This window comes from Kitasatospora paranensis, from assembly GCF_039544005.1.
In the GTDB taxonomy this organism is placed as follows: domain Bacteria; phylum Actinomycetota; class Actinomycetes; order Streptomycetales; family Streptomycetaceae; genus Kitasatospora; species Kitasatospora paranensis.
This window is the reverse complement of sequence record NZ_BAABKV010000001.1, coordinates 1,351,749-1,467,091: the sequence shown is the minus strand read 5'-3', so window position 1 is coordinate 1,467,091 and position 115,343 is coordinate 1,351,749. Positions and strand designations below refer to the sequence as shown.

Annotated in this window: 94 protein-coding genes, 12 pseudogenes and 1 riboswitch (2 of these 107 cut by a window edge); of the genes and pseudogenes, 48 read left to right on the top strand and 58 right to left on the bottom strand. The window is 74.1% G+C overall.

Translation table 11 applies throughout. The features are described 5' to 3' along the window. From ABEB13_RS07380 to ABEB13_RS07345, 9 genes and pseudogenes are all read left to right on the top strand, one after another. Positions 1–352, top strand: the 3' portion of a protein-coding gene (locus ABEB13_RS07380) for a class I SAM-dependent methyltransferase (RefSeq protein ID WP_345704798.1). The gene continues 314 nt to the left of window position 1, outside the view; only the last 352 of its 666 coding nucleotides appear in the window; its start codon lies off the left edge, out of view; its stop codon occupies positions 350–352. Then, entirely contained in the window at positions 349–534 is a 186-nt protein-coding gene (locus ABEB13_RS07375; RefSeq protein ID WP_345704797.1) for a hypothetical protein, read from the top strand. Before ABEB13_RS07380 ends, ABEB13_RS07375 begins: the two co-directional genes overlap by 4 nt. Positions 535–1,404: 870 nt before the next feature. Then, entirely contained in the window at positions 1,405–1,989 is a 585-nt protein-coding gene (gene pth / locus ABEB13_RS07370; protein WP_345704796.1) for an aminoacyl-tRNA hydrolase, read from the top strand. 135 nt (positions 1,990–2,124) lie between these two features. Further along, a riboswitch (SAM riboswitch) is annotated at positions 2,125–2,223 on the top strand. 862 nt (positions 2,224–3,085) lie between these two features. Then, positions 3,086–3,532, top strand: a complete 447-nt coding sequence (locus ABEB13_RS07365) for a glutathione S-transferase C-terminal domain-containing protein (protein ID WP_345709580.1) — start codon at positions 3,086–3,088, stop codon at positions 3,530–3,532. Positions 3,533–3,534: 2 nt separating this feature from the next. Continuing rightward, positions 3,535–4,275, top strand: coding sequence for a class I SAM-dependent methyltransferase (locus ABEB13_RS07360; protein WP_345704795.1), 741 nt, complete (start codon positions 3,535–3,537; stop codon positions 4,273–4,275). Between the two features lie 206 nt (positions 4,276–4,481). Then, positions 4,482–4,892 (top strand): annotated as a pseudogene (locus ABEB13_RS40375) (DUF2254 family protein); the annotation flags it as partial. Beyond that, positions 4,808–5,716 carry a DUF2254 family protein gene (locus tag ABEB13_RS07355; protein WP_425559955.1) on the top strand — a complete coding sequence of 303 codons (909 nt, stop codon included), beginning with the start codon at positions 4,808–4,810 and terminating at the stop codon, positions 5,714–5,716. The pseudogene ABEB13_RS40375 and the gene ABEB13_RS07355, both read left to right, overlap by 85 nt. A 237-nt stretch (positions 5,717–5,953) precedes the next feature. Further along, positions 5,954–6,745, top strand: a complete 792-nt coding sequence (locus tag ABEB13_RS07350) for a DUF3050 domain-containing protein (RefSeq protein ID WP_345704793.1) — start codon at positions 5,954–5,956, stop codon at positions 6,743–6,745. A 102-nt stretch (positions 6,746–6,847) separates the two neighbouring features. Then, complete coding sequence (locus ABEB13_RS07345) at positions 6,848–7,507, top strand: HAD family hydrolase (RefSeq protein WP_345709579.1); 660 nt, start codon at positions 6,848–6,850, stop codon at positions 7,505–7,507. Here ABEB13_RS07345 and ABEB13_RS07340 read toward each other — a convergent pair. Together ABEB13_RS07340 and ABEB13_RS07335 are read right to left on the bottom strand one after the other, a co-directional pair. Continuing rightward, a complete protein-coding gene (locus ABEB13_RS07340; protein WP_345704792.1) occupies positions 7,488–7,841 on the bottom strand; it encodes a hypothetical protein in 354 nt (117 codons plus the stop codon). The two genes, ABEB13_RS07345 and ABEB13_RS07340, sit on opposite strands and share 20 nt — an antisense overlap. Then, positions 7,805–8,758 carry an NsdA family TPR-like regulatory protein gene (locus tag ABEB13_RS07335; protein WP_345704791.1) on the bottom strand — a complete coding sequence of 318 codons (954 nt, stop codon included), beginning with the start codon at positions 8,756–8,758 and terminating at the stop codon, positions 7,805–7,807. The genes ABEB13_RS07340 and ABEB13_RS07335 overlap by 37 nt, the downstream gene beginning before the upstream one ends. A gap of 204 nt (positions 8,759–8,962) precedes the next feature. Between ABEB13_RS07335 and ABEB13_RS07330 the strand changes: the two genes are divergently transcribed. Continuing rightward, on the top strand, positions 8,963–9,199 hold the full coding sequence (locus ABEB13_RS07330; RefSeq protein ID WP_100891586.1) for a hypothetical protein: 237 nt from the start codon (positions 8,963–8,965) through the stop codon (positions 9,197–9,199). A gap of 128 nt (positions 9,200–9,327) precedes the next feature. After that, positions 9,328–10,200, top strand: a complete 873-nt coding sequence (locus tag ABEB13_RS07325) for an MBL fold metallo-hydrolase (protein WP_345704790.1) — start codon at positions 9,328–9,330, stop codon at positions 10,198–10,200. Between the two features lie 69 nt (positions 10,201–10,269). On the opposite strand, the gene ABEB13_RS07320 is transcribed toward ABEB13_RS07325, so the two are convergent. The 4 genes from ABEB13_RS07320 to ABEB13_RS07305 form a co-directional block, all read right to left on the bottom strand. After that, complete coding sequence (locus ABEB13_RS07320) at positions 10,270–10,713, bottom strand: SRPBCC family protein (RefSeq protein ID WP_345704789.1); 444 nt, start codon at positions 10,711–10,713, stop codon at positions 10,270–10,272. 63 nt (positions 10,714–10,776) lie between these two features. Further along, entirely contained in the window at positions 10,777–11,112 is a 336-nt protein-coding gene (locus ABEB13_RS07315) for an ArsR/SmtB family transcription factor (protein ID WP_100891590.1), read from the bottom strand. Then, on the bottom strand, positions 11,109–11,573 hold the full coding sequence (locus ABEB13_RS07310) for an SRPBCC family protein (RefSeq protein ID WP_345704788.1): 465 nt from the start codon (positions 11,571–11,573) through the stop codon (positions 11,109–11,111). The genes ABEB13_RS07315 and ABEB13_RS07310 overlap by 4 nt, the downstream gene beginning before the upstream one ends. A 159-nt stretch (positions 11,574–11,732) precedes the next feature. Next, positions 11,733–12,050, bottom strand: coding sequence for a hypothetical protein (locus ABEB13_RS07305; protein ID WP_345704787.1), 318 nt, complete (start codon positions 12,048–12,050; stop codon positions 11,733–11,735). Between the two features lie 548 nt (positions 12,051–12,598). On the opposite strand from ABEB13_RS07305, the gene ABEB13_RS07300 reads away from it, so the two are divergent. Then, positions 12,599–12,775, top strand: a complete 177-nt coding sequence (locus ABEB13_RS07300; RefSeq protein ID WP_345704786.1) for a hypothetical protein — start codon at positions 12,599–12,601, stop codon at positions 12,773–12,775. Positions 12,776–12,973: 198 nt separating this feature from the next. On the opposite strand, the gene ABEB13_RS41100 is transcribed toward ABEB13_RS07300, so the two are convergent. From ABEB13_RS41100 to ABEB13_RS07245, 11 genes and pseudogenes are all read right to left on the bottom strand, one after another. Then, complete coding sequence (locus tag ABEB13_RS41100) at positions 12,974–16,084, bottom strand: nucleotidyl transferase AbiEii/AbiGii toxin family protein (RefSeq protein ID WP_486335362.1); 3,111 nt, start codon at positions 16,082–16,084, stop codon at positions 12,974–12,976. Positions 16,085–18,321: 2,237 nt separating this feature from the next. Then, a pseudogene (locus ABEB13_RS41095) lies at positions 18,322–18,747 on the bottom strand (WXG100-like domain-containing protein); the annotation flags it as partial. Positions 18,748–18,751: 4 nt separating this feature from the next. Then, entirely contained in the window at positions 18,752–19,744 is a 993-nt protein-coding gene (locus tag ABEB13_RS07285) for a hypothetical protein (protein WP_345704784.1), read from the bottom strand. A gap of 176 nt (positions 19,745–19,920) precedes the next feature. Continuing rightward, entirely contained in the window at positions 19,921–22,152 is a 2,232-nt protein-coding gene (locus ABEB13_RS07280; RefSeq protein ID WP_345704783.1) for a WXG100-like domain-containing protein, read from the bottom strand. 124 nt (positions 22,153–22,276) lie between these two features. Then, positions 22,277–22,924, bottom strand: a complete 648-nt coding sequence (locus tag ABEB13_RS07275; protein WP_345704782.1) for a hypothetical protein — start codon at positions 22,922–22,924, stop codon at positions 22,277–22,279. Between the two features lie 130 nt (positions 22,925–23,054). Further along, complete coding sequence (locus ABEB13_RS07270; RefSeq protein ID WP_345709577.1) at positions 23,055–23,777, bottom strand: WD40 repeat domain-containing protein; 723 nt, start codon at positions 23,775–23,777, stop codon at positions 23,055–23,057. Positions 23,778–23,782: 5 nt separating this feature from the next. Beyond that, positions 23,783–25,351: a WD40 repeat domain-containing protein gene (locus tag ABEB13_RS07265; protein WP_345704781.1), complete on the bottom strand. Its 1,569-nt coding sequence runs from the start codon at positions 25,349–25,351 to the stop codon at positions 23,783–23,785. Positions 25,352–25,426: 75 nt separating this feature from the next. Then, positions 25,427–26,026, bottom strand: a complete 600-nt coding sequence (locus tag ABEB13_RS07260) for a GNAT family N-acetyltransferase (RefSeq protein WP_345704780.1) — start codon at positions 26,024–26,026, stop codon at positions 25,427–25,429. A gap of 4 nt (positions 26,027–26,030) precedes the next feature. After that, complete coding sequence (locus ABEB13_RS07255; protein WP_345709576.1) at positions 26,031–27,569, bottom strand: PP2C family protein-serine/threonine phosphatase; 1,539 nt, start codon at positions 27,567–27,569, stop codon at positions 26,031–26,033. A 260-nt stretch (positions 27,570–27,829) separates the two neighbouring features. Continuing rightward, positions 27,830–28,333, bottom strand: coding sequence for a peptide-methionine (S)-S-oxide reductase MsrA (gene msrA / locus ABEB13_RS07250; protein WP_100891599.1), 504 nt, complete (start codon positions 28,331–28,333; stop codon positions 27,830–27,832). Next, entirely contained in the window at positions 28,270–29,175 is a 906-nt protein-coding gene (locus ABEB13_RS07245; RefSeq protein ID WP_345704779.1) for a group II truncated hemoglobin, read from the bottom strand. Before ABEB13_RS07245 ends, msrA begins: the two co-directional genes overlap by 64 nt. A gap of 82 nt (positions 29,176–29,257) precedes the next feature. On the opposite strand from ABEB13_RS07245, the gene ABEB13_RS07240 reads away from it, so the two are divergent. After that, positions 29,258–29,911: a TetR/AcrR family transcriptional regulator gene (locus tag ABEB13_RS07240; RefSeq protein WP_345704778.1), complete on the top strand. Its 654-nt coding sequence runs from the start codon at positions 29,258–29,260 to the stop codon at positions 29,909–29,911. Between the two features lie 254 nt (positions 29,912–30,165). Here the strand turns inward: ABEB13_RS07240 and ABEB13_RS07235 are convergent, their stop codons facing one another. The 16 genes and pseudogenes from ABEB13_RS07235 to ABEB13_RS07160 form a co-directional block, all read right to left on the bottom strand. Then, a complete protein-coding gene (locus ABEB13_RS07235; protein ID WP_345704777.1) occupies positions 30,166–30,564 on the bottom strand; it encodes a hypothetical protein in 399 nt (132 codons plus the stop codon). Continuing rightward, positions 30,561–31,580, bottom strand: a complete 1,020-nt coding sequence (locus tag ABEB13_RS07230) for a hypothetical protein (RefSeq protein WP_345704776.1) — start codon at positions 31,578–31,580, stop codon at positions 30,561–30,563. The genes ABEB13_RS07235 and ABEB13_RS07230 overlap by 4 nt, the downstream gene beginning before the upstream one ends. 153 nt (positions 31,581–31,733) lie before the next feature. Further along, a complete protein-coding gene (locus tag ABEB13_RS07225; RefSeq protein WP_345704775.1) occupies positions 31,734–32,813 on the bottom strand; it encodes a MupA/Atu3671 family FMN-dependent luciferase-like monooxygenase in 1,080 nt (359 codons plus the stop codon). A gap of 197 nt (positions 32,814–33,010) precedes the next feature. After that, a pseudogene (gene acpS, locus ABEB13_RS07220) lies at positions 33,011–33,307 on the bottom strand (holo-ACP synthase); the annotation flags it as partial. Further along, a complete protein-coding gene (locus ABEB13_RS07215) occupies positions 33,304–34,458 on the bottom strand; it encodes an acyl-CoA dehydrogenase family protein (protein WP_345704774.1) in 1,155 nt (384 codons plus the stop codon). The pseudogene acpS and the gene ABEB13_RS07215, both read right to left, overlap by 4 nt. Continuing rightward, complete coding sequence (locus ABEB13_RS07210) at positions 34,455–34,787, bottom strand: acyl-CoA dehydrogenase family protein (protein ID WP_345704773.1); 333 nt, start codon at positions 34,785–34,787, stop codon at positions 34,455–34,457. Before ABEB13_RS07210 ends, ABEB13_RS07215 begins: the two co-directional genes overlap by 4 nt. After that, a complete protein-coding gene (locus tag ABEB13_RS07205; RefSeq protein WP_345704772.1) occupies positions 34,718–35,086 on the bottom strand; it encodes a hypothetical protein in 369 nt (122 codons plus the stop codon). Before ABEB13_RS07205 ends, ABEB13_RS07210 begins: the two co-directional genes overlap by 70 nt. After that, positions 35,083–35,994 carry a hypothetical protein gene (locus tag ABEB13_RS07200; RefSeq protein WP_345704771.1) on the bottom strand — a complete coding sequence of 304 codons (912 nt, stop codon included), beginning with the start codon at positions 35,992–35,994 and terminating at the stop codon, positions 35,083–35,085. Before ABEB13_RS07200 ends, ABEB13_RS07205 begins: the two co-directional genes overlap by 4 nt. Positions 35,995–35,997: 3 nt before the next feature. Next, on the bottom strand, positions 35,998–36,285 hold the full coding sequence (locus tag ABEB13_RS07195; protein ID WP_345704770.1) for an acyl carrier protein: 288 nt from the start codon (positions 36,283–36,285) through the stop codon (positions 35,998–36,000). An 87-nt stretch (positions 36,286–36,372) separates the two neighbouring features. Then, positions 36,373–37,533: a type III PLP-dependent enzyme domain-containing protein gene (locus tag ABEB13_RS07190; RefSeq protein WP_345709575.1), complete on the bottom strand. Its 1,161-nt coding sequence runs from the start codon at positions 37,531–37,533 to the stop codon at positions 36,373–36,375. A 138-nt stretch (positions 37,534–37,671) separates the two neighbouring features. Then, on the bottom strand, positions 37,672–39,036 hold the full coding sequence (locus ABEB13_RS07185; RefSeq protein ID WP_345704769.1) for a preATP grasp domain-containing protein: 1,365 nt from the start codon (positions 39,034–39,036) through the stop codon (positions 37,672–37,674). A 1-nt stretch (position 39,037) separates the two neighbouring features. After that, positions 39,038–39,979, bottom strand: a complete 942-nt coding sequence (locus ABEB13_RS07180; protein ID WP_345704768.1) for a 3-oxoacyl-[acyl-carrier-protein] synthase III C-terminal domain-containing protein — start codon at positions 39,977–39,979, stop codon at positions 39,038–39,040. A gap of 74 nt (positions 39,980–40,053) precedes the next feature. After that, positions 40,054–41,000, bottom strand: a pseudogene (locus ABEB13_RS07175) (ornithine carbamoyltransferase). 37 nt (positions 41,001–41,037) lie between these two features. After that, a complete protein-coding gene (gene sbnB / locus ABEB13_RS07170; protein WP_345704767.1) occupies positions 41,038–42,042 on the bottom strand; it encodes a 2,3-diaminopropionate biosynthesis protein SbnB in 1,005 nt (334 codons plus the stop codon). Between the two features lie 2 nt (positions 42,043–42,044). After that, positions 42,045–42,857: a pyridoxal-phosphate dependent enzyme gene (locus tag ABEB13_RS07165; RefSeq protein ID WP_345704766.1), complete on the bottom strand. Its 813-nt coding sequence runs from the start codon at positions 42,855–42,857 to the stop codon at positions 42,045–42,047. Further along, positions 42,805–43,014 carry a hypothetical protein gene (locus ABEB13_RS07160; protein ID WP_345704765.1) on the bottom strand — a complete coding sequence of 70 codons (210 nt, stop codon included), beginning with the start codon at positions 43,012–43,014 and terminating at the stop codon, positions 42,805–42,807. Before ABEB13_RS07160 ends, ABEB13_RS07165 begins: the two co-directional genes overlap by 53 nt. A 269-nt stretch (positions 43,015–43,283) precedes the next feature. Here ABEB13_RS07160 and ABEB13_RS07155 point away from each other — a divergent pair, with 269 nt between their 5' ends. The 3 genes from ABEB13_RS07155 (at position 43,284) to ABEB13_RS07145 (ending at position 46,017) form a co-directional block, all read left to right on the top strand. Continuing rightward, positions 43,284–45,026: a condensation domain-containing protein gene (locus ABEB13_RS07155; protein WP_345704764.1), complete on the top strand. Its 1,743-nt coding sequence runs from the start codon at positions 43,284–43,286 to the stop codon at positions 45,024–45,026. Positions 45,027–45,109: 83 nt separating this feature from the next. Then, complete coding sequence (locus ABEB13_RS07150; protein WP_345704763.1) at positions 45,110–45,241, top strand: hypothetical protein; 132 nt, start codon at positions 45,110–45,112, stop codon at positions 45,239–45,241. Then, the gene (locus ABEB13_RS07145) at positions 45,238–46,017 is read left to right on the top strand and encodes an aminoacyl--tRNA ligase-related protein (protein ID WP_345704762.1); all 780 of its coding nucleotides are present in this window, start codon (positions 45,238–45,240) and stop codon (positions 46,015–46,017) included. Before ABEB13_RS07150 ends, ABEB13_RS07145 begins: the two co-directional genes overlap by 4 nt. A 107-nt stretch (positions 46,018–46,124) precedes the next feature. Here the strand turns inward: ABEB13_RS07145 and ABEB13_RS07140 are convergent, their stop codons facing one another. From ABEB13_RS07140 to ABEB13_RS07120, 5 genes are all read right to left on the bottom strand, one after another. Further along, positions 46,125–47,447 (bottom strand): helix-turn-helix domain-containing protein, encoded by a 1,323-nt coding sequence (locus ABEB13_RS07140; RefSeq protein WP_345704761.1) that lies wholly within the window; start codon positions 47,445–47,447, stop codon positions 46,125–46,127. After that, positions 47,444–47,731 carry a P-loop NTPase family protein gene (locus tag ABEB13_RS07135; RefSeq protein ID WP_345704760.1) on the bottom strand — a complete coding sequence of 96 codons (288 nt, stop codon included), beginning with the start codon at positions 47,729–47,731 and terminating at the stop codon, positions 47,444–47,446. Before ABEB13_RS07135 ends, ABEB13_RS07140 begins: the two co-directional genes overlap by 4 nt. Next, positions 47,731–49,233: an ATP-binding cassette domain-containing protein gene (locus ABEB13_RS07130; protein WP_345704759.1), complete on the bottom strand. Its 1,503-nt coding sequence runs from the start codon at positions 49,231–49,233 to the stop codon at positions 47,731–47,733. The genes ABEB13_RS07135 and ABEB13_RS07130 overlap by 1 nt, the downstream gene beginning before the upstream one ends. After that, positions 49,226–51,145, bottom strand: a complete 1,920-nt coding sequence (locus ABEB13_RS07125) for an ABC transporter ATP-binding protein (protein ID WP_345704758.1) — start codon at positions 51,143–51,145, stop codon at positions 49,226–49,228. Before ABEB13_RS07125 ends, ABEB13_RS07130 begins: the two co-directional genes overlap by 8 nt. Positions 51,146–51,578: 433 nt before the next feature. Continuing rightward, entirely contained in the window at positions 51,579–52,574 is a 996-nt protein-coding gene (locus ABEB13_RS07120) for a TauD/TfdA family dioxygenase (protein WP_345704757.1), read from the bottom strand. Between the two features lie 244 nt (positions 52,575–52,818). On the opposite strand from ABEB13_RS07120, the gene ABEB13_RS07115 reads away from it, so the two are divergent. The 14 genes and pseudogenes from ABEB13_RS07115 (at position 52,819) to ABEB13_RS07065 (ending at position 65,692) form a co-directional block, all read left to right on the top strand. Next, positions 52,819–53,979: a phosphopantetheine-binding protein gene (locus ABEB13_RS07115; RefSeq protein ID WP_345704756.1), complete on the top strand. Its 1,161-nt coding sequence runs from the start codon at positions 52,819–52,821 to the stop codon at positions 53,977–53,979. Positions 53,980–54,067: 88 nt separating this feature from the next. Continuing rightward, positions 54,068–54,670, top strand: a pseudogene (locus tag ABEB13_RS40370) (thioesterase II family protein); the annotation flags it as partial. Positions 54,671–54,761: 91 nt separating this feature from the next. Beyond that, the gene (locus ABEB13_RS07105) at positions 54,762–55,871 is read left to right on the top strand and encodes an AMP-binding protein (protein WP_345704754.1); all 1,110 of its coding nucleotides are present in this window, start codon (positions 54,762–54,764) and stop codon (positions 55,869–55,871) included. Next, complete coding sequence (locus tag ABEB13_RS40365; protein ID WP_425559872.1) at positions 55,868–56,047, top strand: AMP-binding protein; 180 nt, start codon at positions 55,868–55,870, stop codon at positions 56,045–56,047. The genes ABEB13_RS07105 and ABEB13_RS40365 overlap by 4 nt, the downstream gene beginning before the upstream one ends. After that, positions 56,002–56,484: pseudogene (locus ABEB13_RS40360) on the top strand (AMP-binding protein); the annotation flags it as partial. The gene ABEB13_RS40365 and the pseudogene ABEB13_RS40360, both read left to right, overlap by 46 nt. Positions 56,485–56,762: 278 nt before the next feature. Then, positions 56,763–56,924, top strand: a complete 162-nt coding sequence (locus ABEB13_RS40355) for an AMP-binding enzyme (RefSeq protein WP_425559871.1) — start codon at positions 56,763–56,765, stop codon at positions 56,922–56,924. Positions 56,925–56,997: 73 nt separating this feature from the next. Further along, positions 56,998–57,219, top strand: a complete 222-nt coding sequence (locus ABEB13_RS07095; protein ID WP_198524195.1) for an MbtH family protein — start codon at positions 56,998–57,000, stop codon at positions 57,217–57,219. 3 nt (positions 57,220–57,222) lie between these two features. Next, positions 57,223–59,199 (top strand): annotated as a pseudogene (locus ABEB13_RS07090) (non-ribosomal peptide synthetase); the annotation flags it as partial. Further along, the gene (locus tag ABEB13_RS07085; protein ID WP_345709574.1) at positions 59,094–60,044 is read left to right on the top strand and encodes a condensation domain-containing protein; all 951 of its coding nucleotides are present in this window, start codon (positions 59,094–59,096) and stop codon (positions 60,042–60,044) included. The pseudogene ABEB13_RS07090 and the gene ABEB13_RS07085, both read left to right, overlap by 106 nt. Positions 60,045–60,055: 11 nt before the next feature. Next, on the top strand, positions 60,056–60,625 hold the full coding sequence (locus tag ABEB13_RS07080; protein ID WP_345704752.1) for an acyl carrier protein: 570 nt from the start codon (positions 60,056–60,058) through the stop codon (positions 60,623–60,625). Next, positions 60,600–62,330, top strand: a complete 1,731-nt coding sequence (locus ABEB13_RS07075) for a condensation domain-containing protein (RefSeq protein WP_345704751.1) — start codon at positions 60,600–60,602, stop codon at positions 62,328–62,330. The genes ABEB13_RS07080 and ABEB13_RS07075 overlap by 26 nt, the downstream gene beginning before the upstream one ends. Beyond that, positions 62,312–64,174, top strand: coding sequence for a condensation domain-containing protein (locus ABEB13_RS07070; RefSeq protein ID WP_345704750.1), 1,863 nt, complete (start codon positions 62,312–62,314; stop codon positions 64,172–64,174). The genes ABEB13_RS07075 and ABEB13_RS07070 overlap by 19 nt, the downstream gene beginning before the upstream one ends. Continuing rightward, positions 64,138–64,863 (top strand): annotated as a pseudogene (locus ABEB13_RS40350) (AMP-binding enzyme); the annotation flags it as partial. The gene ABEB13_RS07070 and the pseudogene ABEB13_RS40350, both read left to right, overlap by 37 nt. A gap of 457 nt (positions 64,864–65,320) precedes the next feature. Next, complete coding sequence (locus tag ABEB13_RS07065) at positions 65,321–65,692, top strand: VOC family protein (RefSeq protein WP_345704749.1); 372 nt, start codon at positions 65,321–65,323, stop codon at positions 65,690–65,692. A 167-nt stretch (positions 65,693–65,859) separates the two neighbouring features. Here ABEB13_RS07065 and ABEB13_RS07060 read toward each other — a convergent pair whose 3' ends face one another. The 5 genes from ABEB13_RS07060 to ABEB13_RS07040 all read right to left on the bottom strand — a co-directional run bounded on the left by ABEB13_RS07060 (position 65,860) and on the right by ABEB13_RS07040 (position 72,426). Next, the gene (locus tag ABEB13_RS07060) at positions 65,860–66,846 is read right to left on the bottom strand and encodes a transposase family protein (protein WP_380231783.1); all 987 of its coding nucleotides are present in this window, start codon (positions 66,844–66,846) and stop codon (positions 65,860–65,862) included. Positions 66,847–66,885: 39 nt separating this feature from the next. Then, complete coding sequence (locus ABEB13_RS07055; protein WP_345704747.1) at positions 66,886–67,296, bottom strand: hypothetical protein; 411 nt, start codon at positions 67,294–67,296, stop codon at positions 66,886–66,888. A gap of 246 nt (positions 67,297–67,542) precedes the next feature. Then, entirely contained in the window at positions 67,543–68,793 is a 1,251-nt protein-coding gene (locus ABEB13_RS07050; RefSeq protein ID WP_345704746.1) for an ATP-grasp domain-containing protein, read from the bottom strand. 8 nt (positions 68,794–68,801) lie between these two features. After that, positions 68,802–71,264, bottom strand: coding sequence for an ATP-grasp domain-containing protein (locus ABEB13_RS07045; RefSeq protein ID WP_345704745.1), 2,463 nt, complete (start codon positions 71,262–71,264; stop codon positions 68,802–68,804). Positions 71,265–71,307: 43 nt separating this feature from the next. Further along, a complete protein-coding gene (locus tag ABEB13_RS07040) occupies positions 71,308–72,426 on the bottom strand; it encodes a condensation domain-containing protein (protein WP_345704744.1) in 1,119 nt (372 codons plus the stop codon). 361 nt (positions 72,427–72,787) lie between these two features. Here ABEB13_RS07040 and ABEB13_RS07035 point away from each other — a divergent pair, with 361 nt between their 5' ends. The 4 genes and pseudogenes from ABEB13_RS07035 to ABEB13_RS07015 all read left to right on the top strand — a co-directional run bounded on the left by ABEB13_RS07035 (position 72,788) and on the right by ABEB13_RS07015 (position 76,303). Then, positions 72,788–73,825 (top strand): LLM class flavin-dependent oxidoreductase, encoded by a 1,038-nt coding sequence (locus ABEB13_RS07035; RefSeq protein WP_345704743.1) that lies wholly within the window; start codon positions 72,788–72,790, stop codon positions 73,823–73,825. A 176-nt stretch (positions 73,826–74,001) separates the two neighbouring features. Beyond that, positions 74,002–74,384: pseudogene (locus ABEB13_RS40345) on the top strand (flavin reductase family protein). Between the two features lie 200 nt (positions 74,385–74,584). Continuing rightward, positions 74,585–75,637 carry a beta-ketoacyl-ACP synthase 3 gene (locus tag ABEB13_RS07020; RefSeq protein WP_425559870.1) on the top strand — a complete coding sequence of 351 codons (1,053 nt, stop codon included), beginning with the start codon at positions 74,585–74,587 and terminating at the stop codon, positions 75,635–75,637. Positions 75,638–75,952: 315 nt separating this feature from the next. After that, positions 75,953–76,303: a hypothetical protein gene (locus tag ABEB13_RS07015; RefSeq protein WP_345704741.1), complete on the top strand. Its 351-nt coding sequence runs from the start codon at positions 75,953–75,955 to the stop codon at positions 76,301–76,303. Between the two features lie 104 nt (positions 76,304–76,407). Here ABEB13_RS07015 and ABEB13_RS07010 read toward each other — a convergent pair whose 3' ends face one another. After that, entirely contained in the window at positions 76,408–78,240 is a 1,833-nt protein-coding gene (locus tag ABEB13_RS07010; RefSeq protein WP_345704740.1) for an AfsR/SARP family transcriptional regulator, read from the bottom strand. 576 nt (positions 78,241–78,816) lie between these two features. On the opposite strand from ABEB13_RS07010, the gene ABEB13_RS07005 reads away from it, so the two are divergent. Then, positions 78,817–80,118 (top strand): type III PLP-dependent enzyme domain-containing protein, encoded by a 1,302-nt coding sequence (locus tag ABEB13_RS07005; protein WP_345704739.1) that lies wholly within the window; start codon positions 78,817–78,819, stop codon positions 80,116–80,118. 239 nt (positions 80,119–80,357) lie between these two features. Here ABEB13_RS07005 and ABEB13_RS07000 read toward each other — a convergent pair whose 3' ends face one another. Then, complete coding sequence (locus tag ABEB13_RS07000) at positions 80,358–81,347, bottom strand: ADP-ribosyltransferase domain-containing protein (protein ID WP_345704738.1); 990 nt, start codon at positions 81,345–81,347, stop codon at positions 80,358–80,360. Then, positions 81,323–81,988: a hypothetical protein gene (locus ABEB13_RS06995; protein WP_345704737.1), complete on the bottom strand. Its 666-nt coding sequence runs from the start codon at positions 81,986–81,988 to the stop codon at positions 81,323–81,325. Before ABEB13_RS06995 ends, ABEB13_RS07000 begins: the two co-directional genes overlap by 25 nt. Positions 81,989–82,203: 215 nt before the next feature. On the opposite strand from ABEB13_RS06995, the gene ABEB13_RS06990 reads away from it, so the two are divergent. Then, a complete protein-coding gene (locus ABEB13_RS06990) occupies positions 82,204–82,881 on the top strand; it encodes a macro domain-containing protein (RefSeq protein ID WP_345704736.1) in 678 nt (225 codons plus the stop codon). A gap of 33 nt (positions 82,882–82,914) precedes the next feature. On the opposite strand, the gene modA is transcribed toward ABEB13_RS06990, so the two are convergent. Beyond that, positions 82,915–83,751 carry a molybdate ABC transporter substrate-binding protein gene (gene modA / locus ABEB13_RS06985; protein ID WP_345704735.1) on the bottom strand — a complete coding sequence of 279 codons (837 nt, stop codon included), beginning with the start codon at positions 83,749–83,751 and terminating at the stop codon, positions 82,915–82,917. A 260-nt stretch (positions 83,752–84,011) separates the two neighbouring features. On the opposite strand from modA, the gene ABEB13_RS06980 reads away from it, so the two are divergent. Together ABEB13_RS06980 and ABEB13_RS06975 are read left to right on the top strand one after the other, a co-directional pair. Further along, on the top strand, positions 84,012–84,530 hold the full coding sequence (locus ABEB13_RS06980) for a hypothetical protein (protein ID WP_345704734.1): 519 nt from the start codon (positions 84,012–84,014) through the stop codon (positions 84,528–84,530). Positions 84,531–84,667: 137 nt separating this feature from the next. Further along, positions 84,668–89,508, top strand: a pseudogene (locus tag ABEB13_RS06975) (molybdopterin-dependent oxidoreductase). A gap of 161 nt (positions 89,509–89,669) precedes the next feature. Here ABEB13_RS06975 and ABEB13_RS06970 read toward each other — a convergent pair. The 3 genes and pseudogenes from ABEB13_RS06970 to ABEB13_RS06960 all read right to left on the bottom strand — a co-directional run bounded on the left by ABEB13_RS06970 (position 89,670) and on the right by ABEB13_RS06960 (position 95,442). Next, the gene (locus tag ABEB13_RS06970) at positions 89,670–90,686 is read right to left on the bottom strand and encodes a DUF3048 domain-containing protein (RefSeq protein WP_345709573.1); all 1,017 of its coding nucleotides are present in this window, start codon (positions 90,684–90,686) and stop codon (positions 89,670–89,672) included. Positions 90,687–90,747: 61 nt separating this feature from the next. Continuing rightward, positions 90,748–94,301: pseudogene (gene dnaE, locus ABEB13_RS06965) on the bottom strand (DNA polymerase III subunit alpha). Between the two features lie 100 nt (positions 94,302–94,401). After that, positions 94,402–95,442 carry a magnesium and cobalt transport protein CorA gene (locus ABEB13_RS06960; RefSeq protein ID WP_345704733.1) on the bottom strand — a complete coding sequence of 347 codons (1,041 nt, stop codon included), beginning with the start codon at positions 95,440–95,442 and terminating at the stop codon, positions 94,402–94,404. 278 nt (positions 95,443–95,720) lie between these two features. On the opposite strand from ABEB13_RS06960, the gene ABEB13_RS06955 reads away from it, so the two are divergent. Genes ABEB13_RS06955 through ABEB13_RS06940 form a run of 4 tightly spaced genes read left to right on the top strand, consistent with a single transcriptional unit; the run spans position 95,721 to position 98,489 of the window. Then, positions 95,721–97,589, top strand: coding sequence for a PAS domain S-box protein (locus ABEB13_RS06955; protein WP_345704732.1), 1,869 nt, complete (start codon positions 95,721–95,723; stop codon positions 97,587–97,589). A gap of 56 nt (positions 97,590–97,645) precedes the next feature. Further along, the gene (locus ABEB13_RS06950; RefSeq protein ID WP_345704731.1) at positions 97,646–98,053 is read left to right on the top strand and encodes a hypothetical protein; all 408 of its coding nucleotides are present in this window, start codon (positions 97,646–97,648) and stop codon (positions 98,051–98,053) included. A gap of 50 nt (positions 98,054–98,103) precedes the next feature. Next, on the top strand, positions 98,104–98,322 hold the full coding sequence (locus tag ABEB13_RS06945) for a hypothetical protein (RefSeq protein ID WP_345704730.1): 219 nt from the start codon (positions 98,104–98,106) through the stop codon (positions 98,320–98,322). Continuing rightward, the gene (locus tag ABEB13_RS06940; protein WP_345704729.1) at positions 98,319–98,489 is read left to right on the top strand and encodes a hypothetical protein; all 171 of its coding nucleotides are present in this window, start codon (positions 98,319–98,321) and stop codon (positions 98,487–98,489) included. Before ABEB13_RS06945 ends, ABEB13_RS06940 begins: the two co-directional genes overlap by 4 nt. Before the next feature lie 86 nt (positions 98,490–98,575). Here the strand turns inward: ABEB13_RS06940 and ABEB13_RS06935 are convergent, their stop codons facing one another. From ABEB13_RS06935 to ABEB13_RS06910, 6 genes are all read right to left on the bottom strand, one after another. Continuing rightward, positions 98,576–99,688, bottom strand: coding sequence for a sensor histidine kinase (locus tag ABEB13_RS06935; protein WP_345704728.1), 1,113 nt, complete (start codon positions 99,686–99,688; stop codon positions 98,576–98,578). Positions 99,689–99,929: 241 nt separating this feature from the next. Further along, positions 99,930–100,595, bottom strand: a complete 666-nt coding sequence (locus tag ABEB13_RS06930) for a response regulator transcription factor (RefSeq protein WP_345704727.1) — start codon at positions 100,593–100,595, stop codon at positions 99,930–99,932. 157 nt (positions 100,596–100,752) lie between these two features. Then, a complete protein-coding gene (locus ABEB13_RS06925; protein WP_345704726.1) occupies positions 100,753–102,006 on the bottom strand; it encodes a COG4705 family protein in 1,254 nt (417 codons plus the stop codon). 59 nt (positions 102,007–102,065) lie between these two features. Next, positions 102,066–102,761, bottom strand: a complete 696-nt coding sequence (locus tag ABEB13_RS06920; protein WP_345704725.1) for a response regulator — start codon at positions 102,759–102,761, stop codon at positions 102,066–102,068. Beyond that, complete coding sequence (locus ABEB13_RS06915; protein WP_345709572.1) at positions 102,758–103,753, bottom strand: sensor histidine kinase; 996 nt, start codon at positions 103,751–103,753, stop codon at positions 102,758–102,760. The genes ABEB13_RS06920 and ABEB13_RS06915 overlap by 4 nt, the downstream gene beginning before the upstream one ends. A 62-nt stretch (positions 103,754–103,815) precedes the next feature. Beyond that, entirely contained in the window at positions 103,816–104,403 is a 588-nt protein-coding gene (locus ABEB13_RS06910) for a sensor histidine kinase (protein ID WP_345704724.1), read from the bottom strand. Between the two features lie 244 nt (positions 104,404–104,647). Between ABEB13_RS06910 and ABEB13_RS06905 the strand changes: the two genes are divergently transcribed. The 3 genes from ABEB13_RS06905 to ABEB13_RS06895 are packed head-to-tail and all read left to right on the top strand — an operon-like array spanning position 104,648 to position 107,538. Next, positions 104,648–105,514: an ABC transporter ATP-binding protein gene (locus tag ABEB13_RS06905; RefSeq protein ID WP_345704723.1), complete on the top strand. Its 867-nt coding sequence runs from the start codon at positions 104,648–104,650 to the stop codon at positions 105,512–105,514. A 59-nt stretch (positions 105,515–105,573) separates the two neighbouring features. Next, positions 105,574–106,437 (top strand): ABC transporter permease, encoded by an 864-nt coding sequence (locus tag ABEB13_RS06900; protein ID WP_345704722.1) that lies wholly within the window; start codon positions 105,574–105,576, stop codon positions 106,435–106,437. Between the two features lie 48 nt (positions 106,438–106,485). Continuing rightward, the gene (locus ABEB13_RS06895) at positions 106,486–107,538 is read left to right on the top strand and encodes an ABC transporter substrate-binding protein (protein ID WP_345704721.1); all 1,053 of its coding nucleotides are present in this window, start codon (positions 106,486–106,488) and stop codon (positions 107,536–107,538) included. Positions 107,539–107,667: 129 nt separating this feature from the next. On the opposite strand, the gene ABEB13_RS06890 is transcribed toward ABEB13_RS06895, so the two are convergent. Then, positions 107,668–109,269, bottom strand: a complete 1,602-nt coding sequence (locus ABEB13_RS06890) for a M4 family metallopeptidase (protein WP_345704720.1) — start codon at positions 109,267–109,269, stop codon at positions 107,668–107,670. A gap of 399 nt (positions 109,270–109,668) precedes the next feature. After that, positions 109,669–112,385: pseudogene (locus ABEB13_RS06885) on the bottom strand (SpoIIE family protein phosphatase). Between the two features lie 272 nt (positions 112,386–112,657). Here ABEB13_RS06885 and ABEB13_RS06880 point away from each other — a divergent pair. The 3 genes from ABEB13_RS06880 to gltX form a co-directional block, all read left to right on the top strand. Then, complete coding sequence (locus ABEB13_RS06880; protein WP_345704719.1) at positions 112,658–113,800, top strand: aminotransferase class V-fold PLP-dependent enzyme; 1,143 nt, start codon at positions 112,658–112,660, stop codon at positions 113,798–113,800. Between the two features lie 187 nt (positions 113,801–113,987). Next, a complete protein-coding gene (locus tag ABEB13_RS06875) occupies positions 113,988–114,839 on the top strand; it encodes an aldo/keto reductase (protein WP_345704718.1) in 852 nt (283 codons plus the stop codon). A gap of 252 nt (positions 114,840–115,091) precedes the next feature. Beyond that, a protein-coding gene (gene gltX / locus ABEB13_RS06870; RefSeq protein ID WP_345704717.1) for a glutamate--tRNA ligase crosses the window boundary here: on the top strand, positions 115,092–115,343 show its start. Its footprint extends 1,110 nt past the window's final position; only the first 252 of its 1,362 coding nucleotides appear in the window; it begins with the start codon at positions 115,092–115,094; its stop codon lies beyond the right edge, outside the window.

Here is a 115,343-nt window from a genome sequence, read left to right as displayed (position 1 = left end):
CTACGCGGACGGCGTCGCCGAACGGCTCGACGCCCCGGACGACACCTACGACGTGGTGGTCAGCAGCCTGATGATCCATCACCTCCCGCCGGACGTCCGCGGACGGGCCGTCGCCGAGATGCTGCGGGTGCTGCGCCCCGGCGGGCGCCTGCTGATCGCCGACTTCCGGCCGCCCGCCCATCCGGTGGCCCGCCACCTGGTCGGCGCCCTGACCGGCCCAGCGATGGAGCACAACCCCGTCCGGCTGATCGCGCCGCTCGTCCGGCAGACCGGGTTCGACGAGGTCACCACCGGTGACCTGAGCCCCTGGATCCACCACGTGCGCGGCGTGAAGCCGCAGGGCGCCGCGTGAGCCCCGCACCGCGGGCCGATCGCCCGCTCCGGACGGCGGCCGCCGTCCTGGTCCCGGCGGGCCTGCTGCTCCACCTCTGGCTGGGCACCCGGATCCCGCTCGTCGCCGCGGGCGTCGGCCTCGCCTGCCACGCGGCGGCCGCCGTGACCGCCCGCCGCTGGGCCCGCCAGCGGTCGGCCTGAGCGACGCCCCGCTCCCACCGTGCGCCCCCGGCGACCCGCACCCGCAGGACGGGGCGCAGCGGCCGGGGGCGACGAAGCCCGGCGGCGCCGGTCGACGAAGGGGGAGTCCTACAGGGGGAGGACCAGAGCGGGCACTCGGCGCTGTGGGTGCTGAGCATGATGATCGTCCCGCCATCCATCACCTCGCGGGTGAGGACCACCTCGCAGCAGCCGGCCCGCCGGGACGGCCGGGGGCCGAAGCCCTCCCGGTCCCGGCGGTCGTACCGCCCGCGAACGTCCTCCAAGTGGCCCGGGTGGTCGACATCGCCCGGGTGGCCGAGGTCGTCCCGGAGGTCCGGCAGGTCCCGGTCCGGGGTCTCGGTGTCGCGCCACCGCGGCCCGTCCCAGGAGGGGGCGGAGAGCGATCGGCCGGGCCGCTCGTCCCGGGTGCCCCTGCGGGGGACCTGCTCGACGGGGACCCCGAGGGCACGGGCGCGTGCGTGCAGGCGGCGGCGGTTGCGGCGTTCGGACATGACACCACCCTGCCTGTCCGAGCCCCGTCCGCGCCAGTCGCACCCCGGCCGACCGGCTCCGCCCGCCGGCCGGGCCTGCCCTCCCCGCTGCCCGAGGCTGCCCGCTGCGCCGGATCGTGGCAGGTCGGCGGGGGTGTGCGGGTCGGGTCGGGGCTTTCGGGGCGCGGATCGTGTGCCGCCGCGCACACCGGACCGCCCATCGCGGCGCGGGCGGCGCCTCCCGACCCGGATCGGCCGCGGGCCCGACGCGCCCGTGCGGCGGGGAGCCCGCTGCGCAGGGCCGCTGACCGGGGAGCAGAATGATCTCCGGCCGGCCGCACCGTGAGCCGGCGTCCAGCACGACCCCGGGGGCCGAGGAATGCAGTCCGATGAGCGCTGGCTGGTGGCCGGGCTCGGGAATCCGGGGCCGCGGTTCCGCCGGACGCGGCACAACGCCGGGTTCCTCCTGGTCGACCGCCTCGCCGCGCGGTACGGAGCGACGTTCCGGCGGCGGGGCCTCCGCTACCGGGTCGCGGAGATCGAGCTCGCGGGCCGGCCGGTCGTCCTGGTCAAGCCGCTCTGGTTCATCAACCTGTCGGGCCGGCCCGTCGCCGCCGCGCTGCGCGCGTACGGCATCCCGGTCGAGCGCCTGGTGGTCGCGCAGGACGACCTGGACTTCCCGTTCGGTGTCGTCCGGCTGAAGCGCGGCGGAGGTCCGGCCGGGCACAAGGGCGCGCACTCGGTGAACGCTGCTCTCGGGACGCGTCGCTACCTGCGGCTGCGGCTCGGCATCGGCCGGCCGCCGAAGGGCGGGAGCACCGGCGACTTCGTCCTCGGGGAGTTCACGGCGGCCGAGCAGGAACAGCTCCCGGCACTCCTCGACCGCTGCGCGGACGGCCTCGGCGAGCTGGTCGCCCGCGGCCCGGACCGCGCGCAGCAGCGCCTCCACACCGCGACCTCGTGAGGCACGGCCCCGTACCGGACGGTCACCGGATCTCTCGGGGTACGCGCGGTTCTTGACGGTCCCGCAGGGCTCCAGCACACTGCTCGGGACGGTCACGACAGTCAGCGCCCGCCGCGCAGGGCTCCGGCCCGGGCGGGTCATCGACCCCGGTCCGCTGACAGGCAGCCCCTCCGCCGCGACGGGTGCCCCGGGTGACGACCGGGTCCCGCCGACGCGGCGGGGCAGGCGCGGACTCGCCTCTCGCGAGCCCCGACGACGGGACCGGTGGGAGATGCGCGGGACGGGCAGGGCGGCAGGGTCCGCCTGTCACGGCCCGCGCCGGACGTCCCCGCCCCGGTCCTGCTCCCTGACCAGGCGTCTGCACATCGATCTGCTGCGGGTCTGCAGCGCCTGCGGCCCGGCCGCCTGATCCTGCGCGCCCCCGGCTCCGCCGCCGCACGACCACCGGCGGGTTGGGCCGGGACGCCCCGCCCGCTGCGCGTCCCCGGCACCGCCGCCGACCGGACGGCCGGGCTCCACGCACATGCCATCCCGAGGGAGAGCCATGCCTGAGATCGTCCTGCCCGTAGCCGGCTCGGCGCCGCGTCCCGTCCCCGCGCAGGGTCCGCCGCCGCCCTGCAGCCCGGCCCCCGTCCGTCCCGGCCCCGCGTGGCGGCCGCGGAGCGGGGCCGGGACTTCCGCAGCCGCATCGGCGTCGACCGCGCGGGCGGCTACTACCCCGCACCCCACCGCTACCTGGTGTACCTCTGTCCCGGCTGTCCCGACTCCCTGCGGGTCGCGATCACCCTCGACCTGCTCGCCCCGGCCGCCCCGGGGGAGCCGGCCGCCCCGGGCCTTCCGGCCGCTCCGGACCGTGCGACGACCGGTGCCTGCCTCGTCCTCCCCGCCGACACCCCCGAGGGCCACGGGTCGCTCCGCGCCGCCTACGAGGCGACCCTGCACCACTACGACGGCCCGCTCACCGTGCCCGCGCTCTGCGACCGGTGGAGCGGACGCATCGTCAGCAACCACACCCCGGACATCCTCCGCGACCTCGTGGAGCACCTGAGCACCCCCGCCGCGACCGCGCCGCGGGCCCGGGGGCCACCTCCCCGACCTGCGCCCGCCGCGCCTGGCCGCCGAGATCGACGCCCTCCACGACCTGCTCCGCGCGGACGTCACCGGGGCCGCCCGCCTGGCCGGGACCGACCCGGACGCGCAGCGCCGGGAGGAGGCGCACCGGACGCTCCTGCAGGCACTGGACCGGCTCGACCGCCGGCTGGCCGGGAGCCCGTACGCGCTGGGCGAGGACCTGACCGCCGCCGACGTCGACCTCTGGGTCGCCCTGGTCGAGCTCGACCTCGTGCTCCGGCCCCGGCTGGACGCCGCGACGGCGGACCGCGTCGCCGGCCACGACCGGCTCCGGGCCTACGTCCGAAGGCTGCACGGCCACCCGGCGTTCCACGGGAACCTGCGGGCCGACGACATGGCACGGCCGCACCGCGGCCCCGGGACCCCGTCCGGCGGCGGGACCGGATGGATCGACCACCGCGACGGGGCGTGAGCATGGCAGCGATCCGGTACGACGCCGCGGCCGCCGAGGCGTACCGCCGTGCGCGGGAGATCCCCCGCGACGGCCTGACGGCCTGGCGCGCCGCCATCGGGGCCTCGGCCCGCCTCGCACCCGGAATGACCGTGCTCGACGTCGGCGCCGGCACCGGCGCCTTCGCCACGGCGTTCCGGGACTGGTACGGCGTCAGGGTCCTGGCCGTCGAGCCCGCCGACGCGATGCGGGCACTCGTCCCGGCCGACGACCGCATCGAGGTGGTCGCCGGCCGGGCCGAGTCGCTCCCGCTGCCGGACGGCTGTGCGGACGCGGCCTGGCTCGGTTCCGTCCTGCACCACCTCGCCGACCTTGACGCGGCCGCACACGAACTGCGGCGCGTTCTGCGGCCGGGCGGCAGGGTGCTCGTCCGCAACGCCTTCCCGGGCCGGTGCAGCCGTGATCTGCGGGTGCGCTTCTTCCCCGAGACGGCGGCGGGCATCGACGACTACCCGGGCGTCGAGCGGGTCTGTGCGGCGTTCGCCGCCGCGGGCTTCACCCGGCTGTCGCTGGAGTCCCTGCCGCAGCAGAACGCCCCCACCCTGGCGGAGTTCGCCGACCGGATCCGCCGGGACGCGGACTCCAAGCTCGCGTCGCTCGGCGACGCCCGGTTCGAGGCCGGCATGGCGCGGCTGCGGTCGGCGGCCGCGGCCGACCCCGCCGCACCGGCCACCAGCTGGATGGACCTGCTGGTCCTGGGCTGACGACCGTCACCCGCCCGGGCCTGTCGGGGCCCGTCCGGGCGCCCGCCGGGAGACACGCGGAGCGGGGTGCGTGTGGCGGCGGGCCGGAGCGTGGACGGTAGGGGAGGCGTGACCACGCCGGTGCGGGGCCGCCGCACCCGCCGGGACCGGTGACGGTGGCGGTCGCCGGTCCCGGCCCCGGCGCAGGACGGAGTGAGGGAGCGACGATGACCGTCCCGACCGGCCGTACCCCGCTGCGCCGCAGGAGGCGTCTGCGGGCGGGCAGTGCACAGCTCCTGTGCACCCTCCTCGGGCTGGGGCTCGGTCTCGCCCTGCCGCGGATCGCGGGTGGTCCACGGGTACCGGGCCCGCAGGCGAACGAGATGCTGGTCGGGCTGGGCTTCGGCGTGCTCGGTGTGACGGTGGTGATCCTCTCGCTGCTGGTCGTGGTGGTGCAATGGGCGCACACCACGTTCTCGCCGCGCCTGACCCTGTTCAGCAACGCCCCGCTGGTCTGGCGGACCTTCGCCTTCGCGATCGGCCTGGCGGTCTACTGCCTCACCGCGGTGCTGGCGACCGGTACCGCGGCCACGGTCACCCTCGCGGTGCCCGTCGTGACCGGCGTCCTGGTGCTCGTCCTGCTGGCCCTGCTGCGCACCCTCCAGCTGCGGGCGTTCACCTCCTCCAGCTGGCCCCCGTCCTGCACTCCGTCACCGAGCGCGGCCGCGGCCTCCTCGACTCGCTGCACGCCCGCAGGTCCGCCGGGGCGGACCGCCTCACGGCCCCGCCCGGTCCACCCGGAGCGTCCGGGCCGCCGCCGACGACGGTCAGCTGGCCGCACCCCGTCGCCGTGCTGCAGCAGGTCGACACGGAACGGCTGCTGGCGGCGGCCCGCAGGGCGGACGCGGTCGTGGTGCTGCGGGCCGTCCCGGGCGACACCCTCCCGTACGGCGCCACCGTGGCCCAGGTGCACGGCGCCCGCCTCGACGCCGCGCAGGTGCTGGCGGCCCTGGTCACCGGGACGGACCGGACGTTCGACCAGGACCCTCTCCTCGCCTTTCGGCTGCTCGCCGACATCGTGCTGCGGGCGCTGTCGCCGGCGGTCAACGACCCCGCCACCGCCGTCCAGGGCCTGGACTGCCTGGAGGACCTGCTCCGCGCCCCGGCCGCGCTGTCGGCCGGCCCGCTGGGCATCCCCGACCGGGACGGGACGGTCCGCATCGTCGTGCAGCTGCCCGCCTGGGAGGACTTCCTGCGCACCGGGGTCGACGACGTCATCGCGGCGGCCGGCAATGCGCCGATGGTGCTCATCCGGCTGCGCACGATGCTGCTGGGCCTGCACGGCCAGGGCGAACCCGACCGCCACGGCCTGGTCGGCCGCCGCCTCGCCTGGGTCGAGCGCCGGCTGACGGACCGCTACCCGGTGCTGTGGGACGAACTCGACCGTCCCGCCGCGGACTGACCCGGGTCGACATCGGACCGTGGCGGGGTGCCGCACGTGACATATCGTCATGCCGACTTGTGCGCGGGGAAGTTCGTCGGCTGCCGCCCTGTCGGGGATCCGCGAAGAAAGTCGGTGCCGAGGTCTCGAATCCGACGGGGCGGGCCGCGTAGCCTGTGGCGCGCGGGATCGAACACGTGATCTCCGTACTGCCGTCACCAAACCTGCACGGCTTCGTTCGCACACCATGGAGACCCCATGAGTTCCGACCGTTACCACTGGGACCGTTCGCACCCGGGGCTGACCACCCTGCGGGAGGCCATCGAACCCGTCCGCCGGGAGGTCGTCGGCCACCCGGTCTACCACGAGCTGAATTCCCTGCCGCGCGTCCGGGCGTTTCAGGAGAGACACGTCTTCGCGGTCTGGGACTTCATGTCGCTGCTCAAGTGCCTGCAGCGGCAGCTGACCTGCGTCGAACTGCCGTGGGTGCCGAGCGGCCCCACCGCGAGCCGCCGGCTGATCAACGAGATTGTGCTGGTCGAGGAGAGCGACGAGCTCGGCGACGGCTGGATCAGCCACTTCGAGCTCTACCTCGACGGCATGGCACGGGCCGGCGCCGACACCGCCCCGGTGCAGGACTTCCTGGATCGGCTCCGCGGCGGGGCGCCCGTCGCGGAGGCGGCGAAGGCGGCCGGGATACCCGTGGCCGCGGCCGAGTTCGTGGCGGTCACCTGGGGCATCATCGAGCACGCCCCGGTGCACTGCCAGGCCGCCGCCTTCGCGTTCGGCCGCGAGGACCTGATCCCGGAGATGTTCGAGCAGGTCGTCCGGATCGAGGACGCCGACGGCCGGCTGACGGTCTTCAAGGACTACCTCGCGCGCCACATCGAGGTGGACGGCGAGCAGCACACGCCGATGGCCATGCAGATGCTGATCGACCTCTGCGGCGACGACGCGGAGCGCTGGACGCAGTGCGCCGACACCGTCCGCGCCGCCCTGGCCGCCCGGGTCGCCCTCTGGGACGGCATTCTCGCCGAGCTTCCCGCCTGACGCCGCTCACCGCTGCTGCCGCAGGCCTCCGCAAATGGCCTGCGGCAGAGGCGGTCTGACGAACCGACACATCCGGCCCGGCCTGGTTAGGCTGCCCGAATGATGATCAAGGCTGTGGTGTTCGACGTCGGTGAGTGCCTGGTGGACGAGACCAGGGAGTACGGGACGTGGGCGGACTGGCTCGGCGTCCCGCGGCACACCTTCGTCGCCCAGTTCGGCGCGACGATCGCGCAGGGAAAGGACTACCGGGAGACCTTCCAGGTCTTCCGGCCCGGCTTCGACCTGGACGGGGAGCGGGACAAGCGGGCCGCGGCCGGGCGGCCGGAGACCTTTGGTGAGGAGGATCTCTACCCGGACGTCCGGCCCGCGCTTGCCCGACTCCGTTCCGACGGTGCGTGGCTGGGGATCGCCGGGAATCAGACCCTGCGCGCCGGCGCCGTTCTGCGCGAGCTCTTCGCCGGCGACGTCGACCTGATAGCCACCTCCGACGACTGGTGCGCGGCCAAACCGGACGGGGCCTTCTTCCGGCGCCTCGCGGCGGCCGCCCCGGTGGCGCCGCGGGAGATCCTCTACGTCGGCGACCGCCTCGACAACGACGTCATGCCGGCGCTGGCCGCCGGCATGCGGGCGGCGCTGATCCGCCGCGGCCCGTGGGGCTGGATCCAGCGGCACGACCCGGCGGTCCGGCGGGCCACCTTCCGCATCGACTCGCTGGCCGAACTCGGCGACCTGGTGACGGCGTTCAACGCTGGAGCGTGCTGATCGTCGAGGACCAGCTGTACAGCCGGTCGTCCACGCGGCGCACCTCCGCGCGCTCCTGCCACTCGGCCAGGGCCCGCCGGGCCTCCCGGACGCGCTCCATGCCGGTGGCGTACCAGGTCACGGCCAGCTGGTCGAGGGCCTGCTCCAGCAGGCCGCAGGCCGCCCCGACCCGCCCCGCCCGCGCCTCGACCATGGCGAGGTCGCCGAGGACGACGCTGCGCTGCTTGCGGTCGGAGGCGGGCAGCGCGACCAGGACGCCCTCCAAGGTCGTCCGGGCCTGCGGGAGATGGCCGGCGCTCAGCTCGGTGTGCCCCTTGAAGGCGGCCAGCCGCACGGGGAGAACCAGGTGAACCAGGCCGGGCTCGGCGGCCGGTCCGTGCCGTCCGCCAGCACGTCCTCGGCGCGGCGCAGCACGGACAACGCGGCGCGGTGGTCCCCACAGCGGGTGAGGCACTCGGCCTCGACGGCGTCAAGCCAGGCCAGCAGGTCGGTGGAGGCCGGGCCGCGCCGGGCGTAGGTGCGGGCGGCCTGCATCCGCTCGACGGCGTCCTCGCGGCGCCCGGCCCACCCGGGGACGAACGCCAGGTGGGCGAGGATCGCGGCCCCGAGCAGCGAGTCGTCCGCCTCGCCGGCGGCCTGCAGCGCGCGGAGGTAGGTGGCGTCGGCCTGGTCGGGCCGGCGCAGGTCGAAGAACTGGATGCGGGCCGCGAGCAGCAGCGACTCGGCGAGGGCCGCGGCGAGGATCCGGCGGGCGACCCCGGTGGTCTCGCCGAGCAGCGCGGTGCCGAGTGCGGCGTGTTCGGCGACGGCCTGGTGCAGCGTGGCGGGCGGCACGGACCAGTACATCCGCCGGTGCGCCTCGGTGACGACCGCGTAGTCGGCGCCGATGGTGTCGGGCTGCGAGCCGGCCGACCGCGGGGCGGGCAGGGCGACCCGCACGGGTGCCGTGGCGACCGGGGCGAGCGGCGGCCCGGCGGCGGACGGGCTGCCGTGGCCGTCCCAGGGCGCCCGGAACCCGAGCTGCTCGACCGGCAGCCGCAGGACGTGGACGAGCAGCCGCTGGTAATCGGCGCGCGGCCAGCCCGGGGTGTCGGACTCCCAGCGGGCGACCTGCCGCGGGCTGATCCCCACGGCGCCCATGCCCAGTTCCCGGGCGGCCTGGCGCAGCGCGAGCAGGAGCGCCTTCTGGCTGCTGATGCCGGTGGCCTGCCGGGCGGCCTTCAGGGCGACGTTTCCGATGGAGCGGGTCACGGACACCTCCTGGAGTGACGGTGTCTCAACGGTAGTCCCGGAACTGCCGTTTGGGGAGCGATGGGCCGGTCGGCACCTGGTCGACGGCATGCAAGAGGCAGGCAAGCGGCATCATCGCGGCATTCAGGTGGCGGCCCGCAGGGCCGACGATGTCCTCGTACCGCGCCGGCGAGTGACCACCCACCGCGCAGAGGAGGGGTTGCCATGTCCGAACTCGACCCGCTGCTTCAGCAGACGCACCTCACGGAGGCCCAGGCCGCGGGCCGCGCCTGCGTCAGTTCGACCTGCGAGACCCCGGGAGCGACCCTGACGGTCGACGAACAGCTCACCGTCCGGGTCGACGGTGTCGTCCGGGTGCTGCCGGTGCGGCGCTGCACGCCCTGCAGTCTGAAGCAGCGCGGCTACGTCGTCATCGCCAGCAGCGACCAGGGCGGTACCTGACCGACCCCTCCACGGCCCCGGCGGCAGGAATCAGCGGCGTCGGCTGGACGGCGGCTCCGGCGGCACGGAACAGTGGCGTCGGCGCGTGCCGGCAGCCCGGGGCCGCGCCGGACCCTCGGGAGGACGCCGTGACCATCCACCACCTCGACTGCGCGACCATGGGGCCGCCCGGAGGCCGCGCACTGCTCGGCAGCGGCGGCCCCTTGACCGGCCGCATGGTCGGCCACTGCCTGCTGCTGGAGACCGACGGCGGGCTCGTCCTGGTCGACACCGGCTTCGGCACCGGCGACGTGGCCGACCCGGGTCGGCTGGGCCGGACCTTCCGGACGGTCACCAGGCCCCGGCTCACCCTCCCCGGTACGGCCCTGCACCAGATCCGGGCGCTCGGCCACGACCCGCGGGACGTCCGCCACATCGTCCTCACCCACCTCGACCTGGACCATGCGGGCGGGCTCGGCGACTTCCCGCAGGCCGAGGTCCACGTGTTCGCGGAGGAGCTCGCGGCCGCCCGGGCGCCCGCCACCCGCGCCGAACGGGACCGCTACCGCACGGCGCAGTGGGCGCACGGCCCGCGCTGGGTGGAGCACCGGACGGCGGGGGATCCCTGGTTCGGCTTCGAGGCGGCGCGGTCGGTGGCCGACGCCGTCCCGGACGTCCTGCTGATCCCGCTGCGCGGCCACACCCGGGGCCACGCGGCCGTCGCCGTCCGCCACGGCGGCTCCTGGCTGCTGCACTGCGGCGACGCCTACTTCTCGCACGTCGAGATGGACCCGGCCGCGCCGCACTGCCCGCCCGGCCTGCGGCTGTTCCAGCGGCTGATGGCCACCGACGACCGGGCCCGCACCCACAACCAGGAGCGGCTGCGCGACCTGCTCCGCGAGCGCCCCGCCGAGGTCGTGCCGTTCTGCTCCCACGACCCGTACGAGTTCGACCGGCTGAGCGGCGCGGCGGTGCCGCCCGCAGCGAATGCGGCCGGCGCGCCGCCGCACCCGGCCGGCTGACGGGCCGACCCGCGGACGGCGACGGCGGCCGTGCCCCCGGAGCGGGGCCGGCCGCCGTCGGCGGGTGTGTCAGTGCCAGTTGCTGATCCTGACGTCGCGCGGGGCGGGTTCGCCGGTGCCGGTTTCGAGCATCCGCTTCAGGCTCAGCAGGAACGTCGCCCACTTGGTGCTGCAGTGGTACATGAACTCGACCGGCTCCCGCCAGCCCTCGTGCCGGAACAGCACGATCGTGAAGTCGTCCTCCCGCTTGATGTCGAAGCCGACCCGGGTGCCGATCCACTCCTCCGGGCCGTCGACGACCTCCCAGCGCACCCGCTCGGCGGGCTCGGACTCCATGACCTTCATGTCGAAGCCGCCCGCGTCGAAGCGGAATCGGACGACTCCTCCGACGCCGGGGTCGCCGTCGGTCTCCTCCGTCCACCAGCCCGCCAGTCCGTCGACGGTCGTCAGGGCCGCGTACACCGCCTCGGGGGAGGAGGACGTCACCCCGATCCTGTGCAGGATGTCCACCATCTCGATGCCTCGCTCTCGTGCGGGCGCCCGCGTCGGGGCGCGTTCGTGCCGTCGGTGAGGGGGTCAGCCCTCCTGGCTGCGCTGGATCGCCTCGGCGATCCGCTTGATGCGATGGAGCCGGGCGTCCCAGCTCGTCCCGACCGAGGACAGCTGTGCGACGGCGCGGGCGAGCTGGGCCTCGTCCACCTCGTAGCGGCGCTCGCGGCCGGACGGCGTGCCGTGGACCAGGCCGACCCGGTCGAGGACGCCGAGGTGTTTGGCGACCGCCTGCCGGGTGACGGGCAGTTGCTCGCTCAGCGTGGTCGCCGTCCCGCCGCCGGCCAGCAGCAGGTCGACTATCCGCCGCCGGATGGGGTCGCCCACGGCCGACCAGAGTTCGTCGTCGACGGTGATGCTCACGGCGTCGACTCCAGCCGGGCGACGTACGCGACCAGGCGGGGCAGGTACCAGTCCCAGCCGGTGACGTGCTCGCGGTACTGCTGCTCCAGGACGGCGGCCTCCCAGCCCTTCTCCCGGAACCCGGCCTCGCTGAAGCGCACCAGCGTGCCCGTCCCCGACGGGACCAGCTCGAAAGTGACCAGGAGCGAGTTGGCCGCGGTCGCGGCCTCGCCGTGGTCGTACACCCAGCGGAAGGCGAACCGCCGGGGCGGGTCGGCCTCGACCACGGTGACCGGGACGACGTTCGCCTCGGGCGTGGAGCCGTCGCCGAACGTGATGACCCCGGTGGCGCCGGGCACCGGCTTCAGGTCCGCCTCGTCCGGCCACCACTCCTTGAGGTGTTCGGGCGTGCTGATGACCTCGTAGACCACCTCGGGCGCCGCCTCGATGTGGATCTCCCGCTCGATGCTGCCGTACTCCATCGCACCGCTCCGCCCTCTCGCAACCTTTGGTTGCCTATGACGGTAGACCGCTCCGCGGTGATGTGCAACCTTTGGTTGCTGATCAGGCGGAGCGAGGTGCATACGGCGGCGGCCGTGCCCCCGACCCGGAGACACGGCCGCCGCCGTCCCTGCCCGCCGCTACACGGCCGCCTGGGCCTGGGCCTGGGCCTGGGCCACCGCCGTCCCGGCCTGGACGGCCTGCTGGAGCGCCTGGTTCGGATCCGAGCGGCGGGTCTCGTCGCTGCGCACCTTGTAGAAGCGGGTGAGCGCGGCCAGCGCCGGGGCGGCTTCGAGGGGCGTCCGTGCCGACCGGATCTCGTTGAACCAGGTGTTCAGCGCCTCCTGGTCCTGGGCACTCCGGGCCCCGCCGAACCGGTCCGGCGTGAACATGGCCTGCTGGGCCGCCCACGTCCGCTGGAGCGCCTGCGGTCCGTGGTCGGGGAAGACGGTCGACACCGCCCCTCCCATTGGGCGAGGCCCTGCAGGTACCGGTGCGCCGTGGCGGGCAGCAGCGGATTTCCGCCGGCCGAGGCGGCCAGCTGCTGGAGGTTCTTCGGCGTGAAGGTGCGCCCCGCCAGCTCGGCCACGGTGTTCGGGCCGACCGGGCCGAGCGTCTCGGCCAGGTTCTTCCAGCCCTGGTACGACCGGGCCAGTTCCACCCCTGCATGTTGAACGGCGCCGCCCCGTCGAAGTGGCTCGCGACCGTGGCGTCGTGCCGGTCCGAACCGAGGTACCCGAGGTCGAGCTCGCCGCTGCTGGTCGCCGACCCGAGCTGGAACGTGTCCACGAAGGTGGTGTGCGGCAGCCTCTGGTGCGTGCTCACGAACACCCGGACGAGGTCGCTCGTCCGGGCCGCCCGCTGCTGGTCGGGGTAGTTGTCCAGGTCGCGCAACTGCTGCCGGGCGTGGTTGACCGCCGCACGGGTCGTCGGGTCCAGGTTGTCCCCCAGGGCGTGCATCTCGTTGAACCGGTCGCCCAGCCAGCCCTCCAGCTCCTGGTGGCTCTTGCCCTGGAAGGACAGCAGCGAGGCACGCATCAGCGACCAGGACGCGGCGTGGGAGTTCTGCGCGCTGCCGAACTGGGTGTCCGGCCGGGACTGCTCGCTGAGCATGATCCGGCCGATCGTGGACGACTGCGGGTCGAACGAGAGGTCCGCCACCAGGTCCGACTTGATGTCGTAGCGGCCGAACACCGGAGCCCCGGGCGGCAGCGTGCCCGGGTTGACGACGTGCACCGGCCCGGTGAGCCCGAGCTGCTGCTCGATGTCGGCGCGCCGCTGCTGCGTCATGTAGCCCGGGTAGGCCCGGTGCAGGCTCTTGATCAGGTGTTCCTTGGCCGCGACGGCGTCCCGGTCCGACAGCGAACCGCTCGCCTTGATGTCAAGGAGGGTGCCCACCACCTGCTGGGTCGGTGGGGCCGGCGCCTCGCCGCGCTCGAACCGCCCGAGGTGGTCGAGCAGGTGGGCCTCGCCGTGACCGACCGCCCGGCCGTCCGCGAACGACGCGAACGAGGTCAGCTGGGAGATCTCGATGTAGCCCGAGACCAGGTCGCCGAGATTGCGGTGCCACTCCTCCAGCGGGCGGCCGACCGGCGGCTGGTCCGGCAGGCTGTCGAGGCGGTGCACGATGTCGTTCCACCGCGCCTGCACCATCGGGAAGTCCTTGGCGGCGGCACCCTTCGGCTCGGGCGGGAACGTCTTCATGTGCGCCACGTCGGTCTTGATCTCGGTCCACACCGAGTCCGCCGAGCGCCCCGCGAAGCCGCCCGCGGCCCTGCGGGTGAGGCCCCACGGCACGGTGTGCGACCGCTGCTCGCTGCCGAAGCGGGTCATCGGCCGGTCGTTGGACGGCAGCACCTCGCCGAGGAAGACCTCGTCGCCGTTGAGCGGGCGGTGCGGGTTGCCGACCACGGTGGTCTGCAGCGAGACCGGCAGCGTGTTGCGCTGCTGGCGCACGGGGAGCTCGACCTCCATGTCCTCGTGCTCCGACACCTGCGACCCGCGGTCGGACACCGCCTCCATGTCGACGTCCGTGTCCTGGTGCGCGTGCGAGGAGCCGCCGCCGGTGGTCACCTGCGCGGGCGGCGGCGGTGCCGGGTGGATGCCGCGCGACACGGGGCCGGTACGGAAGGCCGGCGGGGGCGGCGGCGGGGGCGGGGGTGTGCTCGGAGCCCGGGCCGCGGGTGGCCCCGGCGGCGGAGGACTCGTCCTGGTGGGGCACCGGCGGAGGCGCCGGCGCGGCCTGGGCCGCGGCGGCCGCCGCGGCCTTGAGCCGCTTGTTCTCCTCCTTCTGTGCCTTGAGGGCCGCCAGCTCCTCCGGGGTCGGCTTCGACTTCGGGGCCTTGGCCGGCCTGGCGGTCGGCGCACTGCCGAGACCCCGGGAGATCTCGTCCAGGGTCTGCCTCTGCTCCGGGGTGAGCCGGTCACCGGAGTGCTTCGAGACCTCGGCGACCACGTCGGCGAGCTTGCCGATCGCGGGCCGCAGCGACTCACGGTCGTTGCGGAGCCGGTCGAGCGCGCCCGGTTCGAGCTTGGAGTACAGGGTGAGCACGTCGGTGGCGTCGCGGAGCCGCTTCTCGCGCAGCATGGCCACGTCGACCTTGGCGTCCTGCTTGCGCATGGCGAGGGCCGCGATCTTGTCGCCGAGCAGGTCCTCGCTGGCCACCACCTTGAGCGGGACGGTCTCGCCGGTGTGCGTCTCGCCGTTGACCACCACGTGCATCTGGTGCTCCTGCGGATGCACCGGGGCGAGGGTGATGCTGACGTCGAGTCCGCCGAACTTCCCGGTGACCGTCGTCGCGGTGTCGCGGCGCCCGGGCACGACGGTGCCCTCCGTGAGCACCTCATGGGCCAGGAAGTTCAGGACCTCGTTCGACCGCCCCGCGGCGTTGCCGTCGAAGGTCAGGCGCATGTCGAGGTCCTGCACCGGCCGGTGCAGCTGGACGGCGGCCACACCGCCGCCACCGCCGAGCACCAGCGCGCCCTCCGGCAGCCCGAGTCCGCTCTCCGACAGCCGGCCGATGACGGTCTGCTCCAGCAGCGCCGCCGTGCCCAGCCGGAATTCGGACTCGACGGTCTCGTGCTCCGTCATGCCGTCGGGGACGCGGTGCGGCTGCGGCTCGGAGTGGACGGTCCCGGCCTCCGGCGGCGGGGGCGTGCGGGTCTCGCCGGACCGCTCGTTCCCGCCCGCCCGCTCCCCGGGCGCCTGCTCGCCGCGCGGGGCCGGCGGCGGGACGTGCCCGCTGCCGGCCGGGTCGTGGGTGGTGGCGGCCGGGTCGTGGGCGGTCGCGGGGTCGGTGTGCGGGGTGGTGGGCGCGTCCTGGTGGGGCACGGCCGGTTCGTGCGCGGCGGGCTCGTGTGCGGCGGGTTCGTGCGCGGGCGGGGTCTGGGGGTCGACGTGGTCCATGAACTCCCGGAAGCCCTGGTACATCTCGTTGTCGGCGCGGGTCGCCGTCACCGGGTTCGCCGGATCCTGGTGGACCGCCACCGGGTCGGGCCCGTACAGCCGTTCCAGCAGCGGGGCGAGGTGGGGCTCGTTCGCCCGCACCCACTCCGGACCGTTGTTGCGCGGCTGGCCGGTGTGCGGGTCGGTGCCGTGGTTGGTACCGAGGTAGGCGTTGCTGACCTGGGCGAAGTACTCCAGCTCGTCCCGGGAGCCGTAGTTGTCGACCGGCTTGCCCTGGGTGTCGTGCCGCGGGCCGTCCGACCAGGCCGCGTTGGGGTCCGCGACCTTCTGCTGGTAGCTGTCGGTGATCGTCTTCCGGTCGCCCTCGGAGAGGCCGACCTGGTGGACGGTGTGCGCGAACTCGTGCGTGGTGGTCGAGTAACCGTCCTCGTAGTGCGGGGCGTTGCCGATGGTGGTGTGCTCGCCGAGCAGGTTCTCCTCGGTCACCGCGGCACGCCGGCCGCCCGACCCGCGGACGTCGTCCCAGCCGCGGCCGCCGCCCGACGCCCCGCCGGCCGTCGTGCCGCGCATGTTGTGGAAGGCGTTGACGTCGGTCATGGAGACGTCCTTCGGCACGACCACCATGCCCGCCCCGCTCTTCAACAGCCGGGCGGCGACGTCCGGATCCTGGAGCATCCGCTCCGCCTGGGCCCGGGCCTCCAGGCGGGCCGTGGCCGGCTGGCTCGCCCGCGGGTCGACGTCCACCATCAGCTGGGCGGCCGTCTTCGCGAACTCCTTCGGCGGCAGCGAATCGTGGAGCGCGTCGACGAACGCCGGGTCCTTCGCCAGCCACCGGCGGTACTCCGGCTTCATCGCGTCCAGCGTCTGCGCCCGCTCCTGGGCGGACATGCCGGGCACGTCCCGGACGAGGCTCTCCGCCTCCGGAGGCCGGATGGAGGTGAACACCTGCTGCCGGCCGAGCTGTTCGGCCGTCCTGGTGACCGCGCCGTCGTTGCTCCGGCGCAGCGCGTCGAGTTCCTGCCGGCGCTGGTCGCGCTCGGTCTGGTGGATCGTCTCGGCGTCCTGTGCGCGCAGCGGACGGTCCATCCCGCGTGCGGGCGGTGCGGACACCGGCTCGGCACCCGCCCGGACGGGACCGGTACCGCCGCCGGCCGGCCGGGAGACCGGTCCGCCGGCCGCGGAGGGCGTCGGCGGGCGGGAGGACGACGACGGCGAGCCGTGCGGCACGCCCCCGTCTGCATCGGCATCGCCCCGCCGAGGACGCCGGGAGCGGCCGCCGTGGGCGCGGCGTCCGGGGACACCGGCGGCGGGGCCGGGGTGGCCGCGGGGTCCGTCGGCCGCCCGGAGTGATCGGTCGAGCCGGGACGGGCGGTCGGCACGGACAGGCCGGTGGGCAGCCCTGCGGTGTCGAGCCGGCTCGTCCCGGCCGCCGGTTCGTCGGCTTCGTGCGGCGCGTTCGACCCGGAGGTGGACGCGCCGCGGTCGGCGGCACCGCCGGACGGGTGCGCCACGGGGGCACCGGACGCGGCGTGCACCGGTCCGTGCCCGGCCACGGGCACGCTCGGGGCGACGTGCGGCTGCGCGGTGGGGACAGCGTTCCCGGCCGACTCCGGCGGGGTGTGGGCCGGTCCGCCGACCGGCTGGCCGGCGACGCCTTCGTGTGCCGGTGCCGGTGCCGGTGCGTGTGCGGCGGCGGGTGCGGTGGTGGGTGCGGGTTCCGGCGTGTGCGCTGCGGCCGGTGCGGGCGCGGGTGCCTCGGCGGGCCGGGCCTCGGGGGTGGTCCCGGGAGTGGCATGGACCGTGGTGTCCGCCGGACGGGCCGCGGGCACCTCGTGGGAGGTCGGGGCGCCGGACGGCCGGTCCGCCCCGGGCTGGACGGTCGGTTCGGAGGCGACCGGGTGGCTCTCGTGCACCGGTCCGCCGGCGGGGTCGGGACGGACACCGGTGCCCTCGGCCGTGGTGTGGGCGGCCGGGTTCGGCGTCGGGGTCGGGGCCGTCCGGTCGACCGGTGGCGTGTGGTCGCCGGGCGCGGTGCGGGTCTCGCCCTCGGTGCCGTGCGGCGCGGCCGCGACCGTCTCGGACGGCTGGTGCTGCGCGGGCGGCTGTGCGGCCTGGTCCGCGCTCCGGTGCTCCGCAGGAGCGGCCTCGGGCGTGCCGGTCGCGTGGTCGGCGGAGCCGGAACGGACCGGGCCGGCGGTCTGCGTCTCGGTCGAGGCGGGCGCCTCCGACCGGGACGCGGCCGGCTCGGCACCGGTGACGGTGGGGGCCGGGCGTTCGGTGGTGTGCACCGGGGTGTCCGCGACCGGGGCGTGCTCGGCCGCGCCGGCCGGGGTGTGCTCCGCCGACGCGGTGGCACGGTCGGAACCGAACGGAACCAGGCCGTGCGTGGCGGAGGCCGGTGCGGGCGCGGGTGCGGGCGCGGGCTCCGTGCGGCCTGCGGCGCTCTCGTGCGGGGTGTCGCCGGACGCCGGGCTGTCGCCGCCCGCCGGCCGGGAGCCGGACGAGGCCGACGCGCCCGACGGGGCGGACGCGCCGGACGGCGTCGACCCCAACCCGTCGGTGCCCGTCGCGGGGCTGCTGCCGGCGCTCTCGTGGCCGGCCCCGCCGACGGGGCTCCCGGAGCTGTGCGAACCGCCCCCGGTGGACGAACCGCCGCCGATGGACGACCCGCCCCCGGCGGACGACCCGCCGCCCGGACCCTGGTAACCAGCCGTGGCGGAGTCGGGCTTGGAGAAGACCGGCGTGTCCGACCCGTGGCCGAGGCCGGACGGGCTGCCCGCGCCCGCGCCGGCGGCCGACCCGGAACCGGCTGCGCCGCCGGACGGACCGCCGTGCGGGGTCGGGATCGTGGGGGGCCCGTTGAAGTGGCCCTTCACAGCCGAGGCACCCGCACGCAGGCCCACCGAGGCACCGCCGCTCAGGCCCGATCCGAGCAGGCTTCCGCCGTCCACGTGACCGGTGGTGATGAGCTGGGTCGAGACGTCCGCGCCGACGCCGACGGCCGCGCCGTGCACCATCTTTCCGGCCGTGGTCTCCATGACGCTGCTGAGGCCGAGCTTGGACCCGGCACCGCTCAGGCCCTTGCCGATGAGGTGGCCGCTCGCGCCCGCGACGGCGCCGCCCAGGGCGTTCTGCCCGACCTCCTTCATGTCGATGCTCTTGCGGTGACCCTGCATCACCTCGATGCCCTGGGCCAGGACGTTGATCGCGGCCATCTGGGCGGCCTGCTTGGCGGCGAACTCCAGGGCCTCCTTGAGCAGCGTCTTGAGGATCTGCTGCACGACCGTCCGGCTGACGCCGACGAAGACCGGGATCTCGGCCAGCGAGACGCCGGCGGTGAACGGTGCCTCCGCCTCCGCCGTCGCGATCTCGAAGGCCAGGATGCCGAGTTGGGCGATGATCTGGATCTTGGCCGTCTCGGCGGAGTTGGCCATGGCCTCCAGCATGTCGCCCATGCCGTTGCAGGCCTGGACGAGGCCGGGGAAGTAGCCCGGGTCCTGCTCGGTGCCCTTGCCGGTGGTGAACTGTGCCCAGTGCGTGGCCAACGCCTCGGCGGCGACGCCCTTCTGGCCGTCCAGGGCGCGCTTGACCGCGGAGTCCGCGGACTTGCCCGCGTCCTCCAGGGTCTTCGCACCGTCACGCCAGTGTTGGGCCATGTCGCGGAGCATGTCCTCGTCGGCCTCCGGCCAACGGGTTCCGGCAAGGAGGAGGAGCACCCACTGCAGGGGCTCCGGAAGCTCGACCGCCATCGGATCAGGCCCTTCGAATCGTGGACGGGTGCACCGTGGTGCCGACTCGCGGGGCGAGCGGAGTCATGACATTGACGGGCGCGGCATACGTTCCCGTCTGGGGCACGGAGACCGTGTCCGAACCGCCGTCGTCCTGGAACACCGAGGTCGTGTCCTCCTCGGTGGCCCGGTAGTTGTCCGCCATCGCCTTCAGGCCGTCGGCGATGTAGCGGACGGCGTCCGGCATCCCCTTCAACCCCTTGAGGGTGTCGGTGCTGTACTTCAGATAGCCCTTCTCGCCCTCCGCGAACTTCTTGCCCGACTCGTCGTTGCCCCACGGTGCCGTCGACTGGGTGTGATCGAGGAAGGCGGTGAGGCCGGTCACCAGCTGGCTGAGCTGATCCGCCGCGGCCAGCACCGGGCTGACCGCCGCGCGGTACTGGTCCGGGTCCACCTGGAAGCCGCTGCCCGCGGAACCGCCCGCCTGCGAAGCGGCGGCCTGGGTCGGCGCGAGGCGCTTGGCATCCGCGGCGGCTGCCGCCGGGGCGGTCGACTGAACCGGCAACGCCCGGGTCATCGGCGCCGCGGCGTCCGCCCGTTCCATGGGCCGGAGTTGCCCCATCGGCTCGGCGATGTGCTCGGCCTGTGCCGGTTGCAGGCGGGAGAAGGGTTCGGCGGCGACGGTGCCTTCCATGGGCCGGAGTTGGGCCATCGGTTCGGCGATGTGCTCGGCCTGTGCCGGTTGCAGGCGGGAGAAGGGTTCGGCGGCGACGGTGCCTTCCATGGGCCGGAGTTGGGCCATCGGTTCGGCGATGTGCTCGGCCTGTGCCGGTTGCAGGCGGGAGAACGGTTCGGGAGCGACGGTGCCTTCCATCGGCCGGAGTCGGGCCGTCGGCTCGGCGACGATTGTCTCCTCCGCGGGGTGGTACGCCACCTCACGGTCCATCAACGGCTGTGCCTGCTGGGCCTCGTAGGTCCGGACCGGCTCCGCCTCGGTCATCCGGAGTTCGGTCTCCACCGGGCGGGCGCTCACGGTGTCGCGCAGCGCGGCGTGCGTCTGCTCGGTGTCTGTCTGCTCATCCATGGCGATTCCACTTCGGGGAGATCGGGGTGCCGCTCGCGGGGAGCGGCACGGTGACGGCGGGAGGGCCCGGGCGGGGCCGGTGGCGGGCCGGCGGCGTCGGCCCACCGGACTCAGCTGCCGGTGGAGCCGCCGCCCTCGGCGCCCCCGGAGGTGGCCAGCCGGGCCAGGGCCGCGCGAAGGAACGGGCTCGGCACCTGGTAGCCGCCCTCCTCGCGGAGCGGCGCCGGCTTCGCGGCGTCGCCTCCGGCGGACGGGGCCGGGGCGGGGGAGTCGTCGCTGTCGGGCCGACCGCGCCGGGCCGCGACGGCGCGGGCCCGGTCGAGGTAGCCGTCGTCCGCTGTTCCGCCGTCACCCGCGGCGGAGCCGGACGCACTCTGGGACGGACGGCCCGACCCGCCGTCACCGCCCGCCGGTCCGCCTTCCGTCGCCGTGGTGCCGCCGGTGTCCGTGTCCGAGCCCCCGGCGGTGTCCGTGCCGTCGAGGCCGGCCAGGGCCGCGGCGCCGTCGGCGGCCGCGTCCGGGCCGAGCAGGGCGCTGGTGAGCTGGGTCAGCAGTGTCGCCTGGTCCGCGGGGCTGTCCTCGACGGCGTCCGCGGCCGGCGCTGTGCCCGCGCCCTCCGTCCGGGCCGAGTCGAGCCACCGGCGGCGCATCCGCTCCCAGCGCGGATCACCGTCCTCGTGCTGCGCCGCCTGTCCGGTGATGCCGGAGTCGGCGAGGAGCATCTCCTCCTCGTCCTCCGGTCCGGCCGCACCGAAGCGGGTCGGCCGGACGAACCGGTTGCCGCCGCGCTTCTCGCCCCGCCCGCCGCCGCCCATCGCCCCGCCAGGCCCGTGCGCGCCGCCCATGCCGGTCGCACCCGTGGCGCGCGAACTGCCGGACGCCGTACCGGCACGGCCGGCCGCGCCCGAGCCGGCAACGCCGGCGGACCCTGCGCCGCCGGCCCGCGCCGAGCCCTCCGCGCCGCCTCCGGCGACACCGAGCCCGGAGCGTCCGGACAGGCCCCGTCCGGCGGCCCCGCCGCCGAGCCCGCTGCCCCCGCCGCCGAACCCGCGCCCGCCGCCGGCCATCGGCATGCCGCCGGCCAGGCCGCCGCGCCCGCCCGCCGTGCCGCCGGGCACGGTCGGCTTGAAAGTCGCGGATCCCGGCTTGAAGGCACCCGATCCGCTGCCGATCCCGGTGGTCTGGCCGCCGACACTGCGGAAGGGCAGGACGCCGAGGCTACCGGGGCCGAGCCCCGAGTCGCCGAACGTCCCACTGCCGGGAGTCGGCGGCGACCACGGGGCGAGGGCGCCCGGGCCGCCACCGGTGCCGCCGGAGGAACCGGTGGATCCGGAGAAGCCCGGCAGCCCGGCCAGGCTGAGGTGCGGTGTGCTGTCGGGGGAGAAGACCGGGGCGCCGCCGCCACCGCCCGAGCCGAATGAGCCGCCACCGCCGACGGAGCCGCCGGTGAAGGCGGCCGGCGACGGGGGCTGGAAGGGCTGCAGGGAGCCGAGCTGTGGCCGGTAGGCGCCCGAGCCGTCCCCGGATCCGCCGCCCGACCCGCCGGCGCCGCCGAATCCGCCGGGCATGTCCGCCCCTGAGGGGAGCCCCGCCATCGACGGGTCGCCGGGGGCGGAGAGCGTCCCGGCGGGAGCGCCGGGCATCGCGGCCCCGCCGAGCGGGTCGCCGGGGGCGGAGAGCGAGTCCAGGCCGGTGGCACTGGGGTGCTGCAGTGACGACGGGTCGAAGGTGGTGGTGGGGGCGGTGGTATGGGTCGGGGAGGCCGCGCCGCCGTTCGATCCGCCGAGCCGCGCCACCTGGCCCGCGCCGGTCATCCGCTCGACGTGGCCGGCGCTCTGCCGCAGCATCGAGTCGACGCTCGAACCGACCTGGCCGACATAGGTGTTGTAGGTGTCCGCGGCCGTCTTGATGCCCTCGGACTGGGCGATGTCGTCGTGCTTGCCGGCCGGGTTCTGGTCCATGTAGTCCTTGGCGTACTGGAGCTCACGGACCATCTCGGACTTGGTCTGGGTGACGGCCTGCTGGGCGCCGCGCATCGACTGGGCCATCGCGGCACCGGCGTCGAGCGTGGTCGCCGCGTGGGACTGGTCGCTGCCCGCGTACTTGTGCAGGTAGCCCTGGAAGCTCTCCGCCGCCGCGCCCGACATGTTGGCCATCGCCCGGTTGGCGCTGGCCACGATGGTGCGGACCGCGGGCTCGGCGGCCGAGTTCCACGCCTCCCAGGCGGCGGCGAGTTCGGACAGCAAATCCTCGTTGGCGTCGGGGAACAGGATCCCGGAACCGTGTTCGTTGCTCTGGACGACCTTCAGCACCTCGGCGAGGTCGGACGGAAGCTCGATCATGACGAGTCGCTCTCTGGGACTGGCCGGCCGGCCCGGGACGGGGTGCCCGGGACCGGCGGGGAGGGTTCACGCCGGGACGCGTGGCGTCAGGACTTTTACTTCATTTGCCTGACGATATATCAGGTCAAGGTTTCGTCGGAACGCCGCCGCCCTCCGGTCCCGGTGTCCCGGCGTGGAGCCGGGACCGGAGGGTGCGGTTCGAGGGGGCCTGCTCAGATGAGCTGGTTGTGCCCGCCCCCGGGGCCGGACGCGGCTCCGGATCCGGCTTCGAGTCCCGCTCGTTGTAGTCGAGTTGAGGAGCATCGGGGTTGTGGTACCCCGCGTCCTGGGTGGCCGTGGGCGGCAGTGTGACGGAGACCGGCGACGGCGCGATCGCATCGACCTGACGCAACTGGGCCGGCTCCGTGGCGACCGGCGCGCTGCCGGCCTGCCCACCGTTCAACCTCTGAAGCTCGGCGGTCTGCGCCTCCTCGGTCTCCCGGTAGCGCTGAACGACCAGGTCGAGGTTGGCCGCCATCTGCGCGGAGTTCTGCAGATAGGCCTTGACCCCGGCGAACACCTGCTGCTGGTGGTCCGCCAGCCCGCCGACCGACGAACTGCCACCGGTCAGCGACTTGCCCACCGCGTCGGTCCCGTAGACCGTCGGCTTGATCTGGTTGATCACCGCCTCCAGCCGCGCCGTCGGCCCCTCCATGTCGTCGAGCATCGCCTTGATCGCCTTGACCGCGGCCTCCACCTCGTCGAGGTCGATCCGGAAGGACGAACCGCTCATGATGTGTCCCCACCCCAGTTCCGCCGGGCTCGTGCCCGGGAGGCCCGGCTGCGCCGCCGGGCCGTCGTACGTTCGGTGAACGGGCCGTCCGTCCTCCGCCCCGCCGGCGGAGGACGACCCGGCCGTCCGGTCAGAGCGCGGTCGCGCCGTCCGGGCCGACCACGTGCAGGCCGGCGTCGCCGAAGGCGATCGCGAGCGGGACGCGGTCCACCTCGGCCTCGTTCAGCAGTGCCCCGCTGGACACGTGCCACAGGCGGAGCGTCGCACGCTGGTCGCCGGACGCCAACAGGGCCTCGCCGTCGAGGTCCTGGAGCGCCACGCTGCGTGCCGCGGCCCCGCCGCCGGTGAACTCGCCGACGGTGCCGCCGTCCCGGGCGTCCCAGATCCGCAGGGTGCCGTCGGCGCCGCCGGCGGTGACCACCTCGCGGTCGCCCAGCGGCGCCAGCGAGACGACCTCGACCGGGCCGGCCAGGCCGGTCAGTTCGCGTTCGCAGCGCCCCTCGGCGGCGTCCCAGACCCGGACCACGCCGTCGGGGCCGCCGGTGACCACCGTCCGCCGGCCGGCCACCGGGCCCGCGGCCAGCGCCGTGACACCGGCCGGGTCGGCGGTGAACCGTTGCAGCGGCGCCCCGCCGAGTGCCTCGCGCACCCGCACGGTGCCGTCCGTCCCGGCCGAGACCAGCACGGCCGTGCCGCCCTCGACGGCGGCGCAGAAGGCCAGCCCGGAGACCGCACCGGCGTGCGGGGTCGGCACCGACAGCGGCGCGCCCGTCCGCGGGTCGAGGCAGCGGACGGCGCCGTCGGCGGTGCCGCAGACGAGCACCGGCCGGTCCCCGGTGGGGCAGAACGCCACCGAGGTCACCGCCCCGCCGTCGGGGGCGCCGGTCCAGGTCCCGGTGCGGTCGGCCGCGTCCCAGATCCGGAGGGTGCCGTCGCCGTGGCCGACGGCGAGCCGCGGGCGGCCGTCCCACTCGGCGGCGGCCACGCTGTTGACCGGGAAGCCCCCGGCGGGGTGCAGTCGCCGATCCGGGTGCCCGAGGCCGCGTCCCAGAGCACGGTGGTGCCGTTCTCGTCGCCGGTGACGAGGACGGGGCGCCCGCCGACGCGGACGGCGGCCAGCGCGGTGAGCCAGCCCTGGCCGGCCGGCCAGCCGTGCACCGCCGCCCCTGTGTAGACGTCCCAGAGCCGGACAGTGCCGTCGAGCGCGCAGGAGGCGAGCCGGGGGTCGCCGTCGCCGGGCACGAAGGCCAGCCCGGTGACCGAGCCGGAGTGCCCGGTGAGCACGGCGACCGGCCCGCCGGTGGCCAGGTCCCAGAGGCGGACGGTGCCGTCCTGGCCGGCGGAGGCCAGCAGGGCCTGGTTGCCGAGGCTGAGCACGGCGAGCGCGGTGATCCGGTCGGTGTGACCGACCAGCAGGTGGAGCTGTTCGCCGGTGGCGGCGTCCCAGACCCGGACGAGGCCGTCGTCGCCGCCGGCGGCCAGCAGGTCGAGGTCGGCGCAGCGGGCCTGGCACAGCGCCCCCGCGCCGTGTCCGCCGACCGGCAGCAGGCCGAGCGCGCGGCCGTCCTCGGTGTGCCAGGCGCGGACCTCACCCTCGCGGCCGGCCGAGAAGGCCAGCGGCACACCCTGGACGAATCCGGCGGAGACGACCTGGGCCCCCTCGCCGCCCGCGGTGCCGTGCAGCAGTTCGCCGCTGACGGCGTCCCAGACCTGGACGGCGCCGTCCTCGCCGCCGACGGCGAACAGCTCACGGTCCTCCACCGTGCCGAGCGCGACGGCGGTGGGCAGCACACCGGAGTCGGTGTCGGACCCGCCGAGCGGGGCGGCATCCTCCAGCGCGGCCAGCCCGAAGCCCTCGCCGGGACGGGCCAGCGCGTACGCGGGCCGGCCGGCGACGGTGCCGACCGCCGCGGCGGGCCGGGGCCCGGCGTCCGTGTCCCCGGTGTCCGCGGATCCGGCCGATCCGGCCGATTCGGGAGCCGGCTGGTCCACCCGCACGACCGCGGCGGGCAGCCGTCCGGCGGCGGCGGGTTCGAGGGCCTGCGCCGCGAGGATCCCGAGGGCGTGGCCGATGCCCGGCACCGGGGTGCCGGAGGCGTCGTCCCAGGCGCTGTCCCCGCCGGGCAGCAGGCCGGTGACGGTCAGCCGGCGCCCGGGGGCGTCCGCGGCTGCGTCGGCGGTGGCCGTCCCGGGCGCGGCCTGGGCCAGTGCGGTGAGCACCCGGGCCAGCAGGGCCCGGTCGATCCGGCCGGTCCGCAGGGTGCGGCGGCCCGGGGCGCTCCGCTCGACGCGGAGCTCTCCCGTCGCGCCGAGCGTCAGCTCGATCCGTCCCGCGGCCGCTCCGGCGTCGCCGGACGTGAGCCGCAGCGACCCGCCCGGTCCGTCAGACGCCGCCACTGCAGCCGGAACACCGGTTCCCCCCGACATCACGGTCCTCCTTCTCGACGGGCCACCCCGTCGCTTGCTTCCCCACCGGAACACCCCCGTGTTCGTGACCAGGCCTCAGCACAGGTCGTCAGGCAGCAGGGTGGCGTGAACGGCATCGTGCAGCGCGTGGGTCCGCGAGCTGCGGAACAGCCCGGGGCGGAATCCGGCGCGGCGGAAGCCGATGTATGCACCAACCACCTGAACTGGCATGTTATCTGCCGCAGCGTACGCGTCAATCCGGGCCAGCCCGAGCTGCTCGAAGCCGAACCGGCAGAGCTGGCGCAGGGCCGAGGTGGCCGTTCGCATGCTCCGGGCCTCGGGCAGCAGCCAGACCGCGGCCTCCGCGGCACCCTCGTCCGGACGCAGGTCGACCAGCTCGGCCCAGCCCACGGACGGCCCTTCGTCCGCGAACGCCACCGAGAAGTAGGCGGCGCGGTCCAGCGCCCAGAGCCGGGCGGGCACGTCGGCCAGCCACCGTGCGGCCGCGTCGAGGTCCTGATGGGGAATCACGCCCTGCATGAACTCGCGGACCAGCGGGTCGCGGGTGCCGGCCAGGACGGTCGCGGCGTCCGCGGTCGACGGTTGCCGGAGCACCGTCGTGCCGTCGGTCAGCTCGGGTACGGGGAGAGAACGCAGAGGGCGCACGTCAGCCCCCTCGCTGTTCTGTTCGAACATCAGATCATCCTGCCACGGCCGGATCAACCCGCCGTCCGGCGGGGCGCCGCGCCGCCGCCCGGAAGGGACGGCCGGCCGGCGTGTCCCGTCGACCCGGTGACCGGCCGGTGGCGGGGTGGCGGGGGTGGCGGTTCAGGCGGTGGGCGCCGCGGCGAGGATGGTGATGTCGTCGCGCTGCCAGTCGATGCCGTGCCGGTCGGCCGCCAGGTACAGGGTGGAGACGGCGGTGGCCGGATCGACGGGGCGGGCGGCGGCCAGCGCCGCTTCGAGCCGTCCGCCGCCGAACTCCGGTGGCGAGGACCAGCAGGTCGCCGGGGGCTCTCGCGGTCCGGGCGGTCGTCCACGGCCGGTCGGCCGGGTCGATCATCGAACTGACCAGGGGGCCGGTGCCGTCGAGCCGCTCGACGGCGCCGTCCGCCCGTCGCAGCACGGGCGGCTCATGGCCGGCGTTGACCCACTCGACCGTCCCGGCCCGCGGATCCAGGACGGCGACCGCGAGCGTGACGAACCTCTCGTCCTCGTCCGCGAGGGCACCCCACGCCGCCTCGACCGCGACCTGCGGGCCGTGACCGAGCCGCAGCGCGCCCGACACCCCGGCCTTGGCCGCGGCCCCGGCGAGCCCGGCCTGCACGCCATGGCCCGAGGCGTCGCCCTGGACGAGGGCGGTCCTGCCGTCCGGCAGTGCGAGGACGTCACAGAAGTCCCCGGCGACCAGACCCTCGGCGGCGACCAGGTACCCGTGCGCGTCGACCCCCGGCCCGGGCTCGGAGTGCGCCACCAGGAACTCGAAGACCGCGACGGCCGCCTCGCCGTGCTGGTCGAGCGCCTCCTGGTCCCGCCGGGCGTCCCATCGCAGTTCCGTCATCAGGCCGCGGATCCCTTCGAGTTCCGCGAAGAGCCCGCGCAGCAGGCCGGGCCGGGCCGACCCGTCGACCACGGGAGCGGTCAGGTCGCCGTGCGCGGCCTCCCGGACCTGTCGCTCCAGGTCGGCGAGGGGCCGCGCGAGCCGCCGCAGCCCCAGCACGACCAGCACGCCGACCAGCGCCGGCAGCACGGCCGTGAGCGCGCCGACGAGGACCATCATCCGGGTGCGGTCCGAGGAGGTCGCGGCCTGGAGGCGCTGCTTCTCCGCGGCCACGCCGTCGGCGATGCGCGCCGTGCCCGCGAGGAGGGGAGCCGGGTCGGCGGCGCGGACGGCCTCGGCGGCGGCCTCGGTGGTGGCTGCGGTGGCGGCCGCGGACGGCACCGGGGAGGCGGGCGTCGGAGCGGCGGGGACCGGAGCGGCGGGTGCCGGGACCGGTGCCCGCAGGACGGCGAGCCAGGACGCCAGGTCGTGCTCCAGCCGCGCGAGGTCGAGGTGCAGGCCCGCGACCGCGGTCGCCTGCCGGTTGAGTTCGGCGAAGGTCTCGGCGGCCGCGCCCGCCCCGGCGTCGAGCTCCGTGAGGTACTGCGGGTCGCCGGTCAGCAGATGGGCGCGCTGGGCGGCCGACTGCGCGTTGACCACGGTGAGGAGGTGTTCGGCGGCGTCGGCGGCCGGCTCCAGGTGGTGGCGGATGACCGTGTTTTGACCGGCTCCGCGCGCGCCCCCGTCCGCTCCGCCGGTGTCTCGGATCTCCTCCCTCGTCCGGCGGTCGGCCGGGCCGGAGGTTAGCCTTCCAGCCTCCCGGCCACGGCGTCCGCGGGCCAGGGCAGAAGGTCACTTCCCGGCTCCGGCCCGGGCCCGGCCGAACGGGACGCCGCCCGCCCGGACCGGTCGGCCCGCCCCGCCGTCGGCGCCCGCCGGCCCGGACAGGACCTGTCCGTTCAGCGGCGCGGCAGCTTCCAGCCCGGGCGGGGGAAGTGGCAGGTGTAGCCGTCGGGAATGCGCTCCAGGTAGTCCTGGTGCTCGGGCTCGGCCTCCCAGAAGTCGCCGAGCGGCTCCACCTCGGTGACCACGCTGCCCGGCCACAGGCCGCTCGCCTCGACGTCGGCGATGGTGTCGAGCGCCGTGGTGCGCTGCCGGTCGTCGGCGTAGTAGATCGCCGACCGGTAGCTGGCGCCGATGTCGTTGCCCTGGCGGTTCTTCGTCGTGGGGTCGTGGATCTGGAAGAAGAACTCCAGGAGATCCCGGTACGTCGTCCGCGCGGGGTCGAACTCGATCTCCACGGCCTCGGCGTGCGACCCGTGGTTGCGGTAGGTGGCGTTCGGCGTCGAGCCGCCCGAGTACCCCACACGGGTCGCGGTGACGCCGGGCTGCTTGCGGATCAGGTCCTGCATCCCCCAGAAACACCCGCCCGCCAGTACTGCCTTCTCCGTGCTCTGCGCCATGGTCCTCTCCCTGTCGGATCGTTCTCCGGTCTGCCGCCGAGCGTACGCGGGCGGCGGCCCCGCCCCTCGCGTGCTGACCGGTCAGGACCGGTACGGCGGGGCGACCCCCAGCCCCAGTGCGGGACGGGTGCGGTGGTGACGGGCCGGGCCCCGGGCTGCGAGTTGCTGAGTGCCAGCCGGGTACCCCACTCCAGATAGCCGACGAAGGCGGCGCGAAATTCCGGGTCGGCGGGCAGCCGGACCTCGTCCGCGGCGTCGAGCAGCAGACCGATCCAGCGGCGGCGCTGCGGCTCGGTGATGGCCTTGCCCAGGTGCTGCCCCAGCATGTGGGAGTAGCCGCCCCGTTCGGCGGTGTAGCGGGCGGGGCCGCCGAAGACCTCGGCGAGCCACATCGCGACGAAGCGCGGGTGCCCGGGATCCATGTGGGCGAACAGCGGCCCGATCAGATCGTCCTTCAGGACATGGGCGTAGAAGCACTCGGTGAGCCGCTCGAAGGCCTCGGCGCCGCCGGCCCACGCGTACAGGGTCGGGACGGACCCTCCCCGGCCGGCCACGCCGGTGTGCTCGTAGTGGCGCATCTCCTCGATGTCCGCGATGTAGGGGCGGATCTCGGCGAGGAAGTCCTGGAAGACCGGGCTGCCCCGGAAGCCGGTGGTGTGGTCGTCGGCCGATGTCCAGACGATGCGCAGCACGTAGCACTCGGGTTCGTCGGTGCAGCGGGTGAGCTCGTACTCCACGCACTGCGGCGCCGTGCCCAGCGGGACCGCGGCCCGGCCGTAGGCGGACTCGAACGCTGCGTGCCGCTCCGACGGGACCCGGTAGCGGATGTACTCGACGATCATGGTGTACCCCTCGATGCGATCGACGGTGCCGTGACGGCGGTCATTCCAATACAATACAGCTGTGGATTGGAATGAGGAGCCGATGTCGAACCCGAACCCGAACCCCGGTCGCGTGGGCCGCGTCCGTGACGCCGGCATCGATGCCCGGATCCTCGCCGTCGCCGGGCGCCACCTGTCCGTCTTCGGCTACGAGCGGATGTCCCTGGCGGCGGTGGCGCAGGAGGCCGGCACCACCCGGCAGGCGCTCTACCGGCGGTGGGCGGGCAAGGCGGAGTTGGCCGCGGCGGCCGTCGCGGCGATCGAGGACGACGCGGGCGCCGGCGGGCCATCCGGTGGGCCCTGTGCGTCCGGGGCGTTCGACGGTCCTGCTGCGGAGCTCTTCGCCGCTCTCGTGGCCGAGCTGGCGGACTTCCGGCGCGGCGTCTCCCGCCCCGGACGGCTCTCACTGGTCGGGACGATGCTGCAGGAGACCACGGATCCCGCCGTCGCGGCCCGCTACCGGGCGCGCGTCATCGCGCCGCGCCGCAGCCGGCTGCTCGCCGTCCTGCAGGAGGCGCAGCGGAGCGGCCTCCTCGCCGCGGACGCCGACCTGGAGGTGGCGCTGACCATGTGCACCGGCAGCTGGTACGGCCGCGCGCTCGCCGGAGACCCGGCTCCGCCCGACTGGCCCGCCCGCACCGCCGCTCTGGTCTGGCGTGCGCTGGGGGGTCTGCCGCCGGAGGTCGGCCGCCGCTGAGGTGGGGGGCACGGCACGGAGGCGGACTGCCTCGGTGGCCGGATGCCTCGGTCACCGACCTCCTCGGTTGCCGAATCCCTCCGCTGCCGGATACCTCGGCCCTCGAATGCCTCGGTCTCGGAGCGACTCGTTCCCGGAGCGACTCGTTCCCGGAGCGACTCGTTCCCGGAGTGATCGGCGCCCGCGAGACTCGGCTTCCGCGCGGCTCGGTCCCCGCATGTCTCGGTATCGGAGCGACTCGGTCCCCGATCGGCTCAGCCTCCGAACACCGGCGGGCGGGGCCCCGGGGCGGCCTCGTGCAGGACGAGGTCCGCGGTGTACCGGAGCATCGGCTCCGCGTGCTGCTGCCAGCTGGTGTCTTCGCGCCAGCGCAGGGTGATGGTCACCCGGTCCTCCCGCAGGGTGACCATCACCATCCGTTCGGCGGCCGTCCCCCGGACGGGCATCGGCTCGATGACGTCGCAGGGGGCGTCCCGCACGATCGCCGGCACCCGGTCGCCCCGCAGTGCGGACTCCGGCATGAAGTTGAAGATCGCACTCGCGACCCCGCTGTGCCGCAGATCGCCGAGGACCTCCTCGGTGACGGCGTGCTTCAGATGGGGAGCGGTGTTGGCGTACCGGAGGCCCTGCAACTGCTGGGCGGCGGCATTCACCACCGTCTCGGCGAAGCCCCGGGCGGGGAGACGGCCAGCACGACGGGCGCGGACATCACCGCGTTGCGGACCGAGCGCAGCGCGGCCGGGGTGAGCCGGTTGGCCGACAACATGAAGGTGCCGACGATGCCGACCTGTTCGGCGGCGCCGATCGCGGTGCTGAACGCGGCGAGGAAGACCGCGGCGGCGGGCACCCGAAGCCGGTCGGCGACGACCGTCGCGGCCTCGGCGAGCCGGACGGAGGTCAGCGTGCAGCCCGGGAAGCCCAACCGGGTCCCGCCCGGCAGCGGGCCACCCCCGGGGCTGGGCCGGTGGTCCCCGAGGCCCCGCTTCAGGCGTTCGAACTGCTGCCGCCGGTAGGCCACCGACCGTTCCAGGTGGTCGGCGCCCGCGGGGGTGGCCGACTCCCAGAGGGCGAGGTCGATCGGCTGTTCCACCGGGCCTGCGGGGATCCACTCGACGCCGAGCGCCGCGGCCTGCAGCGCCGCGGTGAGATCGTCGAGCAGCGCGACCACCCCCAGGCCGTCGGCGGCCCAGTGGTCGACCACCATCGCGATCCGGGAGACCCGTCCGTGTCTGTCCTCCGTGCCGGCCAGCAGGGTGAGGGGCCACTGCCGGGAAAGCCGGAACGACGTCCGGCGGGCCGCCGCCACGGCCGCGTCCCACACGTCGAGGGCCGTGGTCTCCAGGACCTGCTCCCAGCCGGGATCGACCGGATCCACGGCCTGGTGGGCCTGCGGTCCGAGGCCCACGATGCGGCTCCGGAGGACCTCGTGGCGGGCGAGGACCGCGCGGACCGCGCTGCGCACCGGGCCGAGCCCCAGCGGGGCGATGTCCAGCTGCCGGAACTGGTTGTCCTCGTGCGAGGACTTCTGGGCGTCGGGCTGCTCGGGCAGCCACTCCTGCTGGACCCAGGTCAGCGGCCCGGTCCGGTCGGGCCGTGCGGCGGCCGCGGGGCGTGGGGCGGCGGGCTCGCTGGGGTCTGCGGTGCGCGCAGGGGTCGATGCGGCGGACACGTGCGCCGTCCTCTCGTGGATGCGTGCGGGCTCCGGTCCACGGTGCCCGGCCCGCCCGGTCGTCGGCTGCGGTGCCGCAGCCCTGTCGTGCTGTGCTGTGCAGTGGCGCGGCCGGCCTGGGCCCGCCGTGCAGTCTCGGCCCGCCGCGCAGATTCAGCCCTCCGCGCCGTCCGGGCTCTCCGCACCGTCCGGGCCGGCCACCCGTGCTCGCAGTGCGTCGAGGTAGTGGAGCGAGCGCAGCACGTCCTCGCGGCCCACGCCGAAGTCGATGAGGCACGCGATCTCGTCCACCCCCATCGCGGCGAGCCTGCGGACCACCCGGACACCGTCGTCGACCGTGCCGAAGAGGCCGGCACCGGTGAAGAGGCGGTCGAAGGAGCGGGCGAGCATGAACTCCCGGTCCCGGGAGGGGATCCGGTTCAGGTCGAAGCCGTCCGGCCCCGGGGCGGCCGGATCCGCCGCGATGAGGTCCATCGAGCTGCGCAGGTACCCGGTCAGCGGTTCACGGACCAGTTCGCGCACCTGCTCGCGATCCTCGCCGAGCATGGTGTGCAGCATCAGCGCCACGTGGCCGCGGGCCCGGGCGCCGTGCTCGTCGGCGAGCGCCTCCCGGTAGGTCGCGATGTTGCGCCCCAGCGCATCGTGGTCCTGGCCGAGCTGGTGGGTCAGCACGCCCGTGCCCAGCCGGCCCGCGATCCGGAAGGTCTGCGGGGAGCCGGCGGCCGTGATCCACACCGGCAGTTCGGGCTGGATCGGGCGCGGGAACAGCCGGACGGCACGTCGCTCGCCCTCGGCGTCGTCGAACTCGACCTCCTCGCCCCGCCAGAGCCGCTGCACCGTATCGGCCGTCTCGACCATGATGTTCTTGCGGTCCTTGAAGTTGTCCGGCCGGAGCACGAAGTCCCCGGCGTGCCAGCCGGAGGCGAAGGAGACCCCCACGCGACCGCCGGACATGTTGTCGACGACGGACCACTCCTCGGCGATGCGGACCGGATGGTGCAGCGGGGCGACCACGCTGCCGGCCCGGATCGCCACCCGCTCGGTCACGGCGGCCAGCGCGGCGCCGGTCAGCGAGGGATTCGGGTACTGGCCGCCGAAGCTGTGGAAGTGCCGCTCCGGCGTCCACACGGCCCGAAAGCCGTGGGTGTCGGCGAAGCGGGCGCTGTCCAGCAGCAGCCGGTACTGGTCCCCGGTGGTGGCGCTGTCGGCGAAGAAGAAGAGGCTGAGGTCCATCGGTCCAATCCTCGAATGTCAGGACGGCGCGCCGGCCGTGCGGCCGGGGACGTGCCGTGCGGGTCGGTACATGGCGAAGCCGGCGCCGGTGCCTCACATGGCGAAGCCGGCGCCGGTGCCTCGCGCGGCAGGGCCACCGCCACACAGACCACCAGGCCGCCCTGGTGACTGAGAGACAGGTCGATCCGCCCGATCCCGGCCTGCTCGGCGACCGTCCTGGCGCCGCCGCTGAGCAGGACCTGCGGCGCCCCGTGGGCGTCGGCGAGCACCTCGATCTCACGCCAGGTCAGGCCTTGGCCGAGCCCGCGGCCGAGCGCCTTCGCGGTGGCCTCCTTGGCACAGAAGCGGCCCGCCAGGTACTCGGTGCAGCGGACGGCGCCGAGCGTGTCGGCGTACGCGAGCTCCGCGGTGGAGAACACGATCCGCCGCCCGCCGGAGTGAGCGGCGATCCGCGTGATCCGGGCGATCTCCAGCAGGTCGATGCCGACCCTCATGGCTGCCCGCCCGTCCGGACCCGTCCCCTCGTCACGGAGCGTGCGACGTTCAGCCGCTGGATGTCGCTGGTGCCCTCCATGAACTCGAAGGCGGACACGTCGCGGAGCCACTTCTCCAGCAAGGGGTGGTCGACCGGGGCCGCCGGGCCGAGCGAGCGCACCGCCCAGCGGCCGGCCTCGCGGGCCGCAGCCACCGCGGCGATCTTGGCGGCGCTGGAGCGCAGGCCGTCGTCGCGGTCCCGGTCCAGCGCGGCGCCGGCCTCCAGGGTCAGCCCGCGGCAGGCCTCCAGCCGGGCCGCCACGGCCTCAAAGCCGGGAGCCTTCGGCCGTTCGGCCCGGACGAGGTCCAGGCAGGCCAGTCCCGTGCCGACCGCGAGCGCGGCCACCTGGGGCCGGACGGTGTTGAACACCCGTACCGCCCCCCACAGGCCGCGCCGGGTGGGCGGCAGATGGGCGGCCAGCAGCCGTTCCTCCGGGACGGGGACGTCCGCGAGGGCGATCTCGCCGAGTGCCGCGCCCCGCAGTCCGGCCGTCTCCAGGTCACGCGCCCGAAAGCCGGGAGCGGCCGCTTCGACCAGCGCGGCCCGGATCGACAGCGGTCCGCTGCCCGTCCGGGCGAAGACCACGCCGACGGCGCCGCGGGCGCCGTTGCCGATGTACTTCTTCGTCCCGTTCAGCCGGTACAGCCCCGGGGCCTCCCGGGCCAGAGCGGTCTCCATAGCACTGGCGTCGCTGCCGCGGCCCGGTTCGGTCACGGCGAAGAAGGCCCAGGTGGTGCCGTCGGCCACCGTGCGGTGGAAGAACTCCTGCTGCCGCTCGTCGCCGAGCTGGTCGACGAGGATGCCGGCCAGGCTCGGCCCCGGCGCGGCCAGCACCATCCCGGCATCGCCGCGGGCGAGTTCGATCATCCACACCAGGGTGTCCAGCGACGACCCCGCCGCGTAACTGAACCGGCCGAGGCGCAGCGGGTCGCCGAAACGCGGCGGCGTCGTGCAACGGCGGATCAGGTCGAAGGCCGCGACCCCGAGGTGCGGCTTCATCTCGTACGGCTCCGCGTCCAGCGCGGACGCGTGTGCGCGCAGCTCGTCCGCCATCTCCGCGGCGGTGCCGCGCAGGGCCCGGAGGCGTTCGTCGAGCTCGACCACGGTCATCCTCCTCCTTCCGTGCTGTCCGGACGGGCGAGCCACAGGTCGGCCGTCAGGGCCGAGAGGTGGAGGCCGCGTACGGGATGGTCGACGACGTACCCTTCGGCGCCGAACAGCCGGGTGACCGTCCAGCCCGCCTCGGTCAGCCGCTCGTGCTGCGCCCAGAGCGCCTCGGCCGAGGCCTCCGGCCGCGCGGCCGCGCCGGCCGCCAGCTCGATCTCGGTGACCACGTCGGCCAGCGCGCCCGCGACGAACTGGCGCTCGATCAGCGGGAGTCCGCCGAAGCGCCGGGTGCCGAGCCGCTCCACCGCCGCGTCCAGCAGGCGGTCGAGCACCCCGTCCGCACCGCGGTCAGGGCGGCGGCGCGCACACCCGTCAACCCGGTACCCGTACCGGCAGCACCTGTGCGGCCGGCGGGGAAGCGGACCAGCGCCAGCCCCTCGCGGGCCGCGAACGGATGGGGCAGCACCTCGGCGCCGCTTCCGGACACCGCGGCCGCCGGCAGCAGCGCCACGCCGCCCGGGGCCACCGAGGCCGGATCGAACCCGTTGAGCACGGCGGCGAGACCGGCGGCCAGGCCCGCCTCGCGGCCGAGCTCGCGGCAGCGGCGCAGATCGGTCGAGGCCCCGTTCACCCGGCCGCCCCCGGACGCAGGCCGGCCATGAACAGCCGCGCGGAGTACGGGTCGTAGTCGGCGACCACCGTGTACCGGTCCTGCGTCCAGTGCTCGGCGAGCGCCGCCCACGCGCTGGTGCAGAGCCGGTCGCGCGGCCCTTCGACCAGTTCGCAGTCGGACCCCAGCCGTGGATCGACCCGGTCGGCGAGCATCCGGCCCAGCACGATCCTGGCCCCGGGCCTGCGCGTCGCCAGGTCGCGCAGCGCCGCGTTCGGCTCGACTGCCCGCTCCGCGAGGAAGTCGAGGCGCGCGCTGTCCACGGCGCCCTCGCCGACGTCCCCAACGTCCCCGTCCTCCCCGTCCGGCCCCGCGTCGTCGCAGGTGCGCACCAGCACCGCGCAGTCGCTGATCGGTGTCGCGTCCGCGTCCGGGTCGGAGTACAGCAGCGTCGACTGGTCGAGCACCAGCACGGCGCCCGCGGCCGGCCGGCCCGCCGCGCGGATGCCGGCCAGCAGCCTGAGCGCCGTGAACGGGGCCCCCACGCCCTGCCCGGCCACGGAGAACACCTCGGGGCGCCCCGGGCACCGCTCGGCCAGGTAGCAGCCCGCCACCTCGACCGCGCTCAGGTCGGGGAGGTGATAGGCGAGCAGCACCGTGTCCAGCGGGGGCAGCGGACGGTCCAGCCCGTCGAGCAACTCCCGCGCCATGTCGGTGAAACTGTGCCCGCCGCCCCGTGCGTAGTGCTCGTGGTCGGGCTGCTCGCCGAAGGCGGCCAGGAAGTCCGTCATGAACCTCAGATCGAGCTCGGCCGGCTCGGCCGGCCGCCGCCCGGGGAAGACCCGGGCGGCCGGCCGGCACAGCCGCAGCGTCCCGGGCCCGTCCGGGCGGACGGCGGTGCGCTGCTCCCCGCAGGTCGTCTCCCGCATCGGTCAGCGCACCGGCCCGTGCCCGGCGGGCAGGTCGGCGGACAGGCACGAGTCGATGTACGCGGTCAGCGCGCCGACCGTCTCGAAGACGTCCGGGGTCAGCTCGTCCGGGTCGATCTGCAGCCCCAGGGTGTCCTCCAGGGCCATCAGCAGCTCGATCACGCTGGTGGAGTCCAGCGCCAGGTCGCTGAAGAGCCGCAGCTGCGGGGTCAGTTCGGGCAGGTCCTTCTTCAGGACCGCCTCCAGTGCCTCCCGCAGGGCGTCGGTCGTGGTGAGGTCGGTGTCGGCCATCGTGTCGGCTCCTTCATGGTCTCGGTTCGGCGTGCTCTCGGTGCGGTGCGGTGCGGTGCGGTGCGGTGCAGGGGCGATGCGGCGCGGTCAGTCGGTGTTGCCGTTCCGGCGCAGCTCGGGATGGGTCGCCTGCTTGGCGAGGATGTCGTCGGCCGTGTCCCGGGTGCGCACCAGGTACGAGCGGCCGCGCCGCAGCACGACCTCGGCCGGGTAGCCGTGGCTGAGGAAGTACACCGGCGAGGCGGAGGGCCCGTAGGCGCCCGACCGCAGGACGCCGATGAGGTCGCCGGGCTGCAGCTCCGGCAGGGCGACGCCCTTGGCGATGGTGTCGTTCGGCGTGCAGAGCGGGCCGGCGACGTTCCACGGGCCGACGGCCTCGGCGGGGTCGGTGCGGCGGGAGAGCAGCCCGACCGGGAAGTTGCGCTTGACGAAGGATCCGATGCCGACCGCGGCCATGTGGTGGTGGGTTCCGCCGTCCGCCACCGCGAACCGCTCGCCCATCGACTCCTTGGTGTAGCGCACCCGCATCAGGTAGGTGCCGCCGAGGGCGGTCAGGTACCGGCCGGACTCCATGATGAGCCGGGTGTCGGGGTGGGCCGCGGCGAAGGCGTCCAGCAGCGGGTTGAGGTCCTTGGCCAGTGCGGCGGCGTCGAGTTCGTGCTCGCCGTCGAAGTACGGCACGCCGAGGCCGCCGCCGATGTCCACCGCCTCCAGCCGGATCCCGGTGGCCCGGGCGATGCGTTCGGCGATGTCGAGGATGTGCGCGGTGTTCCGGACGATCACGTCGGCGTCGAGGATGCGGGTGCCCAGGTAGACCTGGACGCCGGCCACGTCGGCGTGCCGGTAGGCGGCCAGGGCGGGCCCGGCGGTGAGGAGTTCGGCTTCGTCGATGCCGAACTGGCGCGGTTTGCCGCCCATGGTCAGCCGCGAACCGGCAATGGAGAAGGCCGGGTTGACACGCAGCAGGACCCGCTGGCGGACACCGTGCTCGGCCGCCGTCCGGTCGATCAGGTCGAGTTCGGCGAACGACTCGCAGACGATCGCGTAGATCCCGCCCGCTACGCAGGCGGTGATCTCCTGCTCGCTCTTGCCCGGGCCCAGGAAGACGATGTCGTACGGGTCCGTCCCCGCTTCCAGCACGATGCGCAGCTCGGCGAGGGAGGAGACCTCGGCCCGGGCGCCGGCGGAGTGCAGGACGTCGTAGACGCCCCGGTTCGGGTTCGACTTGAGCGAGTAGAAGACCTCCAGCGAGGGTGCAGCGCGGCGCGCAGCGCGTCGAGGTTCTCGACGAGCCAGTCGCCGTCGTACACGTACGTCGGGGTCCCGTACTGCGCGGCGATGCCGCTCCAGTCGACTTCTTCGCTCACGGCTTGGCCACCATTTCGTTCAGCAGGGTCTCCGTCCGCTCCTCGTCCGCCGCACGTCCTGTTCGTCGTCGCCGACGCAGATCGCGTAGAGGCGGCCGTACGGCTTCCCGCCGGCCAGGAACGTCGCGTTCAGGGTTGCGAAGTTGTTGATCAGTACGCCGCGCGGGCCGCGGCCGTCCCGGTCCGCGCGGTGGAGGAGCAGGTCGCCGAGGGCGGCGCGTACCTCGTCGAAGCCGTGCACGCGCTCGGGCTTGAGGTCGAAGGTGGTGGCGAGCGCGGACTGCCCGTCCCGGATCAGGTGTTCGGCGATCCGGTTCTGGTAGGTCGCCATGTTGAAGCGGGCGTTGATCTCCAGGCACGGGTAGAGCGTGCCGTCCGCGCCGAGCAGCGCGTCGACGCCGGCGAGTCCGAAGTACCCGGCCGCGGCGAGCTGTTTGCCGATCACCTCGGCGGCCGCCCGCAGTTCGTCGACCTGGTCCGGCCGCAGGGCCGGCGGGAAGAGGTGCCCGCGGTGCACGCCGTTCTCGGTCAGCGCGGTCTTCACGGTCTCGAACCGCACGCCGCCGTCGCGGCCGACGACGAACTGGTAGTTCAGGTCGGCCTGCTTCTCGATCCAGCGTTCGACGACGACGGAGACCCGCCCGTCCGCGCCCGCGCGCCGCTCCAGCATCCGCAGCAGCTGCGCACCGCGCTTCGGGTCGTCGAGCACCACCATGCCGCGGCCGGAGACTCCGAGCGACTCCTTCACCACCACCCGGGAGCCCTCCGCGGCCAGGTGGACGGAGAGCGCCTCGGCGAGCTCGTCCAGTGTCCGGCAGACGGCGCCCGGGATCGCGGTCAGCCCGGCGGCGTCCACCAGTTCGCGGCTGAAGATCTTGCCGTTGACCTCCTTGCAAACGACGGCGCCGGGTCCGGCCAGGGGCAGGCCCGCGGCCTCGGCGAGGCGTTCCTCGTCCGCCGAGATGCCGAGCGGCATCAGGTAGGTGCGGCCGTCGGCGAGGGCCCGCAGGGCGGCCAGCAGACGCGGCGATTCGAGCGCGTCCAGGGTGACCGACCGCTCCGGCACGTTCCGGTCCACCGTCAGGTGCGTGCCCTCGGCGGCGCCCAGGGCCGCCAGGTACCCGGCGTAGTCGGAGTCGACGGCGTCCTTGAGCACCACCACGTCCTGCGCGTCGGCGAGCAGGACGCCGACCTCCTCGATCCGGTTGACCGTCGCCGAGGAGAAGGAGAGGCCGGTGCCGGGCAGGTTCGGTTCGCCCCGGCCCCAGACGCGCTCGACCTCGAAGTTGTTGACGTACACGAAGCGGGCGGTCGGATCCCCGACCAGGGCGGCCTTGAGCCGGGCGCCGAAGCCGTCGGCCGGCGCGGGGTCGTGTGCAGACATGTCACTCCTCTCTGGCCGCGGTCCTCGCGACCGCGGCGGCGAAGGTCCCGCCCTGGCCTGCGGAGACCATCAGCACGGTCTCGCCCGGCCGCACCGCGTTCTCGGCGCGCGCGGTCGAGAGGTTCACGAAGGGGTCCGCGCAGAAGCAGTGGCCCATCGTCGGGACGTTCTCCAGGTAGACGCGTTCGAGCGGCAGGCCGAGCCGGCGCGCCGTGGCCGTCCACGAGTACCGGTTGACGTTGTGCGGCAGGACGAGGTCGATCTCCCCGATCTCCAGGCCCGCGGAGTGCACCGCCTCGACCATCACCGAGGCCAGCGTGGGCGTGTAGGCCTGGGTGTAGCGCTGCGCGAGCTCCTCGGACATGTGCCGGGCCCGGTGGAACTCGCCGAGCGTGCGGTGCGCGGTGCTCAGCAGCACGTCCCCCGGGCCGTCGAGGGCGACCAGGACGCCGGCGGTCGCGTCCCCGAGGACGGACGTGCCCGGGATGTGCTGCATCACGGGGGACAGCGCCTTCTCGCCGATCAGGATCAGCGCCGTGCTCCCGGCGGGCTCGGTCCCGAGCAGCGCCTCGGCGGCCCGCAGCGCGGACAGGCCGATCACGCAGCCCTGGTGGGACATCGAGAACGCGGCCGCCTCGGCGAGCCCCAGCTTGTCGCGCAGCACGTCCATCCAGCGCAGGGCCGGAGGAGCGACGTGCTGCACCGTGTGGGCGTGGATCAGGTACCGCACCAGGGAGCGGTCCGCGCCGGCCAGTGCCTCCTGGCCGAGGGCGAGCAGCATGTCGAGCGTCGTCAGCCCCTCGGCGGTGACGATCCGTTCGAGCCCAAGGAAACGGGTGAGCAGCCGGATCTCGGAGTCGGCGACGCCCAGCGCGTCCCGCATGTCGGCGATCGCCGTACTGTGCTCCGGCACGAACGGCACGACCTTACGCAGGTGGAGCATGCGGTCCTCCGTCCCCGGGCGGTTCAGCGCGGCCGGCCGGTTCGGCCCGGTCGGGCGTCGCCGGGCGGCGGCGGTCAGTGGGCGTCACGGCACCACTCCAGGACGGCCATGGCGCTGTAGAGCTTGTTCTCGGCCTGCTGGAAGGCGATGCTCGACGGCCCGTCGAGCACCTCGGCGGTGACCTCCTCGCCCCGGTGGGCGGGCAGGTCGTGCATGAACACGGCCTTGGGGGCGCGCTCCATCAGCTGCCCCGACACCTGGAACGGCGCGAACGCCTGCCGCCAGTGCGGGTCCGGCTTGCTGGTGCCGGTGGTCTGCCAGCGGGTCGTGTAGGCCGCGTCGAAGTCCGCGGGCAGATCGGCGAGGTCGTGCCGTTCGGCCACCGTGGAGCCGTGGGCGGCCGCCTGTTCCCGGGCCCGGGCGAGGACGGCCGGGGCCAGGCCGTAGCCCGCCGGGGTCCGCAGCTCGAGCCGCACCCCCGGTGGCGGCTCAGGCCCAGGGCGAGCGCCGCGGCGGAGTTGTTCCCCTCGCCGACGTACAGCACGCTCAGTCCGTCCACCGTGCCGAACCGCACGGCGAGGGTGGTCAGGTCGGTCAGGCCCTGGGTGGGGTGCTCGTCGGCGCTCATCGCGTTGACGACGGCCATCCGGCGCTGTGCGGCCCAGGCCCGCATCTCTCGCGGGTCGCCGGCCGTCCGGGCCACCAGGACGTCGAGCATCCCGGACATCACCCGGCCGGTGTCCTCGGTGGTCTCCCCGGTGTTGAGCTGCAGGTCGTCCGGCCCGTAGGAGAGGACGCCGGCGCCGAGCCGCAGCGCGCCCGCCGAGAAGGCGGTGCGGGTACGGGTCGAGGTCTTGCGGAAGTAGACGCCGACGACGTCGCCGGCGAGCGCCGTGTTCCCGACGCCCTGTCCCGCCTCCGCCCGGCGGGCCAGCACCGCGCCGCGCTCGACGATGTCCCGCACGTCCGTGTCGGACAGGTCGTCGAGTGAGATCAGGTGCCTGATCCTGTGCTTCGTCATCAACCAACCTCCGTTCGGGCCGGGTTGCCGCCGGGCGTCACCATCGTTCGACCTCGGCGAAGAAGTCCGGCACGTGTTGAACCTGACCGCTCTTCCGGCCGATCCGCAGGACTTCGTGGCCGACCGCGAGGTCGAGCACGCCGAGGCCGAACGGCGAGAAGATCCGGGGTCTGTCCCGCCCGACGCGGATCTCGCCGAGGAGGAGTTGCGCGAGCGTCCCGTCGATGAAGTCGCGGTGCCCGAACCGCTGCACCGCCAGGTGCGGCGAGGTGCCGGCGTTCAGGCAGTGCTCCACGTCGTCGACGACGTTGTGCGAGGCGGCCACCAGCTCGGGGCCGATGTCCCGCAGCGAGATGTTGAGCACGCTCTGGCCCGCGGACAGCGCGTCCGGGCGCAGGATGTACGGCGCGGCGGCGGTCGTGGCCAGGACCACGAGGTCGGCGCTGGCCAGGGCCTCGTCCAGGGCGGTGCAGGCCGCCGCCGGGTAGCCGAGCGACTCGGCGTGGCGGGCGGACTTCCGCGCGTACTCCTCGACGGCGTCGTGGACGGCGATCGCGCCGAACGACCAGCCGAGCGCGTGGAAGAACTCCAGGATGTTGCGCGAGATGATGCCCGCGCCGACGACCGCGAGCCTGCCCGCGCTGCGCGATCCGTGCAGCTGCTCGGCCCCGAGCACCGCCGACGCCGCCGTGCGGGCGGCGCTGATCTGCGCCGCCTCCAGGCAGGCGAAGGGGTATCCGGTGTCCAGGTCGTTCAGCAGCAGGACGGCCGAGGCACGTGGGACGTTGCGGGCGACGTTGCCGGGGAAGCTGCTGATCCACTTGATGCCCGCCACCCGCCCGTCCTCGCGCAGCGCGGCGGGCAGGGCGATGATCCGGGCATCGGGCTTCTCGGGGAACCGCAGGAAGTAGCTGTTCGGGTTGATCGTCGCGCCGCGGTGGTGGGCCAGGTAGGTCTCCCGGACCCGGTCGTAGATCTCCGGCCGCGACGCCTCGATGATGTCACGGATGTGCCTGCCGCCCATCACCTCGAAGGAGAACATGGTCAGCTCCTCACCGTCGTCAGGGCGGACAACTGGTCGGCCGGGCGGCCCAGGCAGTCCGGACCGAACTTCTCGCCCACCCAGGCGTCGTCGTAGATGGTGCGTGCGTAGCGCTCGCCGAGATCCGGCGAGATGGCCACCACGCGGGAACCGGCGGGCAGTTCGGGCGCCCGCAGCTGCACCGCCCGGATCACGGACCCGGTCGACCCGCCGGCCACCAGCCCGTACCGGCGGGCCAGCCAACGGCACGTCCGGACGGTCTCGGTCTCGGAGACCAGCACCACGTCGTCCACGAGTTCCGGGCGGAAGATCTCCGGCCGCCGGCTCGCCCCGATCCCGGGGATGTACCGCGGCGCCGCGACCGCGTCGAAGTTGACCGAGCCGACCGCGTCCACCGCGATGATCCGGGTGTCGGGGGAGTGCCGCCGGAAGTGCCGGATGCAGCCCATCAGGGTGCCCGAGGTGCCGGTGCCGACGAACAGGTAGTCGATGTCCGGGATCTCCGCGGTGATCGCCGCCGCCGTGCACCGGTCGTGCACCGCCCAGTTCGCCGGATTGGCGTACTGGTTGAGCCAGACGAGACCCGGGTCGGCGGCGAGCCGCTCGTGGATGTAGGCGATCCTGCTGCCCAGGTAGCCGCCGCTCGGGTCGGGCCGGTCCACCTCGACCACCTCGGAGCCCAGGGCCCTGATCATGTCGACGCTCAGCGCCGGGGTGTTGGGATCGGTGACGCACAGGAACCGGTACCCTTGGCGGCGGAGATCATCGCCAGGGCGATACCGAGACTGCCGGACGACGACTCGATGAGACTGCATCCGGGGCGCACGGCCCCCGGCGCTCGGCGTCCTCCACCATGCTCCGCGCGGTCTTCAGCTTGATCGACCCGGCGGGATTGAGACCCTCGATCTTCAGATAGAGGTCGATATTCCGTGCGGCGTCGCCGAGATGCAGGAAGACATCGTCCTGGATCATCTCGTAGGCGTTCTCATATATCAATGCTCGTCAACCCCCAATCGGACAGTTCAAGGCCGATCCGACATTTGTCCTGCTGCCTTTTCATCGCCTCTGCAGGCATCACGATCACAGCGTAGGAGCCGCCCCGCGAAGGGGGACAGGCAAGTGTCCGGCAGCTTCCGACAGGCAGGAAAGTTGCCGTCCCGATTCCTTGTCGTGCCGTTCGGACCCGTGCCGTACTAGGGGCGTGGAAGCGGTGCGCCAACCGGACGGGAGACGGACAGAGCATGAATCCTGCGGCGACTGGGGCGATTCGGCGGAATTCCGCGCCCACGGCCGGCGGTGCACTGACCCTCGGTCAGGAAGCCCTCTGGCTGATCCAGAACCTCGAACCGGACTGTGCCGCCTACAACGTCACCGCGGCGCTCCGCCTGCACTTCCCGGTGGACACCGGGGTGCTGGCGCAGGCCGTCCGCGCGACCGTCCGCGGCCACGCCCTGCTCGACTCCGTCTTCGACTGCGACCCGACCGGCCGGATCCGCCGCCGCCGGGCGCCGGCCTCCGGCGCCTCCGGCCGGCTCGACCTGTACGAGGCCGACCTCCCGGACGCCGAACTGCACGCCTTCGCACTGGAGCTGACGCGCAGGCCGTTCCGCCTCGACCGGGAGCCGCCGATCAGGACGGCGCTGCTGCGCACCCGCGGCGGCCCGGACATCCTGCTGGCGACGGCCCACCACATCGTCGCGGACAACGTCTCCCAGCTGCTCATCTGCCGGGAGATCCTCTCGCACTACGCGGCGCTCGCGGCCGGCACGGAGCACACCGCACCGGACGACGGCGCCGCCTTCGAGGACTTCGCACGGCGGCAGGGCGCGTACCTGGCCTCGCCGCGGGCGGACCGCGCCCGGCAGTACTGGCAGCGCGAACTCGCGGGCGTGACCCGCCACACCGAACTGCCAACCGACCGGCCGCGTCCCGCCGTCTACCGCTCCGAGGGCGCCGAGATCGACCTCCCGCTGCCGGCGGACCTGGTGGCCGGACTCGGCGAGGCGCTCGCCGCCCGGAACGTCACCGCCTTCGCCTACCTCGTCACGGTCTTCCAGCTGCTCCTCCACCGCCACAGCGGCCGGCACGACTTCGTCCTCGGCTACCCGGTGACCCAGCGGCAGGGCAGCGAACTCCACGACGCGATCGGCTACTTCGTCAACACCCTGCCGCTGCGGGTGCACCTCGACCCCGACGACTCCTTCGACACCGTGCTGCGCCGCACCACGGCCGGGCTGTGGCGGGGCCTGATGCACCGCGACTACCCCTTCGCCCTGCTGCCCCGGCTCTCCGAGCTGCCGCGCGACCCCGGCCGCCCCGGGCTGTTCACGGCCCTGTTCGTCCTCAACGAGCCCGCCGAGGACGACCCGATCGCCGCGGCGCTCGAACCGGGCCGGCAGGTCGAGCACGCCGGACTCCGCGCCGCGGAGTACTACCTGCCGCAACAGCAGGGCCAGTTCGAACTGACCCTGCAGGTGACCCGGCGGGCCGCCGGGGTGCAGGCGAAGCTCAAGTACAACACCTCCCTGTTCACCGAGCGCGCGGCCCGCGAGCTGGCCGAGGACTACCTGCGGCTGCTGCGCTCGGCCGTCGACGACACCCTGCCCGCTGCCCTCCACCTGCTGCGCCACCGACCGGAGGAGCAGCAGCCGCCGATTCCCGGAAGTGAGAGTGGAACGATGGAAAGCACCAGCACCAGCACCAGCACCAGCGCCAGCACCGGTTCCAGCACCGGCACCGACCGTGCCGGCCGCATCGCGCAGATGCGGGACGTCGCGGCCATGGTGTTCCAGGCCGAACCCGAGGAGATCGAGGCGGCCGGGTCCTTCGAGACCGATCTGGACTCGGACTCGCTGCTCGCCGTCGAGTTCACCGTCGCGCTGGAGAAGTCCTTCGGTGTCGCCCTCCACGTGAACGACATCCCCCGGCTGATGGCCGGCCTGGACAGCACCTACGAGGTGGTCGCCGAGAAAGCCGGCTGGTAGCCACCGCACGGCCGCACCGTCCCGGGGCCGCCGGCCCCGGGACGCCCGAACCCTGCTTTCCCCCAAGGAGTGTGACTCGCACGATGACCACCACGACGGCCGGGCACAGGCTCGGCGCCTTCGACACCGCGGGTCCGGACGGCCCGGAGCCGAGCCGGCTGGAGCGCCTGACCGCGGCCGGCTGGGTGGTGCCCACCCCGTCCCCGGCCTGGTGAGCTTCACCCCGCAGTTCGAGACCGTGCTGAACCGGCTCCAGGCGCTGCTGGGCGAGGTCGACCCCTCGGCCTCGCCCGGCCCGACCTGGTACGCGCCGGTCGTCCCGCGCGCGCACATCGACCGCGCCGAGTACGCGGAGAACTTCCCGCAGCTGCTCGGCACGGTGCACGCCCTGCGGACCGACGGGGCCCCGGACGCCGGGGAGCAGGGCGCGCGGGCCGAGACCGACGTAGTGTTGGCACCGGCGGTCTGCTACAGCGTCTATCCGCAGATCGCCGACAGCACCATCGGGGAGGCCCGCTTCTTCGACGCCGTCGGCCACTGCTACCGCCACGAGGCGACCAGCGAGTACGGCCGCTTCCGGTCCTTCCGGATGCGTGAGTTCGTGGTGGTCGCCGGCCAGGACGAGGCGTGGGACTGGCGGGACGCCTGGATCACCCGCTGCGAGGAGCTGTTCGCCCGGCTCGGGGTGGCGGTCTCCGTCCAGGCGGCCAGCGATCCCTTCTTCGGGCCGGGCGACCGGTTCATGCGCTCCAGCCAGCTCCAGCAGAGCCTCAAGTACGAGTTCCACGCCCCGGTCCACGGCCGGGACCCGGGCACCGCGATCGCCTCGGCCAACTCCCACAAGGACCACCTCGGGGAGCGGTTCGCCATCGGCTTCGCGGACGAGGGCCCGGCGCACAGCTCCTGCATGGCCTTCGGCCTGGAGCGGACGGTCTCCGCTCTGATCCACGCGCACGGCGACGACCTCGCGAACTGGCCCGAGCTCGGCTGATCGGGCCCCCGCACCGGCCGGGGCCCGACCACCCGGCCGGTGCGGGGCCCGTCGGACCGGGCCCGTCGGACCGGGCCCGTCGGACCGGGCCCGTCGGACGGGGCCGGTCAGACCGGGCTCGGGGCCGGGCGCTCCCGGCCCGGCCGCTGTACCACCTCGGCGACGCAGGGCGCGAGCCGGTAGTGGTAGTGGTGGGCCGGGTCGGGCAGGACGAGCGAGGTGTCGAGCAGATCCGACACCAGGGTGAGCGGGTTCGGCGAGGTGCCCCGCCCCAGCCGGTCGTACTCGGCGGTGATCCCGTCGAGCGAGAAGCGGCGGGTGGGCAGGGCGGCGATCCGCTCCAGCAGCAGCCGGTGGTCGTCGCTCAGCAGGTCGATGCTCCACCGGATGCTGTCGGTCACCGACCGCTGGTGGGGCAGCAGCGCGTGGTCGTGCGACCAGAGCATCTCCGGCGTCGGCCCGTAGGAGAGCATCAGGCGGATCGGCACGGCCCGCAGGCACTCGGCGGCGAACTCGAGGTAGCGGGGGATGCCGCCGAGCCGCCGGCACAGCTCGGCGATCAGCGGCAGGTCCTTCTCCAGCTCCGCGGCCGCCCGCGAGCCGGTGCCGACGTGCTGGAGGAACAGCTCCACGGCGGGCGCGCAGGACAGCGGGTCGCCGGGGGCGTGCTCCAGCGACAACGGCTGGATCTCCCGGTTGGCCCCGAGCCGTTCGGTCAGCCGGCGGCGTGCCGTGATGAGGATGTGCACGCCGGGGTAGGCGGCCTGCAGCTCCCGGGTGGCCGCCATGACGCCGGCCGGGATGTGTTCCGCGTTGTCCAGCACGAGCAGCATGTTGGTCTCGGCCTCGATCTCGGCGGCAGCCGCGGTCGGGGCCGTCGGCCGTCCCCGGCTCAGCTGCCGTCCGACGCGGTGCAGGACGGCCGCGGCCCGGTCCTCCCGCGCGCCCCGCTCGGGGCCGATGTCGCCGAGTTCGACGATCTCGACGCCGTCCCGGAAGAAGTGGCTGATCTGCGCGGCCACGCTCAGCGCCATCCGGGTCTTGCCGACCCCGCCCGGGCCGAGGAAGGTGGTCAGCCGGTTGGTGCGGACGGTGTTCGCGAGCTGCTGGTGCACCGCGGAGCTGCCGACGAGCGCCGAGTTGGCGGCCGGCGGCCCGCTCCACCGTGCGTGGTCCGGGTGTTCGACGCCCTGCCGCTGCTCGTCGGCGACGCCGAGCGCGGTCACCAGCAGGTCCACCGAGGAGCGGCGCGGGTTCTGCACCCGGCCGAGCTCCAGGTTCCTGATGGTGCGTACGCTCAGGCCGGAGTACTCGGCGAGCTCCTCCTGGGTCCAGCCGCGCTGGATCCGCAGCGCCGCGATCAGCCGGGAGTTCCAGGCCGGCAACTGCCCGCCCAGCAGCGTGCGTTCGTCGGTGTAGTCGAGCGTCATCGGTACCCCCGGGATTGAAGTTCGAACAGCTCGGCGTAGAGACCGCCCCGGGACATCAGCTCCCGGTGGCTGCCCTGTTCCCTGATCACCCCGTCGTCGAGCACGATGATCAGGTCGGCCATGCCCACGGTCGAGAAGCGGTGCGAGACCAGGAGGGTGACGGTGCTCCGCCCCCGGCCGGCGCGCGCGGCGGCGGCGAAGCGTTCGAACAGGGCGTTCTCGGTGTGCGCGTCCAGGGCCGCGGTGGGCTCGTCGAACACGGCGATCAGCGGCTCGGTGCGCATCAGCCCGCGCCCCAGCGCCAGCCGCTGCCACTGCCCCCGGACAGTTCCACCCCGTCGTCCCAGCGGGTGCCCAGCCGGGTGTCCAGGCCCTGCGGCAGGCCCGCGACGACGCCCGAGGCGTCCGCCCGCTCGACCGCCGCGCCGACGGCCGCCCGGTCCCCGATCCGCGGCAGGTCGCCGACGCCCACCGTCTCCAGGACGGGGAGCTCCAGCCGGGCGTAGTCCTGGAACGCGGCCGAACACCTCGACCGCCACTGCGCGGTGTCGTGGTCGGCCAGGTCCACGCCGTCCACCAGGATCCGGCCGGAGTCGGGCCGGTAGAAGCCGCAGAGCAGCTTGATCAGCGTGGTCTTGCCCGCGCCGTTGTCGCCGACCAGGGCGACGACCGCGCCCGGCGGCAGGTGCAGGTTCACCCCGGCGAGCACGCCCCGGCCGTCCTTGGCACCCGGATAGCCGAAGTGGACGTCCTGGAGTTCGATGCCGCTGCTCAGGGTGGCGGGCACCGCCACGGGGACGGCCGGGGAGCGCCGCTCGCCGGCCACGTACTCCTGGAGCCAGACCAGGCGCCCGCCGACCCGCAGCACCACGAGGAAGTACGTGCCGTACCGCACCGCCGTCCCGACGGTCGAGCTCAGCTGGGCGGCCAGGCCCAGCACGAGGACGACGTCGCCGGCGGTGGCGGAGCCGCGGACGGCGAGCACCATGACGAGGGTGATCGCGGCGATGTACCCGACGGCGGTGACCAGGGCGTCCACCGCCTGCAGCACTGCGCCGCGCCAACTCGCCCGGTTGCGCTGCCCGATGACGGACCCGGAGACCTGGCGGTGGCGCTCGCCCAGCAGGCCGGTCAGGCCGTAGACCCGCAGCTCGCCCGAGGCGGCGGTGGACGTGCCCAGTTCGAAGAGGTGCGCGCGCAGCCGCTCGCGCTCGCTGGTCGCCTCCTGCGCGCGGACGGCGAGGTCGCGGCTGAGCTTGCCCAGCCAGAAGGACACCCCGGCCAGGACGGGCAGGCAGAGCAGCAGCGGGTCCACCCGGGCCAGCAGGACGGCGGTGACGGCCAGGGTCGCCCCGACCCGCAGCACGCCGGCCGTCGCGTTCACCATGCCCGAGAGCTGGCCCTGCTGCTCGCGGATCCGCTGCACCTGGTCCAGGTACTCCGGGTTCTCGTGGTGGGTCAGGCCCTCGGCGCCGCCGATCAGCCGCATCAGCCGTTTGCCGGCGACCGCGGAGGCGCGCTCCTGGACGGTGAACAGGCAGTGCACGTAGTAGAAGACCGAGGTCAGCGCCGCGCCGACGGTGACCGCGAGCAGCACGGCGGCACCGAGGCCGAGGCGCAGATCCCCGGAGACCGCCGCGTCCACGATCGTCTTGGCGCCGAGCCCGCCGATCGGGACGGAGACCTCGAAGACGATGCCGGTGAGGAACTGCAGGGTGGCGTGCCGGGGCGCGGCGCCGAAGCCGATCCGCATCAGTTCCCGGAATGCCTGGAAGGGCTTACGCATGTCCGGCCTCCGCCGTCGCCTGGATTTCGAGGACCGCTTCCCCGCCGTGGGCCGGTTCGACGAACCGGGCCGCCTGGAGGTCGAACATCGCCGCGTAGCGTCCCTGCTTCGCCAGCAGTTCGTCGTGCCCGCCGTCCTCGACGACGGCGCCGTCCTCGAGCACGATGATGCGCTCCGCGCACCGGACGGTGGAGAAGCGGTGCGAGATGAGGATCGTGGTGAGCCCGGCGGTCAGTTCGAGGAAGCGCTCGTAGATCTCCGCCTCCGCCCGCACGTCGAGCGCGGCGGTCGGCTCGTCGAGGATCAGCACCCGCGCGCCCGCGTCCACCGCGAACAGGGCCCGGGCCAGCGCGATGCGCTGCCACTGCCCGCCCGACAGGTCGGTGCCGCCGGTGTACTCGGGCGACAGCACCGTGTCCCAGCCGTGCGGGAGCCCTTCGATCAGGGCCAGCGCACCCGCCCGGTCCGCGGCCTCGCGCAGCCGGTCCCGGTCGCCGGCGTACTGCGGTGCGCCCATGCCGATGTTCTCCGCCGCCGTGAGGTGGTAGCGGGCGAAGTCCTGGAACAGCACGCCGATACGGCTGCGCCACGCCTCCTGGCCGAGCTCCGCCAGGTCCTGTCCGTCGACCCGGATGCGGCCCGACGTCGGGGTGTGCAGGCCGCACAGCAGCTTCACCAGGGAGCTCTTCCCGGCGCCGTTGTCGCCCACGATGGCGAGCGAGCGGCCGGCGGCGATGTCCAGGTCCACGCCGCGCAGCGCCTCCCGGTCCGTCCCGGGGTAGCGGAAGCGGACGCCGGAGAGGCTGATCCGGTCGGCCGGGAAGCCCGCGGGCAGGGCTTCGGGCCGTCGTCCGGGCACCGCGGCGGGCGCGGGCAGGCTCGCGTCCAGGCCCAGCACCCGGGGAACGGCGGCGCCGGCGAAGGACAGGTAGGCGTTGTTGTCGTCGAAGGCGGTGTAGTTGTTGGCCAGTGCCAGCGCCTGCGCGTAGACCGCGACGGAGCCGAGGCCCAGGTCGTGGTGGACGGCCGCCCACGCCAGGACGGCGTAGCTGACCAGGTTGACGAGGGTGACCGTGCCGGTCGCGCCGAGCACCACGCGCACGCGCGGCCTGCGCTCGCGCCAGACCGGCTCGGTCGCCTCCTGCCAGGCCAGCTCGAACCGTGCGACCAGCCAGTCGAGCAGGCCCCACAGCCGGACCTCCTTGGCGGCGGGCCGGGTGAGCACCACGTCGCGCAGGTACTCGGCCTGGCGCAGGGCGCCGCTGCCGGCCTGGCCGACCCGGCCGACCCGGAAGTACTCGCGCTGCATCACGTGCACGACCACCGGCCAGGTGACCAGCCAGAGCAGGCCCACCCACCAGTGGAAGGCCACCAGGGTGACGGCCGCGGCCACCGCCCGCAGCCAGGCGGGCAGCACCACCGCGAGGGCGCCCACGGCCTGGCTGGGCCGGTCGATCTCGGTCATGCCGAGGCCGCGCACCACCCGCAGGGCGTCCAGCACCTGGGGGTCGGTCAGGTGGGCCGTCCCCTCCGGGCGGCCCACGGCGGCCATCACCCGCTGCTGCAGCTCCCGGTCCACCTCGCGTCCGAGCGTTTCGCCGAGTGTCGTCAGGACGGGGGCGAGGGTCTGCTGCACCATCACCAGGCAGCCGGCGACGGCCAGCAGGACGAAGGTGTGCCGTCCGGCGGGGGAGGACAGGCCCGCGCCGAGGGTCGCGTCGATCGAACCGATGAGTAGGCCGGTCACCACGGCGACCGCGACCGGGAGCACCGAGGCGACCAGCACCCCGAGCGCGCCCAGGACGGCCTTGGTGCGGTTGACCCGGGGGAGCAGGCGCAGCAGGGTCAGGATCCCGTGGAGCGTGGGCGAGAGCGTGGGCCTTCGGCCCGGGGGGATGCGCAGGGGGGCCATGGGATGAGCACTCTTCCTGTCTGTCGACGGTCGCGTAGCGGTGAGCAGGAGCCGTTCCAGGAGGATCGGGCAGGCGCGGCCCCGGCCGGGCCGTGGGGCCGGGCGGGACCGCGGTGTCCGGTGATGCCGCCGGCGGGCGGTGGTGCGCCGGCCGTGGTCCGGGCGGGGGAGCAGGGGCGGGGTGGCGGAGCAGGGGCGTCGGTGGATTGCGCCGACGGCCCGACGCTAGGGACGGCCGATTCGGGGACGGTATGGCGGCGGTATGGAACCGCCATGCCGGGCCGTCGCAGGGCCGGGACGGCAGCGCGGGACGGCAGCCCGAAAGCGCGGCCCGCACGGCTGCGCGGGCCGGGCACACGACGGCGGAGCCGGCGCCACCCGGCCTGCGCCGCAGGCCGGGGCGCAGGGGGTGGCGCCGGCTCCGCCGGTCGCGTCAGGCCAGGACGGCCCCGTTGCCGGGCCGGAGCCGGCGGCTGCGCCGGTGGTCCAGGTGGACGAAGACGCGGTGCAGCCAGCGGTCGTGGCCGTCGTAGCGGGGCGAGAACGCGACCCGGCCGTGGACGACCGTCCGGTTGTCGACGAAGATCATGTCCCCGGGCCGGAGCACGGCGTCGCAGGCCACCGCCGCGAGCGCCTCGCGCAGCCGTACCAGGGCCAGGTCGGCCCGGTCGTCGAGGGCGCGGGTGGCGTGGAAGTCGACGCAGATGTCCGGGTCCTCCGGGGCGCCGTCGAGCACCGGGTGCGGACTGGACAGGCCCGCCGCGTGGAAGGAGGGCGGCGCCTCGGTGAGGAAGCGCGCCTGCCGCAGGACGGCCCGGTCCGCCTCGTCCAGCAGCGGGAAGGCACGGCGGATCGAGGCGACCTGGGTGCCGACCTGGTCCTCGTGGGCGGGCCGCAGGCACAGCAGGCCGACGAAGTCGGGACGGTGCGGGTGGAAGGCGTTCTCGGTGTGGAACTCCAGCTGGACCGAGCCGCCGTTGCTCTGCGAGCCCGCGAGCGCGGGCACCGGGACGACGTTCTGGACGAGTGCGCCGTGCTTCTCGTCGCGGTACGCGATGACCGCGCCGAGTTCGCAGCCGAGCATCACCGCGACCGCCGCCGGGCCGGTGGCGGTGCGCTCCACCGAGTCGGGCACGGTGGGGGTGGGCGGCAGCGGCTCCGCCGCGAGCGGCAGGTTGCTGATCAGCAGGGTGCCGTCGGGCCCGGCGTCCTGACGGAAGGCCCGGACGGCGCTGCCGAGGCGGTGCGGCAGGCGGCAGCTCTCCTCCCGGGCCCGTGCCTGCCACGCGGGATCGTCCGCCAGCGCGGGGCCGGCACACGTCAGGCGCTTGACCAGCGCCTCGATTTCGATCCGCTCCTCGCTGGTCAGTTCGAGTACGGAGGTCTCGCCGATGTGGTCGGTGTTCGTTCTCGCCATGGCTGAGGTCACGCGTGGGTTCTCCTCGTCGGAATGTCCTTGAGGCGACCGGGCCTGTCCTCTCGGATGAGAGTCGCCGCTGAATGCACGATCGCCCTGCGGCGATTCGAGGGCGAGCCTTCCGGCGGCGCGGCATGATCTCCAGGCAGTGGACCGGCAACTGGCCCCGGGCAACTTGCCTGCCGGATGCCTGTCCTGCGGCCCGTCCAGAAACGAAGCTTCCTGACAAGCTCGATTCGAGAGACGGAGCCTCGTCGTGCATGCGAACTTTCGGAAGCGAATACCTCCGCACACTCCGGCGGGCACCGCGACGCCGCCGGCGGCGGCCGCCCGCGGCGCCGAGGAGGCGGGCACCGCGACGCCGCTCACCTGTCACACCGTCGAGCGTCTGGTGTGCGAGCTCTGGAGCGACCATTTCGGCCTGGACGTCTCGCCCCACGACGACTTCTTCGACCTGGGCGGCGACTCCCTCGCGATCACCGACATCGTGGCCGAGGCCCGCCGGCGCGGCCTGCCGCTGCGCAGTTCGGCGGCACTGCGGAACCCGACGCCGGCGCGGCTCGCCGAGTACCTGACCCTGCCGCGCGACACCGCGCCGGGCGGCCCCGCCGGGGCGCTCCCCTGGGCCCTGGACGGGGGCGCCGCATCCTCGGACGGCCCGTCGGACGAGGCCGGGGCCGAAGTCCGGGTGGTGACCGTCGCCGCGGGCGACCCGGCGGAGCCGCTGTTCGTCGTGCACTCGGACACCCACGCCCGCGCGGAGCGGGAGGCCGTCGCGACCTGGGCGGCCGGACGCGAGGTCCTCGGGTTCTCCCTCACCGGATCGGCTGCCTCCGTCGGCGAGTGGGCGCAGCTGCTCCTCCCGGCCCTGCGCGCACGCCGGCCCCACGGGCCCTACCGGCTCGCCGGCTTCGGCCACGGCGCGGCCGTCGCCTTCGACCTGGCCGCCCGCCTGCGCGGCCTCGGAGCCGACGTGGCGCTGCTGGCCCTGGTCGGCCCGCCCGCCGCGGCGCCGTCCGGCACGCCGGCCACCACCCTCGACGTCCTGCTCGCCGGCCGGCTGGCCCGGTTCGCCGGACGCTTCGCCCTCACCGGCGGCGAGAGCCTCGACGAGATCCACCGCCGCGTCCGCGCCGAGCACTGGTACGAGGACACGCTGCGGCCCGCCGACCTGCCGCGGCTGCAACGGGCATGGGCCCGGCGCGCCCTGGCCGTCCAGGAGTACGTGTGGGCCCCGTACGACGGCCCGGCCGTGCTGGTGCTGGACGGCGCCGGTCCGCACCCGGCCGAACAGGCCTGGCACGGCGCCCAGGACGGGCCGGCCGTCCTGCGGCTCGACCACGGACTCGAATCCCCGCTGGCCGTCATTCGGGACCAGCAGGTCGCCGCGACGATGAGGAAGGCGCTCGAAGGATGAACCCCGCAACCACCGTCGCAGCCGGCGCCCGGCCGGTCACCGCCCGGGGATCGCCCGGCTGCGGCCCGCCGCCGACGCCCGCCTGCGGATGCTCTGCTTCCCGCACGTCGGCGCCGGCGCCGCGGCCTTCCGGCCGTGGCTCGACCACCTGCCGCCCGGGACCGACCTGTGCGCCGTCCGGCCACCGGGCCGGGAGAACCGGCTGCGGGAGGCCCTGCTCACCGACGGCAACGCCCTGCTCGACGACCTCGAAGCGCAGGTCGGGCCGCTGCTCGACCTGCCGCTGGTCGTGGTCGGGCACTGCTCCGGCAGTGTGCTGGCCACCGAGTTCGTGCGCCGGCTGGTGGCCGCGGGCGGCCCCCGGCCGGTCGAACTCGTGGTTTCCTCCGCGGAGGGGCCGCAGGCCCGCACCGTCGAGGACCCGCCGCTGCACCGGCTGCCCCGCGAGGAACTGATGGCCCGGGTCGTCGGGTACGGCGGCATGGCCGGGCAGGTCCTCGACGACCCCGATCTGATGGCCATGTTCGAACGGATCCTGCGGGCCGACTACCAGGTCGTCGAGACCCTCGCGTACTCCCCGGGCCCGCCGCTGGAGCTGCCCGTCACCGTCCTCGGCGGCCGCCGGGACGCGTTCGTGAGCTGCCCGGCCATGGCGGCCTGGAGCGCCGAGACGAACCGGGAGTTCACCCTGCACCTGCTGGACGCGGGCCACTACGTCCTGAACGAGGCCGGGCCCGTGATCGGACGGATCGCGCGTCGGCTGCTGGAGCGGGGGCCGACGGATGAGCGCGGCGGAGTTCGCCCTGCCGGGCGCCTGGCGGCACACCGGGCCGGACGCGGCGGCGGTCCGCCGGGTGGAGGTGCCGTACGCCGACCTCGCCGCCCAGCTGCAGGCGCTCGCCGCCGACGCGGGCGCCGACCCGTCGGCCGCGCTGGCCGCGGCCCACGTCAAGGTCCTCGGCACGCTCACCGAGGAACGGGTGTTCGGCACCGATGTCCTGGCGGACGACGGCAGCCGCGACGTCCGCCGACTCACGGCGGAGCCCGCCGCCGCGCGCAGCTGGCGGGAGCTGGTCGGGCAGGTGGCGCAGGCCCTGCGCAGCACGGCCCCGGCCGCCGCCCGGGCCGACGGGCCACGGCAGCCGGCCGACCGCGCGCTGCTCGCCGTCGGCACCGCGGCGCTCGCCCCGTCCGACGGGGCGTCGGGCCCGGGCCGAACGTACGGGCTCGCCGTCGGGGCCGCTGACGGCGTCCTCGTCCTGCAGAGCGGCGGCCACCTCGGCGCCGCGGACCTGGAGCGGCTGGCGACGATGTACCGCGGCGTCCTGGAGGCGATGGCCAAGACACCGGACGGCGACGCGGCGACCAACGTCCTGCCGGACGGCGAACGGCACGCCGTGCTGCACCGCTGGGCCGTCGGGCCCTCCGCCGGGCCGGAGGCCGGCGGCGTCCTCGACCTCTTCCGGGACCAGGCGGCCCGGACGCCCGACGCGCCCGCCGTCCGGGTCGGCGGCCACACCCTCGACTACCGCGAGCTCGACCGGCGCTCCACGCGGATCGCCCGTCACCTGCTCGCCCGCGGCGCGCGTCCCGAGGTGCCGGTCGGCGTCTGCCTGCGCCGCGGCCCCGACCTGCTGCCGACCCTGCTGGGCGTCTGGAAGAGCGGCGCGCCCTACCTCCCGCTCGACGCCGACCTGCCCGCGCCCCGGCTGCGCCACATGGCCGCCGCCGCCGGCTGCACGCTCGTGGTCACCCGGTCGGAGCACCTGTCCCTGCTCGGCGACCCCGACCGGGCGGAGCCCGTCCTGCTGGACGCGGAACGCGCGGCGATCGACGCGCTGCCGCACACCCCCTCGACGTCGCGGTCGGCCCGGCGCAGCTGGCCTACGTGATCTACACCTCCGGGTCCACCGGCGCCCCCAAAGGCGTGATGGTGCACCACGGGGGCTCGCCAACTACGTGCGCTGGACGGCCCGGGAGTACGCGGCCCGGGGCACCGGAGGCTCGCCGCACTTCAGCTCGATCGGCTTCGACCTCGGCGTCCCTAGCCTGTACGCGCCGCTGGTGACCGGGCAGCGGGTGGACCTGCTGCCCGACCCGCTCGACCCCGCCGACCTCGGCGAACTCCTGGCGGCCGGCGCGCCCTACAGCTTCGTCAAGATGACGCCCGGTCACCTGAACCTGCTGAGCACGGACCTCGCCCCCGAGGAGGCGCACGGCCTCGCCGGCCTCGTCATCGCCGCCGGCGACGCCTTCCCCACCGAGCTGGCCCGGCGCTGGACGGAGCTGGCCGGCCCCGGCGGCACGGCCGTCGCCACGGAGTACGGCCCGACGGAGATCACCGTCGGCAACTCCGGGCAGGTGATCACCGGGCCCGGCCCCGGCGGGCTCGTCCCGCTCGGGGCGCCCATCCCGAACACCACCATGTACGTGCTCGACGACCGGCTCGAACCGGTGCCCGACGGCGTCGCCGGCGAGGTGTACGTCGGCGGTGCCGGCGTGGCCCGCGGCTACCTCGGCGCCCCCGCGCTGACCGCGGAGCGCTTCCTGCCCGACCCGTACGGCGAGCCCGGCGCCCGCCTCTACCGCACCGGCGACCGCGGCCGCTGGCGGGGCGGCGCACTGGAGTCCCTCGGCCGCACCGACCACCAGGTGAAGATCCGCGGCTACCGGGTGGAGCCCGGCGAGATCCGGGCCGTGCTGCAGCGCCGGCCGGAGGTCGGCGAGGCGGTGGTGACCGCGTACCCGGGGCCGTCGGGGCGCAGCGGCTGGCCGCGTTCCTGGTGCCCGCCGCCGGCAGCGACCTCGACCTCGCCCGGATCCGGGCCGAACTGGCCGCGGACCTGCCCGAGTACATGGTCCCCGCCGAGATCGTCGCCGTCCGGGAGATCCCGTTGACCGCCAACGGAAAGGTCGACACCCGCGGGCTGCAGGCCGGGCTGTGACCCGCGCCGCGCCGGCGCGGACGGCCCCCGCCCCCAACCACCCATCGTCGAGCATCCAGGAAAGCAGGACCCGGTGAGCGATACGGCCGTGGACAGCACGTACCACGTCGTGGTCAACCACGAGGAGCAGTACTCGATCTGGGAGGCGCACCGCAGGCCTCCGGAGGGCTGGCGCACCGCCGGGTTCACCGGCACCCGGCAGCAGTGCCTGGACCGCATCGCGGAGGTCTGGACGGACCTGCGTCCGCTCGGCGTCCGCGGCGGGCAGCCGTCCGCATCGATGGAACCGAGGTAGCCGATGATCCCCCTGCTGCCGGACCTCTTCCTGGACCGGGCCCGCGAGCACCCCGGCGCGCCGGCGGTCGTCTCCGGTGCCGACGAGGTCTCCTACGGGGCGCTGGCCCGCTCGGCCCGCCGCATCGCCGGAGCCCTCGGCGGGCTCGGGGTCGGGCGCGAGTCCGTCGTCGCCGTCCTGATGCAACCTGGCCCCCGCATGGTCGAGACGCTGCTCGGCATCTGGCTCGCCGGCGGCTGCTACCTCCCGCTGGACCCGTTCGCCCCGCCCGGCCGGCTGCTGCGGACGGTCGAGGCGGCCGGCGCGGCCCTCACCGTCGTCGACGAGGCGCAGGCCGAACGGGGCGGGGAACTCGCCTCCAGCACGGCCGTCCACCGGGTCGGCCGGCTCCTCGAAGCCGGTGACCCGGACACCCCGCCGCTGGCCGCCACCGCACGCCAGGCCGCCTACATGATCTTCACCTCCGGCTCGACCGGCACACCCAAGGGCGTCGTCGTCGAACACGCAGGCATCGCCAACCGGGTGCACTGGGGCGTACGGGCCCTGGGGCTCACCCCGGACGACCGGGTCCTGCAGAAGACCCCGCTCACCTTCGACGCGGCCGGCTGGGAGATCTTCGGCCCGCTGGTCTGCGGGGCGCCGGTGACCTTCGGCCGCCCCGACGCCGGGCGCGACCCCGCCGAACTCGTCGCCTCGATCCGCGAGCAGCAGGCCACCGTGGTGCAGGTCGTGCCCACGATGCTGCGGCTGCTGGCCGCCGAACCGGACCTGGCCTCCTGCAAGAGCCTGCGGGTGATCTGCTCCGCGGGCGAGCCGCTGCACGCGGAGCTCTGCCACCGCGTGCTCGCACAGGCCGACGTCGAGATCTGGAACACCTACGGCCCCACCGAGTGCTCCATCGACGCGCTGGCACAGCGCTTCGACCCCGGCCAGCTCACCGGGGCCGTCGCGATCGGGCGGCCCATCGACCACGCGGGCGTCCTGCTCCTCCCGACGGAGGGCCCCGGCGGGGAGGAGCCCGTCCACGAGCTCTGCCTGCGCGGGCCCGGCGTCGCCCGCGGCTACCACGGGGACGCTGTCCGGACGGCCGAGCGCTTCCTGCCGGACAGCGCGGGCCCACCGGGATCCCGGCTCTTCCGGACCGGTGACCTGGTACGCCGACGGGCCGACGGCGCCTTCGAGTTCCTCGGGCGCGCCGATGACCAGGTCAAGATCAACGGGGTGCGGATCGAACCCGGCGAGGTCGAGGCGGCGCTGACGGCCCATCCCGAGGTGGTGGAGGCCGCCGTCCGCGCGGTCGACGGCCCCGACGGGATCCGGCGCCTGGTGGCCTGGACGGTCACCACCAGGCCCGGCGCCGCCGACGACCTGGCCGCCCACCTGCGCGACCGGCTGCCGCCCGCGCTCGTGCCGGCGCACATCGCCGAGATCGACGCGCTGCCCCGCACCAGCAGCGGCAAGACCGACCGCGCCCGACTGCCCGAGCCCGACTGGACACCGGCGACGCCCCGCGACGCGGCGCAGCCGCGGACCGCCGAGGAGCGCATCGTGCTGGCGGCCTGGCGGCAGCTGCTGGACGCCGACGGGGCCGGCCCCGACGACGACTTCTTCCGCCTCGGCGGCCACTCCCTGATGCTGACCCGGCTCGCCGCCGCGCTCACCCGGGCGTCCGGGCTCACGGTGGAGCTGCGCGACCTCCACTACGCGTCCACCGCGCGGCAGCAGGCCGAACTGCTGAGCCGGGCCTCGCGGGCGGAGCCGATCGCGGCGCTGCCGCCCGGCGCGCGGCTGCCGCTCTCGCACGCCCAGGAGAGGTTCTGGGTCCTCGACCGGATGGCCCCGCGAAGCCGCGAGTACCTGCTGCCGATCCTCGTCTGGCTGCCCTCCGACGTCCCCGCACCGGTGGTCGAGGAGGCGCTGGCCCGGGTCGTGGCCCGGCACGAGGTGCTGCGCACCCGGTACCTGATGGACGACCGGGGCCTGGTCGCGGTGGTCGAGCCCGCCGGGGAGTCCCGGTCGGGCTGCGCACCGTCCGGACGGCCCCGGAGCAGGTCGCCGACACCGTCGCCGACCTGCTCGGCGAGGGCTTCGACCTGGCGACCGCGCCGCTGTTCCGGGCCGCCCTCGTCCACGACGGCGGCCCCGAACAGCTGCTGCTCCTGGTGTGCCACCACATCATCGGCGACGGCTGGTCCTCCCGGCTGCTCGAACAGGAACTGCACGGGACGGTCGCCGCGCTCCGGGACGGCCGCACACCGGACCTCCCCGACCTGCCGCTGCGCTACGCCGACGCCGCCGCATGGCTGAGGTCGCAGCTGACCGACGAGCTGCGGGAGGACCAGCTCTCCTACTGGCGCGAGACACTGACCGGCCTGCCTGCGCTGGAACTCCCCACCGCCCGCGAACGCGCCGACCACCGCAGCATCGACGGCGCCGGGGTCGTCGTCGACCTGCCCGCGCCGGCCGTCGAGGCGCTGCTCGCCCTCGGCCGCCGGGCCGGCGCGACCCCGTACGTCGTCCTCCTGACGCTCTGGACGGTCACGCTCGCGCGGGCCGCGGGCCAGTGGGACTTCGGGGTCGGCTCCCCGCACGCCGGGCGGACCCGCCCCGAACTGCACGGCCTGGTCGGGTTGTTCCTCAACACCGTCGTGCTGCGGCCCGGCCTCACGCCCGACCTGTCCTTCGAGGACGCGCTCGCCCTGGTCGAGCACACCTGCCGGGAGGCCTTCGCCCGGCACGCCGTGCCCTTCGAGGCCGTCGCCGACGCCGTCGCCCCGACGCGCGACGCCTCCCGCACCCCCTGTTCCAGACCCTGTTCGCGCTGACCGGCGACGAGGTGATCGGGCAGGTCCCGCGGGAGCGCGACCTCGACCTGCTGGGCCGTGCCTGGCGGGTCTCCCGGACGGACCTCGCGCTCACCCTCTGGCCGTACCCCGACGGACGGTACGGCGGCGCCCTCGAGTACTCCTCGGCGCTCTACGACGAGACGGTGGCGCACGGCCTCGCCGGCCGGCTGCGGAACCTGGCCGAGTGGTTCGCGGCCGACCCGGAGCTGGCGATCGGCGCACCCGGGCCGGACGGCCCGGAGCCGGCGGCGGACGACGCGCCGGCGGCGCAGCCGGCCGCCGAGGACGGGTACCGGGAGACGATCCTCGGCTTCGTCCGGGAGCTGCTCGCCCAGGAGGACGTGGGCCCGGACGACGACTTCATGGCCCGCGGCGGCACCTCGCTGCTCGCCGCACGCCTGCTGTGGAAGATCGACACGACCTTCGGCACGGAGGTGTCCATGCGGGCCTTCTTCGACCGGCCGACCGCGGGCGACCTCGCCCGGGAGGTCGCCGAGCTCCGCGGCGCGCAGCCGGAAACCCTTGCACGGCACGGTGATTCGACAGGGAGGGACACGTGATGGCGGTCGTACCGGCGCAGGGCACGCGGACGAACGAGCAGGCCGACCGGGGCGGCCCGCTGCCGCTGGCCTCCGGCCAGCAGCAGATGTGGCTGCTGCACCAGCTCGCACCCGCCGGCCGGGCCTACCTGATGTCCTGGACGCTCCGGCTCACCGGGCGCCTCGACGTCGAGGCCCTGCGCCGGGCCTGGGGAGGCTCGTCGAGCGCCACGAGATCCTCCGCACCCGCTACCGACAGGACGGCGACGAGCCCTGCCAGATCATCGACCCGGCCGGGCCCTTCCCGCTGCGGGTGGTCGACCTGGCCGAGGAGCCGGCCGGGCACCGCGAGGAGCGCGCCGCGCAGATCGCCGAGTGGGAGCGCCGCCGGCCCTTCGACCTGACCCGGCACCGGCCGCTGCGGGTCACCGTGGTCGCGATCGGGCCCGAGTGCCATCTCATGGTCGTCAACCTCCACCACATCGCGGGTGACGACGTGTCCTACCGGATCATCACGGCGGAGCTGGAGGCGCTCTACGCCGAGGAGTCCACCGGGGTGCCGTCCGGGCTGACGGCGCCGCAGGTCCAGTACGCCGACTTCGCCCTCCGGGAGCGGTCCCGGACGACGGAGGCCGCGCTCGGCCGACACCTGGACTACTGGCGGGGCGCCCTGAGCGGGGTGCGGGACGCGCCGCTGCCGCTGGACCGGCCCCGCCCCGCCCGCCCCGACCGGCGCGGCGGCGTCGTCGAACTGGCGATCAAGCCGGAGACGGCGGAGGGCGTCCTCGCCCTGGCGTCGGCCCGGCGCGCGACCCCGTTCATGGTGCTGCTGGCGGCCTATCACGTGATGCTCTCCCGGCTGACCGGCAGCGAGGACGTGACGGTGGGCGTGCCGGTCTCGACCCGGACGCCCGACCTGGACGGACTGCTCGGCTATGCGGTCAACACGGTCGTCGTGCGGTCGCAGGGCGCGCCGGGCCGGAGCTTCGTCGATCTGGTCGACCAGGTCAGGGGTGCTGTCCTGGATGCATTCGACCACCGCTTCGTGCCGTTCAAGCGGGTGGTCGACGCGGTGCAGCCGACCCGCGGGCTGGACGGGAACCCGCTGTTCCAGGCCGCCTTCGACATGGAGGGCGCCGACGAGGACGGCGGCTTCCGGCTCGCCGGCCTGCACGTCGAACGGGTCGGGTCCGCCGTCCCGCCCGACGCCAAGTTCGACCTCACCCTGCACGTCGCCGAGGACGCCGGCCGGCGGCTCTTCGCCCGGCTCGAGTACGCCGCGGCGGTGATCGACGAGAAGACCGCGCAAGGGTGGGCCGCGGACTGGGAGGTCCTGCTCGACAGCCTCGTCCGCCACCCGGAGCAGCCGCTCGGGGCCGTCCCCGCGCGGCCCGCCGCCGACCCGGTCGCCGCCGACCCGTCCGCCGACCCGGCATCGGGAGCGGCCCCCGCCTCCGGCGCGGTGACCGGCGCCGTGCAGCGCATCTGGGCCGAGGTCCTGGGGCTGGACAGCACCGACCCGCAGGACAACTTCTTCGACGTCGGCGGGGACTCGCTGCAGGCCGTGGCGCTGGCCGCCCGGCTGCGGTCCGAGGGCCTGGACGTGTCGGCCGGCGACATCTTCGCGTACCAGACCGTCGAGGAACTGGCCGCGTGGTGCACGGAGCAGGCGGCCGGTGCCCCGGGCGGGGCGGTGCTGCCCCCGCGGTGGCACCGTTCGCGCTGATCGGCCCGGAGGACCGCGCCGCCCTGCCGCCGGACGTCGTGGACGCCTACCCGCTGACCGCGACCCAGCTCGGCATGATCATCGAGTTGCGGGCCCGGCCCGACGTCAACACCTACCAGGACACCACCTCGTACCTGATCCGCGACGACGAGCCCGTCGACGGGGCGGCGCTCCAGCGGGCCACCCAGCTGGTGGTCGACCGGCACGAGGTGCTGCGCACCGGCTTCGAGCTGAACCGCTACTCCGTGCCGCTCCAACTGGTGCACCGGACGGCCCGGATCACGGTCGGCGTGAGCGACCACGGCGTCCTCGGCCCGGACGGCTGGCGGCCGGCCCTGGAGGAGTACGCGGCCCGGGAACGCCGCTCCCCGATGGACATCACCGGTGCGCCGCTGATCCGGGTGCACGCCCACCGCGCGCAGGACGCCCGGGACTGGTGGATCACCATCACGGAGTGCCACCCGATCCTGGAGGGCTGGAGCTTCCACACGATGCTGATGGAGATCCTCACCGGCTACCGGGAGATCCGCGCGGGCCGCACCCCTGCCGAGCCCGAGCCGGTGCCCTTCCGGTACGCGGACTACGTCGCCGCCGAGGCGGCCGCCCGCGACTCCCAGGAGGACCGCGACTTCTGGCGCGGTGTGGTCGAGGGACGCACCGACACCGCGCTGCCCCCGGCCTGGCAGGGGGACCGGACGCTCGCCCGCGAGCGCTACCAGCACATGCTGGACTTCCGGGACCTGGAGGACGACCTGCGCAGGCTGGCGACCGAGACCGGCACCTCGATGAAGGCGGTGCTGCTGGCCGCGCACATGAAGGTGATGAGCACGGTCGTCGCGACCGAGGCGTTCTACACCGGGCTGGTCTGCGACGCGCGGCCCGAGATCGTCGGCGCGGACGAGGTCCTCGGCATGTACCTCAACACGCTGCCGTTCGCCATGCCCACCGGTGCCCGCACCTGGGGCGACCTCGTCCGGTCCGTCCACGACGGCCTGACCGCGCTCTGGCCGCACCGGGTCTTCCCCATGCAGGTCATCCAGCAGGAGTTCGGGCCCGGCGGCCGGCTGCTGGACGTCTTCTTCAACTACCTCGACTTCCGGCAGGTCGACAAGAGCCTGCTGGACTGGGACGCGACGTACAACGACAACGACAACGAGTTCGCGCTGCACGTCTTCACCATCTCGGGAATCCTCAAGCTCAACACGACCAGCCACCGCCTGAGCCGGGAGGCCGCCGGCCGGCTCACCGCCCTGTACCGGACGGTGCTCGAACGGATGTCGCTCGGTCCGGACGGCGACGCCCGGGCCGCCTGCCTCCCCGCGGCGGAACGGGAGGGCCTGCGCCTGCTGGACCGCACCGCCGAGCCGGCCGGCCGGCCGATCACCGTCGGCGAGGCCTTCGCCCGCGCGGCCGCCGAGCACCCCGACCGGGCCGCGGTGCGCCGCGGCGCCGAGGAACTGACCTACCGCCGGCTCGACGCACAGGCGGACGCCGTCGCGCGCGCCCTGCGCGAGCGCGGCATCGGCCCGGGCTCCCTCGTCGCCGTCGCGCCCGACCACGGACCCGACCGCGTCGCCGCCGTCCTCGGCATCTGGCGGGCCGGCGCCGCCTTGACCCCCGCGGACGTGCCCGGCGCGGCGGGACTGCCCGCCGTCGAGCCGCCCACCGGACTGCCCGACGACGCGGCCTGCGTCCTGCCCGGCCCGGCCGGCACGCCCGTGTCGCACGACGAGCTGGCGCGCACCCTGGAGCAGCTGCACGACGAGCTGGCGGCCCGCGGGGCCGCCTCGGCCGGGGGTCGTCCTGGCTGTGCACCCGGCCGCCGGCCACCGCGGCCGGACTGACCGACGTGCTCGCCGCGCTGACCTCCGGAGCCACCGCCGTCCTCACCACCGCCCCGGACGCCGACGCCGTCCCCGAGGCGGCGGCGCTGATCGCCGCCGGCCGGGTGACGCACCTGCGGACGACGCCGCTCCTCGCGGAGCGTCTGGCGGCCGCCGCCCCGCGACCGGTCACCGTCGTCCTCGCCGGCGACCCCCACGCCGCCCCGACCGTCCTGGCCGGGCTGCGCACGCGGGCGACGGTCGTCGAGACCGTCGAGGCCGACGGCGTGTTCGGGCCGGTGGCCTTCGACGGCCTGCCACCGCGCGGCCTGCGCCTGCAGGTCGTCGACGCCCGGCAGTGCCCGGTGCCCGCCGGCGTGGTGGGGGAGCTGTACGTCGCGCGGGGCGGCGGCCCGCTGCGCCCGACCGGCCGGCTGGCCCGGGTCGGCCGGGACGGGCGGCTGGAGCCGATGGGGCCGGTCGGCCCGCACCGGACGCGTGAACTGCTCGACCTGCACCCGTCGGTGCGGGACTGCCGCGTGGTCGAGCGGCCGGACCCGGCCCGCGCCGGACGCCGGCTCGTCGGGTACGTGCGGCTCGTGGCGGGCGAGGAGTTCGCGCCGGACGCAATCCGCCGGGCGCTCGCCGAGCGCAGGCTGCCGCGCCCGCTCATCCCGGACGTCCTGGTCGAGGTGGACGACTGGCCGCTGACCGCGGAGGGCACCGTCGACCTGGACGGCCTGCCCGAGCCGCCCGGCGACACCGAGCCCGCCGCCGGGCCCGCGGCGAAGCCCTGGGACGACCGGTTCGAGGAGCTGCTGCGGGACGTGCTGGCCGGTGCGTCGTACGAGGGCGACCTCGCACCGGACGTGCCGCTGGCCGACGCCGGCCTGAGCTCGATGGCCACCGTCGGCCTAATCGTGGCCATCGAACAGCTCTACGACATCGTCATCCCGGACGACTTCCAGGTGGTCGACATGTTCCGCACCCCCGGAACCTCTGGGAGCAGATCTGCGAGTTCCGCGCCGCGGGGCTCTGACCAGGGGGCGCGGGGGCGGAGCCGGGGCCGGGGCCGACGTTCGTGTCGGCCCCGGCCCCGGCGCGTCCGTCCCGGCGCGTCCCGCCGGGCGGGTTCCCTCCCGGCGTTCCCCGGGCACACTGGCCGACATGCCCGTCTCCCTGCACCACATCGTGATCGACGCCCACGACCTGCCCGCCCTCGCCCGGTTCTGGGCCGAGGTGCTGGGCTGGCGGATCCTCTCCGAGCGGGAGCGGGAGGTCGTCGTCGGGCCGGACGTGACGGCCCCCGTGGGCCTCTGCTTCATGCCGGTGACGGACCGCAAGGTCGTCAAGAACCGTCTGCACCTCGATCTGACGTCCGGCGCCGAGGAGCGGGCGGACGAGATCGAGCGCATCCTCGCGCTCGGCGCCCGCAGGGTGGACGTCGGGCAGAGCGGCGAGGAGTCGTGGACGGTGCTGGCGGATCCGGAGGGGAACGAGTTCTGCATCGTCCGGCCGAAGCGGACCCTAGTCGGCTGAGGCCGGGGGCCGCCGGCTCCGGACGATCCGCGCCGCCCCGGGCGCACCGACGCGGCCCGGCCCGGAGGCCGGGCCGCGTGACGGTCCGTCATGTCGGTTCGTGAGTAACGACTCGGTCCGCGATTGGGGTCCGGACGTGCCGGCCTAGCGGGTCGGCTGGTGGTTGATCAGCAGGCGGTCTGCCGGGCACGCACGAGTTCAGTGCTCGGCTTGCGGCTGGTCGGCCGGCGGGCTGAGCGGTCCGAGACCAGTGAGGCGATCGCTTGGTGGGTCTCGGCGTAGTCCTCGCGCCGGCCGGTGTAGCGCTGGAGTGGGCGCCACTGCCGCAATTCGGCGTTGGCGTGCTCGACGCAGATCCGCTCCGAGGACTGCCGTCGGCGCGTCTCCCGCCAGGCGTACTGCTCGCCGAGTGGCGCGTCGTCCTTCGGCTTCTTGGGCGGGGCGCTGATCTGGTCGGGGAACTCGTTGGCCAGGCCTCGGTAGCCCTCGTCGACCTCGGCTGTCACCTTCGGGCGGAAGCGGAACTGCTCAGCGATGTCCTCGGTGCGCATCGCGGTCTGGTCGTGCATACGGCCAGGGTGGTCCGCACCCGACCACAGCAGGCGGCCCTGGCCGTCGCTGATGGTGGTGGTCTTGATGGTGTTCTGCTTCTTCTTGCCGGAGACGAAGGCCCGCCGCCCGGGCCGGTTGGCCTTCGGGCGGCGGACCTGGGTCTCGGCGCCGTCGATCCGCAGCCGGATCCCCTCGGCCTCGGCGTGGGCGAACACGTCAGCCAGGGTGCGCAGTCGGATGCCGGGGCGGTCGGGGACGGCGAAGCCGCGCTCCGCCAGCAGCGGGCGGATCTCGCTGATGGCGCGGGAGATCGTGGAGCGGGCGGTGCCGTACAGTTCGGCGAGCGCGGCGAGCGCGGCGTGCGGGAGCCAGGTGCGCAGGTGGACCAGGGTGACCAGCAGGCGGTCGGTGAAGACCAGGTCGTGCTTCGGCCCAGCACCAGCCTCGCGTTGCCGCGCGGCACCACGGCGCTCACGGAGCTCCGATTCGCAACGGGCGAGCCACGGATCGGCCAACTCTTCGATCACATCGCCGAGATGTGTGCGCGAGACGCCGCAGAAGGCAGGATGGGTCAAGGCCGCACGGGCCCACTTCTTGGTCACACTCGAAGAGCCCGTGCGGCCACTGTCACGTCACGGCAGTCACGAAGGAGCTGTCAGTCCAGCGCTGGCGTCCCCCGTACACGTGCGAACGCCGCGTCCGGGCCACATCCAGCCCAGGTCCGCCCGGGTCAGAAGTGCGATGATGGAGCTGCTTCTGCGAATCTCCACCACAGCGGCCGCACTTCGGGACAGCAACTGCTCATCGGCGACGACCAACGCGTCTCGCAGCTGGGCCGCGTGGCCGAGGCAGATCAAGGCGTGCTGTTGGTCCAGCGTCCGGACCTGATAGGTGTTCCGCCCGTGCGGCTCATCGAGCACGCGGACGTCGAACCGTGAGATCGCAAGGACTAGTCGTTGCCGGTTGAGTACCTCAACGCGGTCAGCGATGCCCTTGCGGATCCAGAAGCTCGCGATGCCGGCGGCTTGGGCCAGACCGTGCGCCCCTGTCACGTCCAGAAGGTTCGGGGGCTTTTCTGCCGCGTGACGTCGCGCCGGAACTGGTACATCGGCTCATCGGAATCTATGCGTCCTCCTTGTGTGGCCTTCAGTCTGCCCGCTGGCCGAGGCCGCCCGGTCACGGAAGGGGGCACCTCCGAGCAGGGGGCGGTTGCTGGTCAACGAGCAGCATCCCCCAACCCTTCCCTTCAACGAAATGTACCCACATCAGCAATCGTGGACCGAGTCGTAAGGATCCTGCTACCCGAGCGCGGTGGTGACGATGTGGACGGCGGCGGCCGCGGCCAGGGCGTGGGCGGCCGCCGCCTCCCGGTCGGAGCCGACGGCCACCACCTCGCCGACGCGCGACCAGGAACTCGTCATCGGCTCCACCGACCGGCCGGGCTCGGCGGACATCCAGATCTCGACCACGCCGGGGAGCTCCCGGGCGGCGTCGAGGCCGCGGACCTCCCGCACACTGCCGGGGGCGGCGTCCAGGAAGCGGACGGCCGCACCGCGGACGGGGGCCGGGGCCATCGTGGGCGGCCGGCCCTCCAGCACGTCGACCAGGCCGCGGATCAGGTCGCTGTCCCAGGCGAGCGCGATGAGGAACGGGATGTAGTCCCCGGGCAGCCTGGCCGCGCACTCCAGCAGGTGCGGTCGGCCGTCGCGGAGGATCCACTCGGCGTGCAGGATGCCGCTGCGGAAGCCCGTCGCGGCGACCAGCGCGTGCATGGCCTCCGCCGGCGCCGCGCCCCCGTCCGGCGCCGGCACGACATGGCCGCGCTCGACCGGGTGACGGCCCGGGAAGAGCTGCGTCTCGGTCGTGTTGAGGAAGGCGATCCGGCCCTCGTGGACGAGGGCCTCGACGCTGACCTCCGGCCCGCGCAGCCACTCCTCGACCACGTACCCGGGGCTGCCCGCGTGGGCGGTGCGCAGGTGCACCTCGTCGGCGGCCTCCGTCCGCTTCCAGGCCTCGTCGAGGTCGTCCCCGGGGCCGAGGAGCTGGATGCCGGCGCTGCCCTGCAGGTGGGTCGGCTTCAGCACGCAGGAGCCGCCGTGCTCCGCGCGGAACCGGGCGACCTCCTGCGGGCCGTCGACACGCTGCCAGTCGGGGTGCCCGATCCCGGCGCACCGGGTGGTCTCCCGCAGCAGCGACTTGTCGCGGAAGGCGCGGACGGCCCGCGGCCCGCCGTTCGGCAGGCCCCATGCCTCGGCCAGCTCGGCGGCCGCGACCACGGTGTACTCCAGGCCCGGCAGCACCGCGCGGACGCCTGCCGGCCGCTCGACGTGCCGGGCGAGCGTCGCGGCGTTCGCCTCGTCCTGGACGGGGGCTGCGACCACGCCCGCCGCGCAGCTCAGCCGGGCGAGCTGCCCGGCGACGTCGCGGGCCGCGCAGATCGCGGGCTCCTCGACCACCAGGACGGACCCTGCGGGCAGCAGCCGGTCCAGCTGGTTCAGCAGGCCGACGCTGAATCCCAGGACCACGTGGGTGATTTCGGGGTTGACCATGGCCGTGTTCACGCCTCCTCGGCGGGGGTGATGGTGGCCTCGATCCGGCTCATCGCCTCGTCGAGGGTGCGGTCGCAGGCGGCCGCGTCGCGGCCGGTGGCGATGACGGCGGCCAGTCGCGGCACCACGCCGCGCGGCGGGAGGAGCAGGTGCTGCCCGGGCTCCGCCAGGGCCACCACCCGTTCGACGCCCGGTACTTCGCGGGCGCCGGAGACGTCCAGCCGTTGCACGGCGCCGTCCTGGCCGGGGTACAGGAAGCGCACCTCGGCGCACAGCTCCCGGGTCGGCCGCAGGTCGGGGACGGTGCCGAGGGCCGCGTCCATGGCGGCCGCGGTCAGGTCGACGCCGGTGGCCAGCCGGCCGAGCAGCGGGATGAAGTCGCCGCCGAGCCGGCCGTTGAGCTCCACCAGGCGCGGGCCCTGCGGGGTGAGCCGCAGTTCGGCGTGGGTCACGCCGGTCGTCACCCCGAGGACCGCGTGGATCCGGGCGACGGTGTCGACCAGCTCGTCGGCCCACGGCTCGTGGCGCCACGGGGACACCAGGTGCCCGATCTCCTCGAAGAACGGCGGGTAGCCGATCCGCTTCCTGGCCAGGTTGACGCAGTGCACGGTGCCGGCGACGACCACGCAGTCCAGGCTGATCTCTGGGCCTTCCAGGTACTCCTCGATCATCAGGCCGTCGAGCGGGTCCAGGCCGGTGAACGCGGCCTCGTCCGCGTGCCGGTGGACGGCGGCGAGTTCGGCGGCCGTCCGGGCCAGCACCACACCGCTGCTGCCCGCGAGCGCGCGGGGCTTGACCACCACCGGGTACCCGATCCGGGCCGCCGCCGCGCAGGCCTCGTCGAGGCCGTGGGCGAGCGCGTAGCGGGCGGACGGCAGCCCTGCCTGCTCCAGCAGGCGCCGGGTGCGCAGCTTGTCGCGGCAGTTGCGGACGGCCTGCGGGGACATGTGCGGCAGGCCGAGCCGGGCGGCCGCCTCGGCCGTCCGTTCCAGCAGCACCTCGCTCCAGGTGAGCAGGCCGACCGGCCCGCCGTCCCCGGCCAGCACCTCGGCCACCGTCCGGGTGATCGCGTCCACGTCCTGGGTGTCCGCGACCCGGTGCCCGTCGAGGTACGGCAGCTCCCAGTCGGCGGGCGTGTCGTTCACGGTGGACACCCGGCCGTGCGCCGCCGCGTCCTCGAGCGCGTACTCCCGGTAGGCGCGGCCGCCGGTGCCGAGGACGACCACGCGGGGCGGACGTGCCGGGTCGACCGGCTCGCAGCGGAAGTCGAGCCGGGACACCGTCCGGGTGATCGCCCGCGCCACCTCCTGGTGGGTGCGTCCGCGGAAGCGGAAGCGCGCCCCCGAGTGCTCGTAACCGGGGAGATCGGCCAGCCGGCTGCCCGGGGCCGGGAGGCGCTCGGCGTAGGGCCCGTCGGCCCGGCCCGTCTGCGGCGTCGCCGCCAGGACGCGGCACGGCCGGGCGGCGGGGGTGGGGACGAGCAGCCAGCCGCCGCACTCGTCCACGCCGGCGGTCGGATCCGCCGAGGCCGGGTAGGCGGGCAGCGGTCGGCCCAGCTGCACGTCGACGGCGGCGGCCATGAGGTCGACGCCGTGCACCTCGCGCCAGACGAACGGGACCTCGGCCCCGCCCGGGCGCGCGCCCACCTCCAGGACGTGCAGCTCCGGGTCGGTGCCGTCGTCCGAGGCGAACAGTTCGAGGTGGAACACCCACGGGTCCGTCGACATCGCCAGCACCGCGCGCCGGGTGAACTCCCCGACCGCCTTGAGCAGCACCGGGTCGTCGATCTCGGCCGAGCCGAGCGCCTGGCCCCGGGTGAAGCCGAGGCAGGTGTTGAGGTAGCGCGACGCCCGCCAGACCCGCAGATCGCCGTCGGCGGCGACCCCGTCCACGTGGAGGATGCCGTGCGGGAGGTAGGACTGCACCATGACCGGTACGCCCGCGGGGAAGGCGTACGCCGCCAGATCCGCCGGCCCGTCGAGCCGGGTGACATGCGAACTCGCCGTCCCGCGAACAGGTTTGAGGATCAGCGGCCAGCCGTGGCGCCGTGCGAACTCCGCGACCGCCGCACGGTCGGGGGCCGCCGCCGAGGCGGGCGCCGGCACACCGTGTGCGGCGAGCCGCTCTGCCATGGCCAACTTGTCCCGGAAGGGGTGCAGCCGGTCCGGGGTCTCGCCGGGCACGCCGAGCCGCTCGCGGAGTTCCGCGGCGACGTCGAGGTCCACCTCGTGCAGGGCGAGGATCCGTGCGGGCGCGCCGTGCCGTGCGACGAGATCGTCGACGGCGGCCCGCACGGCGGCGCGGTCCTCGGTGCTCGGCACGACCGAGACGGCGGCGGCCGCGGCGGGGAGGGCCGTCCGGGCCTGCGGCGTGGTCACGTAGCTGACCCGGTGGACGGAGTGGTCGAGGTAGGACGCGTAGTCGGCGTAGGAGTCGGTCCAACGGTGGAGGACGATCACATGGGCAGACACGGGCGACTCCATGGGCGCGGCGGGGCCGGAGGGTTGGGTCGATTCAGGAGGCGGGGTCCGACAGGCGGGCGACGGTGCCGTCGAGGATGTCCCGGGTGACCGTGTCCGCGATCCCCATGGTCCGCAGGCGCAACTCCAGTGTCGCGCCCGCCTCGTCGGTGGCCCGCAGGTAGCAGGGGTGCCCGATCCGGGAGAACGGGACCTCCCGGACGGGGCCGGACTCCTCGTCGGCGCCGGGCGGCGCCGGGCCGTCGGTGAGGAAGTTGAAGGCACAGGAAGCCTGGTGGGGGGCACGGCCGGCGCCGGCCCGGTCGCGCAGGGCGTCGATCTCGTCGACGTCGTACATGCCGTGCCGGTAGGCCAGCAGGCTCTGGGTGTGGACGTGGCGGACGTACGGCACGAACGCGTCCGGGGCGGCGCCGACCGAGGCCGCCGTCCACTGGTTCATGGAGCTGACCACGTCCGTCCACGGCGGCACGAAGCGGTTGGAGGACATCAGTTGGGCGACCAGCGGGCCCGGGCCGGCCAGGCGCGCCACGCTCCAGGTGAACGCGGCCAGCACCACGCTGGAGACCGGCACCGTGAGCTGCTCGGCGAGCCGCCGGGCGGCCGCGGATGCCTGCCGGGAGCGCACGGAGTACTGGCAGGCGTCGTCGGGCGGGGCCGGGGCGCCGGCCGTGCGCAGCGACGCCGCCGGAAGGCCGAAGATCCGCTCCCAGTAGGCGGTCAGTGCGGCCTGCCTGGCCCGCCGGTCGGGCGAGCGCTGCCAGCCGGCCAGCTCCCGCGGCGTGGGCGGTGCGGCGGCGCCGGGCGGTACCTGCCCGCGCAGGGCGGCGCGGAAGTCGGACTCCAGGATGGTGTTGCTCCAGCCGTCCGCGACGATGTGGTGCCCGATCAGCACGACGGCCCGGGGGCGGTCGTCCACGGTGACGACCCGGAACCGCCAGGCCGGTGCGGCGCTCAGGTCGAAGGGAGCGGCCGCCAGCGCTGCGACCACGCCGTCGAACTCCTCCGGGCCGCACTCGACCGTGCCGGAGTCGACCTCGCCGACGGACGGCAGCACGCGCTGCACCGGCGCGTACGGATCCGACAGCCCGTACACCGTCCGCAGCGACTCGTGCCGCGCGGCCAGCGCGAGGACGGCGTCCTCGACGGCGGACACCTTCGGCTCCCCCTCCCCGGCCAGCGGCCAGATCGTCCGGGTGTTCGCCTCGTGCCAGCGGTCGCGGCCCAGCTCCCGGACATCGCGCCAGACGGAGAGTTGACCGTAGGACAGGGGGCGGGCTCATGCACGAGGGGCTCCGTTCGGTCACGAGACGCTCGACGCGCACTCCCACGGGTGATGCTGCGTCAGCCTAGGAGCGCCGCCGCGGCCACGAACAGGCAAGAGGGCGGCAGCTTCGGACGGCCCGACGGCAGGCAGGAAAGTTGCCTGCCCGCTGCCTGGAGGTGCACCACCTGCCGCGCCCACCGTGGACCCGAAACCCCCGTGCTCGGTCGAACCGACGAGGAGAGGTGATGGTGTGGCCGACGAAGCGCCGGGCCTGCGGCTGTTCGCCACGATTCCGCCGCCCGCGCAGCCGGGCCGCTACCGGGAGGCCGTCCGGCGGGCCGCCCGCTGCGCGGAGGCGGCCGGCTTCGGCGGCGCCCTCGTGTACTCCGACAACAACACCGTCGATCCGTGGGCCGTGGCCCAGGAGGTGCTCGCGGCCACCGAGGACTTCGCGCCGCTGGTCGCCCTGCAGCCCTTGTACGCGCACCCCTACACGGTCGCCAAGACGATCGCGACCTTCGGGGCGGTGTACGGCCGCCGGATCGCCCTCAACCTCGTCGCCGGAGGCGCCGTCGGCGACCTCGCCGCCCTCGGCGACGACACCGCCCACGACGACCGGTACGCGCGGCTGACCGAATACGCGCAGCTGGTCCGGCGCCTGCTGGCCGGAGCCGGCCCGGTGACCTTCGAGGGCACCTGGTACCGGGTGCGGACCCTGCCGATGTTCCCCCCGCTGCCCGCGCACCTCGCCCCCGAGCTCTACATCTCCGGCTCCTCCGAGGCCGGGCTCCGGGCCGGCCGGACGCTCGGCGCCGTCCCCGTGCGCTACCCGGAGCCGCCCGGCACCTCGGGGGACGGCCCGCACGGCGACCTGCGGGGAGGCGGCGTCCGACTCGGCGTCATCGCCCGCGACAGCGACCGGGAGGCCTGGGCCCTCGCGTACGAGCGCTTCCCGGCCAGCCGGGCCGGCCGGCTCGCCCAACGGCTGGCCCGCAGCGTCTCGGACTCGCACTGGGTGGAGCGGCTGTCCGCCGCCGAGGAGTTCCCCGGCGGCCCCGACAGCCCGTACTGGATGGGGCCCTTCCTCCACCACGCGACGTACTGCCCCTACCTGGTGGGCAGCCACGAGAAGGTCGAACGGGAGATCATGCGGTACATCGACGCCGGGTGCCGGACGTTCATCATGGACACGGCCCGCGCCGAGGACGACTACGCCGCGACGGCGGCGGTCTTCGACGGCGCCCTGAAGCGCCACGGCGAGCCGGGCACGACCCGGGTGGCGCCGTGAGCGCCGCCACCGGAGCGGGGCTCGCCGGCGGCCCCGGCGCACCCGCCGACCTCCCGACCGGCCACGCGCCGGCCCTGGCGCGGAACCTCGACCCGCTCGCGCTGCGCCGGGTGTTCGGGGCCTTCCCGACCGGCGTGACCGCGCTGGCGGCCCTGGTCGACGGCGAACCGGTCGGCATGACGGCCTCCTCCTTCGTCCCGGTGTCGCTGGACCCGCCGCTGGTCTCCGTCTGCGCCGCGCTCACCTCGACCACCTGGCCGCGGCTGCGCCGGGCCCACCGCCTCGGCGTCAGCGTGCTGGGCGGCACGCAGGAAGGCGCGAGCCGGCAGCTCGCCACGCGCGGCGCCGAGCCGCGCTTCGCCGGCCTGGAGTGGCACCGGACGGACGAGGGGCGGTGCTGCTCGGCGGCGCCGGCGCCTGGTTCGACTGCTCCGTCGAGCAGGAGATCGGTGCCGGCGACCACCGGATCGTGCTGCTGCGGGTGCACGTCACGGGCATCGATCCGCACGTCCCGCCGCTGGTCTTCCACGCCGGCAGGTACCGAAGACTCGCCGGCTAGGGCCTCTCTGCCGGATCTTGTCGGACCAGCGCGCGGCGTTGGGCGCCCGATCCGGAAGCGAGGCCCTGGGCCCTCTCCTCCGGATCTCGCCGGGCACGCCGGGATCCGAGGGAGAAGGCCTGGTGCCGCGTCGGGGCGAGTCGCCCGATGCGCCACCGGATCCGGTCCGGTCCCAGGTACACCCGACGAGAGGAACACCGATGTCCGAGCCCACCCGCACCGGAGAGGCCGTCCGGCACGCGACGATCACCGGGGTCGGCGGCTACCGCCCGCGCCGCGTCGTCACCAACGAGGAGGTCTGCCGGCACGTCGACTCCTCGGACGCGTGGATCCGGCGCCGGACGGGGATCACCTCCCGGCGCTTCGCCCAGCCCGACGAGACGCTGGAGGTGATGGCGGCGGCCGCAGTCGAGAAGGCGTTGGCGGCCGCCGGCGTGGCCGCCGACCAGGTCGGGGTTGTCGTCGCGGCCACCATGTCCTACCTGTTCCAGGCGCCGCCGCTGGCCGCCAGGGTGGCCGCGCTGCTGGACGGCTTCGACGGCGCGGCCTTCGACGTGTCGGCGGCCTGCGCCGGGTTCTGCCACGCGCTGGAGCTCGCCCGCGCCCTGGTCGCCTCCGGCAGCGCCGACCACGTGGTCGTGGTCGGTGCCGAGCGGATGTCCGACATCGTCGACCCGGCCGACCGTTCCACGGCGTTCATCTTCGGCGACGGCGCCGGGGCCGTGGTGGTCTCGGCGGCGCGGGAGCCCGGTGTGCGGCCCGCCGTGTGGGGCAGCGATCCCTCCGGCGCCGACGCCATCGCCCAGCCCGACGCCTGGAGTTGCGGACCCGACGGACCCGACGGACCCGACGGACCCGACGGACCCGACGGACCCGCCGGGCCCGGGGGACCGGACGGGCCGGAGGGCGGGGACCGCCACCTGCGGATGCGCGGGCCGGAGGTGCTGCACTGGGTGGCCGGCGCCATGCCCGAGGTCGCGGTCGGTGCCCTGGCCCGGGCCGGCCTGGCCCGCGAGGACCTCGCCGCGTTCGTCCCGCACCAGGCCAACCTGCGGATGGTCGAGTCCCTGGCGACCGCGCTCGCCCTGCCGGACCACGTCCGGGTGGCGCGGGACATCGTCGAGACCGGCAACACCTCCGCCGCCTCGATCCCGCTCGCCCTGGAGTCGCTGCTGGCCGGGGAGACCTGTCGGGCCGCCCGGCCCTGCTCATGGGCTTCGGCTCGGGGCTCGGCTACTGCGCGCAGGTGGTGACACTCCCCTGAGGCCCGGCCGGTGACAGGCTGCCGGTGGGCCGAGCGGGGGTGCGGTCACGCGGGACCGAGGGCGGGTTCTTCACGGTGGCGGCGGTGGCGGTCTCCGGTCGTCCGACCCTCCCTCATCTCCCCGTGGTCGTCGGAGAGTCCCGCCGCACCCGCCCGGTGTTGAACACGTTCAAATTCCCTGTCAGAATGAGGATGACGCGAGGGCCGGCGGACACGTCCGGCCCCTGCGCACGGGACGCCGGACCGCCCGACGCCCTGGGCGGCTCGCCATGTCGCCGCACCCGTCGGTCCACAGGAGCAAGACGTGATCCTCTTTCTGCCGGTCCTTCTGATCGCCGCCCTCGTGCTCACCGTCCTCGCCGTTCTCGTCACGGTCGTCCCGGCCGCACTTCTCGGCCTGGCCGCCGCGGCGCTCTCGGCCCGGTGGACGCTGCCCGTACGGATCGCCCTGGTCTCCTCGGCGGCCGCCACCGCGATCGCGGCCTGGGACGCGCTGCTCTGGGACTGGCACAGCCACCTGGCGTACGTCGCGATGGCCCTGGCGGGCACCGCCGCCATGGTCTCCGGCGGCGCCGTGCTGATGGGGGCCCTCCACCGCACCCGTCCGATCGCCCGGCCCGCCTACGCCGGCCCGATCCAGCTGTCGCACCCCTGATCCACCCCGAGTTCTGGGGTCGGCGCGGTATCGGCACGCCGTGCGCGGCGTCGTCGGGCGCCCGGACGGGCTCCGGTCGTCCGGGCCCTGCGGGGCAGACGGGCTCAGGCCCGTGCGCCCGCCGGCCATCGCACCGACGGCCCTCTCGTGGCCCGGCGCGGCGGCCCGGCGGACGGCGGCGGCCCCTGCGGCGCACGTTCCCGCGCATAGAGCTGGACGAGCCGGGGCAGGGCGTAGACCGCGCGGTGCGCGGTCACCTCGTCGAGCGGCGACGTGACCACCCCGGTGGCGATCAGCGCCTCCAGCGCCCGCAGCGCGGAGTCCTCGCCGCAGCCCAGCGCCGCGGCGGCCTCGGCGAGTGTGAACGGCCGGGCCAGCGGCAGCTGTCCGAGCCGCAGCAGCGCCGTCCGGTGCGCCGGCGTCAGATCCCGCCAGCCGAGCGCCAGCCGGGGCCGGACGGCCACGTCGCCCGCGGCGAGCTCGTCGAGCACCATCCGCGGGTCGGCCAGCCGGGCGGCGTACTCGCGCAGCGGCAGGTGCCGCAGCACGGCCAGCTTCAGCCCGCTCGCCCGGACGGCGAGCGGCAGCATCCCGCTCGCGGCGACGATCTCCTCCGCGGCCGCGCGGTCGCCCTCCAGGCGGCGGCGCCCAATGATCCGGCCCAGCAGTTCCAGCGCCTCGGCCGGCGAGTACGGCGGCGGCTCCACCCGGTGCACCGGTGCCAGGCCGGCGAGTTGGGCGCGCGAGGTCACCACGGCCGCGCTGCTGCCGCCGGCCGGCAGCAGTACGCGGATGACCGCCTCGTCCGGCGCGTCGTCGAGGACGAGCAGGACCCGGCGGTCGGCGAGCCAGCCGTGCCAGCGCCCGAGTGCCCGGCACGGATCCTCGGCGGGCCGGTCCACCAGGCCGGCCAGTCGGCCGAGGTCGGCCAGCACGGCCTCCCACGGTCTCGGCGAGCCGTCCGCGGCGCGTGACCGCACCAGCAGCCGTCCGTCCGGGAACTCCGCCCGGAGCAGATGGGCGACCCGGACGGCCAGGGCCGTCTTGCCGATCCCCGTCGGCCCCACCAGGACGGCCACCCGCCCGCCCCCGCCGAGCACGTCCGTCAGCTCGCGCAGCTGCTCCGCCCGGCCGGTGAAGTCCGCGGTGTCGGGCGGCAGCACCGTCCGCGCCGGCCCGGCCGCCGCTCCGCCCGCCCCGGCGGCGGGCCCGGAGCGTCCGGCGGTCAGGATCGAGCGGTACTGCGTCTCCAGCGCCGGGCTCGGTGCCAGGCCCAGCTCCCTCGCCAGCAACTGGCGGTAGCGGTCGTAGCCGGACAACGCCTCGGACTGGCGGCCCATCAGGTGCAGCGCGTTCATCCGGGCCGCCTGGAGCCGCTCGCGCAGCGGATGCTGCTCGATCAGGTCGCCGACCGCCTCCGCGACCGAGGCGGCGATCCCGCCCCGCCCCAGCTCGGCCTCGGCCCAGTCCTCGTAGCCGCCGAGGCGGCGCTCCTCCAGCTGCTCGGCGGCCGCTCTGACCAGCGGCGAGCTGCGCAGATCGGCGAACGGCTCGCCCCGCCACAGGTCCAGGGCCCGTCTCAACAGGTCGGCCGCCGAGTCGAGCTCACCGGCGGATCGGGCGGCCCGGCCGGCCTGGGCGAGATCCTGGAAGTGCAGTGCGTCGAGCTCCGACCGCTCCAGGTGCAGCCGGTACCCGCCGCAGTCGTGGACGATCCGCGCCCCGTCCCCCGCACCGTCCGCACCGCCCTCGCCGTCGCCCCGGCCCCCGAGCAGTTTGCGCAGGGCCGAGACGTAGACCTGCAGGTTCTTGCGGGCCGTTCTCGGCGGCTCGTCCTGCCACACCACCTCCGTCAGCAGGCCGGAGGAGACCGGCCGGTTGGGGCGGGAGAGCAGCATGGCGAGCACCAGCCGCTGCTTGAGCGGCCCCAGGGGCACCGGCCGGCCCGCGACGTCGACCTGAAGGCGGCCGAGAACAGAGAACCGAACGGTGCCGCGCCGTCGCTGATCCACGGACTCCTCCAAAGGGGTGTCGGTCGCGCTGATCCGGCTCGCGGGCGGGCCGGGGCCCGATCGCCCCGCGAGAGTCCGCCGGCGGCCCTCCCCACATGGCCCGGCCGTCGTCCCACGGCGATGTTCCCGACCGGTGTCCGGCCGGGCATCAGGGCGCCCTACCCATGTTCCGGCGCGTTTCCGCACGGCCCGGGTAGACCGCCCCCATGATCTGGGCGGCGCCACGACGGGCTGCGGCCCGGCCCGCCCGCGGCAAGGGCCCGCCGTGTACGAGCCGATCGGCACCGTGCCCGGCGGCCGGGAACCGTCGGACGGACCCCGGGGTCGCGGCTTGCCGGAGGTACCCCGGAGGCGCGGCTCGGTCGGCCGGCCGGCCCCGCACGGCGGCCCGCCACACCCGGGATCCCCGGACGACGACACAGCGGCGCACCGGCGGGCACCCTGGTCGTACCGCCCGGGGTGCCCGGGAGCATCACCGACGACCCTCCGGAAGGTGTGCCCATGACCCGTCCCCAGGCGGCCGAGCGGCGCGAACTCGTGCTCCGCGCGGCCGTGCGGGCCAGGCTCCTCGACCCCGAGGACGCGCTGCTGGCAGCCTTCGTCGACCTCGACGCCGTGGCGGCGAACGTCGCGGCCCTGCACCGCGCGTTCCCGGACGGGGTCGACGTGCTGCACACCTTCGCGGCCAAGGCGAACTGCCTCGTCCCCGTCCTGGAGCGCCTGCGCGGCCACGGCATGGGCTGCGAGGTGGCGAGCCCCGGCGAGCTGGCGCAGGCCCTGGCCGCCGGCTTCGCCCCCGACCGGATCGTCCTCGACTCCCCGGCCAAGACCCGCAGGGAGCTCCGCCACGCCCTGGACCTCGGCGTCGCCGTGAACGCGGACAACCTCCAGGAGCTCTCCCGGATCGACGCGCTCCTCGACGACCGCGGCTCCCGCTCCCGGATCGGCGTCCGCCTCAATCCCCAGGTCGGGAGCGGCTCGATCGGGGCCACCAGCACCGCCACCGCGACCTCGAAGTTCGGCATCCCGCTGGCGGACCCGGGGAACGCGGAGCTCCTGCTGCGCGCCTACCGGGACCGGCCCTGGCTCACCTGGGTCCATGTGCACGTGGGATCGCAGGGCTGCACGCTCGACCTGATGGCCGAAGGCGTGGCCAGGGCCGTCGCCTTCGCCGAGCAGGTCGACTCCGCGGCCGGCCGGCGCCAGGTGGTGGGCATCGACATCGGCGGCGGTCTGCCGGTCGACTTCACCGGCGACACGGCGGACCCGGGCTTCGACGCGTACGTGGACCGGCTGCGGGCCCGGGCGCCCGTCCTGTTCGACGGTGGCTACCGGGTGATCACCGAGTTCGGCCGCGCGCTGCTGGCCAAGAGCGGATTCACCGCCGCCTTCGTGGAGTACACCAAGACCTCGGGCGGCCGGCGGATCGCCGTCACGCACGCCGGTGCCCAGGTCGCCGCGCGGACGGTCTTCATGCCGGACGCGTGGCCGCTGCGGATCAGCGCCCACGGCCCGACCGGCGCCGCCAAGGAGGGCGAGCCGACCGTCCAGGACGTGGCGGGACCGTGCTGCTTCTCCGGCGACCTCGTCGCCAGGGCCCGGCCGCTGCCCCTCCTGGAGCCCGGCGACATCGTCGCCCTCCTCGACACCGGCGCCTACTACGCGACCACGCCGTTCGGCTACAACAGCCTGCCCGAGCCTGCCGTCCACGGCGTCACCGTCGGGGCGGACGGCACCGTGCGGTTCGAAGTCCTGCGCCCCGCCCAGACCGTCGAGGACCTCCTCGCCCGCACCGGCGGGTGACCGCGGCGGCCGGTCGTCCCTCAGGCCTCGTGCGCCGGGGCGACGGTGCGGCGCAGTTCGCGTTTCAGCACCTTCATGCTCGGGCCGAGCGGCAGGCCGTCGGCGATCTCCACCTGCCGCGGGTGCGTCCGACCGTGGAGAACTGCCTCGCCCGCTGATCCGCCACCGGCCCGGTGCACCGGGTCCTCACGGCGACCGACATGTTGCCGCGAGGACCCGGTGCACCGGATTCCGACCGCTCAGGAGACCAGGGTCTGCTCCGCCAGCTCGGTCAGCGTTACGGTGGTCAGACCGCCACGCTCCGTTCGCACGTCCGTCACCGTGAGCTGCGTGCCCGGCAGCAGGATGAACTCCTCCTCACCGGTGAACGCGGAGAACTGCTGGATGCCCGTGGCCCGCAGGGGATTGACCTCGAAGAGCGTCCGCCTGCCGCGGCTGCCGAGGAACGCCTGTGCCACGCCGAGCTTCGACGTGCACGAGGACACGCCCCACCAGGTGACGGTCCGTCCGAGCGGGTACTGCGCCCGCAGGTCCAGCGACACACCGCGCCACAGCGGCTCGGTGCGGGCCGGGAGCTGCGAGACCGCCGAGAACAGCAGCCGCAGGTACGGGAGGTAGGGGACGAGCCGTGTCCGGTCCGGTGTGCGGAGCACGGCGTTGATCTCCCGGTAGAACGCGGACTCGCAGGTGTAGAGGTGGAGCGCGGCGATCGCGTCGGCGGACAGGCCGCCGGCTCCGCCGTCCGCCGCGGCCGCGTCCGCCCGCCGCTTGCCGAACTCGTGCGACCGCCCGATGTGCCGGTCCAGCCCGGAAAGCAGCCGGGCGACCGGGCCGGCAGCATCCCGGAAGTCCATCAGCGGAGTGTCGAACACGCCGGTGATCGCCGGGAGTTCGAGTCCCTCGTCCTTGACGCTGGCGAGTCGGTCCAGATACAGCTGGTGCAGCTCCATGGTGGACGCGATGAACGCGCCCATGCGCTCGGCCGTCCCGCCGTCCGTCCCCTCGGCGGCCTCGGTGAGCGCGTTCCAGCCCTTGCTCGGGAGCCAGTCGACCGGGTCGGCACCCAGCGAGGCGAGAGCCGCGTTCACCGTCGCGAAGTGGTCGCCGTCGCAGAAGATGTCGCCCTGCGCGGCGGGATTCGGGTGGTCGATGTGCCGGACGTCGACGTCGGGGTACTTCTTCTGGAGCCGGAGCACCACCTTCTTCAGGTTGCGTGCATGCGCCCCCACCAGGCGAAGACCACGCCGCGGTCCTCCTCGGCGGCGTTCTGCTTGGCGCTGAGGATCTCCTCGACGATCCGCTCGGCGACGGGTCGCCAGAAGGCGGTGTGCCGATCCGGCCCGGCGGCCCCGTCGGCACTGGCGGTGAGGGCCGCGTTCAGCAGCAGCACGCCCTGCGTCAGCATCGCCTGGAACCACTCGGGCGGCTGGACGGTGTCCTGCGTCTTCAGCAGCGTGCGGACGTCGGCGATCGGCGTCTTCTTGGGGATGCCGTACTTCCACATCGCCGCGGCCTTGATGATGCAGCGGATGCTGACGACCCTGCCGAACTGGCTGTCCTTCCAGTCGTGGAAGGTGTTGTCGAACATCGCGATGCCGGTGGCGCTCTCCGGCCGGGGGTACGGGTTCTGGCCGAAGACGACGACCTTCCACCGGTGCGGTGCGTGCGGCTTGAGCGCCTGGAAGGTCAGTTCGCGGACGGGCACGACGTCCGGTCCGCGGCCCGGGCCGATGAAGGCAGCGGCGTCGGGCTGCGCCTCGATGACGGGCTTGAGCAGCGGCAGCCAGGCCTCGCCGCCGCCCGAGAAGAGCTCCGCGAGCGCCAGCGGGTCACTCGGGCCGGGCGTGGCAGGGGTGTTGGCGTCGCTCATGGCGGGTCTCCGAGGGGTCGAGCCGTGCGGCGGGAGAGGGCATGGCCGGTGGCTGGTCGACCACCGGCGGCATCCACAGTCCTATCGGCCGGGAGTGACAACACCGCTCCGGGTTCGCAGACCCGGTGACGGTCCCTCCGCTGACGCGGCGTTGTCGGTGCCGAGGGCTAGCGTCGTCATCGACCGAACGGACGGACGACCAAGGGGAGTGGATCATGACCGAGGACCGCGTGCAGGTGCCGCTGAGGGTGGTGCTTGCCGACGTCAACACGGCGGTGGTGGCGGCCTGGCGGGCGGCCTTCGCCGACACCCCGGGCGTCGAGATCCGTCGGGGATCGATCCTCGACGAGGACGTGGACGCCTGGGTCAGCCCCACCAACTCCCGCGGCCGGATGGACGGTGGCCTGGACGCCGTCATCAAGCGGCACCTCGGAGCCGGCATCCAGCTGCGGGTGCAGCGGGCGATCCGGGACGGCCACGCCGGGCGGCTGCCCGTCGGCAGCGCGGTGTGCGTGCCGTCCGGCGCGGTCACGCCGAGGTTCCTGATCTCGGCGCCGACGATGCAGGAGTCCGCGCAGAACGTGAGCGAGACCCTGAACGTGGCACTGGCGTGCGCTGCCGCGTTCCAGGCCGTCCACCGGCAGAACGCGGCCGTGCCGGGCAGCATCGCCTCGGTGGCTCTCGTCGGCATGGGCGCCCGGACGGGCGGGGTGCCGGCGCGGGTCTGCGCCAACCTGATGTGGACGGGCTGGACGCTCTTCCACGACCACGCCTTCGAGGACGACGACGACCTGCGCCGCACGATCACCGCGCAGCTCGACGACCTGGAGAGGGGGCCCGACACCCGGCGGGTCCGCATCGTCCCGCCCGCCCGCCGGAGCGCCCGGCGCTGACCGGCGGCCGGGTGGCGACGCGGCGGCTCCCGGTCAGGCGCTCAGGAACCCGGCGTCGGTCAGGACCTTCTGGCCGTCGGGGGACTTCACCAGCGCGACGAAGGCACCGGCTCCCGCGCTGTTGGGCGCGTGCGTGAGCGGGGCGATCGGGTAGTCGTTGACGGCGGAGGAGGCTTCGGGGAAGGCGACGCCGTCGACCTTGCCCGCGGCGGACTTCACGTCGGTCTGGTACACGAGGGAGGCGTCCGCCTCCTTGAGTTCGACCTCGGTGAGGGCGGCCTTGACGTCCTGTTCGTAACCGACCGGGGTGACCTGCACGTTGCCCGCTGCGAGGGCCTTCTGGGCGGCGGCCCCGCACGGGACCTCCTTCGCGCACAGGACGACCTTCAGGCCGGGCTCGGCGAGGTCCTGCAGCGAGGCGATGTGGTGGGGGTTGCCCGGCACGGTGGCGATCTCCAGCTGGTTGCGGACGAAGGTCGTCGGGGTTCCGGCCGCGTCGCCCTTGTCCGTGACGGTCTTCATGGTGGCCGGGCTGGCGGCGGCGAAGACGTCGGCCGGGGCGCCGTTGACGATACTGGCCGCGAGGGCGTCGCTGCCGGCGAAGTCGAAGACCACCTCGGTGCCGGGGTGGGCTGCCTCGAACTGCTTGCCGATCGTCGTGAAGGCCTCCTTCAGCGATGCGGCGGCGAACACGGTCACCGTCCCGCCGACCTTCGCCGTGGACGAGGCACTCGCCGCGGCCGTCGCGGCGGACGGCGAGGCCGCCGACGTGGTGGAGCCGCTCGACGAGCAGCCGCCGAGCGCCAGGACGAGCGCGGCGCAGCCGCCCACCAGTGGCAGCATCCGGCGGCGAACGGTACGGGTCGGCATCGGGTTCTCCCTGGGGGCGGCGGCACTCGTCGGTGTGCACTGCGTCGAGCCTAGATTCGCATCTGCGAGGGCGATCACTTGATTGAGCTCGCAATCGCCCAATGGTGTGAGCGATTCAGCTGTCTCTCGGCCTGCCCGCCACGTCACGGCGCCCTTCCGGCGAGACCTCACGGCCCCGCGGCGCGCACCGTGAGCGGACCGGCGCAGGGCGGCAACGCAACACGTCCGGAGCGGAAAGACGGCGGCGGCAGGCTGGCACCATGCCTCTCCCCAGGGCGGACGCCCCTGCCGCGCATACCGGACGGTCCGGCCCGGGGACGCCCTGGCGGCGGCCGCGCGAGCTCGCGCACGCCACCGGCGTCCCGACGGCCGCCCGGGCCGTCACGCTGGAGCAGGCGGCCGGCCTGACCCTCGCGGACGACCTCCGCACCCACCTGCCGCTGCCGGCCTTCGACACCTCCGCGATGGACGGCCACGCTGTGGCCGGCTTCGGCGCCTGGCGGCTGCGCGGCGCCGTCCGGGCCGGCAGGGTCCGGCGCGGCGTGCTCGCGGCGGGGAGGCGGTGGCGGTCTCCGCCGGCGCGCGCGTCCCGGCCGGCTCCGAGGCGGTGCTGGTGGTCGAGCGCGCGGCCCTGCCGGGCAACTGGGCTACGCCAGGACCGAGGTCGTGCTGACGTCCGGCACGAGGGCCTGGGCCCACCTCGCTGCACCGGCCGGGGGCCGACGCGTAGCGCCCGCCGCGCTCACACGCCCGCGGCGCGGGCTGTGCGGTCGGCTTAACGCCCCGTACCCACCGAGCGTGACGACCCGGTAATCCGGCCTTCCTACGGTGATGATCGTGGGAACTCCCCACCGCCCGCCGTGCCACGCCCACCGCGTACGGGGGCGACGCCGCGATCCCGGGGGAGGGCGATTCGGTGACGACGCCAGGCGCGAAGACGGACGGCGTCCGGACGGTCTGCTCGTACTGCGGCGTCGGCTGCGGGATCGTGCTGGAGATCGGCCGGGACGCCGCCACCGGGCGGCGCACCGCCAGGAAGTCCTCCGGGGACAAGCAGCACCCGACGAACTTCGGGCGGCTCTGCACCAAGGGCTCGACCAGCGCGGACATGATGGCCGCGCCGGGGCGGGTCGGCAGGGCGCTGATCCGCACCGAGCGCGGGGCCGAGCCCGCAGAGGCGGACGTGGACGCGGCGATCACCGCGGTCGCCGGCCGGCTGCGCGCCATCCTCGACGAGCACGGCCCGGACGCGCTCTCCTTCTACGTCTCCGGGCAGATGTCCCTGGAGGCGCAGTACCTCGCCAACAAGCTCGCCAAGGGCTTTGTGCGGACGAACCAGATCGAGTCCAACTCCCGTCTGTGCATGACCAGTGCCGGTTCCGGCTACAAGCTGTCGCTCGGGGCCGACGGCCCGCCCGGGTCCTACCGGGACTTCGACCGGGCGGACGCCTTCTTCGTCATCGGCGCCAACATGGCCGACTGCCACCCGATCCTGTTCCTGCGGATGATGGACCGGATCAAGTCGTCCGGCGCCAGGCTCATCGTCGTCGACCCGCGCCGCAACGCCACCGCCGACAAGGCCGACCTGTTCCTCCAGATCAGGCCCGGCACCGATCTCGCCCTGCTGAACGGCCTGTTGCACCTGCTGGTGGAGAACGGCCACACCGACGAGGCCTTCGTCGCGGAGTTCACCGAGGGCTGGGAGGAGATGCCCGCCTTCCTCGCCGACTACCCGCCGGCGGAGGTCGCCCGGATCACCGGCATCCCCGAGGCGGACATCCGGCAGGCCGCGCAGTGGATCGGCGAGGCGGGCGAGTGGATGAGCTGTTGGACGATGGGCCTCAACCAGTCCACGCACGGCACCTGGAACACCAACGCCCTGGTCAACCTCCACCTCGCCACCGGCGCGATCTGCCGCCCCGGGTCCGGCCCGTTCTCGCTGACCGGCCAGCCCAACGCGATGGGCGGCCGCGAGATGGGCTACATGGGTCCCGGCCTGCCCGGCCAGCGCTCCGTCCTCGTCGACGCCGAGCGCGCCTTCATCGAGGACCTGTGGGGGGTCGACGCGGGCACCCTGCGCACCGAGGTCGGACGCGGCACGGTGGAGATGTTCGAGCAGATGGCGGCCGGTGACATCAAGGCGTGCTGGATCATCTGCACCAACCCGGTCGCCTCCGTGGCCAACCGCCGGACGGTCATCGCCGGCCTGGAGGCCGCCGAACTGGTCATCACCCAGGACGTGTTCGCGGAGACCGAGACCAACGCCTACGCGGACGTGGTGCTGCCCGCCACGCTGTGGGCCGAGTCCGACGGCATTATGGTCAACTCGGAACGGAACCTGACCCTCGTCCAGGGGGTCGTCGACCCGCCGGGACAGGCGCTGCCCGACTGGCAGTTGATCGCCCGGGTGGCCTGCGAGATGGGCTTCGCCGACGCCTTCGGCTACACGAGTGCCGAGGAGGTATTCGAGGAGCTCAAGCGGGCCTGGAACCCGAAGACCGGCTGGGACCTGCGCGGTGTCAGCTACCAGCGGCTGCGCGAGACCCCGGTGCAGTGGCCGGCCGCGTCCCCCGACGGCGACGACCGCAACCCGATCCGCTACCTCAACGACGGCGTCAGCCAGACCCTGCTGGAGCGGGACGGCACCCGGCCCCGGCTGGTCTTCCCCACCGCGACCGGCCGCGCGCAGTTCTTCGGCCGCCCGCACCTGCCCGCCGCCGAACTCCCCGACGACGACTACCCGTTCGTTCTCAACACCGGCCGCCTGCAGCACCAGTGGCACACCCTCACCAAGACCGGCAAGGTCGCCAAGCTCACCAAGCTCAACCCCGGGCCGTTCGTCGAGCTGCACCCGGAGGACGCCGCCGCGATGGGCGCCGAGGACGGCGACCACATCGAGGTCGCCTCCCGCCGAGGCCGCGCCGTGCTGCCCGCGGTGGTCACCGACCGTGTCCGGCCCGGCAACTGCTTCGCGCCGTTCCACTGGAACGACCTGTTCGGCGAGTACCTCAGCATCAACGCCGTCACCAACGACGCGATCGACCCGATCTCGTACCAGCCCGAGTTCAAGGCATGCGCCGTGGCGCTGCGCGTGGTGCCCGCGCCCGAACCCGAGGAGGCCGCTCCCGTGCCGGCGGACGCCGACCCCGCTCGCCCGGCGCAGCAGTCGCCCGCCGCGCCCTTCCCGCAGCAGGCCGGCACTGTCCCTGCGCCGGCCGCCGTCCCCGCGCTCGCCCTTCCCGCGCTCGGCGTCCCCGCGCTCGGCGTCCCCGCGCTCGGCGTCCCCGCGCTCGCCGCCCTGTTCGGCGTCGCCGACCTGGTGCCCCCGGTGCTCGCGGAACCCGAGCGCCGCTACCTGTCCGGGTATCTCTCCGGTGTCGCGCTGGCGCCGGCCGCCGGGGTCCCGGTGCTGCCCGCGGGTGCGCCGTTCGCCCCGGAGTCGGCGCTGTGGGTGGACGGCGTGCTGGCCGGCATGTTCTCCCGGACGGCCGCCCCTGGTGCTCCCGCCGCGCTCGCCCACGGGCCGGCTGCCCCGGTCGCCCCGGACCGGTCCGGCGGCACCGCCGGTGCCGTCACCGAGGCTGCCCCCGCCCGGGAGTTGATCGTGCTGTGGGCCTCGCAGACCGGCAACGCCGAGGAGTACGCCGCCACGGCGGTGGCGCGCCTGGCCGAGGCGGGGCGTCCCAGCACGCTGCTCGCGATGGCCGACGCCACGCTCGACCGACTCACCGCGGGCACCGATGTGCTGGTCGTCTCCAGTACGTTCGGTGACGGGGAGGCGCCCGACAACGGTGCCGGCTTCTGGCAGGCGCTGGCGGCTCCGGACGCCGCACGGCTGGAGGGTGTGCGGTTCTCCGTGCTGGCGTTCGGGGATTCCAGTTACGACGACTTCTGCGGTCACGGGCGGCGGCTGGACGAGCGGTTCGCGGAGCTCGGCGCGACCCGGCTGCACCCGCGGACGGACTGCGGCCCCGACGACGAGGAGGCCGCGGACGCCTGGCTCGGGACGGTCCTCGACCTCCTGGACACACCTGCCGGTGCCGCGGCCGACGCCGCCCCCGCCCGGGAGTTGATCGTGCTGTGGGCCTCGCAGACCGGCAACGCCGAGGAGTACGCGGCGACCGTCGGCGCCCGGTTCGCCGAGGACGGCAGAGTGCCGTCCGTCCGGAGCATGGCCGACGCCACGCTCGACCAACTCACCGCGGGCACCGATGTGCTGGTCGTCTCCAGTACGTTCGGTGACGGGGAGGCGCCCGACAACGGTGCCGCCTTCTGGCAGGCGCTGGCGGCTCCGGACGCCGCACGGCTGGAGGGTGTGCGGTTCTCCGTGCTGGCGTTCGGGGATTCCAGCTACGACGACTTCTGCGGCCACGGCCGGCGGCTGGACGAGCGGTTCGCGGAGCTCGGCGCGACCCGGCTGCACCCGCGGACGGACTGCGGCCCCGACGACGAGGAAGCCGCCGGTCAGTGGCTTGACCGGGTGGCCGACGCCCTCACCGCCCCGGCCGGGCGGCAGCCCGCGCCCGCCCCGGCCGCGACGGCCGCCGCCGGGGCACCGGCGCCGTCGGGGCCCGCCGCCGCGGCTGCCGTCGCGGGCCCCGCGCTCCTCCCGGCGGCCCGGCCGGCCGCATCTGCGGCCTTCTCGAAGGCGTCCCCGTTCGCCACGCTCCTGATCGGCAACCGGGTGCTCAGCCTGCCCGGATCGCAGAAGGAAGTCCGGCAGTTCGCCTTCGACACCCGCGGCGGCGAGCTCGCCTACGAGGCCGGCGACGCCCTCGGCGTGTGGCCGGCCAACGGCTCCGCACTCGTCGCGGAGTGGCTCGCCCTCACCGGCCTCGACCCCGAGGAGGGCGTCCGGCTGTCCGACGGCGGCGACATCCCGCTCGGCGAGGCCCTGCGGACCCGCCTCGACATCGCCCGGATCACCCCGGACCTGCTCAAGTTCGTCGCCGAGCGCACGGGGACCGCGACCTCCGGCGGCTGCTGCGGCCCGACAACAAGGGCGAGCTGGCGAAGTGGAGTTGGGGCCGGCAGGCCGCAGATGTGGTCGGTGCCTTCCCCGTCCGGGCGTCCGCCGCCGAATGGGCCGGTGTGCTCAAGCGCCTTCAGCCCCGGCTGTACTCCATCTCCTCCAGCCCGATGGCGCACCCCGGCGAGGTCCGCCTCACGGTGTCGGTCGTCCGCTACACCAACGACCGCGGCCGGGACCGCAAGGGCGTCTGCTCCACGTACCTGGCGGACTGCGCTGACGACGGCCCGGTGCCGGTGTTCGTCCAGCGCTCGCCGCACTTCCGCCCGCCCGCCGGCTCCGCCACTCCGATGATCATGGTGGGTCCTGGGACCGGCGTCGCGCCGTTCGTCGGTTTCCTGGAGGAACGGCAGGCCCGCGGCCACACCGGCCCCAACTGGCTCTTCTTCGGGGAGCAGCGGGAGGCCACCGACTTCTACTACCGCGAGGAGCTGGAGGCCTTCCGTGCCGGCGGCCACCTCGACCGCCTGGACGTCGCCTTCTCGCGCGACCAGCGCAACAAGATCTACGTGCAGGACCGGATGCGGGAGCAGGGCCCGCGCCTGTGGCGGTGGCTCCAGGAGGGCGCCCACTTCTACGTGTGCGGCGACGCCGGGCGGATGGCGAAGGACGTCGACCAGGCCCTGCGGGAGATCGTCGCCACGCACGGTGGCCTGGACGAGGAGTCGGCCGCGGCCTACGTCCGGCAGCTGGCGAGCGACAAGCGCTACGTCCGGGACGTCTACTGACCGGCCGCCCCGGCCGTCGGCCTCCGGCCCGCGGCCCTCGGCCCACCGCCTTCCTCCGGAGTGCACCGGTCCGGGCCTCGTCGGCGGCCAGGTCGGTGAGGGCGCAGGAGGTGCTGGACGACTGCCGACCGCAGCTCGGGAGTGCGCCCCGGCGGGGTCGCTCAGGGCACCATGACCATCAGCACGGGCCCGGTGGCGAAGGTCATGGGGGTGCCGTCGGCGAGGGTGAACGAGGTGCCCGCGGCGGGGTCGGGGCGGCTCCAGCGGGTGTCCCACACCTTGCCGTCGCGCAGCACCTCCGCCCGGCCGGAGCCGGTGGTCCGGGTGAACACCTCGTTGTCGGGGTGTCCGGCGTTGTGGTCGGTGAACAGGCCGGGCACGATGCCGACGTGCTGGGCGACCACCGTCGCGGTGCCGGACCAGCCCGGGCGGCCGTCCACGGTGACCTGGTACGTGCTGCCGTCGAAGCGGACGCCGAGCGAGGCGGCGGGCAGGTGCCAGGTCCGGGCGTCGAGGGCGGTGCCGCCGGCGGGTGCGGCGCCGAACACGAAGCCGGGGGAGCGGGCGGGCACGGACGGGTACCGGGCGAGGACCTGGTGCGGGTCGACGAAGGTCGGGTCGGTGCCCCGGTTCGTGAACAGACCCGGGTCCGTGAGCGGGGTGACGCTCTGCAGGTCGGCGGCGGCGAGCAGCGGAAGGAGCCCGCTGATGGCCCCGCTGTAGGCGAAGTCGAGACGCCCGTACTGCTGCAGGAGCGGGATGTCGGTCTGCCGGGCGGAGCGGACGGGCCCGACCGAGGCGGGCAGATGGTTCGCGTCGTAGACGGCGAGGAACCGGGACAGGCCGCCCTCGACCTGGATCCAGTACACGATGTCGGCCTGTGCGAGCCCCCGGTGGAGCGCCTGGACGCCCGCGCCGACGTTGTCGATCTTCACCGCGAGGGTGTTGCCCGCGGTGCCGACGTTGTCGAGCGGGTTGGCCCCCGCGGCGGCGGACGTCGTCCGCGCGGGCTGTCCGGACGAGGTGGGCGTGCACGCCTGGACGGCGAGGAGCCCGGCCGCGGCCGCGGGGCCGCGATCGTTCGCCCGAACCTCGCCGGACGGCGGCGGCCCCCGCCTCCCGGCCGGACCCGTGTGTCGGTCATGTCCGTCTGATACCCGCGAACGCGGGTCGGCCACCACAGCGGCCGGGCCGGCGGGGCGCGGCCCCGGGCCGGTCCGGGGCCGGGCCGATCGGCCGCTACACCGTCCCCATCCAGGCGGTGGTGCCGAACAGCGTCTTGATGTCGGAGGCGAGGCCGTGCTCGGGGTTCACCCGGGGGCCGAGCTCGTACAGGGTGTTCTTGTCCCAGTTGGTGGTGAGCAGGCGGATCGGCACGTCCCCCGGGTGCTCCTGCAGGGTCCGCTTGAGCTCGGCCACCAGGTCGGGGGTGATCTTGCCGGTGGGGACGGTGATCTGGACGGGCGGCTTGGTGCCGAGCTCGGCGGAGGAGACGTCGAGCGTGGTGATCTCCTGGCCGAAGATGCTCAGGGAGCCATCGCGCTCGTTGAGCCGTCCGCGGGCCGAGATGACGTTGTCCTCGACCATCTGGTCGGCCATGAGGTTGTAGGTGGCGGGGAAGAACAACACCTCGACGGAGCCGTCGCGGTCGGCGAGGGTGATGATCGCCCACGCGTTGCCGGCCTTGTTGATCCGGCGATCCACCGCTGTGATCAGGCCGGCGAGCCGGACCTCGCCCTCGGTGCGGCCGGAGCCCATGAGTTCGGCGATGGACGTGTCGCGGTTGCGGGAGAGGATGTGCTCGGCGCCGTCGAGCGGGTGGCTGGAGACGTACAGGCCGAGCATCTCCCGCTCCAGGCTGAGAAGTTGCTTCCGCGGCCACTCACGGTCGGTGAGCTCGAAGTCCAGGCCGATCGCCGGAGCTCCGTCGCCGCCGTCGAGGGCGCCGAACAGGTCGTCCTGGCCGATCGCCTGCTGCTTCTTGAGGCCGGTGACGGCGTCGATCGCGGTCTCGTGCACGGTGCTGAGCGAGAGGCGGGAGTGGCCGAGGGAGTCGAAGGCGCCGGCCTTCACCAGGGAGTCGACGGTGCGCTTGTTGCACACCACCAGTTCGACCTTGTCCAGGAAGTCCGGGAAGGAGGCGTACTTGCCCTTCTCCTTCCGGGTCTTCACCAGCGATTCGATGACCGGCACACCGACGTTGCGGACGGCCTTCAGGCCGAACCGGACGTCGGTGCCGACGGCGGTGAAGTCGACCACGGACTCGTTGACGTCCGGGGAGAGGATCTTGATGCCCATCTGGCGGCACTCGGCCAGGTAGACCGCCATCTTGTCCTTGTCGTCGGCGACCGACGTGAGCAGCGCGGCCATGTACTCGGCCGGGTAGTTGGCCTTGAGATAGGCGGTCTGGTAGGAGACCAGGCCGTACGCCGCGGAGTGCGATTTGTTGAAGGCGTAGCCGGCGAACGGCACCAGCACGTCCCACACGGCCTGGATGGCCTCGTCGGAGTAGCCGCGTTCGCGGCAGCCGGCCTGGAACGGGATGAACTCCTTCTCCAGGACCTCCTTCTTCTTCTTGCCCATCGCGCGGCGGAGCAGGTCGGCCTGTCCGAGGCTGTAGCCGGCCAGCACCTGGGCGGCTCGCTGCACCTGCTCCTGATAGACGATCAGGCCGTAGGTGGGGCCGAGGACTTCGGCCAGCGGCGCCTCCAGCTCCGGGTGGATCGGGATGATCTCCTGCTGGGCGTTCTTGCGCAGCGCGTAGTTGGTGTGCGAGTTCATGCCCATCGGGCCGGGGCGGTACAGGGCGCTGACGGCGGAGATGTCGGCGAACTCGGTGGGCTTCATCAGCCGCAGCAGGGCGCGCATCGGGCCGCCGTCGAGCTGGAACACGCCCAGGGTGTCGCCGCGGGCGAGCAGTTGGTAGGTGGTCGGGTCGTCGAGCGGGATCTTCTCGATGTCGACGTCGGCGCCCCGGTTGGCCTTGACGATCTTGATGCAGTGGTCGATGATGCCCAGGTTCCGCAGACCCAGGAAGTCCATCTTGATCAGGCCCATGGCTTCGCACGACGGGTAGTCGAAGCCGGTGATGATCACGCCGTCCTTGTCCCGCTTGTGCAGCGGGATCAGGTCGAGCAGCGGGGTGGAGGAGAGGATCACGGCGGCGGCGTGCACGCCGGTGCCGCGGATCAGGCCCTCGATGCCCCGGCCGGTGTCGATGATCTTCTTGACGTCGGGCTCGTTGTCGTAGAGCGCCCGGATCTCGGTGCCCTCGTTGTAGCGCGGGTGGCTGTCGTTGAAGAGGTCCGCGAGCGGGACGCCCTTGCCCATGACGTCCGGCGGCATCGCCTTGGTGATCCGGTCGCCCATCGCGAACGGGTAGCCGAGGATGCGGTTGGCGTCCTTGACGGCGGCCTTGGCCTTGATGGTGCCGAAGGTGTTCACCTGCGCGGTGTACGCGGAGCCGTACTTGTCGGTGACGTAGCGCACCATCTGGTCGCGCTGGCGGTCGTCGAAGTCGATGTCGACGTCCGGGGGTTGATGCGCTCGGGGTTCAGGAACCGCTCGAACAGCAGGTCGTGCTCCAGCGGGTCCAGTTCGGTGATCCGGGTGAGGTACGAGACCATCGACCCGGCTGCCGAGCCACGGCCCGGGCCGACCGGGATGCCGTTGTCCCGGGCGTACTGGCAGATGTCCGCGACCACGAGGAAGTACGCGTCGAACCCCATCGGGGTGATGACGCCCATCTCAAGCTCGATCCGGTCCAGCACCTCCTGGCTGGGGTTGTCGCCGTAGCGGATCTTCAGTCCGGCGGCGATCTTCTTCCGCAGGTACGACGCCTGGGTCTCGCCCTCGGGCACGTCGAACTGCGGCATCCGGTCGACGTAGGTGAAGACGTCCTCGTACGACTCGACCCGCTCGGCGATCAGCAGGGTGTTGTCGCATGCCTCCGGCAGTTCGCGGAAGAGTTCGCGCATCTCGGCCGCGGTCTTGATGTAGTAGCCGGTGCCCTGGAACTTGAAGCGGTTCGGGTCGTCCTTGTTCTTGCCCACGCCGACGCAGAGCAGGCTGTCGTGCGCGTCCGCCTGGTCGGCGGTGACGTAGTGCGAGTCGTTGGTGGCCAGCAGCGGGATGTTCAGCTGCTTGGCGAGCCGCAGCAAGTCCTGCCGGACGTCGCGCTCGATGGACAGGTCGTGGTCCATCAGCTCCAGGAAGTAGTTCTCCTTGCCGAAGATGTCCTGGTACGCGCCGGCGGCCTTGACCGCCTCCTCGTACTGGCCGAGGCGCAGCCGGGTCTGCACCTCGCCGGAGGGGCACCCGGTGGTGGCGATGATGCCGGTCGCGTTTGCGGCGATCAGCTCGCGGTCCATTCGGGGCTTCATGTAGTAGCCCTCCATCGACGCGAGCGAGGAGAGCTTGAAGAGGTTGCGCAGGCCGGTCGCGTTCTGTGCCCACATGGTCATGTGGGTGTAGCGGCCGCCGCCGGAGACGTCCTTGCCGCCCTCGCCGTCCGAGTTCGCCGGGCGCTGGCCGCCGGGGGACCAGAACACCTGCTTCTTCTCGAAGCGCGAGCCCGGCGCGACGTACGCCTCGATGCCGATGATCGGCTTCACCCCGGTCTTGGCCGCGGAGTGGAAGAACTCGTACGCGCCGAACATGTTGCCGTGGTCGCTCATCGCGATCGCGGGCATGCCCTGTCTCTCCGCCTCCGTGAACAGCTTGCCGTTCTTCGCGGCCCCGTCCAGCATCGAGTACTCGGTGTGGACATGCAGGTGGGCGAAGGTGTCGGACACGGGGCTGGGGCTCCTTGCGGATCGGCGACCGGAGGGAAGTTCCCCACCCTAACGGGTGCCGGAGATCGACTCGCCGTGGTCGCGCGGGCGACCGGATCCCTCACTCCCCGCGGCGCGCGTGCGGGGCGGTGTCCTGCGGGCGCGGGGCCGGGCCGCGGCGCTGTCGGCGCAGCCAGACGTACAGCACCAGGCACGGCAGCAGCAGGCCGCAGACACTGAGCGTGAGGAACGCCCGGAAGCTGCCGATGTGGTCGACCAGCCAGCCGAAGTTCTGGCCGAAGAAGCCCACCACGAAGGAGAGCGGCAGGAAGACGGTCGCGACGACGGTCAGCCGCTCCATGATGGCGCTCTGCCGCAGGGTGATCGTGTTCTGCTCGACGGAGATCACCGCGATATTGGCCTCCAGGACGGTGGTCAGGAGGTCCCGCTGGGCGGCGACCTCCTCGTTCACCAGCAGCAGGTGGTCGTGTACGTCGCGCAGGTAGGGCAGGAGTTCCGCCGGCGCCCGGCCGGGCTGCAGCCGCCGGCCGAGCACGGCGAGCAGCGGGTGCACCGCGCGGTAGAAGTCGGTGGCCTCGCGGCGCAGGAAGTAGATCCGCTCGGTCGGCGCGACCGTCCCGGAGAAGACCGTGGACTCGATCTGCTCGATGTCGCGCTCCAGCTCCGCGACGACGGGCGCGTAACTGTCGACGACCTGGTCGAGGATCGCCCACAGGGTCGAGTGGCTGCCGGTGCGCAGCAGTTCGGGGCGGCGTTCGAGCCGGCTGCGGGCCCCGGCCAGTTCGCTGGCGATGCCGTGGCGGACGACGATCACGAAGTGCTCGGCGAGGAAGATGCTGATCTCGCCGGTGTCGATCTCCTCGCGCTCGTCGTCGTAGCGCGCGGTGCGCAGGATGATCAGCTCCGTGCCGTCCTCGTACAGCTCCGACTTGGGCCGCAGGTGGAAGGCCTGGGCGTCCTCGACGGCGAGTTCGTGCAGTCCGAAGATCTCGCGGACGCGTTCCATCTCCTCGGGGCCGGGCTCGAACATGCCCAGCCAGACGAACCCGCCCTGCCGGCAGTGGGAGGCCGCCTCCTCCAGGGGCATCGCGCCCTCGTGCTGGCGACGTCCGTCCCGGTAGTGCGCGCAGTCGACGATCACGGCCTTCCTCCTCGCTCCCGATGCTCCTCCGATCCGGCCGCCGTGTCCCTGCGGCGGGCCTGGCGGAACGGGGGCGTCCGGTCCGGTCGCGAAGCGACAGAAATGCACCGAAGCAGATCATTCGGCAGGGGATTCCGCACACCGGTCCACCGGCCCGCCCGGTCTGACTAGCGTCCTCTCCCATGGTCGCCCCGCGCAGTCGCCAGGTTGATGATTCCCCGGGTCGAGGTGGTGCCGGTGCTGCGGCGATCCCTCGACAGAGTGCCCCGGACCGGGACATGGACGAGCTGCGTGCAGCCGAGGAGCGCTTCCGGGGGCTGCTGGAGTCCGCCCCGGACGCCATGGTGATCGTGGACGACGGCGGCGTCATCCGGCTGGTCAACGCACAGACCGAGGCGCTCTTCGAGTACCGCAGGGACGAACTGCTCGGCAGGCCCGTGGAGGTCCTGCTGCCCGAGCGGTTCCGCGCCCACCACCCGCGGCACCGCGGCGGCTACACCGCCACCCGGCGCACCCGGCCGATGGGCTCCGGGCTCGACCTGTACGGGCTGCGCAGGGACGGCACCGAGTTCCCGGTCGAGATCAGCCTCAGCCCGCTGGAGACGGCCGAGGGCCTGCTGGTCTCGGCCGCCATCCGGGACGTGAGCGACCGCAAGGCGGCGGAGGCCAGGATCAGTGAACTGGCCGCGCTGGTCGAGTCCTCGCAGGACGCGATCATCACCCACACCCTGGACGGCCGGATCACCTACTGGAACGCCGCCGCCCACCGCCTCTACGGCTACAGCCCGGAGGACGCGTCCGGCCGCCACATCGGGACGCTCGCGCCGCCCGACCGCAAGGAGGAGGTGACCGACCTGCTGGACCGCCTCGCGCGCGGCGAGCGGGTGGAGAACCACGAGTCGCTCCGGGTGGCGGCCGGCGGACGGCTGCTCGACGTCGACGTCACCCTCTGGCCGACCCGCGACCAGTACGGGGCGATCCGCGGCGCCTCCGCGATCGTCCGTGACGTCGCGGACCGCAAACGGGCCGAGCTGGAGCTGACCCGGCTCTACGAGCAGCAGCGGCACATCGCGCTGACCCTGCAGCGCAGCCTGATGGGCTCGCCGCCCGAGATCCCCGGCATGCGCACCGCGAGCCGCTACCTGGCCTCGACCGAGGGGGCGGGCGTCGGCGGCGACTGGTTCGACCTGGTGCCGCTCGGCGCGGGGCGCATCGGCGTCATCGTCGGCGACGTGATGGGCCGGGGGCTGGAGGCCGCCGCGGTGATGGGGCAGCTGCGCTCGGCGGCGCACGCCCTGGCCAAGACGGGCATGCCGCCGCGGCAGCTGATGCAGGCGCTGGACGCCGTGGTCGCCGACCTGCCGGACCAGCTGGTCACCTGCTGCTACCTGGTGATCGACCCGGACGCCGGCGAGGTGGCGATCTGCTCGGCCGGCCACCTGCCGGCCCTGCTGGTCTCGCCGGACAACACGGTGCGCGAGCTCGTCGCGCCGGTCAGCGTCCCGCTCGGGGTGGGCGACGTCCCGCACCGGCAGGCCACCGTCCCCGTCCCGCCCGGCTCCACGCTGGTGCTCTACACGGACGGTCTTGTGGAGACCCCGGAGAGCGACCTGGGCACCCAGCTGTCCTCGCTCGCCGCCGAGCTGGAACGCGCCTTCGTCCGGACACCCGACCTGGAGGTGGTGGCCGACCGGGTGCTGCGGGCGATGCTGCCCCGGACGGACCGGTACCCGGACGACGTGACCCTGCTGCTCGCCCATCTGCCGGCCCCGCCGCTGGCGACCGCCGCGCTCGAACTGTCCGCGCTCCCCACCGCGGCGGCGGCCGGCCGCCGCTTCCTGCGGGCCACCCTCGGGGAGTGGGACTGCTCCGCGGTCGAGGACACCGTCTGCCTGATCGGCTCCGAGCTGATCACCAACGCCGTCCGGCACGCCCGGGGGCCGATCGGCCTGCGCCTGCACCGCACGGCCAGGGAGCTCACGGTGGAGGTCTCGGACACCAGCCCCGCCCTGCCGGTGCCCCGGCTCGCCGACAGCGACAGCGAGGACGGCCGCGGCCTGTCCCTGGTGGAGATGCTCGCCCGCAGCTGGGGCGCCCGCCCGACCGCGGCGGGGAAGACCGTCTGGTTCACCCTGGAGCTCGTCTGAGCGCTTCGGCCGGCCGATCTCCCGTCGGCCGCGCCCCGGTCGCCACCGCCCTCGGCGTGCCGGTCGACGCCCTCGGCCACTGGCTGCTGGCCGGCACCTCCACCACCCTGCCCCAGGCGTCGGTGCTCTCGGCGGCACTCACCACCCTCGGCCACACCTTCTCCGCGGCGCTGGTCGCGACCGCCGCCGCCGTCCCCGTCGCGCTGCTCGCCTGGCGGCGCGACGGCAGATTCGCCCGCGGCGCCGAACGCGCCGCCTTCCTCACCCGGGCACTGCCCGGCATCGCGGTCGCCCTCTCGGTCGTCCACTTCGCCATCCAGTACGCCCAACCGCCCCACCAGCAGCCGCCGATGCTCGTCACCGGGTACGTGATCCTCTACGTCCCGCTCGCCCTCACCGCGGTGCGGGCCGCGCTCGCCCAGGTCCCGCCGGGCGTCGAGGAGGTCGCCCGGCCGCCGTCCTGACCCGCGTCACCCTGCCGCTGATCCTGCCGGGGCTGGGCACCGCAACCGCCATGGTCGCCCTCACCGCCGGCACCGAGTTGACCGCCACCCTCCTGCTGCGCCGCACCGGCACCCAGACCCTGGCCACCCAGTTCTGGGTCTGCACCAGCGGCCTGGCGTACGGCGCCGCGGCACCGTACGCGGCCCTGATGGTCGCCATGTCCGTCCCGCCGGTCCTGCTGCTCACCCGCCGCAGCCTCGGCCCCCACCCCCGCACGGAGAACCGATGAGCGGCCTGTCGATCACCGCACTGCACGCCTCGCACGGTTCGAGCGAGGTGTTGTCGGGCATCGACCTCACCGTCGAGAACGGCGCGCCCCGGACGGCACCGCCCGGCGGCGACGGGCCGCTGTTCGTCGAGGCCCGGGGAACGGTGCACCCGGTGACCGAGGCCTGAACCCGGACGGCGTCCGGAGGGCGTCCGGACGGCAACGCCCGCGGCCGGGGGCGCGGACCGCGGTGGTCCGCGTCCCGGCGGGGCGCTCACCCGCGGGGAAGGGTCACCTCGAAGCGGCCTCCGCCCGCTCCCGGCACGCAGACCACGTCGCCGCCGACCTGCCTGGCCAGCCGGCGGGACAGCGCCAACCCGAGACCGGCGCCGTCGTGCCCGTCGTCCGGGTCGCCGCGGTAGCCCGGGGCGAACACGGCCTCGCCGATGTCCGTGACCGCGGTAGGCACCCCGTGCCCGTCGTCGGTCACCACGATCCGTGCCGCGCCCGCCGGCCCGCTGCGCACCGTGATGCCGACCCGCTGCCTGGCATGGCGCAGGGCGTTGTCCATCAGCGGCACCAGGATCCGTTCGACGACGGCCGCCGTGGCGCCGACGGCGGGCGCCGGGAGCACCGGGTCGGCCGTGACGGTGATCGCGGGCGCGGGGCGGCCCTGGCCGGCCTTCGTGGCCACGGCCTCGACGATGGGCAGCAGCTCGCTCCGGCCCGGGGCCCGGTGCGAGCCGGCCCTCGCCTCCGTCAGCAGGGCCCGACAGATCTCCTGCATCTCGGCCGCGTCGGCGGCGATCGCGCGGTGCGACCGTTCCCGGTCCGCGGCGTCGCGGCCGCGGGCCATCAGCCACTCCACCTCGGCGGCGACCCGGGCCAGCGGTGTGCGCAGTTCGTGGGACAGCTCGTTGGAGAGCTGCTGCTCGTGCCGGACGACGGCGGCCACCCGGTCGAGGAGCCCGTCCAGGCGGTCTGCCAGTGCCGCGAGCTCCACGGGGCGCGGGGCGGAGCCGAAACGCTGGGCGATGTCCGTCCCGCTCCACTCGGCGGCCTGTTCGCTCATCACCGCGACGGGCCGAAGGGCCCGGCCCACCATGCGACGCGACAGCAGGTAGATGCCCGCGACCAGGAGCGCCGCCAGGGCGACGGAGCCGACCAACGCGCTGCGGGCACTCTCCCGGTAGGGGTCGGACGACAGGGCGGTGACCACCGTCCCGACGCGGCGGGCACCGTCCAGGACGGGTACCGCCCATAGACGGTAGGACCCGAGATCCCGCCCGCCGGCGCCCGCCGCCCGCCCGGCGAGCTCCTGGGCCGCCCGGTCCAGCGCGGGGAGGCCGACGGCCGCTCGATCGGCCGGTTGCCCTCGAAGATCCACACGCCCGCGTCGAGGGCGGTGTCGTCGCTGGGCTCCCGGACGACCAGGCCGCCCGGGCCCGGTTCGAGCGTGGCTACGACCGCGGCCGCCCGGGTGCGCAGCACGTCGTCGGCCTGCGCGCGCAGCTGTGAGCCGAGGAGCACGTTGAAGGCGGCGGTGGCCACGGACACCCACAGGACGCTGGTGGCCAGGGCGACGAGGGCCAGCCGGCCGCGCAGGGTCGTCGGCCGCGGGACGCGCCTCATGCGAACCGGTATCCGACGCCGCGGACGGTGGCGACGCCGGCCGTGCCGCCGGCCTCGCGGAGTTTGCGGCGCAGTCGTGCCAGGTACTGGTCGAGGGTGTTGTCCGTGACGATCGCTCCTTCGGGCCAGCCGGCCCGCAGCAGGGCCCGGCGGCGCACCACGGTGCCGGGTGCGGCCATGAGACAGCCGAGCAGGCGGAACTCGGTCGGGGTGAGGGGCACCGGGCCGTCCGGGCCCTCCAGGAGGAACCGGGCCGGGTCGAGGCGCAGTTCGGCCGTGTGCACGGCGGGGCTGGTGCCCGCGCGTCGAACTGCCGCGCGGAGGCGGGCGGCGAGTTCGGGCAGGTGGAAGGGTTTGGCGAGGTAGTCGTCGCCGCCGGCGGAGAATCCGGAGAGGCGGTCGGCCAGGCCGTCGTAGGCGGTGAGGAAGATCACGGGCGCGTCGAGGCCCTGGGCCCGAAGCGCCTGGCAGACGTCGCGCCCGTCGGAGTCGGGCAGCCCGATGTCGAGGACGACGGCGTCCACCGTCCGGTCGGCGGACCTGAGCGCGCCGGCGCCGTCGGCGGCCGCCAGCACCTCGAAGGACTCCTCCTGCAGGCCTCGAACGAGGACGCCTCGAAGGCCGGCGTCGTCCTCCACCACGAGGATCCGGTGCACAGTCACCGCCCCAGTATCACCAACCGCCGGACCGTCCCGGTGCGCCGCCGAGGCCGCTACTCCTCCTGGCGCCGGAGCCGCCGCGGACCCGCCGCCGCGCCCGGGCGCGCCGAGGAGGGCGGCAGCCCGTCGGCCTTCGGCTGCCGCCCTGGTGACGAGGATCTCAGCCGAGCGAGGCGAGGAGGGTGTCGAGGGCCGTGGTCTCGGTGGCCCTGTTCGGGTTCGTGGCGCGCAGGGCCTTGAGGACGTGGTCGATCTCGCCGTCGAGGAAGGTCCAGGCCTGCCCGTTCGCGGGTTCGAGGGTGGGCTGTGCGTCGTCCCAGGCCTTTTCGAGGTCGGTGACCCGGGCGGTCGCGGCCGCCTGGTTGCCCGCGTCGAGCTTGGCCAGCGTGTCGGCGGCGATCGTGCGGAACTTCGCGATCTCGGCAGGAGGGAACGAGGACGTCGCCTGCTCCGGGGAGAGCGGGACGGACGCGGCGGCGGGCGCGTCACCCTCGCCGGCCACGGCCGCGTGTGGCTGCTGGTGGGCCCAGACGAGCAGTGCCGCGGTGGCGACCGCCACGACCGCGTAGTAGCCGAGCATGATCCGCTCACGCACCCGGTTCGCCGCCCGGGCGGCCGGGGCGGCGTTACGGGCCTCGATGACGTCGCTGCGGCTGCCGGTGAGGTAGAGGACCGTCGCGAGGATCGCGACCAGGAAGACGACGCTGGTCACCGCGGTGCCCAGGCCCAGGCCGCCGTCGCTGCCGGGCGAGGCGAGCCAGTCGCCCAGGTTGGCGCCGAGGGGGCGGGTGAGGATGTAGGCCAGCCAGAAGGAGAGCACCGGGCTGGCGCCGAGGCGCGACCCGACGACGATCGCCGCGATCAGCCCCAGCGGAAGGAGCACCGAGACCCCCGGGGTCCAGCCCGTGAGCTCCAGGGTCCAGTCGCCGGTCGCGGTGCCGAGGGCGAAGGTGACCAGGACGGCGAGCCAGTAGAAGAGCTCACGGGGACGGGTGACGATGCTGTGGATCGACAGCGTCCGCTCGCGGGCGTACCAGATCCCGAAGACGACGGCGAGGACGCCGGCGAACGCGCTGCTGCTCACCGCGAGGGGAACGCCCTGGCTGTCGGTGAGGATGTCGGTGTACAGGGTGCCGGTCACGCTCAGCACCACGACGGTGAGCCAGTACACGAACGGGACGTAGCGCTTGGTGCCGAGCTGCCAGCCCAGCGCCCCGGCCAGGACGGCGGTGAAGATCAATGAGGTGTTGATCAGACCGACGCCGAGCGTCATGTTGATCCAGTCGGCGAAGCTCTCGCCGACTGTGGTGCACAGGATCTTGATGACCCAGAACCAGATCGTGACCTCGGGAACCTTGTTCAGCATCCGTCGGGCGTCCGGCGTTGCCGAGAGCCGTTCCGTAGTGGTAGCCATGGGAGCGAGCCTCGCACCCCGGACCTGAACACGACCTGAACACCGGCGCCCGCCGGGCGTCAGACCTCGGTCGACGTCGGCCGGTAGCGGTGCTCGGGGCGGCCGGTCGTCCCGTAGCGCAGCTCCAGGCGGACCCGTCCCTCCTTGGCCAGATAGGAGAGGTAGCGCTGCGCCGTGGCCCGGGAGATGCCCGTCCGCTCGGCGACCTGGGCGGCCGACAGGTCGCAGCCCTGGGCCCGCACCGCCGCGAGGACCAGGGACAGCGTCGGCGCGGAGTGGCCCTTGGCCGGGGCGGTGGTCGCGGCCGGCCGCGCGGCGGTGAACAGCGCGTCCACCTCCGCCTGGCCGTTCTCCGCGGCGGGGTCGAGCGCCGCGACCCGATCCCGCAGCTCCCGGTAGGCGCCGAGGCGCTCCTCCAGGGCGGCGAAGCCGAACGGCTTGACCAGGTAGCCCGTCGCGCCGAGCTTCATCGCCGAGCGCACCGTGCCCACGTCCCGGGCCGCGGTGATCATCAGTGCGTCGGGGCGGTCGCCGGTCTCGTCGGCGAGCAGCCGCCGCAGCACCTCCAGCCCGCTGCCGTCCGGCAGGAAGACGTCGAGCAGCAGCAGATCGGGCGCGAGCGCCCGGGCGGCACTCAGCGCCGTCGAGACCGAATCGGCCCGGCCGACGACCTCGAAGCCGGGGATCCGGCCCACATAGGCACGGTGGATGGCGTTGACCCGGAAGTCGTCGTCCACCACGAGGGTTCTGATCACGGTGCCCCTTCCGAACGCGAACCTGCGAGGACGACCGGCGGCAACGTGAAGAGCGTGCCGAGCGGCGCCGGGTCCTGATCCGGCAGCGGCAGCGTCACCGTGAAGACCGCACCCGGGCCGTCGCTCACCGTGATGGACCCTTGGTGCCGCTGCACCAGGCGGTGGACCAGGGCGAGCCCCAGGCCCCGCCGCGCCGTACCGCGATCGGGGCTGGTCGACCAGCCGTCCTCGAAGATCGACGCGGCCGCGCCGGCCGGGATCCCGGGGCCCGAGTCCGCGACCCGCAGCACGATCGCCTCCGGCCGCTCCACGAGCGAGAGCCGCACCACGCCCGGGCTGCCGGCCGCCTCGACCGCGTTGTCCAGCAGATTGCCCGCGATCGACAGTAGCCGCCGCAGATGCCCGGGATGCTCGCCCAGCCGGGAGTCCCCGTCGAGTTCGATCCGCACGCCGCGCTCCGCGGCAACCGTCGTCTTGGCGACGATCAGACCGACCATCAGCGGGTTGCCGATCCGCTCGCGGACGCCTTCGGCCAGTGCGCCGGCCTCGTGGCCCAGCTCCACCGCGAAGTCGAACGCCGCCTCGTGCTCGCCGAGTTCGAGCAGCCCGGCCATGGTGTGCATCCGATTGGCGAACTCGTGCTGCTGAGCCCGCAGCGCATCGGTGAGACCGCGGACGGAGTCCAACTCCCGCAGCAGGCCCACCAGCTCCGTCCGGTCGCGGACGGTGACGACCGCGCCCAGCTCGTGGCCGCGGAGCACCACCGGCATCCGGTTGACCGCCAGGCAGTGATGGTCCGTCAGGACGGTCAGATCCACCCCGGACAGCGTGCCGTCCAGCGCGCTGCGCAGCCGGCCCTCGGGCAGCACGTCGCCGATCCGGCTGCCCAGCGCGGTGCCCAGCCCCAGCAGCCGGCGGGCCTCGTCGTTGACGACACTGATCCGGCCCTGCGGATCGAAGGCGAGGACACCTTCCTTGATGCCGTGCAGCATCGCCTCGCGATCCTGGAGCAGGCCGGCGATCTCCTCCAGCTCCAGGCCGAACGTCGTCCGCTTCAGGCGGCGGGCGAGCAGGTAGGACGCGGTGGCGCCGACCGCCAGGGCGCTGCCCAGGTAGAGACCGAAGGCGGACAGTTCACGGCGCAGCTGTCCGAGGACGTCCTTCTCGGCGATGCCGACCGACACCTCGCCGACCAGCTCGCCGGTCGGGCCGTGCAGGGGGCCTTGCCGTTCGCGGAGCTCCCGGTGGCGCCGTGGTTGATGCCGACCCAGGTCCGGTCGCCGAGCACCGCCAGAGGCTCCTCCACCGCCCTGCCGATCAGCTCGGGGTGCGGGTGGGAGTGGCGGATGCCCTGCAGATCGATCACCACCACGTACGACGCGCCCGACGCGGCCTCGATCCGGCCGGCGATGGCCTGCACCACGTCACCGCCGCCGCCGTACTCCATGGCGTTGCGGATCTGCGGATCGGCGGCCGTCGTCTCGGCGATGGCGAGCGCCCGCTGCTCGTACTCGCGGTCCAGCTGCGCCCGCTGCGCCTGGGCGAGCAGGACGAAGCCGATCACGCTCGTCACGGCCAGGATCGCCAGCTGGCCGGTCAGGATCCGGACGGAGAGCTTCCGGCCGCGCCCGCGTCGAAGCATCGGTGCTCACCTCCGTCCCGGGTCCGTGCTCGGGGAGATTGTGCCTGCCGGAAGGGGTTTTGCCCACCCCGGTGAATGTGAGCAGAACGAGCAGAACCTGGTTATTGCGGTGAACCTGCGCAATGTTCGCAAGACTCCCGCCCCCTGCGCCCGGTCCTACCTTCACATCACCGCGAAACACCCCGGAACAACGAGGGGTGCCGGCGGACCACCAGCACGACCCGGCCCCAAGGCGGTGCACGCAGTGAACGAGACATCCAGCGGCGCGATCCCGGCGATCGAGCTGCGCAGCGCGACCAAGCGGTTCCGCACCCCGTCGGGCGGGATATACACCGCGATGCGCGAACTGGGCATGACGGTGGCGCCCGGCGAATTCTGTGCCGTGGTCGGCCCGACCGGCTGCGGGAAGTCCACCACCCTCTCGCTGATCTCCGGCCTCGAGCCGGCCAGTGAGGGCCGCACCCTGATCCATGGTCAGCCGGTCGAGGGCATCGACCCCCGGGTCGGCTTCATGTTCCAGACCGACGCCGTCTTCCCCTGGAAGTCGGTGCTCGACAACGTCGCCGCCGGGCCGATCTTCCGCGGCACCGGCAAGAAGGAGGCCGTCGCCAAGGCCCGCGACTGGCTGCGCCGGGTCGGCCTGTCGGGCTTCGAGGACCGGCTGCCGCACCAGCTGTCCGGCGGCATGCGCAAGCGCGTCGCCCTCGCCCAGACGCTGATCAACGAGCCCGAGATCCTCCTCATGGACGAGCCGTTCTCCGCCCTGGACGTGCAGACCCGGCAGATCGTCCAGGACGAACTGCTCGCGCTGTGGGAACTGACCCGCCCCGCGGTCGTCTTCGTCACCCACGACCTGGAGGAGGCCATCGCCCTGGCCGACAAGGTCGTGGTGCTGACGGTCGGCCCGGCCACCGTCAAGGACACCTTCCGCATCGACCTGCCGCGACCGCGCAAGGTCCAGGAGATCCGCTTCCACCCGCGCTTCGTCGAGCTCTACGAGCAGATCTGGAACAGCCTGCGCGACGAGGTGCAGCTCGCCTACGCCCGCACGGCCGGTACCACTCCGGAGCCCGCCCCCGCCGACGCCGAGCCCTCCGGAGCGACCCGATGACCGACCTGCAGACCGCCACCGTGCGGCCGTCGACCGACCATTCCGCAGGGAGCCCCGCCATGACACCGAAAACGGGAGGGCCGGCCGAGGAGACCGCGCTGCTCCGTGCCGCCAGGGCCCGGGTGCGCCGGCGCCGGCTGCTCGTCCTCGCCGCCCAGGCCGCGCTGGTCGTGCTGGTGCTCGGCGCCTGGCAGCTCGGCGCCGGCCAGGGCTGGCTGGACACCTTCACCTACGGTTCGCCGAGCGGCGTCGCCGAGCAGCTGCGGGTCTGGTTCACCGAGGGCACGGCGACCGGATCGATCTGGCGGAACATCGGCGTGACCATGCAGGAGACCGTCTTCGGCTTCCTGATCGGCACCGGGGCCGGCGTCGTCCTCGGCATCGCGCTCGGCCGGCTCCAGGCCCTGGCCGACATCGCGGCCCCCTTCATCAAGGCCTCCAACTCCATCCCCCGCATCGTGCTCGGCTCGATCTTCATCATCTGGTTCGGGCTCGGCCCGTCCGGCAAGATCGCGCTGGCCACCGTGCTGGTCTTCTTCTCGGTCTTCTTCAACGCCTTCCAGGGCACCCGCGAGGTCGACCAGAACCTCATCTCCAACGCCCGGATCCTCGGCGCGTCCCCGTGGCGGGTCACCACCCAGGTGGTGCTGCCCTCCGCGATGACCTGGATCATCGCCTCGCTGCACTCCGCGTTCGGCTTCGCCCTGATCGGCGCCATCGTCGGCGAGATCCTCGGCGCCCAGTACGGCCTCGGCCAGCTGATCGCCCAGGCACAGGGATCGTTCAACGCCAACGGCATCTACGCCGGCACCGTGATCATCGCCGTCCTCGCCCTGCTCGCGGAATGGCTGGTGACCCGGTTCGAGAAGCGCGTGCTGCGCTGGCGTCCCGCCCGGTCCGGCGCCGACGCCGCATCCATCTGACCAGACCCCCACCGCAGTTCCCTCCCCCACCCCAGAAGGAGACCGGCAATGTCGCTGGCCAAGAGATCCACCCTCGCCGTGGTCGCCGCCACCACCCTGGCCCTGTCCCTGACCGCCTGCGGCAGCGGCGGCGGCAGCGCCAAGCCCGCCGCCAAGAACGCCGGCGGTGACATCACCGTCAAGATCATGGTCGGCGGCCTCAACAAGCAGATCTACCTGCCCGTGATGCTCGCCCAGAACCTCGGCTTCTTCAAGGCGCAGGGGATCGAGGCCCAGCTGTCCGACGAGCCCGCGGGCGTCGACGCCGAGACGGCCATGCTCGCCGGCCAGGTCGACGCGGTGGTGGGCTTCTACGACCACAACATCGACCTGCAGTCCAAGGGCAAGTCCACCGAGTCCGTCGTGCAGCTCCTGCAGGCCCCGGGCGAGGTCGAGATGGTCCGCACCGACCTGGCCGATGCCGTGAAGTCGCCGGCCGACTTCAAGGGCCGCCACCTCGGCGTCACCGGGCTGGGTTCCTCCACCAACTTCCTGACCCAGTACCTGGAGTCGAAGAACGGCGTGCAGGCGGGCCAGGCCACCTCGATCGCGGTCGGCGCCGGCTCCACCTTCGTCGCCGCCATGCAGAACAAGCAGATCGACGCCGGCATGACCACCGAGCCGACGATCTCCATGCTGATGCAGAAGGGCCTGGCCAAGCCCTTGATCGACATGCGGACGGCGGAGGGGGCGAAGGCGGCGCTCGGCGGCACCTACCCGTCCTCCTGCCTCTACCTGACCACCGACTACGTCAAGAAGAACCCGGAGGCGGTCCAGAAGCTCGCCAACGCCTTCGTCCAGACGCTCAAGTGGATCCAGGGCCACACTCCCGCCGAGATCACCGAGAAGATGCCCGCCGACTACTACGCCGGTGTCGGCAAGGACGTCTACGTCAAGGCCCTGGAGAACGAGAAGAGCATGTACTCCCCGGACGGCCTGATGCCTGCGGAGGGCCCGCAGACGGTGCTCAACGTGCTGTCGGCCTTCGACCCGACGGTCAAGGGCCACACCGTCGACCTGACGAAGACCTACACCGACGAGTTCGTGCAGAAGGCCAAGTAGGGACGGCCCCGGACCGGGCGGCCCGAGCCCTCCGGCTCGGGCCGCCCGGTCGTGCCTTCCCACGGGGCGGACGTGGTGACCGGGCGGCGGCACAGTGCCGTGACAGGCCGCCGCCCGGTGGTCGGTGGGTCAGGAGACGCTGACCGCGCTCCAGGCCGCCGCGATCGCGTTGTACTCGGCGCTGCCGGTGCCGTAGAGGTCCTTGGCGGCGCTCAGCGACGCGGCGCGGGCGCCCTTGTAGTTGGTGGTGGACGTCATGTAGACGGTCAGCGCCCGGTACCAGATCTTGGCGACCTTCTGGTTGCCGATGCCGGTCACCGTGGAGCCGTTGCAGGTCGGGCTGTTGTAGGCGACGCCGTTGATGGTCTTGCTGCCGCTGCCCTCACTGGCCAGGTAGAACCAGTGGTTGCCCACGCCCGAGGAGTTGTGCACGTCCAGCTGCGCGACCTTCTTCGTCCAGCAGTCGGCCGAACTCCCGTCCAGCGACGGCTTGTCGAAGCGGCGCAGCCACGGCGGGGTGGACTGGTCGCTGAACAGGTAGTCGGGGGTGTCGACGCTGCTGTTGGCGTACCACTCGACCATGGTGCCGAAGATGTCGCTGGTCGACTCGTTGAGGCCGCCGGACTCGCCGCTGTAGCGGAGGTTGGCGGTCGCGCTGGTGACGCCGTGGGTCATCTCGTGGCCCATGGTGTCGAGGTCGACCTGCTCGGGGTCGGTGGTGCCGTTCCCGTCGCCGGTCATCATGCAGAAGCAGGCGTCGGACCACTGGGCGTTGTCCCAGTTGGTGCCGACGTGCACGAAGACGGTGGCGCCCTTGCCGTCGTTCTTGATGCCGTTCCGGCCGAAGGTGTTCTTGTAGTAGTCGTACGTCCAGGCGGTGTTGGCGTGTGCGTCGACGGCGGCGGTGGCGCGGTCGGTGGAGAACTTCTTCCCGTCGCCCCAGATGTCGTCGGCGTCGGTGTAGAGGGTGCCGGAGCTCGCCTTCACGGCGCTGGAGGAGATGTTGTGGGCGTCCTTGGTGGTGTGGCCGCGGACGGGGTCGATGAGGGCGTACTGACCGTTGGACTGCAGGGTGGTGCCGAGCGCGACGTCGCCGGTGTACTCGGAGTGGCCGGTGCCGGTGGCCTCGTGCTCCGCGTCGAACTGCTCGATCTGCTCGCCGGTGGTGGCGTCGGTGACGACGACCCGGCCCGAGGGCTGGCCCTGCTTGCCGAGGCCGCTCACGGTCGTCTGCCAGGCCAGCCGGGCGGTGCCGTCGGCGGCCCAGACGACCAGCTGGGGCTCGGAGGTGGCGGCGGAGATGCCGGGTGCGGCGGCCAGCGCCTTGGCGGCGGTGGTCCGGGCGGGCACGTTCGGGACGGTGGACTTCACGGTGGGGTTGTGGCCGCCGGCGCGGGAGGAGTCCGTGAGCCGGCCGCGGGCGTCCTGGTGCACGACGAGGTCGCCGCCGATCACCGGCAGGCCCCGGTAGGTGCGGTCGAAGCGGACGTGCTGGGTGCCGTCCGCGTCGATGACGACGTCCTTGACCTGCAGGTCCTGCCCGGCGCCGAAGCCGAAGAGCGCGGCGTTGCGGGAGACGTTGGCCTTGGCCTTGGCGATCGCGGAGTCCCGGCCCGGGACGGCGGTGGCGGTGGCGGCGGAGAACTGCACTCCGGCGGCGACCAGGGCACAGGTCGCTGCCAGGGCGCCGGCCGTGAGGGTGCGGCGGCGCGAAGAGGAGGTGGGGCTCACTCTGAACTCCAGTCGGGTAGCTGCTGGGTGGCCGACTGAGAGCTTGGTCGTGAACAGCCAAACAGTTCTATGCAACTGAATTGAACTTGACCATTTCGTTGCCGAGTGACGGTCAGTTCTGATCGCCCGGTGCGGGGTTGTGGCGAGGTGGGTGGGCGCGCGGCTCGAAGACACCCATTCGATGACGATGCGTCAGTTGATGTGCTGTGGTGCCCGGTGGCCGCTTCCCGGCGACCCGGACGACCCGGACGGCCCGGTGGGTGGGCTCATCGGTGGATTCCCGGCGGGGCACCTGCTCGACCGGGCCCGAGAGCGCGTCCGTATCCGCGCCGGGGCGTGCGAAAGGCCCTCCCGATCCTGTCGGGGGCCTGTTGGGGGGCCTTGCGGGGGTGCGGGCTGTCAGGCCGGGGTGGGATCTGCGGGCGGGGCGGCCGGGTGGGGGGCCGAGGTGGGGAGGGCCTGTTCGGCCCAGATGACCTTGCCGCGGGGGAAGTAGCGGGTGCCCCAGCGGGTGGAGAGCTGGGCCACCAGGAACAGTCCGCGGCCGCCCTCGTCCGTGTCCGCCGCGTAGCGCAGGTGCGGGGCCGTACTGCTGCCGTCCGACACCTCGCAGATCAGGGCGCGGTCGCGGAGCAGCCTGACCCGGACGGGCGGCGAGCCGTAGCGGATGGCGTTGGTGGCCAGTTCGCTGAGGATCAGCTCGGTGCCGAACACCAGGTCGTCGAGGCCCCACCGCTCGAGTGCGGCCGCCGTCCAGGCCCGCAGGTCGGCGACGGCGGCCGGGTCGGAGGGCATCTCCCGCTCGACGACGTTCTCAGCCGGGAGCACCCGGGTGCGGGCGATCAGCAGGGCCACGTCGTCCTGGGGCCGGGCGGGCAGCATGGCGTCGATGACCGCCCGGCAGTTCTCCTCGGGCTCCCGGTGGCGCTCGGCGAGGGCGTCGCGCAGCAGCTCCATGCCGACGTCGAAGTCCCGGGCGCGGTCCTCGATCAGCCCGTCGGTGTAGAGGACGAGCTGGGTGCCCTCGGGCAGATGCACCTCGGCGGTCTCGAAGGGCGCACCGCCGGCGCCGAGCGGCGGCCCGACCGGGAGGTCCGGGAACTCGACGCTGCCGTCGGGCCCGACCAGCGCGGGTGCGGGATGCCCGGCACGGCCGATCGTGCAGAGCCGGGAGACCGGGTCGTAGATCGCGTACAGGCAGGTGGCGCCGGAGACGCCCGTCCCGGTGCCGTCGTCGCTCTCCTCCCGGTCGATGCGGTCGACGAGCTCGTCGAGGTGGGCGAGGACCTCGTCCGGGGCGATGTCGAGTGCGGCGAAGTTGTGCACGGCGGTGCGGAGCCGGCCCATGGTGGCGGCCGCGTGCAGGCCGTGGCCGACCACGTCGCCGACCACGACCGCGACCCGGCTGCCGGGCAGCGGGATCACGTCGAACCAGTCGCCGCTGACCCCGGACTGTGCGGGCAGGTAGCGGTGCGCGACCTCGAGCGCGCTCTGCTCCGGCAGGGCACGCGGCAGCAGGCTGCGCTGGAGGGTCACGGCCATCGCGTGTTCACGGGTGTAGCGGCGTGCGTTGTCGATGCTGACCGCGGCCCTCGCCACCAGCTCCTCGGCCAGCGAGAGGTCCTCGGCGTCGAACGGCTCGGGCTTCTGCCAGCGCCAGAAGTTGGCGACGCCGAGGATGATGCCGCGGGCCTTGAGCGGGGTGGTGATCAGCGAGTGCACCCCGTAGTCGAGGACGCCGCCCGTCCACCGCGGGTCCTGGGCCTGCCAGCCGGGTGCCTCGGACAGGTCGGGCACGACCTGGGACCGCCCGCTGTCGAAGCCCTGGGCCTGCGGCGTGGACGGGATGAAGGTGATCAGCTTGCCCACGGGGTAGAACGGGTGGTCCTCGCGGAGGCCTTCGACGGCGACGCGGCGCAGCTCCATGTCCCCGCCGGCCGGCTCGTTGCCCTGCAGCACGGGGTCGGCGAGGTCGACGGTGACGAAGTCCGCCAAGCCGGGGACGGCGATCCGGGCCAGCTCCTCGGCCGTCCGGACGACGTCGAGCGTGGAGCCGATGCCGATGCCGGCCTCGTACAGCAGGGTCAGGCGCTGTCCGGCGGCCTCGGCCTTGCCGGAGACCGCCAGCAGCTCGGTGGAGTCCCGGATGGTGGCGACCGATCCCATGGCGGCGCTGTGGCGGTCGGTCGGCCGCTGGTTCACCACGAGCAGCCTGCCGCCGGCGCGGTGCACCTCGTCCGTGGCCTCCCGGCCGGACAGCAGCAGGGTGGAGGTCTCCGGGTCGAGGTGGTCCAGCTCGGTCACGTGCCGGCCGTCCGCGTCGGCCGGCAGCCCCAGCAGGTCCTTCGCCTCGTCGTTCGCCAGGACGAGCCGCCCGTCCTGCCCGACGATGACCACGCCCTCGCGCACCGCGTGCAGGACGGCGTCGTGGTGCTCGTACATGCGGGTCATCTCGGCCGGGCCGAGGCCGCGGGTCTGGCGCTTGAGGCGCCGCGCCGCGAAGGCGGTGCCGGCCGTGGCCACCGCGAGCGCGGCGGCGCCGGTGCCGAGGATGACGGGCAGCTGCCGGTTCCCCTCGGAGGTGACGTTGGCGACCTTGAGCCCGGCCGACACCAGGCCGACCACCGAGCCGTCGGGCGCCTTCACGGGCACGACGGCCTGCACCTCGTGCCCGAGCGGGCCGTGCACGCTCTCGGTGTAGATCCGGCCGGCCAGGGACGGGCCGATCGTGCCGACGAACCGCTTGCCGATCCGGTCCGGCAGCGGGTGCGTGTAGCGGATCCCGTGGGTGTCCATGACCACGATGAAGTCGACCCCGGCATCCTTGCGGGTCGCCTCCGTGATCGGCTGCAGTACCGCGGTGGGGTTCGGCGACTTCAGGGTCTGGACGAGGCCGGGGAGTGCGCGAACGCCTCCGCGACGCCCACCGACCGGTTGACCGCCTCCCGGTCGCTGGCGCTCCGGGACTCGAGGACGAGCGCCAGGATCGCGCCGAGGACGAGGAGCACCACGACCACCACCTGCACGGCGAACACCTGGCCGGCCAGGCTCCACCGGCCCCATGCGGTCCGTGACCGTTTGGAGGCGCCCTGGGTACGGCCGGGGTCTTCGACCATGCGTCCTTTCTAGCACCGCGCCGCAGGCGACCACGAAGCGTGGCCACGACAGGTCGCCACGGCGCGGCGGGCGGTCGGCCCGGCCAGCCGGTGCACCGCACCCGACCTCGGTGCACCGGCCGACCGGGCGCCGTGCCAGGATTTCGCCGACCCCTGTGACGGCCGCCCCGGGCCGAAGGCCTCCGAAGGGAAGACGACGTGATCCCCGCACCGCGCCCCTGCTCCTGCCGGACGGAAGGCCCGCCGCCGCGGCGTGGTCGCTGGACCCGGCGATGCGGCACCTCAACCACGGCTCGTTCGGGGCCGTTCCGCTGGCCGCCCAGCGGGAGCAGCAGCGGCTGCGCGAGGAGATGGACCGGGCGCCGGTGGTGTGGTTCCCCGGGCTGCCGGGCCGGGTTGCCGCCGCCCGGGCCGCCGTCGCCGGCTTCCTGCGGGTCCCGGCCGGGGACCTGGCCCTGGTGCCGAACGCCAGCGCCGGGGCGAGCGTCGTCTACGGCAGCCTGCCGCACCGGCCCGGGGGCGAGGTGGTGGTGACCGACCACGGCTACGGCGCGGTCACCATGGGTGCCGAGCGGCTGGCCCGCCGCTGGGGCGGCGCCGTCCGTACGGCGCGGGTGCCGCTGGACGCCGGCCCCGAGGAGGCCGCCGCGGCCGTCCTCGCCGAGGTCACCGACCGGACCGGTCTGATCGTGCTGGACCACATCACCTCGGCGACCGCCCGCTGGATGCCGGTCGGCGCGGTCGGCGCCGCCGCCCGCGAGCGCGGGGTGCCGCTGCTGATCGACGGGGCGCACGTGCCGGGTCTCGCGGAGGATCCGCTCGATGGGCTGCAGTTCGACGTGTGGGTGGGCAACCTCCACAAGTTCGGCTGCGCGCCGCGCGGCGCCTCGGCGCTGGTGGCCCGCTCGGGCCTGCGCACCCTGCTCCACCCGCTGATCGATTCCTGGGCCGCCCGCGAGTCCTTCCCGGAGCGGTTCGACACCCAGGGCACGGTGGACGCCACCAGCTACCTGGCGGCTCCGGCCGCCCTCGACTTCGTCGAGCGCACCTGGGGCTGGCCCGCGGCCCGTGATTACCTGGGCGAGCTGGCCGACCACGCCGAGCGTGTCATCGGCGAGGCGTTCGCGGAGATCACCGGGGAGAGTGCCGCCGTGGACGTGGGGATGCCGGTCAACGCCCTGCGGCTGGTCCGGCTGCCGGACGGCCTGGCACCCGACCGCCTCGCCGCCGACGCGCTGCGCGACCGGGTCGCGGCGGAGCTGGGCGTCGAGGCCGCGTTCACCAGCTTCGGGGGCACCGGCTACTTCCGGCTGTCCACGCACGTCTACAACACCCCGGCGGACTACGAGGACTTCGCCGAGCGCTGTGTGCCTGCGCTCGCCGCCTGGGCCGGGGAGGGCGCGGCCGCCCGCTGACGGCCGGCTGTGGTGGCCACCGGCCGGGGTGCAGCCGTACGGGGCACACCGCCCCGCGGACGGCGGTCCGGCCGGCCGGATCGGGAAGGGATCACCGGCCCACCGCACCGAGACCACGGGAGCCGGCCCATCGAAGCCGGCCTTCGGATGCTCGACCGCCGACCGCCGACCGTCCCGAAGGACCCCCGTGCAGCACGTCACCCTGAACAACGGCGTCGAGATGCCGATCCTCGGCTTCGGCGTCTACCAGATCCCGCCGGAGCAGACCGAGCAGGCCGTCAGCGAAGCCCTGGCGGTCGGGTACCGTCTCCTCGACACCGCCGCCGCCTACCAGAACGAGGAGGCCGTCGGCCGTGCGATCAGGCGCAGCGGAATCCCGCGCGACGACCTGTTCGTCACCACCAAGCTCTGGATCCAGGACGCACCCGCACGGGAGAACACCCGGCGCGCCTGCGAGGCGTCGCTGGGCCGGCTCGGCCTGGAGCACCTCGACCTCTACCTGATGCACCAGCCGTTCGGCGACGTGTACGCCCAGTGGCGCGGCATGGAGGACCTCTACCGCGAGGGCCGCGTCCGGGCGATCGGCGTCGCCAACTTCCACCCCGACCGGCTCGTCGACCTGATCGTCAACAACGAGGTCACGCCCGCGGTCGACCAGATCGAGACCCACCCGTTCTTCCAGCGCGCCGCCGACCAGCACATCATGCGCGAGTACGGGGTCCAGCTCCAGTCGTGGGGCGGGTTCGCCGAGGGCCGCAACGGGCTCTTCACGCATCCGCTGCTGAGCGCGATCGGCGCCGAGCACGGAAAGTCGGTGGCGCAGGTCGTGCTCCGCTGGCTGATCCAGCGCGACATCGTGACGATCCCCAAGTCGGTCCGCGCCGAGCGCATCGCGGCGAACATCGATGTCCTCGACTTCGCGCTCACGGACGACCAGATGGCGTCCATCGCCGGCCTGGACACCGGAACCTCGCTGTTCTTCGACCACCACGACCCGGCCGTGGTCGCCTGGCTCGGCAAGCGCCGCCTGGACGTCTGAGCCGTCGGCGGCACCACACGTCGAAGCAGCTCCCACACTCGTCCGGGACCGGACGCGCAACAAGGCTCTCCGTGAACGCTCAACGACCCCTGGCGCCAAGAGAATCGATGTCCGAGGTGCAGCGACCGGACACAGCGGCACCCCCGGCCGGGGTGACGGCCGGGCCGGAGCTCGGGCGAGGCCTTGCCTGCTAATCTGCTGGTCGTGATCACGCCTGAGGTTCGAGTCCGATTCGCTCCGTCGCCGACCGGTATGTTCCACGTCGGGGGTGCTCGCTCAGCTCTCTACAACTGGGTGATCGCGCGGAACAGCGGTGGTCGTTTCGTGCTGCGCATCGAGGACACGGATGCCGAGCGGAACCGTCCCGAATGGACCGACGGAATCCTGCAGGCGCTGGCCGCGATCGGTATCGACGAGCGTGACCCCGCGTTCGAGGGCCCCTACTTCCAGTCGCAGAACGCCGACCGGCACCGCGAGGTGGCCCAGCGGCTGTTCACCGAGGGG

Bases quoted from the DNA above. Each gene is read 5' to 3' on its own strand.
- pth (WP_345704796.1), top strand. From the start codon at position 1,405: ATGCAGTCCGATGAGCGCTGGCTGGTGGCCGGGCTCGGGAATCCGGGG.
- ABEB13_RS07360 (WP_345704795.1), top strand. From the start codon at position 3,535: ATGGCAGCGATCCGGTACGACGCCGCGGCCGCCGAGGCGTACCGCCGT.
- ABEB13_RS07350 (WP_345704793.1), top strand. From the start codon at position 5,954: ATGAGTTCCGACCGTTACCACTGGGACCGTTCGCACCCGGGGCTGACC.
- ABEB13_RS07345 (WP_345709579.1), top strand. From the start codon at position 6,848: ATGATCAAGGCTGTGGTGTTCGACGTCGGTGAGTGCCTGGTGGACGAG.
- ABEB13_RS07330 (WP_100891586.1), top strand. From the start codon at position 8,963: ATGTCCGAACTCGACCCGCTGCTTCAGCAGACGCACCTCACGGAGGCC.
- ABEB13_RS07320 (WP_345704789.1), bottom strand. From the start codon at position 10,713: ATGGTGGACATCCTGCACAGGATCGGGGTGACGTCCTCCTCCCCCGAG.
- ABEB13_RS07310 (WP_345704788.1), bottom strand. From the start codon at position 11,573: ATGGAGTACGGCAGCATCGAGCGGGAGATCCACATCGAGGCGGCGCCC.
- ABEB13_RS41100 (WP_486335362.1), bottom strand. From the start codon at position 16,084: ATGGACCGTCCGCTGCGCGCACAGGACGCCGAGACGATCCACCAGACC.
- ABEB13_RS07280 (WP_345704783.1), bottom strand. From the start codon at position 22,152: ATGATCGAGCTTCCGTCCGACCTCGCCGAGGTGCTGAAGGTCGTCCAG.
- ABEB13_RS07275 (WP_345704782.1), bottom strand. From the start codon at position 22,924: ATGAGCGGTTCGTCCTTCCGGATCGACCTCGACGAGGTGGAGGCCGCG.
- ABEB13_RS07265 (WP_345704781.1), bottom strand. From the start codon at position 25,351: ATGTCGGGGGGAACCGGTGTTCCGGCTGCAGTGGCGGCGTCTGACGGA.
- ABEB13_RS07260 (WP_345704780.1), bottom strand. From the start codon at position 26,026: ATGTTCGAACAGAACAGCGAGGGGGCTGACGTGCGCCCTCTGCGTTCT.
- msrA (WP_100891599.1), bottom strand. From the start codon at position 28,333: ATGGCGCAGAGCACGGAGAAGGCAGTACTGGCGGGCGGGTGTTTCTGG.
- ABEB13_RS07245 (WP_345704779.1), bottom strand. From the start codon at position 29,175: ATGATCGTCGAGTACATCCGCTACCGGGTCCCGTCGGAGCGGCACGCA.
- ABEB13_RS07240 (WP_345704778.1), top strand. From the start codon at position 29,258: ATGTCGAACCCGAACCCGAACCCCGGTCGCGTGGGCCGCGTCCGTGAC.
- ABEB13_RS07225 (WP_345704775.1), bottom strand. From the start codon at position 32,813: ATGGACCTCAGCCTCTTCTTCTTCGCCGACAGCGCCACCACCGGGGAC.
- ABEB13_RS07215 (WP_345704774.1), bottom strand. From the start codon at position 34,458: ATGACCGTGGTCGAGCTCGACGAACGCCTCCGGGCCCTGCGCGGCACC.
- ABEB13_RS07200 (WP_345704771.1), bottom strand. From the start codon at position 35,994: ATGCGGGAGACGACCTGCGGGGAGCAGCGCACCGCCGTCCGCCCGGAC.
- ABEB13_RS07195 (WP_345704770.1), bottom strand. From the start codon at position 36,285: ATGGCCGACACCGACCTCACCACGACCGACGCCCTGCGGGAGGCACTG.
- ABEB13_RS07185 (WP_345704769.1), bottom strand. From the start codon at position 39,036: ATGTCTGCACACGACCCCGCGCCGGCCGACGGCTTCGGCGCCCGGCTC.
- ABEB13_RS07180 (WP_345704768.1), bottom strand. From the start codon at position 39,979: ATGCTCCACCTGCGTAAGGTCGTGCCGTTCGTGCCGGAGCACAGTACG.
- sbnB (WP_345704767.1), bottom strand. From the start codon at position 42,042: ATGTTCTCCTTCGAGGTGATGGGCGGCAGGCACATCCGTGACATCATC.
- ABEB13_RS07165 (WP_345704766.1), bottom strand. From the start codon at position 42,857: ATGCAGTCTCATCGAGTCGTCGTCCGGCAGTCTCGGTATCGCCCTGGC.
- ABEB13_RS07160 (WP_345704765.1), bottom strand. From the start codon at position 43,014: ATGATCCAGGACGATGTCTTCCTGCATCTCGGCGACGCCGCACGGAAT.
- ABEB13_RS07155 (WP_345704764.1), top strand. From the start codon at position 43,284: ATGAATCCTGCGGCGACTGGGGCGATTCGGCGGAATTCCGCGCCCACG.
- ABEB13_RS07150 (WP_345704763.1), top strand. From the start codon at position 45,110: ATGACCACCACGACGGCCGGGCACAGGCTCGGCGCCTTCGACACCGCG.
- ABEB13_RS07140 (WP_345704761.1), bottom strand. From the start codon at position 47,447: ATGACGCTCGACTACACCGACGAACGCACGCTGCTGGGCGGGCAGTTG.
- ABEB13_RS07135 (WP_345704760.1), bottom strand. From the start codon at position 47,731: ATGCGCACCGAGCCGCTGATCGCCGTGTTCGACGAGCCCACCGCGGCC.
- ABEB13_RS07130 (WP_345704759.1), bottom strand. From the start codon at position 49,233: ATGCGTAAGCCCTTCCAGGCATTCCGGGAACTGATGCGGATCGGCTTC.
- ABEB13_RS07125 (WP_345704758.1), bottom strand. From the start codon at position 51,145: ATGGCCCCCCTGCGCATCCCCCCGGGCCGAAGGCCCACGCTCTCGCCC.
- ABEB13_RS07105 (WP_345704754.1), top strand. From the start codon at position 54,762: ATGAGCGCGGCGGAGTTCGCCCTGCCGGGCGCCTGGCGGCACACCGGG.
- ABEB13_RS07065 (WP_345704749.1), top strand. From the start codon at position 65,321: ATGCCCGTCTCCCTGCACCACATCGTGATCGACGCCCACGACCTGCCC.
- ABEB13_RS07050 (WP_345704746.1), bottom strand. From the start codon at position 68,793: ATGGTCAACCCCGAAATCACCCACGTGGTCCTGGGATTCAGCGTCGGC.
- ABEB13_RS07020 (WP_425559870.1), top strand. From the start codon at position 74,585: ATGTCCGAGCCCACCCGCACCGGAGAGGCCGTCCGGCACGCGACGATC.
- ABEB13_RS07005 (WP_345704739.1), top strand. From the start codon at position 78,817: ATGACCCGTCCCCAGGCGGCCGAGCGGCGCGAACTCGTGCTCCGCGCG.
- ABEB13_RS06995 (WP_345704737.1), bottom strand. From the start codon at position 81,988: ATGAGCGACGCCAACACCCCTGCCACGCCCGGCCCGAGTGACCCGCTG.
- ABEB13_RS06990 (WP_345704736.1), top strand. From the start codon at position 82,204: ATGACCGAGGACCGCGTGCAGGTGCCGCTGAGGGTGGTGCTTGCCGAC.
- modA (WP_345704735.1), bottom strand. From the start codon at position 83,751: ATGCCGACCCGTACCGTTCGCCGCCGGATGCTGCCACTGGTGGGCGGC.
- ABEB13_RS06980 (WP_345704734.1), top strand. From the start codon at position 84,012: ATGCCTCTCCCCAGGGCGGACGCCCCTGCCGCGCATACCGGACGGTCC.
- ABEB13_RS06955 (WP_345704732.1), top strand. From the start codon at position 95,721: ATGGACGAGCTGCGTGCAGCCGAGGAGCGCTTCCGGGGGCTGCTGGAG.
- ABEB13_RS06945 (WP_345704730.1), top strand. From the start codon at position 98,104: ATGGTCGCCCTCACCGCCGGCACCGAGTTGACCGCCACCCTCCTGCTG.
- ABEB13_RS06940 (WP_345704729.1), top strand. From the start codon at position 98,319: ATGAGCGGCCTGTCGATCACCGCACTGCACGCCTCGCACGGTTCGAGC.
- ABEB13_RS06925 (WP_345704726.1), bottom strand. From the start codon at position 102,006: ATGGCTACCACTACGGAACGGCTCTCGGCAACGCCGGACGCCCGACGG.
- ABEB13_RS06915 (WP_345709572.1), bottom strand. From the start codon at position 103,753: ATGCTGCACGGCATCAAGGAAGGTGTCCTCGCCTTCGATCCGCAGGGC.
- ABEB13_RS06910 (WP_345704724.1), bottom strand. From the start codon at position 104,403: ATGCTTCGACGCGGGCGCGGCCGGAAGCTCTCCGTCCGGATCCTGACC.
- ABEB13_RS06900 (WP_345704722.1), top strand. From the start codon at position 105,574: ATGACACCGAAAACGGGAGGGCCGGCCGAGGAGACCGCGCTGCTCCGT.
- ABEB13_RS06895 (WP_345704721.1), top strand. From the start codon at position 106,486: ATGTCGCTGGCCAAGAGATCCACCCTCGCCGTGGTCGCCGCCACCACC.
- ABEB13_RS06880 (WP_345704719.1), top strand. From the start codon at position 112,658: ATGCGGCACCTCAACCACGGCTCGTTCGGGGCCGTTCCGCTGGCCGCC.